The sequence below is a fragment of the Planococcus antarcticus DSM 14505 genome (assembly GCF_001687565.2).
GTDB lineage: Bacteria > Bacillota > Bacilli > Bacillales_A > Planococcaceae > Planococcus > Planococcus antarcticus.
This window is the reverse complement of record NZ_CP016534.2, coordinates 2,637,559-2,752,901: the sequence shown is the minus strand read 5'-3', so window position 1 is coordinate 2,752,901 and position 115,343 is coordinate 2,637,559. Positions and strand designations below refer to the sequence as shown.

Here is a 115,343-nt window from a genome sequence, read left to right as displayed (position 1 = left end):
AAAGTATTTCATAATCCATAGGGGGAGATCATTTTGAAAAAAGACTACATTTTATCTATAGACCAGGGAACGACCAGTTCACGTGCGGTATTATTTAATCACAAAGGTGAAATCGTCGAATCAGGCCAACAGGAATTCGAGCAATTCTTTCCGAAACCAGGCTGGGTAGAGCACGATGCCAATGAAATCTGGACTTCTGTGTTGTCATGTATGGCAGAGGTGTTGCGGAAATCGGACATCAGCCCCAGCCAAATTGCCGGCATCGGCATTACGAACCAACGTGAAACAACAGTGGTGTGGGACCGCCATACAGGTAAGCCGATTTATAAAGCCATCGTTTGGCAGTCGCGCCAGACAGACGGAATTTGCAATGAATTAAAAGAACAAGGATTGAATGAGTTATTCCGCAAGAAAACCGGTCTTTTGATCGATGCTTACTTCTCAGGAACAAAAGTGAAATGGATTCTTGATCATGTGGAAGGCGCACGTGAAAAAGCGAACAATGGCGACTTGATGTTCGGAACAATCGATACGTGGCTCGTGTATAAGCTATCAGGCGGTAAAACTCACGTGACGGACTACAGCAATGCATCCCGTACGTTGATGTATAATATTCATGACTTGGAATGGGATCAGGAGTTATTGGACATCTTGACAGTGCCGAAGAGCATGCTGCCAGAAGTACACCAATCATCTGAAGTTTATGCCAATACGGTCGATTATCATTTCTTCGGTCACGAAGTACCGATTGCCGGTATGGCCGGTGACCAACAGGCTGCTTTATTCGGCCAAGCTTGCTTTGAAAAAGGGATGGCGAAGAACACCTACGGCACAGGCTGTTTCATGTTGATGAACACTGGTGAAGAAGGTGTCGTTTCGGATCATGGATTATTGACGACGTTAGCATGGGGGGTTGACGGGAAAGTTGAATACGCGCTTGAAGGTAGTATTTTTGTAGCAGGTTCAGCGATTCAATGGTTGCGTGATGGTCTGAAGATTATTGAAAATGCACCGGAAAGCGAAAACTATGCGATGCAAGTCGAATCGACAGATGGTGTCTATATGGTACCTGCATTTGTCGGACTTGGAACTCCTTACTGGGATACAGATGCACGAGGTGCAGTTTTCGGATTGACACGCGGCACATCGAAAGCTCATTTCATTCGTGCGACGCTTGAGGCGCTCGCATATCAGACAAAAGACGTTGTGGATGTTATGATAGAAGATGCAGGGATCGAATTAAAGACTTTGCGTGTTGATGGAGGAGCGGTCGGTAATGATTTGCTGATGCAGTTCCAAAGCGATATTCTGGATGTTCCAGTGGAACGCCCCGTCGTCCAGGAAACGACAGCTCTTGGCGCAGCTTACTTAGCGGGTCTGGCAGTTGGATTCTGGAAAGACAAAGAAGAAATCGCACAGCAATGGAAGATCGACAAAACCTTTACATGTGATATGCCAGTTGAAGAAAGCGAAAAGCTTTACGAAGGCTGGAAAAACGCAGTAGCGGCAACACGATCATTTAAACCAGCGAAATAACCTACAAGTTAATAACGAGAGATATACGGCCGGAGACTATGAGAGACCAAGCCAGTTTTGCAGAAAAAATTCTGTAGCTGTGCCTGGATCTCTCTTTTTATATGCAAAAACGGGTATACAGGGTAGACAAGAACATGTTTTAGACACCGCTTCGGGAGTGGGTCACACCAGCCCACAGATACTCTAGTGAGGAAGATTTACTTGCTGATCCTGTGGAATTCAAGTTTTTCTATGTACACAAAGAAAAGAGACGCAAAAATGTGGATTCCTTAGACGCAGGAAAGTATACAGGAGCATGGCAGTTTGCTTTGCGCATTTAATCAACCATCTAACAAATAGAGTTGTTTTCTAGCCAATTTGCAACTGGTTAATCAGCAAATAGAAATTTCGCAAACAACTGTCCGTGTGACTCTTAAAAGAAACAGCGGAAAGCGTAAGCCTGGAGTGATTTTTCAAACATTTGATAGATACGTATTCCACCCAACTCAAACAGAAGAAAAGGAGCAGATCAACTTATGAAATTCTCAAGCTTAAACAGAAACGACCGGTATGAACAAATGAAGAAGACGCAATTGGACGTCCTAGTTATTGGGGGCGGAATTACAGGCGCGGGAATCGCGCTTGACGCAGCCGTACGCGGCATGGACATAGCCGTTATAGAGATGCAGGATTTCGCAGCGGGTACGAGCAGCCGTTCGACCAAATTGGTTCACGGTGGCTTGCGTTACCTGAAGCAATTTGAAATAAAAATGGTAGCCGAGGTCGGCAAAGAACGCGAAATCGTCTATGAAAACGGACCGCATGTCACGACTCCCGAATGGATGCTCCTGCCGTTTTATAAAGGGGGAACGTTTGGTCCGTTAAGCACCAATGTCGGACTGCGTGTCTATGACTTTTTGGCGGGCGTCAAAAAAGGCGAACGCCGCAAAATGTTGAGCAAAGGAGAGACATTGCGCCGCGAGCCCCTACTTAAGAAAAAAGACATTAAAGGCGGCGGCTATTATGTGGAATACAAAACCGATGATGCGCGCCTGACAATGGAAGTCATGAAGAAAGCCGTCGAAAAAGGCGCGTTGGCAATGAATTATGCAAAAGTGAAAAGCTTCATTTACGATAATGGCAAAACAGTTGGCATACGGGTGGAAGACCAGATTGATGGCACCATTCATGAATTGTTTGCAAAAAAAATCGTCAATGCCGCTGGTCCATGGGTCGATACATTGCGCGACGAAGACCACTCGAAATTCGGCAAGACCCTGCAGCTGACAAAAGGCATTCACTTGGTATTTGATGGCCGACGCTTCCCATTAAAGCAGGCAATCTATTTCGATATGCCGGATGGTCGGATGGCGTTTGCAATTCCGCGTCAAGGCAAAGTCTATGTGGGAACGACAGACACGGTTTATAAACAAGACATCGCCCATCCTACGATGACACTGGAAGATCGCAATTATGTCTTAAAGGCGATTGACTTTATGTTCCCAGAAGTAGCTATTACAGAAGCTGATATCGAGTCTAGCTGGGCTGGCTTGCGTCCATTGATCCACGAAGAAGGCAAGGACCCATCCGAAATTTCGCGGAAAGATGAAATTTTCGTATCGGATTCTGGCTTGATTTCGATTGCAGGTGGTAAATTGACTGGCTACCGTAAAATGGGGGAGAGTATCATTAATCTGGTAGCAGAGCAATTGCATAAAGAAGACGGAGTCAACTATCCGAAAAGTTCAACTAAACGGTTACCGATTTCCGGCGGCGAAGTGGGTGGTTCTCAAGGCTTTGAAACCTTCATGGCTGACCGTATCTATCAAGCGAGTGGAATGGGACTGACACCTGATGCAATGCGTATGCTTGTCAACCGCTACGGAGCGAATGTCGACCAAGTTCTGCGTTTCTATACGACCGGCTTGGACGAAGCAGCACATGCTGAACTTGATCCGCTGGTGTACGCAATGCTGCGGTATTCCATGGAATATGAAGCCGCCTATAAGCCGATCGACTTCTTTATTCGTCGTACGGGTGCTTTGTACTTTGATATCCACTGGGTACACGCACATAAAGAAGCAGTCATCGCTTATATGAGCAACACCCTCGGATGGACTGGCGAACAGGCTGCGGATTACCGCGCTGAATTGGATAGTTTGTTGTATGAAGCAGTTCATCCTGTGGAAATATCTTCTCAAAGCTTAAGCTGAATTTAAACCGATCCCATCCGCAATCAGTAAATTGATTGCGGATGGGATTTTTTGTGCGAATAACAAAAAATTCAACTTCTTGATCAAATCCTTCTACTGCTCAGAATCGTGTTATAGTAAACAATAAAGTTTAACTATTCTGACATAGATAGGAGTCGCCGTCATGACCAAATCAGAGTTACTAGAAACCTATGAAGAATCTTCACAGCAATTAGCAGGACATGGATGGAGGAACGTAGCTGTTTTAAAAGATGCCTTTGAATCAATTGACGGTGATGTCAAAAGTGATAAATACGGAAGTGGAGCTGTCATCGAAGATTTTCAGCAACAAATGGCTGAGTTTTTAGGAAAGGAAGCTTCGATTTTTTTCCCAAGTGGGACAATGGCTCAACAAATTGCTTTGCGCGTTTGGTGTGATCAAAATGGCGTTAAAAAAGTAGCGTATCATCCCTTAAGCCATCTGGAAATTCACGAAGAAGACGGATTGAAGGAATTGCATGGCATCGAAACTATTTTACTAGCTGATAAAGAACGTGTCATTGAATTGGAAGACGTCACGTCGATGGATGAAGAAATAGCCTGTTTGCTATTGGAATTGCCGCAGCGTGAAATCGGTGGTCAGTTGCCGAGTTTTGAAACACTCCAAGCGATTTCAGCGCATTGCCGCCAAAACGGCATCAAGCTCCATTTGGATGGTGCACGTATTTTGGAATGTCTGCCTTATTACAAAAAATCTATCACAGAAGTTTGTTCGTTATTCGATTCGGTATACTTGTCGATGTACAAAGGAATTGGTGGAATTGCAGGTGCTATTTTAGCAGGTGACCAAGAGTTTATGGCACAAACAAAAATTTGGAAAAAACGCCATGGAGGAGACTTAATTTCATTATATCCCTACATTCTCAGCGCGGAAACGTACTTGGCCCAACGCAAAGACCGGATGGAGGAATATTACCAACATGCAATTGAGCTTGCAGCATATTTTAATTCATGTGAAGGGATGTCAACGATACCGGAGGTTCCAGTTTCAAATATGTTTCACGTCCATTTCCAGGAGGCGCCTGAGAAGATTGCGCCTATACTGACGGAAGCGCAACAATATATGGATTTAGGAGTTACAGGTTATTTAAAGGCTGAACAAATAGGATGTTCATTTGAAGTCAGTTTAGGAGATCAATACAAACTGATTTCTAGAAGTAAAGTAGCAGGTGTATTTGAGAGGTTGGATGAAAAAATGAAAAGTTTGAACTAAATGGAAGCTGTCAAGAAAGTCTGTCGTAGACTTTTTCGGCAGTATTTTGATTGACTTAAAAAGAAAGATACACAAAGCAAAGAGTGGAAGAATTTTTCCGAAAAGTTTATAATTATAGAATATTCGGAAAAAAGGCAGGTGAAAGCATGAAACAACTACGGCACAAGCGCTATTGGCAAACAGGAGCATTGAGCGGCGCAATCAGTGCTGTTGTTTACATGATTCACGTTATTATGGGAGGCATATTATGGAACGGCTACAGTCATATACGTCAAACAATCAGTGAACTAACGGGCAACGGGGCACCGGATGCTGAAATGTTGAGGGTCTTCACCATTGGTTACGGGATTCTTGCGGTCATTTTTTCAATAATTGTTTATGTGCTATTCCGAAAATACCAAGTTCATAGAATTGCTCAGTTTGGAGCTATCCTGCTGCTTATCATGCATATCGCATCGCTGATTGGTTATAGCTTGTTTCCCTTAGAGCAGGGAGGCGAAGTACTGACTTTCGGCAACTTTATGCATTTGGCAATAACCGCTACCGTGGTGATTGCAACGGTCGGTGCAATGTTTGCAATTGGCTATGGGCTATGGTTGACCAAAGATTTTCGGGCTATCGGTCTCTTTACGCTTGCTTGTGCAATCGTTATCGTCCTGGCTGGGATAGCAACGCCGATTGTCTTTAATCGCGAGATGCCGTTCGCAGGACTTGTCGAACGTGTCATCATATTCACCCTGCAACTGTGGACTTTCGTGCTATCACTTTATCTGTACAGGCTGCCTCAAATTGTGGACATGGATGTAAAGCGTCGCGGTCTGATAGAAGTATTTAAAGAACGTTGAAATGCCCGACACGGCAATACCTTGTCGGGCATTTCTTAAATCTTATTGAACTTTTTCCGCTATAGGAACAGTGCGGTCTTTAAAGATGAATTTCTTGCTGAAGACGTAATTGGCGACCAGGACGATAACATTAGCTAGAATTTTGGAAACTGTGCCATTGATGCTCAATAATCCCACCAACAGTATCATGGTGCCTAAATCCATGAAAAAGGACAGCACTCGGAATCCGAAAAAGGAACCCATTTCGGCAAAACGGTCGCGCCAATTGTTGGTGACACTTTTAAAGACATAACGCTTGTTGACGATAAAAGCGAAGACGACGGCGAACAGCCAGGCAATGGTTGTCGAAATGCGGTAATCCAGATGGAACAGCTCTTCACATGCCCAATAGACAACGATATTGACGACAGTGGTCCAACCGCCCATGATCAAGTACATGAGTATGCTGCGCCAGTCTTTTGTTAACAAGTTCTTCATGGAATTCCCCATTTTCTCTAATAAGTTGATTACGGTTTAATGGGTAGTAGAAGTTCATTCTAGCAGATGGGATCTTTCTTTATTTGATGTATCTGCGGTTGCGGAAATACAGTGAAATGGCTCCGACACAACTCAGGAAGGAAATCAATAACCCAGCCATGAATCCTTCCGGTCTATAGTTTAGCGCAATCGCGTACTCACCGTATCATGATTCCTTGACCAAAACGGCATTTCACCGCTTCTAACAAGGTCATGAAACAGATCGGAAAAGTGGATGTATTGATTAAAAGCATCCAAAGCCAATGCTATAAAAAAGCAGTCTTTCACTGAAATTCTATAGAAAATCAACACACCCATGAGAAACACGAGCACAGAGAGTATGACTAGATGAAAATCGATTTTCTTTGCCGTGAAAACGACACCTCGTTTAGACGTTTGATGCGAACTGGATGTTTCGTTTCATTAGCTATTAATATACATGAATACTGATTATTTATCAGCAGGAAATGGTGCACCAGCCGGAATTTATTGAAGAGCCGGACAGATGATTCTAAAATAAACTGGTTTCAGGGAAAATAAGTTAGCGCATCTTTACATATTCTCCTGCGATAATGGGTAAAGAAGTATATCGAACGGGAACTAGATGGTTGCCAAGTTGAAACTGGAGGATGAGCAGATGAGAAAGATGAACCGGGGAATGATTACCTCATTAAGTGCAATCGGAGTGGCGCAGGCTTTAAAAATTGTCACCCATAAAACAGTAACAGGGCAATGGGATTGGAGACAGGCCTTTACGACAGGTGGTATGCCGAGCTCCCACTCAGCAGGAGTTTCTGCACTGGCTTCGTACGTAGCTGCCAATAAAGGCGCACGACATACGGAAACAGCTTTGGCCATCGTATTCGGTGTCATCGTCATGTACGATGCACAGGGTATACGACGCCATACTGGTGAGATTGCGCGGCTGGTCAATGAGCTAGAAGACAGCTTCGTGAAATTTTCAGGAGAATTCCCAAGCTTCGAATTTGTTCAACGCGAAAAGGAATTAAAAGAGCTGCTTGGTCATCAACCGATTGAAGTGGTTGCCGGTGCAGCTTTCGGGACAGTCCTTGGATTGGCTACAGCAGCAATCGAGAACCGCGTCCGTGAAACGGAAGAAAAAAAAGGCCGCTCAAAAGCTCAATTGTCATATGACGGACGTAGCCGCAGATTGACACGATCCCATTAAAAAATACAGCCATTTCTTCGGGGATGGCTGTATTTTTCCGTCCAAATTGGAAGACCGCACCTCGCCCGGCCAAGACCGCACCTCAACACACCAAAACCGCACCTCGCCCGGCCAAGACCGCACCTCAACACACCAAAACCGCACCTCATCAAATAAAAAAAGGAAGGCGTGAAGCCTTCCTTCAGTCACATCATCTTTTCCAATGCCATTTTTGCTTCCGAGGAAGTTTGCGTGTCAACTTGGATGCGGTTGATGATGCGTCCTTCTATCAATTCTTCGAGTGCCCAGGTCAAATGCGGCAAATCGATGCGGTTCATCGTCAAGCACGGACACATGTATGGATTAAGTGACACGATATCAAGATCAGGATGATCGGCAATCAAGCGATTGACCAAATTCATCTCAGTGCCGATTGCCCATTTAGTTCCAGATTCAGCTGCTTTGACCATATCGATGATGTATTTTGTCGAACCGGCAAAATCCGATTGGCTCACCACTTCATAGGTGCATTCAGGATGCACTAGGATATTGCGATCGGGTTCATTGGTCCGCAGGTTGTTGATGTGCTTCGGCAAAAAGTTCATATGGACGGAACAATGGCCTTTCCACAAGATCACTTGGACATCCTCGACCGGGCATTGCGCTTCAAGCTGTTGCTTGATCGGATCCCATATGGCCATGTGCTCGAGCGGAATACCAAGCTTGACCGCCGTGTTGCGGCCGAGATGCTGATCCGGTAAAAACAGCATGCGCTGCTTTTGTGTTAATGCCCAGCGCACCATCGGCTCGGCATTCGAAGAAGTCACGGTGGCACCGCCATTGCGCCCGACAAAAGCTTTGATGGCGGCCGTTGAATTAACGTAAGTCAGCGGCACGATGGTATCGCCAAACAATTCTTGCAGCTGTGTCCAGGCACGTTCAGTCTGATCAATATTGGCCATATCTGCCATAGAGCAGCCGGCACGCATGTCTGGAAGAATAACCGCCTGATCAGGAGTTGTTAGGATATCCGCCGTTTCCGCCATGAAATGAACGCCACAGAAGATAATATAATCCGCAGTCTGCTGTCCGGCAATTTGCGATAATTGAAGCGAGTCACCGGTGACATCGGCGTACTTGATGACTTCGTCTTTCTGGTAATGATGACCGAGTATGTATAAGCGGTCGCCAAGTTCGGCACGTGCCCGTTGCGCGCGTTCATGGAGTGCTTCCGTCGTCGCTTTTAAATAAGATTCCGGCATATCTTCGGTCTGCTGTAATTCTTTTAAGAATGAAGTCATTGATAGAGAGCCTCCTTATGTGAAATGGCTAAGTTCATGCTAATGTCCAGATTGTGTACGCTATGAGTCAAAGCGCCGATTGAAATCACATCGACTCCAGTATGACGGTAGGCAGCCAGATTTTTTAGATCGATGCCGCCGGAAGCTTCTGTGCGGATCGGTTCCGGGACAAGCTGAACCCAAGCAGCCATAGTTTCAGGTGTTTGATTGTCGAACATAATGGCGTCCGGTCGCGCAGCAATTGCTTCCTGCAATTGAGCCAAATTCTCGACTTCTACTTCAATCATGGTCATATGCCCCAGTGAGGACCGAACTTTTTGGACTGCCTGAGTGATGGATCCAGCGGCTGCGATATGATTGTCCTTCAGCATGACGGCGTCATACAGGCCATTTCGATGGTTGAATCCACCGCCGGTCCGAACTGCATATTTCTCGAACATTCTCAATCCGGGCGTGGTCTTCCGGGTGTCGACGATGCGGGTACGGGGAGAACCTAAAGCTTCAACACATTGAGCGGTTAAGGTCGCAATGGCGCTCATGCGCTGCACTAGATTCAATAACACACGTTCGCCTGCCAATAAAACTGCTACTGGTCCTTTAATCCGGGCGATTGCTTCACCTGCTTTCACAAAATCGCCGTCTTTTTTAATAAATTCCACTGTAATTTCCGAATCAAGAAGGTGATAGCCCCATTGAAAGCAGTCAAGTCCTGCAACGACGCCTTCCTGTTTCAAGCGGATTACGGCTTCGCCACGATCTCCTTGGTTGAATAAAACAGAAGACACGTCACGGTCTCCGATATCCTCTAGTAAAAAATTTTTGATAGCCTCTTCCGCTTTTAAGCGATTCATGAAACCGTCTCCTTATGCTGTAATTTCCTTGTTCCTATAGTCACGCCATTTACAGACAGCTGAACGGTTTTTCCTGTCCAATCCTCTGACACTGGTGGTGCATCGATACGATAATGGGCGCCGCGGCTTTCAGTGCGGAACAGTGCGGCTTGTGCAATGAGGCTGCTTGCTGTATAGCGGTGGATTTCCTTGATCTGCTGTCCTGAATAGTGCTGCAAATCAAATCGTAATAACGGAAAATCGGAAGTGAACTTTTTCAACTCGACTCCATCCCTTAAAATACCTACTTGCTCAGTCATGCGCATTTGCAAATCAGCAGGGAGGAGAAATTCTTTTGTCGGCTCTATTAATGGAAAGAACAACTCTTTTTGGCTGAACCCGCAGGTTTGTATTTTTTCTGCCAGACGCTTGGCGAACACAAGACTTTCTAGCAAAGAATTGCTGGCAAGTCGGTTGGCACCGTGAACACCGGTCGAAGCGATTTCTCCGATTGCATAGAGGTGAGGAATGGTTGTTTCACCCCATTCATTGGTTTGGACACCGCCCATATGGAAATGGGCTCCTGGCCGCACAGGAATAGGCTGCTTTTCAGGATTTATATGGTGGTGCAGGCAATTCCTATAGATGGAAGGAAATTTTGCTTTGAAATCCTGAAGATGGCGTGCATCAAGAAAAACAGGACCTTTCTGCTGCCAATGCCATTCGATGGCACGGGCGACGATATCCCGCGGAGCCAGTTCCCTCAGTGGGTGGACATCGGCCATGATGCGCTTTCCTTCCGAATCGATAAGTAAAGCGCCTTCTCCCCGAACTGCCTCGGAAATCAAGCCGCACGAATTGCCATTGATGGTAAAGACGGTGGGGTGGAATTGAACGAATTCCAAATCCTCCAGAACAGCGCCTGCGTGAAAAGCAAGAGACAAACCATCCCCAGTGGCAGCAATGGAATTGGAGGTTTGACTGTATAACTGGCCGATGCCACCGGTGGCCAAAATGGTATGCTGTGCTTGAATGAAGGAGCGTTTTCCAAAGGCGTCTTCCACAGATACTCCTGTACATTGGCCATCGTGCATTATAAGTTCCAAAACGGAACTGTATGGCAAGCGCTTGACCCGGTTTTCAGTCTTAGCTAGTAAATGCTGCAAAAGTTTTTTGCCAGTCTGGTCGCCGCCGGCATGAAGAATTCTTCGGGTGGCGTGTGCGGCTTCCTGACCAAGCGAGGGTTGGCCAGTGGCATCAGCATCAAAGGGTAACCCTTGTGACAACATAGCTTCGATGAGGGCTTGTCCTTCCCAGACCAAAAGCTCTACTCGTTCGGCATCTGCATGGTTAGCTGCAGCGGACAAGGTATCGGCGGCGTGGGATGCGGGATGATCACCTGGACCGATACTGGCGGCAATTCCGCCTTGTGCAAGAGCGGTATTGCTTGAAAACGGATCTTCTTTTGTGAGGACAGCGACCGAAAGGGAAGGAGGAAGAGAATTCGCCAGCATCAAGCCGGCAGCGCCTCCACCGATGATACAAATATCAATCATAAGTTTACACTACCTTTACAAGTGTCTTGACACTATTAATGACACAAAGATAGAGTGATTACAAGGTTAAAATCCTGCGCGATAAGAAATGAGGAAGAAATGATGATTTATTTAGACTATGCAGCAACCGCTCCGATGCGGCAATCGGCTATTAACGCCTATGCAGAAACAGCTAAGCAGGTTTTTGGCAATACCCAAAGCCTGCACGACGCGGGTTCAGCTGCTGCCAATCTGCTCGAGGCATGCCGAAGAACGTGGGGAAGCTTTCTTAATGCCCGGAGCGAGGGGATTTATTTTACGGGCAATGCATCTGAAGGCAATCAATTAGCCATCCGTTCCTTGCTGCGGGGCAGAAACAAGGAACTAAGGGAAATCGTTACAACAAAACTCGAGCATGCTTCTGTTTTAACAGCGTTGCACGAATTGGAGAAGGAAGGATATCGCATCAGGTATGTTCCAGTCGATACAGATGGCATTCTTGATTTTGAGCAATTTCAAAGTCTGGTTACCAAGCAAACGGCTTTGGTCGTGATCCAGCTTGTCAATTCGGAAATGGGAGCCATTCAACCTGTAACAAAATGTGCCGCCTATGCCAAAGAAAAAGCGGTTCCTTTGCATTGTGATATCGTCCAGGCGCTCGGAAAAATTCCGGTAGACATGTCGCAGTTGGGTGCTGCTTCGGCGGTTTGTTCAGGACACAAAATCGGCGGTCCGAAAGGTGTTGGAATAGTTTGGATGGACCCGAGTATCCACTGGGAATCGGTCTATGAGGGAACCACCCATCAGCAGGGCTTCCGTGCTGGAACTGTAGACATGCCAGGAATCGTATCGGCCACGATCGCTGGAAAAGAGGCAGCTGCGGAACAAAGGGAAGTGGCGGAGCATGCAGAAGAGTTGCAGCGATATTTGATGGAGCGGCTTCCGGAAGAAGTTTTGTTGACCGGAAACCCAGCAGGAAAATCACCCTTTATCCAAGGTCTGCTCTTGCCGCATGTTGAAGGGCAGTGGATGATGCTTGAATGCAACCGCCAGCAAATTGCAATTTCTACAGGCACGGCTTGCAAGATCGGTGCAGGGGAAGCGATGTCAGCTATGAACGCCATGGGAGTTGAGCAGGACGTTGCGCGAAAATTCATCCGGATTTCGCTTGCAAGAAATACCACTAGGCAGGATATCGATGCTTTTTTGCAGGTGCTCCGGTCATCGTTGGCAAAATCTGCGCTTTATTAATTTCTTTGTAAAGCTTAGATTAAGAAATTCTAAAGACTCTTCAAAAGGGATTGCGGTGTTTGGCAGATGGTATAAGCTGAGCGTAACGCCTAATCATTTTGAAGGAGGAAGATCATTTGAAAACTTCGTTTTTGAAAATGTCTGTTCCTGTTCTCGCCCTCGGATTTGTTTTGATGCCGCAAGTGGATACACAGGCTTACATGGCACTAAAAGCCCCAGCTTCTGAAGAACAAAAACTAGACGACAAGCCCGGGGCTGTAAGTTTAGGTCCCTACGAGAAAAAATTGGACGCACTCGAAAAAAACCTGCAGTCACTGGTGGCGGAACTGGATGACGAAGAAACTATCAGCTTTGAGCAATATCAGGAGTACCAGTCCACATTGGACGGATTGATCTTGGAATTGAACACTGTGTCTCAAGAGATCGAGTCAGAATCCTCAGCCTTAAATCAGAACTTCAAAGAACTGCTGATCGTTCAGGAAAAGATACACGAAATTGACGTAAAATAGACAACAAGTAAAATTAATCCAAAGAAACCGCAACTGTCATATCGACAATTGCGGTTTCTTTGGATGCTAGTTATTGGCAGGAGCAAAATCATTTAAAGATTGTTTTGGGGTAGGTCCGTATTTATTGCTGCCGGACTGGCTGTCCAATAAAGTGAATATGAACATTGCGATCCATCCAAGGATAGGAATAAAGCTCAACAACAGCCACCATCCTGAGCGTCCAATATCATGGAACCGGCGGACGGTAACGGATATGCTAGGAATTAAAACAATAAGAGAGAAAATAGTAGTTAATAATCCTACTTCAGGTGCAATTTCAAGACCTGCCATCATTTCAATAATTGTTAAAACTACTGAAATAACGGTAATCCCCAGTACAAACATCCAATATTCCTTGCGCCGTGATCTGCCGCTGAAAACAAATGTCTTTCTGAATACATTTAAAAAGTCTTCCACAAAGTCATTTCCCAAAAATTAGTATTTTACTGATCTGATTATACTGGATTAAAATAAGAAATAATACTGCAAATTTAATAATAATTTACATTTAGTTTATTTTTTTAATTGTAAATCTGCTATCTATGATAAAATAATCTTCTGAATAGATAGATTTATTACAAATAGGAAGACTTCGTGACAACTTGCAACCCTGAGTAGTTGTTTGACGTTATAAGGTTTATAATGGAAGAAATTAAGGGGATTTACGCTAGTCCATCAAGGGGGTACAGCTATGATGTGCAATAAATGTGGGAAAGAAAATGAGGAAGGCGCAAAAAACTGTAAGGATTGTGGCCATTCGCTCATGAAAAGAACAAGTAAGAAGCAGAAAAAACGTAATTTCATGTATGCCATCGTATTGGTTTTGACGCTGCTAGGAGTTGGAATTGGTTCCGCACAATTGATGCAAGATGAAGCAGAACCAGCAGAACCGCCAAAAGAAGAACTGACAGCTGAAATAAAACCTGAGCCAGAAGCGCCAGAAGTTGAAGAAGAGCCTGAAGAAGAGCCTGAAGAAGAGCCTGTAATAGAACCTGGTAAAGTGGAAAAGATTGAAGAGCCTGAAGAAACGGTTCCGGCTGAAGAGGAAACTGCGGGTACTGTCACGAAAGTGGAAAACGTCGTACCACCTTCCGAGCAACCAGAAAAAGTAGAGCCTAAGAAAAAAGAGAAAACAGCGATCATCAAGGAGTCACAACAAAAAGTCTATACCGTTTTGACTGAAGGCGGACAAGGATCAGGATTTCTGTTCTCCGACACTGGGATGGTCATAACAAATGCCCACGCTGTAGCTGGGTTCACTGATGTAGTGGTCCGTAACATCAACGGCCAGGACCATCCGGGGACAGTCGTTGGCATTTCAGATGAATCTGATATTGCATTAATCCATGTAGAAGCATTTGAAGGTATCACGCCATTGGAAGTTGAAATGGAAGCAACTGATGTGGGAACTGAAGTTATTGCGCTGGGAAGCCCTGCAGGTATGGAAAACACGGCATCAATCGGCTATTTGACTGGGATCGATCGTGATTTCTACCAGGAATTCACATACGAAGACATTTACCAGATCGATGCTAAAATTGCACCGGGTAGTAGTGGCGGTCCATTAGTGGACGCTACGACAGGAAAAGTCATCGGCATCAATTCATTAGTAATTGAAGAAGGTGATTCAATCGGTTTTTCAATTCCGATGTACTCGATGTATGAACAATTGTCGCAATGGGTGACTACTCCGATGTCGGCAGAAGAAGTCGCAGCCTTGTTCAAAGTTTATGATGACTTTAGTGGCCATGAAGACGAAGATTATGAGTATGATGTCGATTTGGAAATGACATTTAGTGAATCTAACTTAAGCGAATTTATTGGCGATTTCCATTACTACTATGAAACCTCTCTGAAAGAAGAAGACTTTTTCTATGTCCAGAACCTGTTGGTGTATCAAAGCGATATTTACAATGGCATTGCTGAGTACATTACGGAGATTTCAGGTCAGGGAAGAGAATTCAATTTTACAAAGCTCGATATCTCAGGAATCGAGATCTTTGACGAGTATGCTTTGGTGCATACGGAAGAAGCCTTTGACTTTAAAGATACAACTGGCGACTGGTCTATTCAGGAACGAAGCAAAACCTATACTATTGTAATGGATGAATACGGTTTTTACTATGTTTCAGATATTATTAATAAGGAATAGGAATCTGTTAATTTCAAAGCCGCCGCTCAGAATCAAAAGATTCTGAGCGGCGGCTTGTTTAATGCTGAAAAGAATAAAAAAGTCGCATATTTTTGTGGTAAATCATCTCTGATGTAGTATAATAGAATCAATTAAAATTATCTGGAAATTAAAATCCGTAAAATTCTAATTGACAAAAATTCACGTTCTATTCTATCCAAACCACATCGTTTAAAATCTTTGATCCAGAAATTTTTGCCTTTAGACAGAGGATCAAATAAAAAGCACTTCCTCTGAGGAAGTGCTTTTGTAGGCTGTCGAGAAATCCTCGACAGGCTTTTTAGTTTGTTCCCAGAGGCTACGTCTTATTGTCCATAATTAACATTTCGTGATTTCCCATTAAAAGAAGCTCTATTTTGTTTAGGCGTAGGTTCCAAGTACTGTATTTTTCCGGTGAAATGGCGAGTGAGACCGTTTTGATATAATAGGAATGAAACTCCGATACAAGATGAAATCGTGAGAAATGCCATGATTGATACATAAATGTTGTACATAATAATACCGAAACTGATGAGAGTCATCAAAACGGGTACCCATATTTTGTCAGTTAAAAATGTGATAAGTTGTTCGTAGTACTGGCCAATATAAAATGCGACAATAAAGTAGAACAGCCACATAAAGATATGGGTCTTATACCATAGAGGATAGTGCGTCAATATTAACTCTTGATAGGAGTCGACATGAACAAAGCAGTATACATGTGCAAAAGAGATAGCGAATGAAATAAGTATTGGACCAAGAGGATTAACACGCGCCAAGTATTTTCCAATCAGCCAATGAAGGACGTAGAATTGAAAGATAACGATAACGAAAAATCCGTACCATTGACCCAATATTACCTTTTGGAACGCAACTTCCATGAAAGAAGACAAGTCTCTATCGGAGCCTCTGTAACTGACGATTAATCCAATTAATATGTATGGCATTAGAATATATTTTATCCGCTTTGGGAAAAAGCCGGTTTTTAATCCATTAGGATAATTTCTGGACAGCAGAGTTTCAGATAATAAAATGAATATAAGGGTGGAGCAAAGCAAAGAGAACCTTATCCAAAGGATATACTGATCGTAAGCGATTTGGTCAACTTCTACATTTCTTAAGTAATTTGAGATTGAATGTGTAATTACGATAGAAAGACACATAACAGCTCTTATAATATTAATTTCATTTAAATTTTTCACGTAAATTCTCCAATAGGTAACCGATACTGGAAGCAGTAAGGCCAGTTCTTTATTTGATAAAACAAGTAAGCGTATTTACCTGTTCACATTATTCCAATATAAGTATTCTTTCTACGACTGTCCATTCTTTTTTTAATTGACAGAAATTACAAGGATGATAATATAAGACATTGCGATAATAATTTTTTGGGAGATTAGCAGCTATGAATTTAAAAAAGATTTCGAATAAGTTGAAGAAAAAATTAGTGAAAAGAGTAGAAGTGAAAAAGCATTGTTTCAAAGACCAAGATTTGCTCTTTGAATTTAAGTTGTCTAATTTTTTTACGTTGAAAAAGAATATTAAGGCAGAATTCCTGATTAATGAAGAAGTCCATCAACTAAGGCATGAGCTATTGAACAATAGCGTCCTGGTTGTAACGATTCCCCATCATCTTTTGACATTGGTGACTTCAAGTTCACGCGTGCAATTAACCATCAATAATAAAAAGATATGGATCACAGAACATGAAATGTATAAAGCAGGTGATTTTCAGGAGTCCATATTGGTTGGCAATAAATTCTTATCGACCAAAGTAAAAAAAACTATTATCATTAATAACCGGTTTGCTGATTTTTACTTTATGGATCATTTGATTGGTTCTCAAGTCAAATCCCTACAGTATGATGCCCTTACCCTGTCCATAAATATGCTGGATGTGATGGAAGAGGCTGATGTGGAATTTGAACTTTATGCTTTTAATAACTTTCAATTCCGTATACTAACAGGTACAAGAGATGCTGAAAAAAATTTCATCGTGTTTAATGACTTTTCAGAAATGGCGGCTGGTCTCTGGCGAATGTTCCTCCACATCGATAATAAGTTATATCCATTGAACTTAGTGGAACCTTTTGATGAGGTATTCAACTCCTGCCACCACCAAATCCAGGTTCTCAGTCGGAAATCCGTATTTTATTTGGAGTTGATTCCGCACTCTATAGAAATCGAAGCTCTTTCAATTGAGGAAAAACAAGATCACGATTTTCTTCTGACACTTTCACTTATTGGTGGAAACACCGAATTTGAGTGCTCCTTTCAAGTGGATGAACCGAAAAGTGGCATGCTTAGATCTTATCCGGTAGAGCGTATAGATGACCAGCTTCAAACATTTTTGCCGATGAAGGATTTGTTGGAAAACCTTTTTGTTAAACGTTTTTTTCTTGTCGAACATAGTGACGAACCGAAAGTTTACAGATTCAATTTAGATAAGAAACTTCTGCACACCACCACCACTTATTACAAAGTCATATCGAATTCACAATTCGTTAAGTTGAGGTTCTATCGCCGCAGAGATTTATCACTTGGACTAGCCATGACCCAGGCTAAGCTGAAGAAAGCAATCCATGAAGTACAGAACTTTCAAATACGCGGAATAATGGGATCAATTGAAGAATTCATAGGATCTAAAGCTTACTTGTTGATCGAAGATCGTTTATCTCAAGATTCACTTCAAGTTCCAATTACAGGAGAGTTTTCGGTTAACCTTAATAGCCTGGATTTAATTGGAATCAAGAGTAAAGATAAAACGGTGCTTGACCTTTTTGTTGTTATTGAAAACGGTGCAGGAGAGATCATCCGAAAAGAAAAAATTAGATACAACAAAGCTCATTATAGGAAGGACAACTATTACAGCTATAAAAAACAATACGACGATCAAGGCAATGAACATCACTTTATGATTACAACAACCCCGTTTAATAATCTGAAAGTAGAGTCATTCACTATCAGAAGCAACGTGAAGATTCCAATGAATATAGATGTGAAAGATGAAAATATTTGGTTGATTGGAGAACGCACCAATACAGCCCAAGACAATGGAATCGTCTTTTTCAAGTGGCTGCAGAAAAACACATCCGTTGAATCCTATTATGTAATAGAAGAAGATAGTTCTGATTATGAGCACATCAAAGATATTCCAAACATTTTGTTTTTTGGCTCGGACAGGCATTTTGAAATTGCTTTTAAAGCCAAAGTCTTGCTTGGTACTCATGATTTAGAGAATATCCTGCCCTATAAGCCGGCAAGAGGCTTTTTCGGCTACGAAGAAACTGTCAAAATCTTTCTTCAGCATGGCGTGTTGGGCCGCAAAAATGTTGAATACCACAAGAAAAATTACGATATGCCATTTGATTTGTTCATTGTCAGCTCAGACCCTGAAAAGCAAGTCATTGTCATGGACGAGATGGGTTATGAGGACCAGGAAGTAGCAGTAACTGGTCTAGCTCGTTTTGATAATTTAATCCAAGTTAACCCTCCGAGAGACATTTTATTGATGCCAACTTGGCGTGACTGGATCAACACGGATGAACAGTTTTTAAAAAGCGAATACTTCCTTGCGTATTCTAACTTAATACAAAATGAAAAGTTGCATGGCTTGCTTGAGGAGTATAACGTAAATATCAATTTTTATCCGCATTACCGAGCGCAGGACTATTTTCAGAGTGAGATTGAAAATATGCATGAACGCATTAAATTCATTCCACTCGGCTCGCAGACTGTTCAACAGTTATTGATTGATCATGCTTTGCTGATAACGGATTACAGCAGTGTCAGTTTTGATTTCACACTGCTAAATAAACCGGTTGTTTACTATCATTTTGATGTCGATCGCTTTTTCCGAAAAGGCATATTGCGTCCGATTGAAGAAACTTTCATTGGAGGTATTGGTTCTTATGAAGAAGAGCTCATAACAATCATTGAAGACAGAATTAAGAGTGATTTTGCGAATTTTGAATACGAAATTACCGGTATTATTAAATATCAAGATCAAAACAATAGCCAGCGAATTTACGAAGAAGTTCAAAAGCTGATTGAAGCTAAAAGAACTTCAAGTGTTATAGGTTCTTTATGAGAGTGTCGATATCGAGTAATACCTAAATGCATAAGAAAAAGAGCGGTGAATAAAATCTCACCGCTCTTTTTCTGTTAGTTGTTTACTCGCTAGACACCAAATCTGCTACTAATATATAACGCTCTGGAGCATATCCGACGTAATCAAACGGATAGCAGGTGGAAACAGTTAAAGTGGCTTTGGGTTTTGGAACAATAACAGTTCGATCGTCTTCGTCGACTATTCGCACTTGGCGGACTTTGTACGTGAAGACACCGGAATGGGTTTTAACAATCAAGGTATCGCCTTTTCCAACTTCGCCAAGCTCACGGAAGACCGTATCGCGGTGTCCAGACAATACAGAATTGTCATTTTCTCCTGGCATAACACTTTGGGCAAAATGTCCGACGCCTTTTTCCAGCTCGTCTTCATCCGTACCGTGTATAATCGGCAGGCTGGCTTCAAGCTTTGGGATAATCAGTTCGCCCATCAAGTCGCCGATTTCGGGTGTTTCCGGATATTTGGAAGGAAGCACTGAATCAGTGGTTAACTGTTCAACAGGTTCCACAGATACTTCAGGTTCCTTAGAAATTTCCAGTTCTTCGGCAATTGCAGGAGACTGGGTTTCTGGTTTATTGCTGAAGTCTTTTGCTTCGACGTTTCCAGTTTTATAAAGCATATAACCTTTGACGAAAGTTGCCGTGCTGGTAGTGCTGAACCATAGACCAAGTATGATAAGGACGATGGATAGAGTAAGAAGAAGCGGTTTTTTGCTTCTTCTTTTTTCCTGTTTGTGCTTCATCATCAGACTTCTTCAGCTCTGATTCGGCGGAATAAAGCGATGCCTGTCAGAAGCAAGGCCAGTCCGAAAACAGCATTTGCTACGAAATCAGAGGCTGTAGCCGGTAATTTTCCACCTTTCACAGTTTGGGTTGTAGATGGTGTTGTTGGAGCAGTTGTCACCGGTTTTTGTACCACAGGCGGTGCAGAAATGACTTTCTCAACGGTCTTCAAGTCAGTTCCAGTGTCTGCGATCAAGTCAGATCCAAACATTTCAGCCGTCAAAAGGATGTCTGCGAGGAATACATCTTTCAAGTTGTAAATCTCAATCAATAAATCAGCGCCTTCAGTTGATTCAAGCGTCATGAGGGTAGCTAATGAAACAGCTGTTTTTTCGCCGTCTTTTACAAAGTAATAAGTTGTTTTCAATTCAAGCACATCGGTCATATCGCTGTAGATATCCATAATCTCAGCAATCTGTTCTGCCGTCAGCTCATCAGCAGTTTCAAATTCGCCGACTGCCATCATGCGATCACTTAATTCCATTAGTTTTTGTTCGAATGCAGGATCTTCATAATCCAATGTTTCCATGTGAGCGACCAAATTTTCAATTTCTTCTTCAGTCAAACCCAATTCAGTGAAGAGGCCATCCATATCGATTTCAAAATCGCCAGGGTCTTGATAGAAAATAATGGAGGACTCTAAATCTTCTATAGATTCGTGATATGAGATGGAATCATCATACTCCTGCAAAAATGCTTCCAGTTCTTTCTCAGAAGCAAAACCATAGTCCTCTAAGAGCTGCTGCAAGTTAGTGTCATCAATTGGAGTTCCGATAAAGTCTTCCAAATAAAATTCAATGTAGTATTCAAGGTCTTCAATGAAAATCAAGTAAATTCCATCAAGAACATCCTGGCCATACTCCAAGTCTCCATATTCGTAAAGCAATTCATTCATGTCTGTTCGAGATAGATCCAGTTTTCCTGTTAGAGCTTGAATGTTTTCCTCAGTCAACGGGGTACCTAATTCGTCGATTGTGTCAAATTCGCTCAACGACCAGTCTTTACTTTCCAGATAGTTAAGGTAATCTTGTTTCTCCCACTTGATTTCTGCTAAAAATTGGTCAAATTTAGCATCATCCGATTTGATGGCAAATGCCGAGAGGGGCATCATACTAAATGCAAACCCTAAAACTAATAAAAATACAGCTAAACGTTTCATTTTCTTCCTCCTGTGTATAATAAATGGAATATCTAGATTATTATAGTCGTGGTTACACTTATTTAAAATAGGTATAAATAATTATATAACCTGAAATTTAAAAATAATTATAATGCCATTTAACATTTCTGCTAGTTGCAGAGAACAAATAGGAAAGTGCATCGTTTCCACCTTATAGTCAGATGTGATTGTTTGGTTCCGAATGTTCTGTTAAATGGTATGATGGACATAAAAAAGAGTGTATGAAAAAAGGAGGGACCACCAATGTCCATCAGAAAAGCCATCATTCCAGCTGCTGGTCTGGGAACACGATTTCTTCCTGCTACTAAAGCTATGCCAAAAGAGATGCTGCCAATCGTGGACAAGCCCACTATCCAATATATTGTGGAGGAAGCAATCGCATCTGGAATTGAAAGCATCATTATTGTCACAGGGAAAGGGAAGCGGGCAATCGAAGATCATTTTGACCACGCGCATGAACTGGAGGCTACATTGCTGGCAAAAGGGAAGCTAGACATGCTGGAAACTATTCTTCAAACGTCGAAGCTGGAAATCCACTATATTCGCCAAAAGCATCCGCTTGGCCTGGGGCATGCGATTTGGTCGGCCCGCAACTTTATCGGCGATGAGGCTTTTGCTGTATTGTTGGGTGATGATATCGTAGAAAATGAAGAGCCATGCCTTGCTCAGCTGATGAAACAATTCGATAAAACCGGAAACTCGATTGTTGGTGTTCAACAGGTTCCAGTAGAAGAAACCTGTCGATATGGAATTATCGATCCGTTGTCGATGGATGGTCAGTTGATGAAAGTAAGAAATTTTGTGGAAAAACCGGCACTGGGAACAGCTCCTTCCAATTACGCGATTATGGGGCGTTATATTTTGACTCCTAAAATATTTGGTTTTTTGGGTGAACACCAATTTGGAGCAGAGGGGAGATCCAGCTGACGGATTCCATCCAAAAATTAAATGAAATTCAAAGGGTTTATGCCTTTGAGTTTGAAGGGCGCAGGTATGATGTGGGGGAAAAGTATGGATTTATCGAAACGACGATAGAGTTCGCCTTAAAGCGTCCAGAGCTGAAAGAGCCGTTGTTAAAGCTGTTCGAAAAGATTTTGCAGGAGGAAAAAGACCGGGATCTCTTATGAAGATGCAAATGGAACAACCGGATAAAAATAGACATGGGTTTTATATGCAGTAGGGGTAAGCAAGTGCATGAGCAATAGGGAAGATTCGGCTCATGTATAACTGAAAGAACACGAAGACAGGGGAGGTCAACGCGATGGAAACTATTCTTGCAATCTGTATCGGACTGGCATTAAGCGCAACTGTGGGGTTTAGAATTTTTACGCCATTGCTGATAACGGGAATATTCGTCCATGTGGACTGGTTGACGCTTTCAGAAGGTTTCAGTTGGATCGGCAGCACACCGGCAATCATCGCATTTGCTGTAGCCACGCTTTTTGAAATCGCAGTCAATTATATTCCAGCTGTAGGATCGTTCATGAAAATGATTTCGACGCCAATTGCCGCTTTGGCAGGCATCCTGTTGACTGCTTCTTTTATCGGAGATATGAGTCCTTTTCTAGAATGGAGCATTGCCATCATTGGTGGCGGAGGAGTAGCTACAGCTTCACATGCAACTATTACAGCGGTCAAAGGAGTGAGTGAAACTGCTTTGATGAGTCCGGCCGTTTCTGTGGCAGAAGATGCTACGGCTACAATAGCACCGATTCTGATATTTCTTGCACCCGTTCTGGCGATTTTCTTTTTGCTTGGCATGGCGTTTATGATCTTCAAGCTATACCGCAGGTTTCTGCACAAGCCAAAAGCCATATAGAAAAGGAACTGGAAAAATAGATTCCAGCTCCTTTTCATTTGGTTTTTGGCATTTTAGAGAGTAAGCTCTCCTGCTATCTTGGTATCACCAGCACTTGTCCTACACTAATTGCATTGACATTGGTGATCTTATTGGCGGCAGCTATTATGGAAACGGTCGTATTGTAGGTGCGGGCAATGCTGTATAATGTATCTCCAGCCTTGACCGTGTATTTGACAGAAGTGACAGGCGGCGCAGTGGTTTGGTTCGGAATCGTCAATACCTGTCCGACCTGGATCAGATTATAATTGATAATGTTGTTGGCTTTAGCCAGCGCTGCAACAGTTACATTGTATTTTTTGGCAATGCTGTAAAGTGTATCTCCGGCTTTAACTGTATACTGGTTGCCGACTGGTGCTGCAGGCAATTTCAATAATTCAGAGACAGTGACGAATTTATATCCCTTAGCTTTCAATTTGCTGATCATTCCCGGCAAAGCACCTGGAGTTCCGGATGCGCCTGCACCAGTATGCATCAAAACAATAGATCCTGGCACAATATTATTCAGGACTTTGTCGGTGATTTGTGTGGATGAGACCCCTTTCCAGTCAACAGTGTCGATATTCCACTGAATCGTATGGGTATATCCGGCATCCCCGACCGCCTTCAAGACTGCAGCATTGGATGCACCAAATGGAGCTCTGAAAATCGGTTTGGTGGTTTTCCCGGTTAACCCTTTGATCGTGGTTTCAGCGGTATCAAGTTCGATCTTCATTTTTGCGGCAGTCAGTTTGGTAAAGTCAGGATGCGAATAAGAGTGGTTGCCAAGCTGGTGGCCTTTGGCTGAAATGTTCTTGATCCAGGTAGGGTGGTTTTTGGCCCCGGAACCTGTTAAAAAGAACGTCGCTTTGACATTATTGGCTGACAGGATATCCAGAATCTTGTTGATGTTTGTGCCGTCTGAACCGTCATCGAAAGTCAGAGCGACCACTTTGCTGGTCGTGCTGCCTTTTGTGACATAGGTGGAACTCGCTGCTTGCGACTGACCAGAGAAGGATAGCACGGTAAACAGGATTAGTAATACGGCTACTGAGACTTTAATCCATTTAGAAAGCACTTTTCTCACCCCTTTAGTTAATATGCTGGGCCAAGCCCGCGTATGTATGGAGACATTTAGGATATAGATGAGTTATCCGAAAGCAGTGGAAAAGTAACCGTAAGTTTTATACTCCTATTATACCACGTCTATAAGCAATTAATGTTATTATAAACTGAAAATTAAGAAAATATAAACACTTTTTAATGCAATAAATTGGAAGTTGGATATTTTATTAAGAAAAGCGAAAAGCCAGCAACCCGGGTTACCGAGAAGCTAGCTTTTGTTCTATAAATCTTTTGGGTCGTAAATGACTGTTAGGAGTTGGCATGTGCTTTGGCCTGTCGAATATGTATTCCAGTGATTACGGAACTGATCGATTTTTTCGAGGTCAATCTCGGGATCTAGAATATGTTCTATTACTTCGCTGGTCGTCTTTACAATCGGACCGGGAAAATACAGGCTGTTCTCTGCCCAAATTCCCTGAGTTTTACCGTAATCCACAAGGTCATATGTGAAGAAAATCATTTTTTTCCCGAGCAATGAAAATTCAACCGGAATGGACGAGTAATCAGTGATCAAGATATCGCTGACAATCAGCAAGTCGCTGAGATGCGGGTAGTCGTTGACCAACAGGACGCGCGGATGCTCCGTAAAATTAGTGGCCTCTTTGATAGAGGGGTGGAGCCTGATCAACAAAACATGCTGATCATCCAGCTTATCGAGGATCTCTTTCACGTCCAGTTGCACCTTCATGCTGTGCAGTGAATTTTTACGGAAAGTAGGTGCATACAAGACCACTTTTTTTCCGGCGATGACCGGGTATAAGTCCATCAGCGTAGTGCAGGCTTTTTCTTTAGCATCCGGGTCAAAGTAAAAATCGGTTTGTGGAACTCCTGTGTAGATAAAATGGCTTTGATCAACATGAAAGGATTCAGAGAAAATATCCGCCATTTGCTGTGAACCAACAGGAATGTATTGAAAGCGATCATATACTTGCTGAAATCTTAACTTTGCCCGCTCGCTTCTGGCAGAAGTTTCCGGATCGCTCCAACCGAATTTCTTAATGGCCCCCGCTGCGTGCCAAAGTTGGATACATTTCACTTCTTTACGGAATTTAATGACTGAAAGAACTCCTGCATAATTATCGACAAAGACATATTTGGAAGTGGCCAAATGATAGATGGAAAAAAAGTATCTGTAATATTGGACGTTTCAAAGCTGTAAATCTTCTTATTGTCAGTGGCAACTGCAGTAAAGTCGATTTTGCATTTGGCTTGGTTGATGAAGATGATTTGATGTTGTTCAGCCTTCGATAACTCCTTCGCGATAAAAAATGCATTATCGCCAAAAGAGGACAGAAAGACGGTTTTATTTCTCATAGGGAAAAGCTTAAACAGAGTAAACAAGATTTTGAACAGGAATAGATAAATGGAAATTCCAACTTCTTTAATCATCGGGTATTGTAAAGGTCTGTTTTGATTTTTGTAGTCGAAATGCCTTCTGTACGCGGCAAGTAAAGAACTTCACAATAGTCTTTCAGTTCATCGAATTTGTTTTCCCAGTCAGAACCCATTATAAATAAATCTACATTGTAGCTTTTGATATCCGTCACTTTTTGGCCCCAATTGTGCTCAGGAATTACTTCATCAACATATTTTATGGCCTCGAGTATCAATTTACGTTCTTCATAAGAATGATAGGCCGATTTGCCTTTAATCGCATTAAACTCATCAGATGATAAGCCCACGATTAAATAATCGCCGTTCTCTTTTGCCCGTTTTAATATATTTATATGGCCATGATGAATCAAGTCAAAGGTCCCATAAGTTATTACTTTCTTCATATATGTTCACTCCAAAAGTGCTTATTTTCGATTTATTTCACAATATGCTATGATACTATCTTATATGTTATCATTTGTAATAGCTATTGGAAATATAGGTATGTATGAGGTATTAGACGCATTTATCAAGGAAAAGATGCGTTTTTTTAATATACTTGGTCTACTCTTCGTTTCAGTATAAAATAAAAAGAAGCGCGATCCCATTATTTGTGTAAATTTTCTGCCAAATCCGTTTTTCAAGAAAGAAGTAAGGTGAATAATTTGAATTTCATCCAAAAAGTTAAAAGTCTTAAAGATAGCAGCTACACAAGAAGGGTTTTTCGGGCGGTCTTTGTGATACTGGGAAAACTTCCGAAAAAGAAAAAATTGGTCGTATTTGAAAGTTTTCACGCGAAACAATTCAGTGACAATCCACGTGCCATCTATGAATACATGAAAGAACATTATCCGGAATTCAAGCTTCTCTGGAGCGTTGATAAGAGCGCAATCAGCCTTTTTGAAGAATTCAACGTGCCATATATTCGCAGGTTCACCATGTCCTGGTTCTGGACATTTCCACGGGCTGAGTACTGGGTCAACAATGTCCGGCTGCCAAGGTGGATGCCGAAGCCTAAAGGTACCGTATACCTTCAAACGTGGCACGGAACTCCTCTAAAAAAACTAGGGCTGGATATCGAAGAAATCCACATGCCTGATACGGAGACAGAGTCGTATAAAAAGAATTTTACATTGGAATCAGAAAAATGGGATTACCTCATTTCGCCGAATCCATATTCGACTGAGATTTTTAGGCGTGCTTTCCACTATAATGGAAAAGTCATTGAATCCGGATACCCCCGCAATGATGTATTGACTAGTCATTCGGATCTATTGATCAGCAATCTGAAAAGGGATCTGGGGATTGCTGAAGACAAAAAAGTGATGCTCTATGCTCCTACCTGGAGAGACAATGAATTCTATCAAAAAGGAAAGTACAAGTTTAAATTCCAATTTGATCTGGAAAATTGGAAGAAAGAATTCGGTGACGAATGGGTGCTACTATCCCGCATGCATTATCTGGTAGCTGAAAACTTTGATTTCTCGGCATATGAAGGTATGGTATATGATGTATCACTTTATCCAGATATCCGCGATCTATACTTAGCTTCTGATCTGCTGATAACGGATTATTCTTCTGTCTTTTTCGATTATGCGATTTTAGACCGGCCGATCATTTTCTTTATGTATGATTTGGCGAACTATCGTGACCAGCTGCGCGGCTTCTATATCGACATCGAAAAAGATGCGCCCGGACCAATTGTACAGACGGAAAATGAACTTTTCCAAGCAATTCAGGCAACGGCGGATTCAAATATACAGTTGAGCCCAACTTTCTCCGGGTTTAAAGACCGCTTTTCTTCTCTTGAAGATGGACAGGCAACGGAGCGGGTAGTAAAAGCATTTTTGAAGTAGAGCATACCAGTTAAGTTTCGAACAGCAGAACTATTGCTCGCGGTTTAACGAGATAAAAAGTGATTAAGTGAGGCTACCTATGAAATCAGCTATAAAAGTTATCAAAGAGCAAGTTAAATTCTTTCATTTAGTTAAACGATTGTCTGTTTATGAGTTGCGCAGTTTAACAAGAGGCAATTACCTGGGAGCAGCCTGGGAGATCATCAATCCGGCTATCCAAATTCTCATATACTGGTTTGTTTTTGGTTTTGGAATCCGGGAGCGAGAAGCTGTTGGGGATATTCCATATTTTCAATGGATGTTTGCTGGAATTCTAGTGTGGTTCTTTATCAATAACAGCGTAATGAAATCATCCAAATCGATTTACAGCAAAATCAAGATGCTTTCCAAGATGAATTTCCCGATGAGTGTCATTCCGAATTACACAATCTTTGCACAGTTTTACCCTCATCTGATATTATTAGCTATCGGAATGGTGATGTTGCAGTTTCTAGGGTACCCAATTTCCATCTATTACTTGCAGTTGCCTATCTATATAATTGGCCTGCTCGTATTCTTATTCAGTTTCTCTCTGATTACATCTACTTTGTCGACCATCATCAGAGACGTTCAAATGCTACTGCAGTCGGTCATGCGCATGCTGTTGTATTTGTCGCCGATTTTATGGCCGCCGACGTTGCTGCCGGATTCATGGCAACCCTTCATGAAACTTAATCCGTTCTACTATGTTATTGAAGGCTACCGTTACTCGCTGCTTGGGGAAGGCTGGTATTTTATTGAGAATCCTGTCTATACCCTTTATTTTGTTGGAGTGGTCGCACTCACGTTCCTTATAGGTGCTTATCTTCATGTGAAATTTAGAAGTCAATTCATTGACTTTTTATAAAAATTGGAAGTGAAACTCTTGGTTAATTCAGTGGAAGTCAAAAACGTTTCTAAGCGTTATAAATTATATAAAAAACAATCTGAACGAATTCTTGATTTACTGATTCCTTATAAAGATTATGGGGAGGATTTTTTCGCTTTGCAGAATGTCTCTTTTGATGTGGAGCAGGGCTCGATTGTCGGGCTCGTTGGCATTAATGGATCAGGAAAATCGACCTTGGCGAATATAATCGCAGGTGTTATTCCAACGACAAATGGTCAAGTGACAAGCGATGGCAATGTCGCTTTGATTGCGGTGAATGCTGGACTGGACAGCAAGTTATCAGGGCGCGAGAACATCGAACTCAAATTATTGATGCTTGGATTTTCCGAAAAGGAAATTGGCGCCATGGAAGAAGAAATCATTGAGTTTGCTGAGCTGGAAAAGTTTATCGACCAGCCAGTGAAAACCTATTCGAGCGGAATGAAATCACGTTTGGGCTTTTCCATTTCAGTCCGCGTCAATCCCGATATCCTGATAGTAGATGAAGCTTTGTCCGTAGGAGATAAAGCATTCTCTGAAAAAAGTCTGGACAAGATGATGGAGTTCAAAGAAAAAGGGAAAACGATGTTCTTTGTCAGCCATTCGATTTCACAGATGAGAAGATTTTGTGATCAGATTTTGTGGCTGGAGTTTGGTGTGGTCAAAGAGTACGGCGCCACCAAAGAAGTCTTAGCCAAATATGAATCTTTTCTGGAAGAATACAAAGCTCTATCAAAAGCTGACAAAAAAAAATATCGGAACCGTGCACTCGATCGGCAATCCAAGAAAGATGAAAAACCTGCAGAAATCCGTTGAGGAACTGCAGTTTTTTTATTGCAAATAATCAAACAAGCAAGAAATTTTTCTTGGATTGAATTACAGTAGGTAAAAGGGGGGGCATCAAATGAACAATAAAATGGACAAAGATAAATTGGTTGCGACATTTTCCATTGTTGCTGCGAATCCCGAAACGGGAGAAGTGGGTGTGGCGGTTCAATCGAAGTTTTTGGCAGTCGGGTCCGTCGTTCCGTGGGCAAAAGCGGGTGTTGGTGCTGTAGCCACACAATCCTGGGCTAATACCGCTTATGGACCAGAAGGACTGGATTTGCTGGAGAAAGGATTGTCGCCCGAGGCAGTGATTGACAAACTGATTGCCGACGATCCAGGCAGAAGCTTGCGACAGGTAGCCATTATCAATTCGGACGGTGAAGCAAGTGCCTTTACGGGCAATGCGTGCTATGACTGGGCAGGCCACAAAATAGGGAAGCATCATTCCTGTCAGGGCAATATTTTAGTCAGCGAGAAAACCGTCAGCGAAATGAGCAGAGCTTTTGAAGAATCGGAAGGCTCGCTCGCTGAACGCTTGCTGAGCGCCATATCGGCTGCTCAGCAAGCTGGAGGCGACAGCAGAGGTAAACAGTCAGCTGCTGTTTATGTCCTGCAAGAAGGCGCAGGATACGGCGGCTATAACGATGTTAAAGTCGATTTGCGCGTGGATGATCATCCGGAGCCAATCGAAGAACTGCAACGATTATATGAGCTGCACAAAATGTTCGCCGCGCCGTCACAAGACAAATTGGCTATCGAGAAAGACGTGTTGGAATCGATTATTAAGCAATTGGTAAAAGTTAATTTGTTGGAATCGGCTGATCATAGCAGTTACGATGCGGAAGTGAAAGAGGCATTGAAAACTTTTGCTCTGCGTGAGAACTTCGACGATCATTGGTCAGAAGAAGCATTAATTGATGAATCGGTGCTGGAATATTTGCAGAAGCAATAGCATAGAAGCCTGTTCAGTTTAGCTGAGCAGGCTTTTTTTCGTGAGGTGCGGTTATGGAGTGATGAGGTGCGGTCTTTGCCGTTTGAGGTGCGGTTATGCCTGTTTGGGGTGCGGTTATCGGTAAACGAGGTGCGGTCAGCTAAAATCACATACAAAAAAGCAGGCAGCCCACAATGAGCTGCCTGCTTTACTGTCATAATACTATTCAATTTACTTGTTTCTTACGGAATTTCGATACGACTTCATAAACAATCGGTACGATGACCAATGTTAGTAAAGTGGAGCTGATCAATCCGCCAATAACCGTGATGCCAAGGCCTTCGGAGATTAATCCGCCGCCTCCGCCTTCTACGCCAAGAGCGAGCGGGATAAGCGCTCCGATTGTTGCTAAGGCTGTCATCAGGATCGGCCGCAGACGTGTAACACCGCCTTCGAGAAGGGCTTCACGTGTTGTCAAACCGGCCTCTTCCATATGAATGACCCGGTCAATCAAGACGATGGCGTTGGTGACAACGATACCAATCAGCATCAATACACCGATCAATGCGTTGACACTTAATGCTTCTCCAGTGATCCATAATGCCACCAAAACGCCGATAACCGTAAATGGCAGTGAAAACAGGATAGAGAACGGAGCGAGTGCGCCGCCAAATGTTACAACTAGCACAAAGTAAACAATCGCAATGGCTGCAAGCATTGCCAGGCCAAGCTGAGTGAACGATTCGTTGATTTGTTCGGTTACGCCGCCGTGGTCAGTCGTGACACCAGCCGGCAAATCAAGCTCTGCTACTTGCTCATCAATTTCCGTAGTGATTTCAGCGGCATTGTTGCCGAGGACATCTGCAGTTAGAGATGCAAACATTTGGCCGTCTCTGCGATTGATGGTATCCGGCGATTTGCCTTCTTCCACTTCCATGACGTCACCAACTGTAACGGTCGTTCCAAGTGCTGTTGGAATTTCTACAGCTGTTACATCTTCAATACCAGCGTATTGCGTTTCTTCTGTCTCGATATAAACATTAATATCTTTGTCTTCATGACTAACTGTTGTCAAGATAGGTGCGTCACCAACTCCGCTCAACGCCATGCCGACTTGTGCCGCGGTCAAGCCATTTTCGCTCAAGCTTTGCTGGCTGGCCACTAATGTAAATTGATCATAAGCTTCAGTCAAGCTGGATTCAGTATTTTCCAGGCCTTCATTATTTTCCATGAATGGTTGGATTTGATCGATGGCGGATTGGATATCTTCCACATTGTCACCGTAGACGAACATTTCCAGTCCGCTTCCCCCGGTGGGCGCAAAATCCATGCTGGCCCATTCTCCGGATTCAGTAGAGTTATTCAAGTCGTCAATCAGTTTGGTACTTTCGTCGCCGAAGGCTTCGAATTCGTCATCATATTCAATATAGAACAATGCGGAATTATCTCCGCCGCCGCCCATTGCTGCCATTGGATTGCCTCCGCCGAGCGAGTATTGGTATGACGTAACACCTTCACGTCCGTCAATGGCGCCTTCTGCATCAAGCGCAATGGCTTCTACATCTTCGCGTGTTTGGCCTGGTTCCGGGCTATAAGTTGCCATGACCATTTTTTGTTCTTCTTCGGGCAGGAAGCTGACACCGATAACCGGGATCAAGAACAAACTTGCCGCAAGGACTACCGAAGCTCCTCCAAAAGTGATGATCTTGTGGTTCAAAGCCCACTCCAAAATACGTTTGTAGCTAGCAGCCATTTTACCTGGCTTATGCTCTTTTTGTTTAGAATTAGGCGTATCCATGTTGCTTAATTGCTTGCGGTACATCAAATGCGCCATCATCGGAACGATGGTGACAGCAACCAATAAAGATGCCGATAAAGCAAAGACCACTGCCAAAGCGAACGGCAGAAACAATTCGCCGATTTGTCCGCTGACTAATGCGAGCGGCAAGAATACCGCGATGGTCACTACTGTTGATGAGAAAATCGGCACGAACATTTCGCGTGTTGCTTCACGGATCAATTCTTTGCCGCGCAATTTCTCACCAGGCAAGGCCATCCGGCGATAAATGTTTTCGATCACTACAATCGAGTCATCGATAACACGTCCGATTGCGACCGTCAATGCCCCGAGTGTCATAATATTTAAGGTGATGTCCAATTGGTTCAACAGGAAAATTGCCATCAATAACGACAAAGGAATAGAGATGATCGAGATCAAGGTTGTCTTAAAGCTGCGAAGGAATAGCAAAATAATGACGACAGCAAATAAAATACCGAATAGGGCTTTGCTGAGCATCGTTTCAACCGATTTTCCGATCGGTTCACCTTGGTCAAACGTAGAAGCGACGGTCAAGCCGTATTGTTCTTCAACATCTGCAACGATTTCTTTAACGCCATTTACCACTTCAACAGTGTTGGCATCCGGTGATTTGATAATCGAGATGCCGATTGATTCTTCTCCGTTTGTCCGTGAAATCGATTCCGCTTCACTGACGATTTCGATTTCAGCCAGTTCGCTTAATGCAACCGTCGGGATGACAGTCGGTGCAGCAGCTGAATTTTCAGCAGCTGGTGCTTCAGTTGCCGGCGCCCCAGTAGCAGGAGCACCGGCACCAAATCCTGCATCAGGAGCTGCTGGTGTTTCGCTTGGTGCAGCAGGTACAGCTTGAGGGAGAGCCGGAATCTGCAGATTTCTCAAATCATCGACAGATGTAATATCGCCGTCAATAACCAGGTTTTTCAGCTCCCCGTCAAAATCGGTCAATCCTAGCGGGAACGTCAGGTTTGATCCTTGGATCAATTGCTGAATGGTTTCTTCAGTCAAGCCGTATTGTGCCAAAGCTTCTTGATCAAAGGACATGGTGACTTTCTGCACACGCTGTCCAGAAACTTGAGCATCTGACAAACCAGCTACCCCTTCAAGGGCAGGCAGCACGTTTTCTTCGACACTAGCCGTTAATTCTTCCAATGAACTTCCAGAATCGCTGATGCTCAATGTCAGAACAGGGAAGGCATCCAAACTGATGCGCGATACTTGAGGCTCATTGGCAGCCTCGGGAATCGAGACTTGTGACAAGGCATCCTCCAACTCGCGGGTCGCTTCGTCCATATCGACTTCAAAGTCGTATTGGACTTGAATGGTCGAGGCATTTGCCATTGAAGTGGATGTCGTAAGCTCGACACCGTTCATATTCTGAATTCGCTGTTCCATCGGAATGGTGACTTCTTCCATAATTTCGTCAGGTGCAGCGCCCGGATACGTAGTAACTACGGTAACAGCGGGCAGGGTGATGCTTGGAATGGATTCTTGCTTCATCGTCAAACCTGCATAAAGACCTGCTACGACGATCATAATGGTCAAAATCCAAATCGCGAATTTGTTGTTTAAGGAAAAATCGATAATTTTCTTCAACTTGTGGGCTCCTTTTTCTCAAATAAAGTTTTCCAGATACGATACTTCGTTCTTAATGGATGGATGTTGTTTTAAATAAACCAACAAGGCTTCGATTAAAAATTCCTCTTGCTGTTGTTTGCCGACTTGCTCTTTTAATAGATCGAGTGAAGCCAGCAATTTTTCGGGAAGGGGAATGGATGTCTTGATTTTTTCAGCTAATTGCTGAAAACTTTCCTCCAGTGTGGCAGCCGGGGAACGTGCTTCGGTTAAGACAGGTTCCATTTTGTGCAGGTTGTCGACAATCGCGTCGATGGACGCAGTGATGAAATTGACAAGCCTGGAGATCGTGACATATTTTTGTTCGATCACAAGCGTAACGATATATTGCTGCATCAGCCCTTCAAGCACCAACACCAAGTCAGGCAAAAACGGCTCGATGCTCGTTCCGTAAGTATCCAACAAAATCGTCTTATGCAGCGTTAGAGTCGACTGTCGTAGTTCCAGGAACAATGATTTTAGCTTTTCGCTGTCACTGAGCGGAAAATCCTTGAGTACCATCATGAAAAAATCCTGATTAGAAAGAGTACGTTCAATCTCAATCGACAATTTTTCTTTGAAGACATCCTTATTGTCGGACCCTGGTGCATGCTGAGAATGGGAAATTGCTTGTGTAATTTCTTCATGGTATTGCTTTAGGATTTCAATGAATAAATTTTCCTTCGAATCAAAGTGCTTGTAGAAAGCGCCTTTAGAAATACCGGCAGCTTGTGCTACTTCCTGTACCGATGTTTGATGAAAGCCTTTCAAAGAAAATAAGTGTACAGCCTGCTTTAATAATTCGGTTCTTTTATCCATTTGAGCCCTCCTAAACCAATTGGTCACTTTTAATGACCAATCGGTCACTTGTTTCGGATTATCTTTTAAAAGAAGCAAAGTCAATTTGAGGAACTTTGGATCATGTGACAATTTCATGGCTGGCTTTAAATTCCTTTGAATTTACTTTTCAACGAAGGAAGAAGCCCTACTGACTAGAGTTTGCTGAAAATTTCATAGGCGAATTAAAGGACTATGTCTGCAAGTATAGAATAGTAGAATTAGAATTAGCTTGAGGTTTTTAAAAGGGAGGGTTGGACGGTGCAGAAGTATATCAGTGAACCAGTTGTTGAGGAACGGACAGAACAGCCTTATATCGGCATACCCATTTTGGCCGGACTGTCGGAATGGGAAGAAGTCAATGGGTTGGTAGGGGAGCTCTTTGACTGGCTGAAGGCGAAAGGCATTAAACCGGCAGGGGCGCCATTTTTTCGTTATTGGTGTATGGGTGACTCAGAAGATAAATACAAGATGGAAGTCGGCGTGCCAGTCAAGCGCATGGTGACTGGCGACGACCGTGTGATTGCCAGCTATATCCCTGGAGGGTCCTATTTGTCAGCTATCCACAGGGGTCATCCCGACAATTTGGAAAAATCTCTCACGGCACTGGAAAAATGGGCTGTACAGGAAGGATTGGACATCGATAAACGATGGGAAGAAGAAGAAGAAATTTGGAACGGCCGCTTTGAATTTTACGTAACCGACCCGGAAACAGAACCTGATTTAAATAAGTGGGCAATCGAAATCGCCTTTCTGCTGATGAGAGACGAAGCTGCATAGAAAAGAGTACCCAATCGCTAACTATGATAGTTAGTAAATTGTATAAGTTTTTTCAAAATATTCATCAAGAAAGTATAGTGAAAAAGATATGAAATAAAGCAAAGAGGCGATGGAATGATTGGCTACATTGGTGCTACTATTATTGTTTTGGGTTAGTGAGTGTCGGACTTTATTGGGATCATTATAAGAAAAAATCCGAATCGGAAAATGACAATCGAGAATTGCTTTTGCTGACAAAAGATGATTTCTTGAAAAAGCAGCAGACATTGGAATTGGATTTTGTGAAAGATACGGAATCCACTTTTCGAAACCGTGCACAAGAGCTTGAAGATGCTTATACACTTGATTATCAACTGCATATCTACAACCGAATGGTCAAGGAAACGGAGTACAGCCAGGAAACCATTCTCGAATTGATGTTTGAGCAGAAACGCTTTTTGTTGATGGCATCCATCCTGAAAAAAGTGCCTATGTTTTCGAAAGCGATAGACGAAGTTTGGCATCAACAGTTAATGTTCACTAATGACTACCAAAATTTCACACAGAAATTCGCCGGACAGTTCATCCATCATGCACCAAATATGGACGGCCGGGATGGAGCCGACGATAAGTTTTTATTTGATATGATGTACAAAAAACTGTTTATCGAGAAACTCTTTTCGGCGAAATCATGGGGTTCTCCGTTTTATGAAACAGTGCCAAGTGATAGTTTTATTGCAGAATGGAGCGATTCAGGTATTCCTCAACTCCAAAGCCGGTACTTTTTTGACAAGAGCGAAATCCATTGCTCCGTTCAAGGATTGATTCGAGACATCAAGAATGATATTGAATCTGCAGAGAATAAAGGGGAATTTGGACGATTTCTAGAACAACAATCCCGTATCGTCAAAGGCTCTTATCCTGCACTGGGAACATCTAATGAACTGACGCTTCCTTATGTACTCTGGGCAGCTGTAGACACCAATGCAACGTATTCCGAATCACTTGGACTTGCAAAAACCCATCGGACGATAAAATCAGATTCCGATGGAGGGAATTCTGGATTCTTCGGAACCGTTTTGGATAAGCCGAAAGGTTCAAAAGAAGCTTGGTGTGGTTCTGACACAAGTGATTCCGACGGTTCTGGAGATTCTGGTGGTGGTTCTTCCTGCGGTAGCAGTTGTGGCAGCTCTGGCTGAAGCTATATAAAAGACACCTCTCTCTGCATTGGCCGCAAATGTCACTGCAGAGAGAGGTGTCTTCTTTTGTTTTACTGGCTGTTTCTTTCACGAACGTTTGAATAATAGTAGATCATCTCATACATACGGCTTCGCTGTTTTTGCAGGATGCCTATAGATACGTTGACCTCTGTCGAGACATTGAACTCATCGAAAAGAATGCGGGTCCTGTTTGGGGCGATGGTTTCCAATCGGTAATGGTGGTTGAAAATCCATACACAGCCAGGGTCGTTAGGAGACTTTGTGGGATAGGCGGCCAAACCATCTTCCGAGATGAGAAGTGTTGTTTTTTTGTGCTGTTTGAGATTGTGCCGTGTGGCTTTTACGCGGCCTTCGTATGTAGATGCAAACATCATACAAGCCTTATCGATCAATGTCACAACCGAATCACGTGAATAAAAGACGCCGTCCTTCGTCACGATTTTAGATTTTCTCTCCGTTTCAAAATAACTTTCAACAAACAACACCGATCGATCAATTAAATGCTCATCGTACTTCTTCACTATTTACAAGCTCCCCTTTCTCAACACATAAAAATTCTACCATTAGCAACTTTACGAGGCAATGTATTTTTTCTGAAAATAGATACTGTTTTGACAATTTAATGAGTCAAACATCCTGTTTATGATATCAGAAAAGATTTTTTGTAAGGGCAAATGGCACGGTAGACAACTGGCTACTTTTAGTTCAAGAACTTATTCTGAATAGACCCGGGAATCAACGAACGTTCAGAAGGATAAGACAATGAAAGATTTTGAAGAAGTAGCTACACAATATGCACCAATGGTGTCTGCCATAATCCGCAAGCTCCACATCTACCGCGATTACGATACGTTTCGCCAAATCGGCAATATTGCGCTGTGGCAGGCATGGATGCGTTTCGAAGACGCAAAAGGGAATTTTACCCCTTTTGCCTACCGAAGCATCCAAGGAGCGATGCTCGATGAATTAAAGCGGGAGACCAGAAGAAATGACCAGGCAACTTATATAAACAGCATTCAAGAAGAAGAGGGAGAATCAGTAGCAGAAGGTCTACCCGATTGGCTCGAGGTGAGTATGCTTAATGAGCCTGAAAAATGGCTGCTTGAAGCGCTTTATGTGAGAGGCTGTAGGCTTACCGATTTGGCTGTTAGCGAGAAAATCTCACTTGCTGGAATGAAAAAAAGGCGTGAGCGGCTGCTGAAAAAGCTAAAAGAAACCACGCCACATCCGTTCAAGGAGTAGGAAAAAGAGAGACTGCTGAAAGGCAGCTGTATGCAATGGTCAGAAAAAGGTGGTAGGTAACAAAATCGGATTGTATAATAAATGACGCAGCAGAAAGAAATGGAGATGACTTATATGGAAGCAATGATGACTGGCATGATCAATAATATTTTCTTCATCATATTTCCAATTATCATCTATCAGATGCTGGCGACAGCCGGCCAACGAAATTTTTTCGTCAGCCATCGCGTTACAATGACTGTTCTTTTTTCAATTTCCATCATACTTTGTATGCTTTTTCCCTATCAATTTTTAACAGATCAATATATTTTTGACCTGCGACAAGTTCCGATGATCGTTGGTGCTCTGTACGGAGGTCCCTTAGTGTCGGCCGTCCTGTTTCTGGTTTCCTCTGGTGGCCGATTTCTTATCGGAGGAGACGGGATGTACATCGCCATCTTCAATCAATTTGTCATTGCAGCGGGAGTTCCTTTCCTTCGACCTCTGTACATGCGGCTAAAAAGATTTGGGAAAATCGTTCTGGTGTTCTGCATTTCCATTGCTTCCTTGTTATTCAATATGTTAGCGGGCGCTTACTTTTTTGGAGATCCAATTCATGACATCATTGGCATATGGGTGATGCTGATAATTAACCAAGGAACAATTATCGTTTTAACAGCATTGATGATTGAGCATATGCAGCGGCAGGAGTACCTATACAACTCGCTATTGAAGCATGAGAAAATGGAGACGGTCAGCCATTTTGCTGCGGCTGTTTCGCATGAATTGCGCAATCCTCTGCAAAGCATCAAAGGGTTTATTCAACTGATGAAAGAATATGACTACAGCCGTGAGAAGCAAGTGGAGTTTCACAGTCTGATTTTAAAAGAAATTAATGCTGCAGAAGATTTGATCGATGACTACCTGGTCTATGCAAAACCGACCTATGGACAGCTTGAGCCCATCACAGTTTCGACAGAAGTCCATCATGTTCTTAAGATCATGGCACCCTATGCCAACGGAAAAGACGTGAAAATGCAAATCGGCGATATGGATGAAACTGCGGAAATCCTTGTTGATCGGCAGAAATTCCAGCAAGCATTGGTCAATATTATCCGAAATGGCGTTGAATCGATGCCGGACGGTGGAACACTGGCGATTGCAGCAAAATCGTCCCCAGCCAAAGTTTGGATAGAAGTGACCGATGAAGGTGTGGGCATGACGAAAGAAGAAGTCCAGCGTTTGGGAGAACCTTATTTTTCAAATAAAATTAAAGGGACGGGACTTGGGATGATGGTTACGTACAGCATCGTCAGCCAAATGAACGGCCAAATCATGGTTGATTCTCAGAAAGGAAAAGGTACCGAGTTCACATTGGAATTTCCGAACATCGCCACATTTGAAAAAAAATAAACCAGCGTCTCCTTGGAGACTGCTGGTTTATTTATGCATTAATTGACGGACAAAAGGTAGTATCGATTGTTCCTTCAGTTTGGCTTCAAACATGATGTCCACATCTATACCATCTAATAATCTCAATAATTCCTGGAAATCCGTTTCAGAAACCAGTTCGTGGTGGCGAAGATCTGTAAATCCTTCTTTTCCAGTACTAATATGGACTTTAGGTGTGCCATAGTCTTCCCAAGTTTTCAAAATTTCAGCATAATCGACTGGTTCACCATCGTTGTTGCAGTTATGGTGGTGAATATCAAAGCAGACTGGCACTCCGCAGACGTTATGGACGTCCAGAACGTCTCTGACAGTAAAGGTTTTATCGTCATTTTCAAGCCGCAGCCGCTGGCGTATGCTTGGTGATAATGCCAAGTAAGCTTCCGCAAAGCGTTGTTTGGCTGCTTCTTTGTCGCCATAAGCTCCTCCGGTATGGAGAATGATATCCGAGCCACCAAGCAATTGAATCAGCTTATCATGGTACTCGAGGTCTTCAATCGATTTCCGGACCACTTCCGGTTTGGGGGAATTGAGGACGGTGTATTGGCCGGGATGCACAGAGACTCTCATCTCGTGTGTTTCGACAATCGAGCGGATTTCATTGGTGATGGCCACTACGTCGGGATCCTGCCACCAGATCCAATCATTTATCGGGTGGGTGGAAAGAGGAACAATCGAGCTGGAAGCCCGGTAAAAATAGATATCATTTTTTAGATTCCAATGAAGGATTTCGAGTGTGGTCTCGAAATTTTTCATCGTCAGTTCTTTTATTTTACCTGTGTCGTCCGCTTCCGCAGTCGCTACACGCAAAGTTCTAAAGATCGTTTTCAATTCGGTGTTCATGCAGGCATAACCTAATCTCATGTTGTATCAGCTCCTTGCTTTTATTATACCCTCCTCGCACGGATTGCATTCCTTTTGTTAGGGGTATAATAATAGAAATAACCCGATGAGGAGGAATTTCAATGATTGCAGAAGTAACGCAGACCGAGCAAGGATACATGGCGACTTTTGACCGCAAATTGACACATGGACCAGAACAGGTTTGGAGGATGTTGACAGACAATCAAAAAATCCATCAATGGTTTTCAGGATTACAGCTGGAAAAGCCAGGAGAAGGCGGCTACTTGTCATTTGATACGGGTCATGGCAATTATAAGGAATTGGCGATTACGGACTTTGAAGAGAAAAAGCGATTAGGTTTTGAATGGGGTCAAGACCATGTTTTGTTTGAACTCATCCCTGAAGGTGAAGAGACCCGATTGAAACTGGTGGAAAAAATACTAGTGTTTACAGACCATACGCCAAAAGATGTGGCGGGATGGCATGTGTGCTTAGACGTTCTCGAAGCTCTTCTCGACAAAAAAGGAATTGAACGAACTTTGGAGTGGGAGCATTGGTTCCCTGAATACAAGCGCTTGTTTGAAAACATGCATACTTCCTTTGAGTAACCGGCTGCTATGAAGATCCTACTCATTTAGTTTCTGTTTCAGCAAAGAGGTTCGGTGCCAAATATTTATGCAAATTGCCGAGCGTTCGTAAGATGTGTTGACGTATTTAGGAACGTTCTTTTTTGCGCTTTTAAGCATCTGAATAGGTGGCTTGTTATGTATGGTTGTTATAGAAGATGAACCAATGATTTATCATGTTGATATTTCGCAAATCAGTTGCGCTTGTTGCGGATGAACACCTGAACTTCTCCAAAATCACAAATGACCCAAGCCTATTTTTTGCAAAGCTCACTTTTAGGAGTGTTAGCTTTCCACAGTCCGCACCAAAAGACCAGACCAATAACGTTGTGGTTGGTAAGGTCAGGTAAAGGAGTGGGAGCTATGGGATGGGTAGAATTGCTTCAGCAGGCCAGCGATTAGATGGAAGAGCATATTGAAGAAACAGTTCCGATTGAACAGATTGCCAAACAAGCAAACTCTTCTGCTTTTCATTTCCACGGTGCAGACAAGCGGAATAATATCCCTCGGAAGTCGCTGAATTACCGTACACCCCTGGAGGCATTTATGAGTCACCTGAATGGAGTAGATCTGTCTAGCTTAAATTGATAAACGGAATAACTTAAACAGAGACAGCCTTTCGCAAAAGGGAATGGGAAAAAGAGGACGTTCATAAAGTGGTTATCCACATTTATGAGCGCTCTTTTTATTGTTTACCAGCCTTTTATCTTTTATGTTAAAGTAGATTTTTGAGAACATTTAAGGTGTTCAGAACTTACGCAACGATTCAAAAATCGCGAATTTTTGGGAATTATATTTCTTAGAGAAAAGTAGATTTTATTGGTATGATCAAAGACATTAGAGTTGTTTTGGAATAAGAATTGAACATTAGAAAGAATGCTCAAAATTTTACCCATTTGATATGCTTTATAAAAAAGGAGGAGACCATTTTGAAGATAATGAAAATTATTTTATCCTTAATTGTTTTGTTCCTTGTAGGTTATGGACTTTCAACGAGCAACGAAGAGTTTCTGCCATACGCTTTGCTAGGGACTGGCGTTCTCGTGTTATTCACTGGAGTTCAAGTATCAGCGCAAGAAAAAAGAAAGTTCGATGGATATATGTTTCTTGCGGGCTCAGCCCTATTCCTTGTCTATGGGGGCTCTTTAATTTTAACATAGTTATGCATGTGTAATTTTTTCGGAAATGAAAGCAACTTATTCGTGAGCAGGTTAAATTCTCAGGTTATAGATGCTTCCTGCCTTTATTATCAAACCGGCGCTCCAGAGCCTTGTTGATTTTTCGCATAACTTCAATTTGCGTATCGTTTGCATTAACTTTGTGTACCCAAAGATATGCCTGCATTTCTTTTGCTGGGGCATGTTCAAGCAATAAAACCTCACGGCAAAAATCAGAGGTATCTTTTCGGGAAATCAGCTTTATCGTATACAGAGAAGTGGTTTTGACGATTTTGTCTATTTGATGGGTTTCTTCAAAGCTTTGCAGTTCTGGGATGTGCTCGAATTCATTTTTTATTTCTCTTAATTGTGCCAAAAAAACACTCCTTTAAAATGGTCGATCCTATTGTTGTTCAGATCATACGCAACTGACTCTTTAAGGCTGTCCATCAGCCAACGACGGCTTAACTCTATGAATGGGAGTGCTGAGATTTATTACTCGATGTTAAATTCAAAAAAGCGGTCTTCTTTAAAGACGCCTTTTTCGTAGTTTCTTTCAGCAAAGGTAAGAGTACCGTCATGGGTGACCAGAACGACGGTTGCAGAACGCGTACCGTAATCCAGTGTTTTGATGAACATAGGAGACAGCATCCGCTCGAGATCTAGTCCGACACCCGTGTCGGGGAGGTGGGTATCCGGTGCGTGTCCGTCGTCTGCCAGTATCGCAAAGATCTTTTCCAAATCTGCTTTGTCGATTTGTGACATATAAGAAGCGAGCTTTTCTTTGCCTTTTGTCACCTTCGGCCACGGAGTGTTCAGAAAATGGTTGCTGAGCCCGTGGGTACCTGGCGGGATCGCATAGGATTCTTCCTGGATGTTGTTGTAATAAATGAGCCTTTCAGCATTGCCTACAATAAGATTAAATCCAGCGTACTGCTTCGGGTCAATCGTCTGTAAGTACTCCACCGGAGAATTTGTCCCTGTTAAAAAATTTTTGACGACTGCTCCTCTGGATAACTGCCCCGATTCCAAATTGGTGGGATCGCGAAAGTTAGTCAATGCGGCAATGCGTCCCTGCTTTGTAACGCCAAGCCAAGTGCCCATTCCGGTCAAGTCGCGGCCTGCCAAAATAGTGGGTTCGTCCTCCCAAAAATGGGCTGGTTCAGTTGGGCGACCATAAAACTCGTCCCGATTAGCAGCGACGATTAGTTTATATGTGGGATGATTTCGAAATTGTAGATTGATGAGGCACATTTTATTTCCCCTTTTTGATTCAGTATATACAATCACTCGTTCTGTTAACAGAGAGAGCTATCCTGATTGTAAAGCAAGACTCCTGTTTAAGGCATGTCCACAAAGGAAATTCACCTGTAAGTCAAATGGCGAAGGAATGCGTACGGGTGATTATAAAAAGAGTCCGTCGCGTGACATCTATTCCCCGAGATGGTGCTGCTAATTCCAGATTCTGTGCCGAAACCTATAGCAACCGCAGGCAATCACTTGAAGCACAGATCAATCCTCTGGATAGGAGAAAAGCTCGACCTGAACCAGCCTCGAATAAGACTAATTTTTTATGGGTTAAAAAGATAGGTGTTGAAATGATCGATTAAAATAATGTTGAAAAACTGCTAGAAATTTTTTGGGTTTTAGGTAGGTCAAAAGTTTCAATTGGAAGTTTTTTCTGCTACACTATGAAAAGAGATTTTTTCGAAAGAAATCTAATATTAAGTAATCAGGAGGAACGACCATGAAGAACAAAGCAGCTTCATTATCTTTTGCACGTGTATTAATGGAAGGCATCAAAGAAATGGTATTTGTTGTAAAAGTTGATAAAGGTTGTTCTTTTACGTATGAGTTTTTTAATAGTGCAGTGATAGAAAGTACCTTATTAGACGCCACTTCCATTGGGAAAACCTTTGATGACATTCATTCTACGATAATGGCCCAGTTTCTAAATGGGAAATATGGTGAAGTAGTCCAGAAAAACCAGAGCATGAGCTATGAGGATTCATTTTATTCCACTGCCAAAAACCTGTTCTATTCAAAAACAATTCTGACTCCCCTTTTCGATAATGCAGGAAAATGTACTCATATAGTCAGTTTAGTAAAAGACATCACCAATGAGAAAATAGCTAAGCTGGAAAGCGAAGGGATTCGCGAACGTCTCGAAGAAAGCAGTGCGCGTTATCGATCCTTATTCGACAGTAATGCGGATGCCATTTTTACTGTTGACTTTAAAGGCTGTATTACAGGAGGAAATTCTGCAGGGCATAAGCTTAGCGGTTATTTCATCAACGAACTGGCAAGTAAAAGCTTTATTGAATTTGTCGTTCCTGCAGAAAAAGAGCAGGCAAAAGCACATTTTCATTTTTCGATTTTAGGCAATATTAAAGATTGTCGCCTTCAAATCTCCAATAAGTCGGGTGCATCAGTAGCTTGTTTAGTAAAGTTCATTCCAATAAATGTAAAAAGTAAAATTACTGGATTTTATATGATTGCCAAAGACATGACGGAGTTGGATAAAATCGCCAGTCTTTATGAGGCAGGCGAAGAAAATTTTCGAATCATTGCGGAACATGTTCATGATGTCATCATTTTGATGGACCACCACAAAAATTTTCTGTATGTGTCTCCGTCTTCTGAAAATATATTTGGTTTTAAAGCAGATCAGGTCACTGCTCAGAAGCCTATTTATAGTGTTCATCCCGAAGATATCGTGACGATTTCCAGTGCTTTTGAACAGGCTGCTAAAGATGCCTCTAGTTATTTGGTGCAGATTCGGCTGCTTCATCAGGAAAGAGGATGGATTTGGGCAGAAATCAACGGCACTTCAGTTTTTGGGGAAGATAAGAGCTTTAACCATATGGTGATGGTGGCACGGGATATCTCGATTCAAAAAGAGTATGAGAGCCAACTTAAGCATTTTGCTTATTTCGATTCTCTGACAGAACTGCCAAACCGCCGTTATTTTCAGGAGTACGCGACTGAAAGGCTCGAGCTGAAGGAAAAGAACCAAAGCGGTATAGCGGTACTTATACTAGATATTGATGATTTCAAGGAAATCAATGATCAGTGGGGACATGAAACCGGAGACGCAGTTATTCAAGAGTTTGGTTACCGGTTGAATAGCTGTATGCACGGAGAGAATATGGCTGCACGTTTAGGAGGAGATGAGTTTGTCATCCTACTGGCAGATATCGATACTAAAGAACAAGTGGCGGAAGTCGCCGATAGCATTTACCGAGTGATGAAAGAGCCGATTAAAGTGCTGGGCTTATCGCTGGAAATTTCGATCAGTATGGGCATCGCCCTAGCGCCTGCTGAGAAAATTTCCATTTCTGCCATGATGAAGCGTGCTGATACTGCAATGTATAAAGCAAAGCAACAGGAAAAAAATACATTTCAAGTAAGTCCAACATGAGCCGAACTGGTTCATGTTTTTTGTTGGAGAATTCTGGAACTCCAATCGTTAGTATAAGCGAATATCAAGGCGAGTAAAAAATGTCGAGGTAAAAGGTTTTGAATAACGTCATTTATTCTCTAATTCGATTACAAATAGAATACTCCCTTCTAAGGGAAATGAAAAATATGTAAGTCAAAAGTAGTATTTGAATTTTCAGAAATAAAAAAGTTTTCTTTTTCTATGAAAAATGTTATGATTCTTTTAAATCATAAAACCTATTTAAAATACAAAAAATGGTTATTAAAGTAATTATATATACCTTATTATTTTTATATATCTTAGGAAATTATTAATCGAACCTTTTTTGATAAAGGTAAGAAAAATATTGAAATCGTCTTAAATCAGCTAATTTTTTGAATATTCGAGGTGAGAAAATGAAAAAATCCTATTGTGGAACTTCTATTATTATTAGAATTTTTTGTACTTTGTGGGTTTGTTTCTTTTTTCTTGATATCGAGAAAACGTCTGCGAATTATGGCGACACTGATGCAGTTGTTTTAACTGCCAAAGTTGACGAGGTGCCTCTCGCAAAACACTTGCTGATTCTTAGGGATACAGAAGGAACGCTTGAAATAGATGAGCTGTTACAGCCTCCGCATAGTTGGAAATTTGTTTCGAACGAAAAGGAGATTCCGAATGGGGGATTGAGCTCCGGTGTGTATTGGCTCCGTTTTACCATAAAAGACAATTCGGACGATCGGCAATGGCTTCTGGAAGTGGCTAATTCATCTCTAGAAACAGTGACTTTATATTCGCCGCAACCTTCAGGCGAGTATTCCGCTATTCCACTTGGAAATTCCATTTCGGATTCAGAAAAAACTTATCTACAAAGTAAATTAGTCTTTCAGTTGCTTCTGCCGAATGAGGAAGCAACTACGTTCTTCTTGAGAGTTGGATCACAAGGGGCGATGCATCTGCCTTTGACGATTTGGGAACAGGAAGCATTCGAAGCGCAGTCTCAGCAGACAGCAGCGATAGTCGGTTTATTGAGCGGAATGAGTTTGCTGTTTATGGTGTACTGCATCAAGTGGTTTTTCAACTACCAACAAAAAAACTTCCTTTATCTCCTTTTATCATCTCTATCAGTCTTAATTGTTTCATCAACATGGACCGAAATGAGTTTAGCCTCGATATGGCCGGAACTGGGAGGATGGAATAGACAGATTGCTTGGGTTTCTTTTGGAGCTGCTGGTATTTCAGTGGTTTTTATTACTAAAGAGCTTGTAACAGATGTTTTGCAATTGCGCTGGCTTCCGACAGCTATTAAAACTATGACTGTTTTTGTGCTGTTTTCAATTGTGCTTTCTTTCTTCTCCTATCGAATTGCTGGTGTGGTTCTGTTTTTTGTCGTATTTCTATCCGTTGCCTTATCTTTTGGCGTGTCCTTCCATGCTTGGAAAAAGGGCCATCTCTTTGTTGCTTCATATGCAGTCGCCTTATTTTTATCCATAGTTGCACTCATTGTTTCATTTCTTACGGTCGCAGCGATTTTGCCGTATGAAACAAATATTCAATATGGCTTGTATCTCGTAACTGGAATTAGTGTTCTTTTCATAGCGAACGCGCTGCTGGCAAAAGAAAAAATAAATCTTGAAAAGAAGGAACAACTGGAGCGGCAAACTCAAAATCGCCAGCTGATGGAAATTGAAGCGCTAAAAAATGCCAATGCGCGAAAGGATGAGTTATTGGCATTTACTTCAAACGGCTTGCGAACACCTCTTTACGGCATGATCGGCATTGCAGAATCACTTCAGGAATCAGCGACGGGGAAAATCTCTACTTTAATGGCAAACCAATTAAACGACCTGGTAGCAAGTGGGAAAAACATGGCGCATCTGGTCAATGAAATTCTCGACTTTTCAAAACTAAAGCAGTCTCCTTTGCCGGTTCATGCTGAAGCAGTGGCTATTGATGAACTGTGCAATACTGTTTTATCGTTATGCCGACCGTTGATGCCGACACAATCCGTGAAGCTTTACCATACAGTTCCAGCTTCGCTGCCAAAAGTACTCGCCGATCCTAACCGCGTCCAACAGATTTTGTATAATCTCGTCGATAATTCCATTCATCATACTCATGAGGGAGAAATAATTGTTTCGGCACACGTTAAGGGAGATCAGCTTGAAATTTCGGTGAAGGATACGGGTATCGGCATACAGGAAGGACGGATTCCATCTTTGTTTGAATGGAACATTCAGCAAGAAAAAATTCCAGAAAGTCAGGGGCTAGGTTTGCGGATCACCAAGAACTTGGTCGAGCTCCAAGGGGGATCATTGAGGGGTGAGTCACAGGCCGGAATCGGTTCGACTTTCAGTTTTACTTTGCCGATTCATGCTAGCGAAACGACCACGCAAATTTCGTTGGGCATTGATTCGGCTCTTAAGGAATTGACGGCTTTCCAGTTAGCGGACTCTATATTGAAGCAACATCCGATAAAACAAAGCTTGCATATTCTTGTAATTGAATCAGAAGAAATTAACCGTCTGGTTTTATTGCGCCAACTCATATCAGCAGGCTATCAGGCTTTTGGAGTGGGAGATGGCAAGGCGGCGATGCAACTGCTGGCGCATAAGCCAGTGGAGTTGATTGTGATGGACGGCTATTTGACTGACATGTCGGGAGATGAATTATGCCGGCGCATCCGACTGGACTTTACGCTGACGGAATTGCCCATTCTTATACTGTCGAATGTGGATAGTCTACGTGAAAAAAAGGATGCTTTTACAGCAGGCGCCAACGATTTTTTATTGAAGCCCTGCGATAAAGAAGAATTTTTATTGCGCGTTGAGACTTTGGCGAATATGCGCAGCTTGACTCAGGAAATCACCAATATGAACTATTTTCTTGAACGTAATGTCAAAGAACGAACAATGGCGCTTGAAATTACCAATATGAATCTGCTGACGGTCAACGATGAAATTCAGGAAATCGAAAAGTCCCGTACTGAAATGCTGTCGGCGATTTCGCACGAGCTAGGAACACCGATTACGCTGATTCACAGTTATATACAGGCAGTGAAAGAAAGTTTAATCGAAGAAAACAATCCGAGGTACTTGGATATGATCCATAAAAAACTACTACTTCTCGAACGCCTCACGGAAGATTTGGTAGAGTTGACCAAATACAAGTCAGGAAACATGACTTTGCGGTTTGAAGAAAGGGAGTTGGATGGATGGTTGGCACGGCTGGTGGATTCGATGGCATCTGATGTGACACAAAGTGGCAGGGCTTTCGAATTTCTTGGAACGGAAAGTTTAGACGAGATGATCCGGCCGTTTCTGACTATCGATCTGGATCGCCTTGATCAGGTGATTTCCAATATCTTGTGGAATGCCGTCAAGCACACTTCTTTAGAAGAAGGCAGAATTACACTATCCACAGAAATAATAGCTAAAAATAACGAAGATGCAATGCTCGATGAAGAAGAATGGGATGGAGAACTAGTCATTCGAATTGCCGACAATGGCTGCGGCATCAAAAAAGAAGCTTTGCCTCATATTTTTGACCGCTTTTACAAAATCGACAGTTCTGCAGGCTATAAAGGCAGCGGACTTGGATTGGCGATTGCCAAAGAAATCATATTGGCGCATAAAGGACAGATTGGGGCCGATAGCACAGAAGAGAAGGGAAGCGTCTTTATCATTGTATTGCCGTTGACTTTTCGCTAAAGGACAGGAGGAAGACAGATGAATGCTGCAACTATAATGATTGTAGAAGACGATGAAGGAATCCGTGAATTGATGCGTTTGTTCTTACTCAAGAAAGGTTACGACGTCCTTCAGGCAGAAGACGGCTTTCAAGCTTTGGATCTGCTGGAGAAAGAAAAACCGGATCTTATTTTGCTGGATGTCGAAATGCCAGGGATGAATGGGCTAGAAGTATGCGAGAAAATTCGTTTGAAAACAACTTTGCCTATCCTATTTGTTAGCTACCGGAAAGAGCTGGTTTATAAAATTCAAGGACTCGAAGCAGGAGGCGATGACTACATCACCAAACCCTTTGATTTCAATGAACTAGAAGCTCGTATCCGTGCAATTCTTCGGAGAAATGGCTGGAGGAGCGGCGAGGAAGATCGGCTGACCATCCTGAAATACGAAGATCTCCATATTCATGTAGACGCCTGTGAACTATACATTGCAGGAAACCCGGTAAAGCTTTACCACAAGGAATTTCAATTATTGCTGCTGTTGGCTCAGACGCCCAACCGCGTTTGGACTGCTGAACAATTATATGATCAGGTGTGGGGCTATTATTCCGAGGGAGACGTGCAAACAGTTAAAGTACACATTAGCAATTTACGAAGAAAAATCGAAGAAGATCCGGCCAACCCCAAATATATCCAGACGGTGAGGGGCTTTGGCTATAAGTTCATATTGGAGTAAAACATTCGGCTGCCATGCACCGGATGTTTTTTTTTGCGTTGAAATAGGACAGTCAAAACTCTTTTCGGGAATATAACACGCTTATAATTTCACTCACGTGTTGAATCGTCTAGTATAAGTGAGTTTTCAAGCGCCGGTACGAGCTTTTCACGGCTTTTAGTTAAAACTGTGCTTAAAGCGACCATAGCTACAAAGAAAAAACATAAAATCATTATATAAGTTGAACGAATGATTCCGGCCTGTTAATGTTCCGCCAATCAGCTGCTAAGAGCTGGCGCCGAACGAACTCGGGCTGTCACTTTCCATGTCACTTACGCCGCTCTCATAACAGTCTCCGCTGGTTTGCTCTGTGTTCTGCCGTTTTGTTACTCAAGGAAGCTTAGAAGAAAGAGCGCAAGACGGCGAAGGGCAAAGATGTGCTCCTGCATCGCTATGCTAGCTTCGTCGCAAAGCCATTGCCCGAACTCTCATTGTTCAATGACTTTGCTGCTGGAGCAGTGAAGCGACATCCAAGAGACCCCGCAGTAGCTTGCGACGAGAAGGCTGGGGCGATGTCCTTGGCAACTGGCGAGAAGTTGTCGCGCCAGTTGCATGACCCACATCTTGTGGGCCCAAAGCATCCGTCTGGAGCGATTTCTTCGTTTCCCTACTTCGTTAAGTTGAAAAAGATGTTTCTTTAGTTCAACTTATATAGTTTATTGAATTTTTAGATTTTTTTTAACGTATATTTAACCTTCACATTCTAAAATAAGAGTATAAGGATAAACATTAGGAGGATCTAATTATGGAGAGTACATTCAATCTGAATAAATTCCTAAAAGCGATGCAAAAAAGAAAGGCTTTGATCATCCTTGTTACTTTGGCTTTTATTGTCTTTAGTGCTGTCGCTAGCTACACCATTATGAAGCCTGTTTACAAGGCAACAACTCAGATTCTAATCAATCAAAACACAGTCAGCAACCAGGATTTCGACAGTCTCGATATCGATACGAATCTTCAATTGATCGGAACTTACAACGTTATTATAAAAAGTCCGGCAATATTGGCCAATGTGATTGAGGAATTGCAGTTGAAAGAAACGGTCCAAACATTGACCGAGCGGACCACTGTCAATAATATTGAAAGTTCTCAAGTGGTCAGCTTATCGGTTGAAGATTCTTCTATGGAGCAGGCAGTACTGATTGCCAATACGACAGCCAAGGTGTTCCAAGAAGAAATTCAGCAAATGATGAAAGTAGACAATGTCAGTATCTTGGCTGCAGCAGAGACAACCGGAAGTCCGAAGCCAATTCGCCCGGATCCTATTTTCAACATGGCCATTGGGGCCATCGTCGGTTTGGTTTTTGGGATGGGCATCACGTTAATCCTGGAGCAATTGAATACAACAGTCCGTTCTGAAGAAGATATCGAAGAAATGGCGGGACTTCGGATTTTAGGTGTCGTCAGTCCAGTGGACAGCAATTTGAAAATGGAAAAGCCATTAAATCTAACAGACAGATTGGAGAAGGATCTACATGCGGGCAATGAAAAAGACAAAAAGGTTAATGCCGCGAAAATTGGTGGCTCGTACTAATCCACAATCGATTGCAGCGGAACAATACCGTACAATTCGAACCAATATTAACTTCTCGACTCCCGGCTTGGATTCAAAAGTTATCCTGTTCACGTCCGCTTCAAAGGAAGAAGGAAAGTCGACGACTGCAGCGAATATGGCTATTGTTTTTGCCGAAACGGGCAAAAAAGTGTTGCTGATTGATGCAGACATGCGACGTCCAACTTTATACCGGACTTTTGAGCTCGGCAACAATATTGGCCTGTCCAATTTATTGATAAGAAAAGGCAAACTCAAGCAATCGGTAAAAGCGAGCGGCATTCAAAATCTGGATTTGCTGATGAGCGGACAAATTCCTCCAAATCCAGCGGAGTTGCTGGAGTCTGATGCGTTGGATGAATTGATTGAGGAAATGCGAGGACTCTACGATTACGTGCTTTTCGACTCGCCACCTATCCTCTCCGTAACCGATTCCAAAATTCTTGCAAATAAATGCGACGGTACAGTGCTGGTGGTCAATACCGGCAAATCAGAAAAAATAAGTGTTGAAAAAGCACGAGATTCTTTGGCAACTGCAAAAGCTTTTATTTTAGGGGTTGTCTTGAATAATTATCCGATGAATAAAGAAAATTATTATTATCATAATTACGATAGTCAATTTAGTTGATTCGACAGGAAAGGGAGAACAGGGATGAAGTTGGATAAGCAGCATGTACTTGAAATTTTTCATCGATCCCTGGTACCTTTTCTTATCGCTTTTCGCCGTTTTCGCACATTCGTTCTGATTGGATTTGAAAATTTCGAAGAAAAACTAGAGCATGCGGCTATGCCGAAAGCGCTACACCTAACAGGAAAAACCGTCATGATTACTGGGGCTGGTGGGGGGATTGGTTCAGAAATCAGCCGTCAGCTCATTCAATATCAACCAGCCAGAATTTTGCTGCTTGGAGATGGGCCGAAGTCTATCTATACCGTTGAGAGTCAGCTACAAAAGCGGGTGGGGAGTCATGCAGAAATTATTCCAATTGTTGTAGACATTCAAGATAAAAAAAGGATTTTTGAAATAGTCGGGCGGTATAAACCGGATATCGTATACCATACAGATGGCCATCAGCAACTCGATGTTGCAGAAGAGAAGACAACTGAAGCCCTCTGTGTTCATGTTTTCGGCACTTATAATATCGCCGAAGCGGCAAACGGCTATCGAGTCAATACTTTTGTAATGGTTTCCTCCGAACAAGCTGCTAAGCCGCGTAATTTCAAGGAAGCAGTCAAAAGACTAGCGGAAATGACCGTGGAAAGTGTTTCAACAACTAGTTCGACACAGTACACAATTTTTCGATCACCTGAAACACTCCTTCATGACAAACAATTATCCAAGAGATCTGGTCACTTGTTCGAGCAGAAAGCGCCAGTTGTCTATACGGCACAACAGATACTTCAGGCTGGAGAGACAAACATAAGATTAGGTAAAGAGAGTTCATTCCATCAAAAAGACGCGGTTGTACGAATCAGACCTAAAAAACAGACGGGAATCAGCCAAATAGAATTGGCACGTCTACTGAAACAATTGAAAAAAAATCCTAAAAAAGAGGCGCGGGAACTGGTTATTTCGATTATTAAAAAAGAAAGAACAAAGGGGTGAGAGTAAATGGGAGCAGAAAAATACTCTACTGAGTTTCGTTTTGGAGAGGAAGTCTATAATTTCGGAAGAGATCTTCCATTTCAAAATGATGACATAATCGTACAGCACTCTTCTCTAAACAAAATCTATCCGTATGCTCTGAATACCATTCATCTAGTGACTTATTGTGAAAACAACACAGTGTCTCTGCTATCGGGCAGCTTGGAAATAGGAACTGTTGAAAGCATCAGTGGATTTGCGGATGAAATCGGTGGGATTTCGTGTGGATTAGACCATCAAGGGAATTTAAAATCATATGCCTATGACTTAAATACACTTGAAAAAATCTATAAGCATCCACAGACACGATTTGTTTTCGCAGGCAGCAAAATTCCCCATTTTGACCGTCTCAAGTCTTTTGCAATCAACCTGCATATCAACAACAAAGTAGATGATGTGATTTCGTGGAAGCTGGCATTAAACTCAAATGGCCAACCTATTTTGATTACTTCATTGAGAGAAAAAGAGAATTTGCTTTGATCGCCTCTGGAGTAGCACATATTGTCTTCAGCCACTGAGAAATAAGCGGTGGCGTAACAGCTACGTGGCCAATCCAGAAAGTTCATTGAAAAGAGCGGGAAAAGGGGGGCATACGTCAACATGTTGCAAAATTTAAAAATAGCAGTAGTCGGTTTGGGGTATGTCGGATTGCCTATAGCGGCCGCCTTTAATCGAAAGTATCCCGTCATCGGCTACGATATAAGTACAGGAAGAATCCAAGCTTTAACGCTGGGACTGGATAAGACTAATGAGATAGGCCGTGAAGAACTTGCAAAATCAACTATCGTTTTTACAGCTGACCCTTCAGATTTAAAAGAAGCAGGTTTTATCATTATTGCCGTGCCGTCAGCCATTGATGGAGATAAAATGCCTGACTTATCCGCTTTGCAAAGAGCCAGTAAATATGTGGGGGAACATATGAAAAAAGGCGCAGTGGTGGTCTACGAATCAATTGTGGCACCGGGAATGACTGAAGAACTGTGTATCCCGCTGCTTGAGAAGTATTCAGGCTACGAGAGTGGCAAAGAATTTTTTGTCGGCTATTCTCCTCCAAGAGTGCTGGCAGGAGGAAAAAAAAGCAGCTACACAAAAACGAAAAAAGTAGTTGCCGGACAAAACAAAGAAGTGACAGATTTTTTGGCTCTGGTATATGGCAGTATCGTTGGTGGTGGAATATATAAAGCCCCATCCATCCGTGTCGCTGAAACTGCGAAATTGATTGAGAGCATCCAGCTTGATGTCAACGTGGCGCTTATGAACGAATTGGCGATAATTTGTGAGCGCTTAAAAATCGATACACTGGAAGTGCTGGAAACAGCAGGAAGCAAACGTGATTTCGTGAAAGCTTTACCGGGTTTAGTGGGCGGACAAGGAGTCGAATTGGCATCTCTTTATTTAGCGAACAAATCGCAATTGGTCGGCCACAGCGCTGAGGTGATTTTGTCAGGACGCAATATCAATGAAGGAATGGGCCGGTTCGTTGCACAATCACTGATAAAAAAGATGATTCAAGAAAATATCAATCCAGCTGATGGCCGTGTCATCGTATTGGGGCTGTCCTTCAAAGAGGATGTTCCGGATCTGCGCAACTCCAAAGTGATCGACATCGTACGGGAATTGAAAGAATACGGCATGGACGTCCAATTAGCTGATCCTTATGCTTCCACGGAAGATGCAGAAAGCTTTTACGGAACAGAACTTCTAACTCGTCAGCAATTAAAGCCTGCGCACGCAGTTATTCTGGCAGTTCCGCATAAGCCATATAAAGAAAGCGGTTGGCAGCAATTTGAAGACTTATTGATTGGACAACGTGGAATTGTCTTTGATGTAAAAGGCGTCCTTGATATGAAGAAAAAACCTGAAAGAATCCAGTTTTTGCGTTTATAGCATTGTGTTTGGAGAAGTGGTGTTCTATCACTTAAGTTGAACAAACCTGTTGGACCTGTCTGCTCGAAGCAGATGGGTTTTTCTGTGTGTCTGCGTTTTTCCGTATCGCTTTGAACAAGGCTAATAAAAGGATACCTGTTTTATTGTTCCGTGTGGCCCATGGACGCGACGTGGCTTTAAGAGCTGCTGGAGCATATTCTTCTGGACTGTTTTTTGGGAGATGCAGAAGGGTATGGAACAGTATAGAACTAAAGGAGGGTGAAGATATGGAAATTGTAGCAAAGAGAGATTTGCTGAAGGACCGGTACGGAAATTATTATATCGTGTCCTATGCTTCCAAAAAGGCATTGACGATTGTCAACGCGGCAATGTATCACGCATTCAATCAGATACTCGATGAAGAGCTAGTAGCTAAAGTAAAGGCGAAGTATCCAAATGATGTTGCCTGCGGAAAATATTTTGCGGATTTGGTTCATGAACAAGTGGAACAAATGAGCAGTCCTGGACATCCGGGTAAGATCTACGACATAGAAGAAGCGAAAAAAGAATATGATTTGCATATGAAGCCGCTTTATGACGATTCGTTTCATTTATCATAAAGTTGCGTAGCTTATGTTCAGCCTACCGGAAAAACGGTAGGTTTTTTGTTGCAAATTATAGGATGCTCATTGCAGAACCACAGCACCAGTTCATCATCCAGCGGTCAGGCAATTACTGGCGACTTATTGTTTAGATATGGCGTCAATTTCGAAGTCTGACGTAGAATGGATGCCATTTTTTCAGGCTGGTTTGATTGATTCATTGACACAGGGCGTATACATCGTACCGACAATTCGCTCAATTGCAGGTGAAACACATCGAGATGCGTATCCTGCATTTGGTGCATTGGCAGTTGTATTATTCTCACTTGGATTATAAGATGAAACTGCCCAACAAACTTTCAGTTCAATGTTTGTTGGGCAGTTTCGGTTATACAGTCAAACGATAGAGGGGTGTAGAGGATGGAGAAAATTTCAATTCTTGGAGCAGGAACGATGGGCCATTCAATTGCTTTGTCAGCCGCATGGGCTGGCCAAACTGTATCTGTATATGGCATTAACGAGCAGGACCTAGAAAATGCTGACAAAGGATTAAATAATAAACTCAAAGTCATGGCAGACAATGAATTGTTTACTGCAGAACAAGCAGAAAAAATTAGAAAACGAATTCGATTGACTACTCTCCTTGAAGGAGCTATTTCGGACTCGACTTTCATTATCGAAGTTGTACCCGAAGTGCTGGAGTTAAAAAAAGAACTTTACAGTAGATTGGAAACGTTGATCAGCGATGACGTGATTATTGCCAGTAACACCTCAGGATTTAAACCGAGTTTATTGGCTGAAGAGATGAGGCAACCCAATCGCTTTCTAGTCACGCATTTCTGGAATCCAGGACATCTTATTCCTTTGGTAGAAGTAGTTAAAGGTGAGCATACCGATGAGGCGACTGTCGAGCGAGCGATGAATGTTTTAAAAGAAATGAACAAAAAAGCAATTTTGCTCCACAAGGAAATTCCAGGATTTATCGGCAATCGTCTGCAATATGCATTGTTCCGGGAAGCTCAGGCTTTGTTGGATGCTGGAGCTGCTTCAAAAGAAGATATTGATGCAGCTGTCACGTATAGTATCGGGCGCAGGTTGCCGGTTACAGGCCCGCTCATGACTGCGGATATGGGAGGGCTTGATGTCTTCGCGGCAATTTCTAATTATTTGTTCGAAGATTTAGCGAAAGATCAGCAATCAGGTGAAACGCTGTCCAAACTTGTGGAAGAAAAAAAGCTCGGAGATAAAACAGGTGAAGGGTTTTATTCGTGGAAGCCCGATATTTCAGCAGAATTAAATAAAGAGCGAGAACAAACTCTTATCCATTTCTTAAAAACCGATTTGAAGGCAGATAAACTGTAAAACGAGATCTCCGTTTTACGGAAAGTAAGCAGAGAAAAACGCATTGACTTTTGCAAACTGATCGCCGATATAGCAGTTTCCAGAAGAAATCGAGCTGCTTTTGAAGTCGCGCTTTCGGAGCTATAAAGGCATAGCCTAAAATCCATCGCATTTTTGGAGATTTGAGCGTTATTGAGAAAGTCTGAAAACTAGTTGATAAAGCAGTGGTTCGATTTGGGACATTGGAAGCCAGAAAAAATGGATGAGACAAACCAACTTTACTACTGTATCCGTCAAAAGTCTGAATATTATCTAAATTAATTGAAAACTCTTTCAATTATCTGAATACCCTTTATAATAAACAATTATGAACTAAGGGAGATGAGGCAAATGTCTAAGTTGAAAAACGATTCGTTGCAACTTCATAGAACGCATCAAGGGAAATTGGAGATTCGGTCAAAAGTGGCGTTGGAAAATGAAAGGGACTTGAGCCTCGCATATTCTCCAGGAGTAGCTGAGCCTTGCCGGGAAATCGCTGCAGATCCGGCGAAAGTTCATGACTATACGATGAAAAGCAATATGGTCGCGGTGGTGACAGACGGTACAGCTGTTCTAGGACTTGGCAATATCGGTCCGCTTGCCGCATTGCCGGTCATGGAAGGAAAGGCAGTATTATTCAAGGAATTTGCCGGAGTAGATGCTTTTCCAATCTGCTTGGATACAACGGATGCAGAAACCATTATTCAAACGGTGAAATTACTTGAACCTGGCTTTGGGGGCGTCAACCTGGAAGATATTTCAGCTCCTACTTGTTTCATAGTGGAAGAGCGTCTGAAAAAAGAAATGGGAATTCCGGTGTTTCACGATGATCAGCACGGTACAGCAATTGTTACCCTAGCTGGCTTGATCAATGCATTGAAACTGGTCGGCAAGGACGTGCAAGACACCAAAGTTGTGGTGAACGGTGCGGGAGCTGCAGGAATTGCCGTTGTCAAACTACTGAGCAAATTTGGCTTTGGTCATTTGATCATGTGTGACACGAAAGGTGCCATTTTCAAAGGACGCGAAAACGGCATGAATCCATTTAAAGAAGAAGTGGCTGAAATGAGTAATTACGGACGTAAAGAAGGGCTATTGGCAGATGTCATTGAGGGGGCAGATGTCTTTATCGGAGTTTCGGCAGAAGGTGCATTGACTCAAGAAATGGTTCGAACTATGAATAGCGATGCCATCATCTTTGCAATGGCCAATCCGAATCCTGAAATCCTTCCGCATTTGGCAAAACAGGCTGGCGCAAGAGTTGTCGGCACAGGGCGTTCCGATTTCCCGAACCAGGTCAATAATGTGTTAGCCTTCCCTGGGCTCTTTAGAGGCGCTTTGGACGTCTTGGCTACAGATATAAATGATGCCATGAAAATCGCTGCAGTCGAAGCGATTGCCGGCTTACTGGAGACCAATGAGTTGCATGAAGATTATGTCATACCGAAACCATTCGATTTGCGCGTTGCTTCAGCTGTTGCGATAGCGGTTGCCAAAGCTGCTATAGAGACAGGGGTTGCCCGTAAAACCATCGAAACGGATGATCTGCAGCAGAAAACAGCAAGCTTATCGGCCGTTGGAGAAGAACGGATATAGTATATCGAAGAAACCCATCCATTTATATTCAGGCGGATGGGTTTTTCGTTTGAAATTTTGCTGAACGACTGTAAATATAGCTGAGCATCGACAAATTTCCTAAAACGTTTATAAATCATTTTGAATATCTATAAATGCTGATGAAGAAGAGTACATTGCAACACAAATCGGATAAAAAAAGCCAACACATCGCTTGTTCAAGAGCGGAATGTTGGCTGTTTTTAAGTATATAATAATTCTTTTTTTTCTGAAAGTGGTGGCAGGTTTTGTTTTTCCTGCCGATAAACATCAAGCAAATCACAGGGACGGCCGATAAAATCGGTCTGGCCATTTTTGATTTTGACGATTCGGTCTGCCAGGATATGGGCATCCTTCTCATCGTGTGTCACAAAGATAGAAGTGATGTTTGCTTTCTTCAAGATATCACGTAACTCTTTACGAATTTTTTCCTGAAGTTCTGCATCCAAATTACTAAACGGTTCATCGAGTAACAAGAGATGTGGGTTTGGAGCGAGTGCTCTGGCAATCGCTACACGTTGTTGTTGTCCACCGCTCAATTGATGGGGATAACGTTTTTCATAGCCTTGTAATTCCACAAGCTCTAACACTTCCTGAAGACGTTTTTGCTTTGCAGCTCGTTTCATCCGGAAAAGCCCGAACAAAATATTATCGGCAACCGTCATATGGGGAAATAATGCATAATCTTGGAATACCATTCCGATGCCGCGTTTTTCTGGCTGTACAAAAGTATGTTTATCACAGAGAACTTGATCCTGAATCGTCACTTTTCCAACTGCTGGATTTTCAAGTCCCGCAAGCAAGCGGAGCACGGTGCTTTTTCCGCTTCCGCTCCTCCCGAGAATGGAAATCACTTCTCCTTTTTCAATCTGCAAAGAGAAATTGTCGAGTGCAGTAGCTTTTGTATTGGGATAAGAAAAGCAAAGGTTTTCAATCGTTACGAACATATTAATCCAACTCCTTTTCCAGGAACTTATAGAAGACGATGATTGCAAGGGCACTAATACCGACTATCAATAAAGAAGCTTGAGAAGCTTCCATGATCTTTTCATCACTAGCGTATTGGAAAGCTTTCGTAGAAAGTGTATCAAAATTAAATGGCCGCAAAATCAAGGTCAATGGAATTTCTTTCAGCACATCGATGAAGACAAGGATAAATCCGCTGACGATGGCCCCTTTCATCATCGGCATGTCTACTTTGAAGAAAGTTCTTGTCAGTCCTGCACCTAATAGGCGAGAAGCATCCTGGAAATCAGTACCGATTTTATCGTAACCCGTTTCGATGGAACTGTAGCCGATGGCGAAAAACCGGATGATGTAAGCCGTGATGAGCAGGATGATGCTGACACTGAGTACAAGCGTTGTGTTCAATCCGGCCAACTGGTAAAGCGGGGCCAGAAATTCATCCAGTGCCACAAAGGCTGTTACAACAGCGACCGCAATGACAGCCCCGGGAATGGAATAGCCAAGAACAGTCAGTTTCGGCAGCAGTTTGGCCAGCTTTCCCTGGACAAGACGCGCGAAATTGCCGACAATCAAAGCGAAAACGATAATAGCTGCTGCGCTGAATCCTGCTACAAAGACCGAATTCCTTATATAGGACATAAATTCATCCAGTGGAATGGTTCCGAAAGTCAAAACCGTCCAGTCGATCAATTGGATAACAGGTATGAAAAATCCTAAAGCCAGTATGGAAAAGCCATAGCCAGCGGCAGCAAAAGCTTTCCAGCCGGTTAATTTGATGAGTGGCAATGGCCTGACTTTAGTGGAAGAATAGCTGTATTGGCGTCTGCCACGCAGAATTTTTTCAATCAGCAGAATCACAATGACAAATCCCATCAAAGAAGCTGCCAGCTTAATGGATGTTTCGATATCCCCCAAGCCAAACCAAGATTGAAAGATCGCCGTCGTAAACGTCTGAATGCCATAGTATTTAACTACGCCGTAATCATTCAAAACTTCTAGGATGACTAAACTGGCACCAGCAATAATGGAAATCCGTGATATCGGGACCACTACTTGGAAAAATGTCCGCCATGGACCTTTTCCGAGTAGTCGTGTGCTCTCAATGAGTGAAGCGGATTGCTGCGACAAGAAAACTTGTGTGATGGTGTAGACATACGGATACAGGAACACTGTGTAGATGAAAATTGCTCCCGGCAAGTTCATAATGTCGAAGTGCGCAGGGTTCAATTCCATGCCGAAACGCTCACGAAGCGTTGTCTGAATCACTCCTGTATAATTGACGATCCCATGATATGTATAGGCGCCAATGAAAGGTGGAATGGAAAGAGGCAGAATCAGTGCCCATTTTAAAAATCGCCTGAAAGGGAACTGATACTGGGCAATCAGCCAAGCCAAGCTTAGGCCAATTAAAATTGTTGAAGCAGCAGTGGCCACAACAAGTATCAAGGAGTTTGTTACAAACGACCAGAGGACAAATTCTTTCATATGTGCCCAATTGTCGTTAGAGGGGGTAAAAAGGCCTGTCACAATCGTTAAATTCGGTAAAAATAATGCAGCGATAATGGCGATGGCTGCAACCGTCCAAATATTTACATTAGCTAATCTTCTTTGCATGGTTTTAGCCACCTTCCCAATCGTCAGAAATCCCTTGCTGTAAAAAACTACAGCAAGGGCAGAGCAACTTAATTATTTCCAGCCTACTTCATTGAAGAGCAGAATTGCTTTAGCATTGTTATCTCCTAATGCAGAAAGCGGAATATCCTGTTCTTTAAATTCACCCCATGAGTTTAATAACTCAGAAGGCTCAACTTCTTCATTTACCGGGTATTCGTAATTAGCTTCTGCAAATGTACCTTGAGCTTCAGGAGCCGAAAGGAATTCGAGCAGTTTCACGGCGTTTTCCTTGTTTTTAGAGGTTTTGACGACTCCAGCACCACTAATGTTAACATGTGTGCCAGTCGTTTCTTGGTTCGGGAAGAACAATCCAAGTCCTTCTGCGATTTCCACTTCAGCAGGATCTTCAGAGTTCAGCATTTGTCCGAAATAATAGCTGTTCATAATAGCGACGTCACCAACTCCAGCTGCGATCGCTTTAGCTTGATCACGATCTCCGCCTTCAGGATCACGTGCGAAATTCTTTACAAGGCCTGCAGCCCATTCTTTGGCTTGTTCTTCACCGTCTATTTCGATGAATGAAGCAAGTAAAGATTGATTGTAGATGTTTTCAGAGCCACGAATCAATACACGGCCATTCCACTCATCTTCTGTCAAAGCTTCATATGTGGATAATTCTTCAGGTGTTACTGTTTCTTTGTTGTAAACAATTACACGTGCACGTTTAGTTAAGCCGTACCACATTTGGTCTGTATCTTGGAATTTTTCTGGAATCTGTTCGTCTAGCAAGTCACTCGACACTGCTTGCAGCAATCCATCTTCTTTAGCACGGAACAAGCGTCCGGCATCTGCCGTTAAGAACAAGTCAGCTTGGGTACCGTCTCCTTCACGCTTGATGCGCTCGAGCAATTCATCTGCTTCACCTTTGATCAAGTTCACTTTAATGCCTGTCTCTTCTTCGAATTTCTTGTATAACTCGTCGTCTACATCGTAATGTCTTGCCGTATATAAATTGACTTCTTTGCTTTCCGCTGCTTCTTCAGGTGCATCATCTGTTGCTGGTTCGGATGCATCATTACTTCCGCATGCTGCTAAAACAAGAAGTAAAAATGCTAAAATAAGATAAAAGCTTTTTTTCATGAGTGTCTCTCCCTTTGATATGTAATTGAGAACTTAAATGAAAATCATTCTCAACCTCAATTATAGAGAGCTAATTGAGAATGTCAATCAGAATTAACGAAGTATATCGTTTTTTTTATATTTGTGTCGAAAAGATGAGTAGGCGATGGTCCATCAGTGTTTATTTTTAGAGCAATATGGTTGCAGGAGAGAACAAGGACAGTAATAGATTTATGGTACTTCTATAAAGTTCATAAGGGTTTTCGAATTACATCTGGATCCGTTTCGTTGATTTTTTCTTTATCCAGAATAAAAAAGCCTCTTGCCAATATTGGCAAGAGGCTTTTTATACGCATGTATTAAGAAATTATCCAAAGGCTGCCAAAGTGTATTTTGATTTTTCGAATAGAAGGCTATCCTTGGAACAATATTCTTCACTACATAAAATATATTCAATTTGCGATGCTCAAGCCGTTTCGGCGAGCGACCTGGGCCAATGCTTGGGTGAGATCCTGCACCAAATCATCCGGATGTTCAAGGCCGACAGAGTAACGCAGCAAGCCATCGGTAATTCCACGCTTTTCTCGTTCTTCAGCAGGCATAGAGCCATGGGACATTGTTGCCGGATACGACAGGATCGATTCAACTGCACCAAGGCTTACTGCAAATACTGGAATTCTCAAATGCTCCACAAAAACCCGAGCTGATTTTTTATCAGCTAAGCGGAAGGAGAGAACCGCCCCTGCATTTTTTGCCTGGCGTTCGTGAATTGGGTTACCGGGATGGAATGAAAATCCAGGGTAGTATACTTCTTCGATTAACGGGTGGTTATGCAAGTACTCAGCGATAAGGCGGGCCGATTCAGATGACTGGCCTAACCGGGCACCTAAAGTTTTGATGCCTTGGATCAATAGATAGGAATCTTGCGCTCCTAAAACCGAACCGAAAGTATTTTGAATAAAACCAAGGCGGTTTCCGAGTTCTTCATCTTTGGTCACGGCAAGACCTGCAATGACATCACTGTGTCCGGAAAGGAATTTCGTCGCGCTGTGAAGCACGATGTCTGCACCAAGCTCTAATGGATTTTGGTAAAGTGGCGTCATGAAGGTATTGTCTACGAATGTCAGACAGCCATTAGCTTTCGCCAACTTTGCCGCGATTTCAATGTCAGTAATGTTCATGACGGGATTTGATGGTGTTTCCAAGTAAATCACTTTTGTATTCGGCTGGATTGCATTGGCCATTTCGTTCAAGTCGGTCATATTGACAAAGGTATACTCGATATTAAATTTATTCAAAACCTCGGTGATAAAACGGTAAGTGCCTCCGTAGACATCCTCTGAAACCAGGACGTGGTCTCCGGAAGACAGTAGCATGAAAGCGGAGGAAATAGCGGCCATGCCTGAAGAAAAGGCGAATCCACGTTTGCCGCCTTCTAGGTTTGCAATGGTTTCTTCCAATGCCAGGCGAGTCGGATTTCCAGAGCGACTATAATCGAAAGGTCCAAACGAATCCAGGCTTTTCTGATGGAATGTGGAAGATAAATAGATTGGTACGTTAACGGCCCCGGTTTGCGGGTCAACTCCAGTAGAGTGAATAAACCTGGTTTCAACACGATCAGTCATATTCAACAACCTCCTTCTGTAATTTCGAAAATGCCTGTATCAGGTCAGCGATTAAATCTTCAGCCAGTTCGACGCCAACCGAGAAGCGCAATAGCCGGTTGCAGACACCGCGTTTGGTGCGCTCTTCAAAAGGGATATCTGCATGGGTTTGAGTGGCTGGGTAGGTGATGAAGCTTTCAACGCCCCCTAAGCTCTCAGCAAAAGTGATGAGTTTGATGTGTTCAAGGAAAGGACCGACCCATTCTTCTTCCTGCAGCCGGAACGACAACATGCCACCTCTTCCGGGATACAGCACGTCCGAAATAGCCGGCTGCTGGGCCAAAAATGCTGCGATAGCCTTTGCGTTTGCTTCATGTTGCCGCATGCGCAAGGGAAGGGTTTTCAATCCGCGGATCAACAGCCAGGAGTCGAAAGGCGATAGTACGGCGCCAACTGAGTTGTGGAACATCGAGAGCTTTTCGCAGATGCTTTCGCCTTTTGCAGCAACTAGGCCGGCCAGGACGTCATTATGGCCGCCGATGTATTTGGTAGCACTGTGGATGACGATATTTGCTCCCAGTTCAATCGGCTGCTGAAAGAAAGGTGTCAGGAAGGGATTATCGACTATTAATAGAGGCTTATGCTTTTTGGCCAATGCTGCATAGGCAATAAGATCGATTTCTTGCATGAGCGGATTCGTTGGTGTTTCAATAAAGAGCGCACGCGTATTTAATGTGATTTTTTCTTCGGTGACCTGTACATCTTTAAACTCGGCATATTGGGGGTGGATATTATAAGTAGCTGCAAAGTGGTCCAGTAGGCGGTACGTTCCGCCATAAATATCCTCTGGCACTAATATTTCGTCGCCTGGACGGAAAAGAGACAAAACCAGTTGGATAGCTGCCATTCCAGAACTACAGGCAAATCCGGCATCCGCCCCTTCAAGTTCTGAAAATCCTTCTTCAAGGACTGAACGCGTCGGATTTTTTGTTCGCGTATAATCATAGCCAGTTGATTGTCCAAGTTCCTGGTGTTCATAGGCTGTTGATAAATAAATGGGTGGATTTACCGCTCCGGTAGCAGAGTCACTGCGATTGCCTAATTGAACCAATAAAGTTTCCAAGTTGTGTCTTGTCATTCTACTCATCCTCCCAACAATAAAAAAACAGAGACTTTCTTCAAAAGAAGAAAGCCTCTGTTTAGAAATGCATTCTTCTCATCTGGTAGGCAAAAGCCTATTGGAATTAGCACCGTAGTCTTCGTCAGACTGGTTGCTGAGACTTCACAGGGCCAAATCCCTCCGTCTCTCTAGATAAGAAATATCTTATTAAGTTTGGGTTGTTTCTGATTCGATGTTGGTAATCGTAAACCAATTGACGAAGAAAAGCAAGGGTTGAATTTTAAATAATGGAAATATATAGAGTGGGCGGGAAATTAGTTTGATTAACTACTTAAGGCAGAGCTGACCAGGCACTTTCACATTTCGTGTTGTCTAGCTTCAGCAGCCAGCTCTTCGGGACATAAGGCAACCCGGCTGTGCGACTGAAGAAACGTCGCTTCGCCGGTCTGCCTTATGCCTGTCAGAGCTACACGGCAGCTTCCGCTTTTCGTGTTGTCCAGTTGCAAGTGCCTAGCTCTTCGGGACATAAGTCAGCCCAGCTGTGTGGCAAAGAACGCCACACTACTGGTCTGCCTTATACCTGTCAGAGCTGACCAGGCACTTTCACTTTTCATAGCTTGAGCAAAAAAAAGGACGATTAAGATAAACATCGCTACAATGGAAGGGAATAGGAGTGAAAGTAATTATGCAGATTAAGAAATTCGAAAATATACCATTGTCGGTGCTTGATTTGGCGCCGATAAACGAAGGTGCTGAAACGGCGCAGACATTCAAAAATAGTGTAGAATTGGCACAGTATGTTGAGCGATTGGGGTTCAACCGTTATTGGCTAGCTGAACACCATAATATGCCGGGTATTGGCAGCTCAGCAACGTCGGTTCTCATTGGACATATTGCTGGAGCGACTAGCTCTATTCGTGTGGGTTCCGGAGGTGTCATGTTGCCAAATCATGCAGCACTTGTCATTGCGGAGCAATTTGGAACGCTAGAGACCATTTATCCAGGACGTATCGATTTAGGTCTCGGTCGTGCACCGGGCAGTGATCAGGCTACAGCCCATGCACTGCGCCGCAATATACAGAACAGCGGAGATGATTTTCCGCAGCAGGTAGCAGAGTTGGAAAATTACTTTTCGGAAAATCCGGTTGGACGTGTTCGTGCCTATCCTGGAACTGATTTGAAGATTCCGCTTTGGCTATTGGGTTCGAGCGGGTTCAGTGCACAGCTTGCCGCATTAAAAGGCTTGCCGTTTTCATTTGCCAGCCATTTTGCACCGGATTATATGATGCAGGCGCTGCAGTTGTACCACCAAAATTTCAAACCTTCTCCAGCTTTGGCGTCGCCTTACGCAATGCTTGGCGTCAATATCATTGTTGCGGAGACACAGGAACGTGCCGAGTGGCTGGCAACTTCTTCGCAACAGCAGATGTTCTCCTTGATGAGAGGCGAGCCGACGACGTTCCAACCGCCTATCGACAACCTTGGAGAAGTTTGGACGGATCGTGAAATTGCGATTTTCCATGACAAGTTGGATTCTGAATCGATGATTGTTGGAACACCGGGCGTCGTCAAACAAAAGTTGAAAAATTTTATCCAAAAAACGAGAGCCAACGAAGTCATCGTCAACTCGCCAATCTTTCATCAGGAAGATCGCCTGCGGTCGTATGATTATGTGGCAGAAATGATGGACTAAGCAAAAAATCACCTCCCCATGCGGAAAGGCGATAATTTGAACTTAGAGCAGATCTTTCGCTTTGTCTTCCTCCCGACGTCGTTCTTTTGGAATCTCGTCTTCTTCATAGGCTGTGTAATCAGGTGCACCTTCACCAATCATATTCAGAATAGCATTGAAATCGTCATCTGAACGAAGTTCGGCTTCTTGTGGATCGAGTAACTTGCGTTCCATTATAACCAACCTCCTCGTTATCTACTTAGCAGCCATATGGCAATGAAAGCGGAGTCCTGTCTCACTTATAGTATACTGAATATTCTGTTAAATATAAAGGGAAATCACTTGGAATCCCGCAGGTTTATTGCGGGAAAACAACTATAAGCAAAAAAACTGTTAGAGCAATAGCTCTAACGGTTTTTTGCTTATTATTGCTGATTGATTTGTGCGTTCAGAATCATGGATTCGAAGAACAGGGAAGGAGAGGTTTCATTCCATTCCAGGGAAGTTAGGTCTGCCGTCCGTTTTTCAATATAGCCATAGGCGAGTTGTGTTCGTGGGTCGTCCGTCAATTCGAGTTTGACGTACGGCCCTTCCGGAGTTAACCAGTTTAACTGGGACAGTCGATTTTGGAGTGAAAAGGCGACCCATTCGTCTTCCACTTCTTCTGTTTCGAATAATGGTTCTTGAGAAGCCATCAGCCATGTCTGACTCGTATGTTTAGGAGGGAGCCAAAGGTTTTTTGATAAGGTGCTTTCTTCTACTGTGAATTCTGCAATTTCGTGACGCAGTTCTTGTACCGGGTCACCATTGCCGAGTTGCAAATTCCGCGATACGTAAACATTGCCTATTAAGATTTCACCGTTTCCGGCCGTGAAAACCCCATAGGGATTGGTGGTGAGATCTGAACCGTATTTAGTCTCGTCGAGTTTATCAACTGGCTGTGGATTCCAGGACTTATAGCGAGAGTCTTCCAGATTGTTAACATTCATCGACAATGTATACGGGATCCAACCAGTGTTTTTGATTTCCTCAAAAATGAGGGACGTGCCATTTTGTAGCGATCGATCGACCAATGTATACGTGCCAACATCCAATCCGAGCAAGGTCATATTGTATACCTGTGTTAAGTCTGAACCACTTTCTGTGACTTCGGGTTCGCTAAGCGTGATAAAAGTCGGTTTTTCAACCGTTAAGGAAACATTGTTTTCCGAATAAAGTTCAACTTCATTTTTTAAAAACATGACAGCTGTAAAAATAATCAGCGACATGAAAAATACAACTCCTACTAAAATAACTAGTTTTCTAAACACATTTTCCACCTCTGTTTTCTGCGTGTTTGCCAAATTTGATTATAACATGGGGAGACTAGAGGAATACTGTCGATATTTGAGCATCAAATGAACAACCCCTAAGAAGAAAAAGAGATATCATAAAAAAAGCAGGCATCCCACGGGATGCCTGCTACAATACTTTATCTAAAAAATCTTTAGCACGTGCGGTTTTCGGATGACTGAAAAACTCAATCGGTTGACCCTCTTCGACTAGTACACCATGATCTAAAAACAAGACACGGTCTGCGACTTCACGGGCAAAGCCCATCTCATGCGTCACGACGACCATCGTCATTCCGGATTTTGCCAAGTCTTTCATGACATCCAATACTTCCTTGACCATTTCCGGATCAAGTGCCGATGTTGGTTCATCAAACAGCATCAATTCGGGTTCCATGGCCAAGGCACGCGCAATCGCAACACGCTGTTTCTGGCCGCCTGACAGGCTGTTCGGATAGGCCTTTTCTTTTTCAGATAAGCCGACGCGTTCCAGTAGAAGGCGCGCTTTCATTTCCGCTTCGGTTTTTTTGATGCCTTTTGCCTTCATAGGCGCATAGGTTAGATTTTCAAGTACCGTCAAATGAGGAAATAAATGAAAATGCTGAAACACCATACCGATTTGCTGGCGGATCTTGTGGATTTCTTTTTTAGAAGCCGTCAAGTTCTTGCCGTTGATTTCGATGGTGCCCGAAGTTGGTAGCTCCAACAAATTTAAGCAGCGCAGGAAAGTGGACTTGCCTGAGCCAGAAGGGCCGATGATCGACACCACTTCACCTTTCGTCACAGCAGTGGAAATGTCACTAAGCACTTCATTGGTGCCAAATTTTTTATACAGGTTCTGGACTTTAATCACTTTGCTTCAGCCTCCGTTCGAAAACTTTGCCGATCATTGTCAATCCCATCACTAGGCACCAGTAGATGAGGCCGACAAATAACAGCGGTTCAAAGTTACGGAACAAGTCTGCTCCGACCACTTGTGCGCGTCTCATGAGATCAAGGTAACCGATGGTCGAGACGATGGCGGATTCTTTTGTTAAGGTGATGAATTCATTCATCAAAGCCGGCAGAATGTTCTTCAAGGCTTGAGGCAAAATAATGTCTTTCATCATCGAGCGATAAGGAACACCAAGAGCTTGTGCAGCCTCCGTTTGTCCTTTGTCAACTGCCTGGATTCCGGCACGGATGATTTCCGATATATAGGCGGATGAATTCAGTCCAAAAGCCAGAATGGCAGAAAGAAATGCTGAAATATCATATCCAGTCAGTTGGGGAATGGAATAATAGATGATCATCAATTGCAGGATCAACGGTGTTCCACGGAATATGGACGTATAGGCATCGGCGAACCATCTTAGTGGCTTGATGCTGCCTATTTTGAGTAAAGCCAGCAATGTTCCGAGAATCGATCCCAGAATAATAGCGAAAAACACGAATTTTAAGGTGGTCCATATTCCTTCCAGCATGAAAGGGATATAGGGAACTATTTGTGAGAAATCCAGGTTCATAGATTACAACTCTTTTCTAAAAGTAAGTTTACTCTTCTTCAGTCAGCCATTGTTCCTTCAATTCATCGAGCTCGCCGCTTTCTTCCATTTCAGCAAGTACCCCATTAACATCGTCAACAAGCTCACTGCCTTTCGGGAAAGCGACAGCCATACCCGGTGAAGCAGTTGTTGGATCATCAAATGCGCCAAGGTCTTGTGCTTCGATATAGCCAAGAGCGACTTGTTTATCCATGTATGCAGCATCGATACGACCAGATAAGATTTCCTGGATCAATGCCCCAGAATCGTCCAAAGCCTTCAATTCAAAATTGATGCCTTCCTCTGCAATGATACTCTTCGCGCCTTCTTCCTGAATCGTTCCAAGTTGGACGCCAACTATTTTACCTTCCAATGACCCAAGGCTAGCAAGCTCTGAATCTTTGGTTGTGACGAACATTTCGCCAGAATGGTTGTATTCTGTTGAGAAGTCAACGTTTTCTTTACGGGAATCGGTTGCTGACATGCCGGCGATGACCATGTCGACACGATCGTTTTGCAAAGCACCGATCAAGCCATCAAATTTCATGTCTGTGATTTCAAGTTCATAGCCGAGTTCGTCTGCAATATGATTCGCAAGATCGATGTCGAATCCGACAATGTCTCCTTCTGGGTTACGTGATTCAAATGGAGCGAATTCAGCGGATGTTGCCATTTCCAAAACTTCTTTTTCCTCTGAAGAGTCTGATTCATCTTCGGTAGAGCTTCCGCAAGCCCCTAATAATAAAACAGATGATGCGAATAAAGCGATAAAGGGTTTGTTTTTAATCATGTATATTCCTCCTGTTTTATGTATAATTATTCGTTGTAATGAATTTTAACATAAGAGATAAGATTTGAGAAGTTTTTTTATTAAAGAAAAAATAGTTTGTATTTTCTGATAGTTTATTCGATTTGAGTATGCTTTCTGGGAAAAAAGAGCTGAATTGGGTATAATAGCGAAACAACGAATAGGCAAGTTGAAAAGAAGAGGCGGCTATTCGCTGCTTTTCAACTGGTGGAGAGCTTATTGATAAAGTACTTCACTTTCTGTGCGCCACTTCAGGCATAATCTCCGCACAAAGCCGCGTGGAGAAATTAGCCGGTAAATAAGCAATTTTCTATTGCTGCATAATTATCCAAAAAAGCAGTGTGAAACATGGACAGATGAATATCGGTAGCTCAACTTGAAATAGGGGGCGATAAGATTGAAAAAATTATTATTGACCGGTTTCGAACCTTTTTTGGATTATACGGTCAATCCGACGATGAAAATAGTGGAAGCGCTGGATGGGACAATAACCGGAAACTACCGGATTGTCGGGAAGATTATGCCTGTGGACTTCAATTTGTCAGGAGGGTCTTTGATCGATTTCATCGATGAAGAAAAACCGGATGCAGTCATTTCTCTTGGACTTGCAGCAGGGCGGTATAAAATCACACCGGAGCGGATTGCGCTAAATGTTAAAGACGGAGATGCTGACAACGAAGGCAACAAACCCGTCGATGAACCGATCCGGAAAGACGGGGAAGCGGCGTATTTGTCTACATTGCCTGTCCGGAAAATGGTCGATCGCCTGCTTGCAAATGGTCTGCCTGCAGCTATTTCTAATACAGCGGGTGCGTATCTATGCAATAACGTTATGTACGAAGGATTGCATTACGCTAAAATCAATAAACCGGGTCTGCAGACAGGCTTTATCCATATTCCAGCATCGCATGAATTAGCGATTCAGCATGGCCGAATTCCAAGCTGGTCCCATGAGGATCTGCTAAAGGGTATTCAGATTTGTATTAAAGTATTGAATGAAACATAAAAAAACGGATCGCAATTGCGATCCGTTTTTTCTATAATCTAATGATTTCCCAGTTACGCCGCTCGGCCACTGTACGCAATTTAGGTTTAGGTTGTACGGCTACAGGATGGCCGACAAGTTCCAGTACAGGCAAGTCCGAAAAGCTGTCACCGTATGCATAACTATTGCCCCAGTCAATGTCCCAGCCTTCGAGTGCTTCTTTAATTTTTATCGTTTTTAGCGATCCTTGAATATGCGACAATGGTGTCCGGTGGTCTAGAATGTTATTTTTATAAAGAATCTCAGTCCCGATGATGGTTTTAATCGGCAGCTGTTCCGTGACAGCGTGAAGAAGTGGAGTAAAAGCTCCCGATACGAGCATAACGTAATCATTGTTAGCAACGTGTTTTTTCAGTCGTTCAACAACATTCGGGTTCATATCATCGTGCATCCGCTCAGCAATTTCACCAAAATACTGCTCAAGTTCAGTTTGTGTAAAAGTTTCCAATGCAGACAAATAGGCTTGAACAGAACGTTCACGCATTTTCCATTCCGGATAGATTTTCAACTTATGACCTATATAAGGAGGCATGATAGCTCGGTAAAATTGGCGGTAGCGCCTGCTATGTTCGGGATGGTTCTTTAAATGGTCCATCATCAGCTGGAAAGTTTCCTTCGAATACAAAGTTCCATCAAAATCGAATATGGCTACGCGCAAAGCGATCAACTCCGGTTTCTCAATTTTTTCTGCTGTCTCCATCATAGCTGAAATCGAAGCCCTCTTCCAGTGAATGGCAGTTGCAGGTTTATGAAATTTTACTTGATGGGTATAGAAGAAGAAATGACTGATTAAGCTACAGGAGGTTTTTGGATGGAAAAGCAGCATATCACCGTTGGGTACGTGGAATTATCACAAGATGAGTCAGAACGGTTATTTGAAGAAGTGAAAAAAGACAAAGACATTAAAACTTATAAGGAGCTCCAAGGTTTGATGCATGATTATGATTCAGCAATCATCGAACCTGAAGCTCGTCCGCTCGCTGAAATTCTCGACGGAGACGAAGCGCCCGATGAACGCGAACAAGGCGGTATCCGTTATATCGAAGTTTTTAATAAACTTGAAGAAGATACCCGCTACCGTTTCAAATCATCTAACCAAGAATAAATCAACTGTCTAAGAATTGCTTGATTAAAAAATGCAATATAGTCCTTCAACAAAAATTTCATCATAATATCAGCACCCCAGTTCTCAAGGTTTAATCAACCTGAATGATGAGTAGTGAGGGTGTTTTTTATTGTGAAAAAATGGAACTTATTGAGAGTGGGTTCGTACAACAGTAAATTACTTTTTTATAAACTACGTGTAGTGAATTCAAAGGGGGAATAAGGATGAACATTTTCATAAGAAGTAAGCGGCTTTTAGGATTACTGCTAGTACTCGTTTCTTGCCTACTCATCGTCGGGTGTTCTGACAACGAGAAAGCAAAAGCAGTAGAAGCTGAAAAAACAACCCACTCAATCGAAAAAGACAAAGCGGCAATTCAAGCCGTCATTGAAAAACAATTCACTGGTCCAGACAAAAAGTATCGAGAACTATGGGACGCAGCAACAGAAATCCAAACAGCCGAGATGAATGAAGAAGAATACGCCGTGTGGATGAAAGGGCCAGAATAAAAAGCATTAATCGATTACATGAGCAATACGTATGCTCCTTATTTTACTGAAAATGCCTATGAAACCTTTAGTAATACAGATGCGTTTATCTATAGTTATTCAGATCAAGAATACAAATTAAACACTTCTGAAATTGAAATCACTCAAAACGAAATCGAGAAGACCTTGTATACGTCCACATTCCAAGTCATGTATGAAAATGAATCAAGAGAAACCGAGACGTTTGATTTTAAAGGAGAAGCCATCGTGCCGGTAGAAGGGAAAATCGGGAAAATTCAATTTAATGATCAAGAGAGATTATTAGAAAAAATAAGGGAATAATATAACTACTAGTAAAGACGATAACCAAGTAGGAAAAGAAGCTGTTTGCCAATCTTCATAAAAGGAGAAGCTCATACCAGCGATGGCGCGTCCATGGGGTAGGCGAAGCTAGAAGGCAGGCGCTCTTCCTAGCTTCTAGCGGGAGCCAAGGAGAGGCGATTTTGGCTCCTCCTTTCCGACGAGCTTGCGCAGGAGCAATCGTCTTCGCTCTAAACAAATCGTTCGGAGCAATTTACTTCTGACAAAAAAACTGTAGACAACTCTAATGATCGAGTTTGTCTACAGTCTGAGAGGAAAACCAATTTACTGGGTTTCCTCTTTTTTACGTTATTCCTCTTGATGCCCTATACAGCGTTCGCACTCATAAATAATCGATTCGCGTTGTTCCTTTATCTCGCATCCACATTCCCGGCATTCCTTTTTTGAACGAGTTTCGTAAGTTTGCATGTTTTTCATCGTGATCTCCTCCAGTAGTTTAGTTTAGTATTTCATACCCAGGCAGTGTCAGGAATTCAGCAAAATCACTTTGCAATGTAAGGTTTGTAAACAACTCACGGGCTTCCGCGTAATGTCCGGATGAATAGTTCGCTTCGCCGACCGCCTGCTGGATCTTGGCGGCTTCATCTTCAATGACTTCATGGAATAGAGAGACGTCAATTTTTCGGCCGTCTTCCAGAATTCCTTTCGGATGGCGGATCCATTGCCACACTTGAGAGCGGGAAATTTCAGCGGTAGCTGCGTCCTCCATCAGGTTATTGATCGGAGCGGCACCGTTACCGGACAGCCAGGAAGCGATGTATTGGATACCGACTGAAATATTGGAACGGAGGCCTTCTTCGGTGATCGAACCCGTTGGAACATCAACCAGTTGTTCAGCGGTTACTTGAACATCATCACGCTTTTTATCGATCTGATTAGGAGTTGGCATATGCTCATCAAATTGTTCCATGGCGATCGCGACCATTCCTGGATGTGCGACCCATGTTCCATCGTGACCGTCCATCGCTTCACGTCGTTTATCTTCCGTGACTTTTTGGAACGCTGTTGCGTTTGCTTCATCATTGCCTTTGACCGGAATCTGAGCAGCCATGCCGCCGAGAGCTGGTGCGTTGCGCTTATGGCAGGTTTTGATGCACAGCTGCGTATAGGCCCGCATAAAAGGTACGGTCATCGTTACTTGTGAGCGATCCGGGAAAATGTATTCCGGCAAATTGCGCATTCGCTTGATGACACTGAAGATATAATCCCAGCGCCCGCAGTTCAGGCCGGCAGAATGATCACGTAATTCGTATAGAATTTCATCCATTTCAAACGCGGCTAAAATAGTTTCGATCAATACGGTTGCACGAATCGACCCTTGTGGAATTCCCAGTTCATCTTGTGCGAAAACGAAAACGTCGTTCCAGAGGCGGGCTTCCAAATGGCTTTCCAATTTTGGAAGATAGAAATAAGGGCCGGTGCCGCGGTCAATCAATTCCTGTGCGTTGTGGAAAAAGTATAATCCGAAATCGACAAGGCTGCCGGAAATGGGCTGTCCATTAATGTGGATATTCTTTTCCATGAGATGCCAGCCGCGTGGGCGAACCATAAGGACTGCTGTTTTTTCAGTTAAGGCATATTTTTTTCCGGTTTCCGGAACTTCAAAATCAATTTGGCGCCGAACCGCATCGCGTAAATTCACCTGACCATCAATGACGTTGAACCAATTGGGGGCGGTAGCATCTTCTAAATCTGCCATGAACATCTTGGCACCAGAGTTCAATGCGTTGATCAGCATTTTCCGGTTGGTCGGGCCTGTGATTTCAACGCGACGGTCTTTCATATCTTCCGGAAGAGGTGCAATCGTCCAATTATTTTTTCGGATATGCTTAGTCTCAGGTAGAAAGTCCAGTTTCTTCCCAGCATCGATTTCTTTTTGGCGCGTCTGCCGTTTTTCCAGAAGTTTGACTCGACGCTTATCAAAAGTTGTATGCAGTTTTTCAATAAAATCCAATGCTTCAGGAGTTAAAATGGTCTCCATTCCCCGAACTTCTTTCCCTTTTATGGTCACAGTCGATTTGGTTAACAAATAAATCATCCCTTTCTGAAAAAAATTCGAACAACTGTATTAATACAGTTTACTTTGATGTATATTAATATATAACAGAAAATTCTTACTGTCTTATAAATTGGACGGAAAGGAATATTCAGCGATAAAAGCAATTATTGGACGATAAAGAGAAGTTTCACTCAGTGCAGATTCTCTTCACTTCTCTGAGTGCTAGTTTAGACAGTCAGATTTTTAAGGTTAGTTAATCTTCTGCTTTGAACAGAGTAGGTCTTACTAATTGTTAAAGAGGAATGAACACATCTGAAAGGGGAGTTGTGGTATGGAAATCAGTGTGCTAGAGCAAATGGGTTTTATTATCGGGGACTGGATTCCAAAAGAAGCATCGATTGCAATTGCTATAGGGGATAGTTATATCTACTATAAAGCTGGTGTTCATGACCTGCAGATTCAGGAAGGCCAGCCGGTGCTGACTGGCAGTATTGCTGCACGTGCTAAAAAGGAAGGCCATCGTATCGAAATGTTTGTCGAGGAATCGATTCTGGGAACAGCTTACTACGGAATTGGCTATCCAATAAGAATAGGAGATAAAGAAGGGGTTTTGGTCATCATCCTGCCACCCGATTACTTGATCCGCAAAAAACAGCCAATCCGATTCCTGACTGGCAAGATAGATGAAACATGGCGGCCGGTTCCGGTAGATAAAGTCTCTCATATTGAAAGCAGCCAAAAGAAAACTTGGTTCTATACAGACAACGAAACCTATTGCTCCATCCATACGTTAAAAAACCTGAAGCATCAATTGCCAGACAGCTTTTTGCCAATTCACCGTTCTTATATCGTCAACATCAATTATATAGAAGAAATCTCTCGTGATATCGCTTCGAACTACCAACTGACACTTAGAGACGGGTCGATTTTGCCGGTCAGTCAGAACTACGCAGCAAGTGTCAGAGAACGGCTCGGGTTCTGATGATGTGCCATAATCCCCCAAAAAACCAGTTGGCGTCATTCCAACTGGTTTTTTCTATGCGAAAATTTTTCCGGGATTCAGCAAATTATCGGGATCTAACATTTTTTTCATATTTTTCATGACAGCAACGGCTGCGCCATGTTCAGCATCCTGGTATTTCATCTTGCCAAGGCCGACACCATGTTCACCAGTACATGTGCCTTCCATTTTGATTGCGCGGTAGGCAAGTTTTTCATTGATTTCTTCGGCGGCAAGCTGCTGGGCGGGATCCTTAGCATCGTAAGCAATCGAGGTATGGAAATTGCCATCGCCAATATGTCCCAAAATTCCGCCTTCCAATCCGCTTTTTGCAATGAGTTCTCGGGCATAATCGATCAAATCGGGTAGCTTTGAAATCGGGACGCAGACGTCTCCTCCGGTAATCGTCATTCCAGCCTGATGCCGATAGGCGTAAGCCATTTCATGACGGGCTTTCCAAATCAATGCCCGTTCTTCCGAATCCGCTGCAACACGCCAGTTTTCACAATCCATATCGGTCAGTAGTTCCTGGGCCATGGCGGCTTCTTCTTCAGCTGCAGCTTTCATGCCAGCAAACTCGAAGAAAAGGGAGTGCTTCTCGGGTAGTCCATAGTTTCCATATACATTCACTTTCGCGATGCTATAAGCATCTACGAACTCCATGCGCTGCACAGGAATGCCGCTCAGCAATATCGTATGCGCCGCTTCTGCACATTCATAGGGAGTTTCGAACGTACAGCTGGCAGCGATGGTGTGCTCCGGAATCCCGTGAAGTTTTAAAGTGACTTCCGTAATGATGCCAAGCGTGCCCTCTGATCCGGTGAATAAACCAGTTAAATGATAGCCAGAAGACGATTTTTTAGCTTTTGTACCGGTGTGCAGCACGGTACCGTCTGCCAGTACGACTTCCAAATCCATGATTTGATCGCGCATGACGCCGTAGCGGACAGCGGTCGTTCCACTGGCATTATTGGCTGCCATCCCGCCGATGGTAGCATCTGCGCCGGGATCCACCGGAAATTGAAGGCCATGCCGATTGATGATGCTGTTTAATTGCAGGCGTGTGATACCGGGTTGGACCGTAACCAACAAGTCCTCCGGTGAAAATTTCACTATTTGATTCATGCGTTCAAAGTTGATTGATATACCGCCACTCAAGGGAATGGCCTGGCCTTCCAGACCAGAGCCAACACCAAATGGCGTAACAGGTACGGAAGCTTCACGGGCAATATTCATTATGACTCTCACATCGTCAGTTGATTCTGGGAAGCAGACAATTTCGGGTTCTGAAGGCGCATGGTCGGACTCATCGTGGCTATGTCGATATCGTTCACTAACGCTCATTGAGCATTGATCTGTATGTAACGTGTTTAGTAATTGTATGATCCAATGTTTTGTCATTTAAGTAGGCTCCTTAGAATAAAAATAGGTGGAGAAAAAATTGCGGCTTTGTATCACTGAGGACAAATAAGAATCTCGAAAAAATGTTAGAAAATTGTGTTTTTTACTATACAAACAAATCTGTCTATTCTATACTTTCTGTATACAGTATACACTGTACCAACTAATTATGTAGAGGGGAGGAATTATGGAAAAAATCATAAAGCAGGCTACGCTGGCAGATCAAGCATACGAGTATATTAAGAAAATGATTATTACCGGAAAGCTAAAGCCAGGCCAGGAGCTACCGGAAGAAAAACTAGCGCTGGAACTTGGAATCAGTCGAACTCCTTTGAGGGAAGCGTTGAAAAGGCTGGCTGTTGATGCGCTTATTGAGTTAAGAAAACCAAGGCCTGCGGTAGTAGCGGCTTTTACTTATCAGGATGTCATCGAAATAATGGAGCTTCGCAGGTTATTGGAAATCCATGGACTTGAAAATCTGTCAAAGGCAGATCAACAGCCTGTCATACGGCAAATCAAGGAAAATGTGAACCATCAATTACTGGCTGTTCAGGCAAAAAAAGTTGTGGAATTTATGGATTTGGATCAGGAATTTCATTCCTATCTATACCAGAACCATACCAATAATCGCTTGAAAGAAATGATAAAAGGTATCAACAGCGGCGGAAGCAGGGCGTTTCTATTGTTATCTGATACTGCTGCTGACAGCGCAAAAAAAGCATACGAAGAACACCTGTCCATTCTCCACGCAATTGAAGAGGGCAATCTGACTAACGCCAAACAGCAATTGGCTATCCATTTGGACAATATTGAAAGCCGGCTGCTGAAATACATCACACAGGAGGAACTATGAAAAAATTACTTGGACTATTTCTTATCGGATTATTTATCTTATCAGCCTGCGGAAGACCGGATAGCGGAACGACTACTGAAGACGGCGAAAACAGTGACGAAACCTTCACGATTCGTCTTGCTCACCTAGTTCCAGAAGAACAATCTTCCCATATCGCAGCAGTGGCATTTAAGGAAAAGTTGGAGTCTGAATCAGATGGCCAGTTAAAAGTAGAGTTATACCCGAATGGTCAATTGTACGGTTCAGACCGAGAAGCGATTGAAGCGGTCCAGCTTGGAAATGTTGAAATGACTATTCCAGCTGTAGCGGCTATGGCTTCATTCAACGAAAAGTTCCAGGTATTCGATTTGCCTTTCCTGTTCAATAACAATGAAGCGGCATATCGGGCATTAGATGGTGAACTGGGCCAGGAATTATTAGCTGACCTCGAAAATAACGGCATGAAAGGCTTGGTTTTTGGCGAGAATGGATTCCGCCACGTTTCCAACAATGAAGGACCGATTGAATCGCCAGAAGATATGCAGGGATTGAAGATGCGGACATTGGAAAGCCCGTTGCATACAGACACCTTTAATGCTTTTGGTGCAAATGCCTCGCCATTTGCTTTTGGAGAACTTTATACAGCGCTTCAGCAAGGCACGTATGATGCAATGGATTGTCCGATTTCCCTTTATTACACAAACAAATTCTATGAAGTGCAGGATTACCTGACATTGACAGGCCACGTATATGCAGCAACGGCATTGTTGGTGAACGACGATTTCTATAATAGCCTGCCGGATGATCTTCAGGACATCATTACAGAAGCAGCTGAAGACTTCCGTACGGAACAGCGTGAATTGGCTCAGCAGCAGGATGGCGAATTCCTTGATCAGCTTGAGTCAGAAGGTATGCAAGTAAATGATTTGACGGATGAGCAGCGCAATGAATTCCGCGAAGCGGCAGAATCCGTCTACACAAAATATGAGGATCAGATTGGTAGAGATGTCATCGATCAGGCATTGGCAGCAAATGAAGAATAAAGAGAAACAACAGTTGAAGAATCAAGGAAGAAATTCCTTGATTTTTCTTTTTATCACGTTTTAAGGGTTGGTATGACTTTGATTGAAGTTTCTTAATGAAAGGAAGTGCAGCAATGATCAAGAAGTTCGAAAAGGCAGAGGAAGCCTTTCTGGTCCTGACATTAGTGGTTATGGTGGCTTTAATCTTTGGACAGGTCGTTGGACGCTATGTTTTTTCCGATGCGCCAAGCTGGACAGAAGAGATGGCCCGCTACATACATATTTTCCAAGTATGGATTGGGGCAAGCTATGCCGTGAAATTACGGGAACATATACGCGTTGAGGCATTCATCACCCGCTTTAAAGGATTGCCGAGAAAAATTTTGGAAACGATTACGTTGGCGATCTGGTTTGCGATGGCTTTGTTCCTGGCCTACTTTGGAACAGATCTCGTTTTGAGCAGTATTACCAATGGCCAAGTTACTCCTGCAATGCAACTGCCGATGTGGATTCCATTTCTGGCGATTCCATTAGGCGGAATTGGAATGTGTATCAGGCTGATTCAGCAATTGTTCAAAATCTGGAAAGGCGATTATGAGATGCATAAAGGAGGGGACATTCCAGCATGACAATAGCTCTGTTATTCGGCACTTTATTTATTTGTTTGTTTATTGGTGTTCCGATTGCGATTGCGCTCGGTGTCTCAGCTTTGACAGCCATTTATTTCGGCACGAACCTGCCCCTTAGCATCATTACACAAAAAGCGTTTACTTCACTGGACTCATTTCCGCTGCTGGCGATTCCATTCTTTATGCTTGCTGGAATTCTCATGGGTAAAGGTGGGGTTTCTAAACGGCTACTAGCGTTCGCGTCGGCTTTGGTCGGCTGGATGACCGGCGGATTGGGTATGGTAACAATCGTTGCCTGTATGTTTTTCGCAGCGATTTCAGGTTCAGGTCCGGCAACTGTAGCGGCGATCGGTAGCTTTATGATTCCGGCGATGATTGCCCGTAATTATGATGGAGGCTTTGCTTCTGCAGTTGCAGCTGCGGCAGGATCTATCGGCGTTATTATTCCGCCGAGTATTCCGTTTGTGCTGTATGGTGTTATCGGGGGTGTTTCGGTCGGCAGTATGTTCCTAGCGGGCATCATTCCTGGGCTGATTATTGGATCCGGACTGCTGCTTACAGCTTACCTTATTTCCAAAAAGCGTGGGTATAAACCTGAGCCTGGAGAAGCATCATCTTTCAAGTTTAAGGACGTCCTTAAAACTTTTTGGGATGCGAAATGGGCTCTGCTGATTCCGGTCATCATTCTTGGCGGAATATATGGCGGAATTTTTTCACCTACAGAAGCTGCTGTTGTGGCAGTAGTATATGCTATAATTATTGGCAAATTTGTTTATAAGGAATTATCCTGGAAGGGGCTTTATGAAAGCTTCAGACAGGCAATCGTCATCAATGCCACCACAATGATCATTATTGGTTTATCGGTATCATTTGCGTACTTTATGACGATCGAACAGATTCCGGGAGAAATTTCCGATTATTTGATTGCCTTATCGAGCAATCCGTTGGTTATCCTGTTGGCAATTAATCTATTGCTGCTTGTGGTGGGGATGTTTATCGACACCATTTCAGCGCTAGTTGTCCTGACCCCGATTCTTTTGCCAATTGTCGTGACTGTCGGAGTGGATCCGGTTCACTTTGGTGTTATCCTTGTGGCTAACTTGGCTATTGGTTTTGTTACGCCGCCGCTTGGAGTCAATCTATTTGTGGCTTCGAGTGTTGGCGGTGTCCGCTTTGAACGGATTGCTTTTGCAGTTCTGCCATTCCTGCTGTCGATGATAATATGTCTATTGATCATCACATTTATTCCTGCGCTGTCTTTATGGTTACCGGGACTTTATGAATAACGGCAGTGTTTACTGTCTGAGTAAATTGTGTTGTCAAACTTAGTCAAAAGAAAGGTTGTCACTCATGAGCATATCAATCAATAGTCGAATCGAATCTATTCAAATTTCGGGCATTCGTCAGTTTTCAAATCAATTGGCCGATTTTCCAGATGCCATTAACTTAACAATTGGACAGCCTGATTTCCCGACTCCTGAAGCGGTCAAACAAGCCGCGATTGAGGCTATCCGGAACAATCACACCACCTATACACATAATGCGGGCCTGCTCGAATTACGGACAGAAATCGCCTCTTTTTTTCAGGATACGTATGAGTTGAACTTTGAACCAAAAACAGAAATCATTGTTACTAATGGTGCGAGTGAAGGCTTAGATTCTCTTTTTCGAGCAATTTTAGAAGAAGGCGACGAAGTCATTTTACCTGCTCCTGCCTACCCCGGATACGAACCAATTATTAAGCTATGCGGCGGTAAAGTGGTTTACTTGGACATGTCAGATACCGGTTTCCAACCTGATCCGCAGCGGTTGGAAAGCTTGTTCACAGGTCGGACTAAAGCGATATTGATGAATTTTCCATCTAATCCCACAGGTGTCATAATGGAATCTACCCAGCTGGAAAAAATCGCCGCTGTACTAGAGAGACACCAGGTTTTTGTCGTCACCGATGAAATTTATAGTGAAAACTCATATGAGGGGAAACATGTTACTGTAGCTCACTTTGAAAAATTGCGCAACCGCACATTCTTAGTTCATGGTCTATCGAAATCGCACTCGATGACAGGCTGGAGAATCGGTTTTGTGCTGGGGCCGGAAATGTATATGAAGCATGTCTTGAAAGTCCATCAGTATAATGCCATTTGCGCTTCTGTTCCAGGTCAATTTGCAGCATTTGAAGCGATAAAAAATCAGCGCCATGTTCCCGCTGAAATGAATAAAGAATATATTCAACGAAGAGATTTTGTTTATAGCCGTTTAACAGCGATGGGCATTGATGTTGTCTTGCCGAAAGGTGCATTTTACATTTTCCCTTCGATTGAGAAATTCGGCATGACTTCTTTTGAATTCGCTATGCGGTTATTGAAAGAGGGAGGTGTGGCTGCGGTGCCGGGCTCTGCATTTACACGTTACGGAGAAGGATTTATACGAATTTCTTATGCCTGTAGCATGACGGACCTTGAAGAAGGCATGGATCGAATGGAAAAATTCATTCGAAACTTAAAATAATTTGTAAAATCCTTGATTATTCTGTTGCCATGCGGGTAAAGTTCCTTAAAAGACAAGGAGTTGAACAACATGTGGAATCCGCAATTTTTTCGATTCGAAGACGATGGCTCAATTCCGAACAATCCTTCGCTTGCAGTGATTGTTTATCCGGCAGTCTTCGCAGAAAATCTACAGGAAATTGAAACAGTGTTCAACAGCCATGATTGGACAAACAGCTGGACCGGCGGTGTTTTTGGTTACCACCATTACCATAGCAACACGCACGAAGTCTTAGGGGTGCGCAGCGGATCTGCGACTTTACAAATTGGGGGTGAGCAGGGTGAAGCGTTACCAGTAGCAGCGGGGGATGTTTTGCTGCTGCCTGCGGGAACCGGTCACAAGAAACTGGAAGCTAGCGGCGATTTTGAAATTGTCGGAGCTTATGCAGGCGGCGTCTCCTATAACCTGAAGACCGGAGAACCTGGAGAGCGTCCCTACGTATTGGAAGATATACAACATACGCCATTGCCGAAATTGGATCCTGTTTTCGGTAATAATGGCCCAGTTATTGAAAGATGGACATAAAAATATAAAAGCCCTTTGCCATTCCCGGGCGAAGGGCTTTTGAGTTTTTACAGACAAAACTCGTATTGAGTTATTTACTCGTAATAGCCTTCAGTCGATTTGCGGAAAGTCTTAAATTGATCGGCATCATGACCAAACCAAACATCTGAATTGGTTTCTTGTGAAAGTCTGCGAATTTTTTCAACAGCTGAAGTATAGCCGACAGAATCGTATAAAATCCCAGGTGGTTTAACTGGCGGGCCAAAGCTTTCTGCAGTATAAATCGCATCAGAAGCAAGAATAATGCCGCCAGTTTCGGGAAGTTGAATTTGCAGTCCGAGCATTCCCCAGGCATGACCACTGCCGAAATTCAGCAGTTTGATTCCTTCAGCTAGTTGAAGTCCATCTTCTGTTCGTTTAACGGTTTTCCATTGTAGATTGTTTTTGATCCAAGCATCAATGTCACCCCAAATATAAGCACCTTCTTTAGTATTTCTGGCATAGGTTTGCAAAGCTCCATTCAATTCATCTTCGTGAACAATGATGGTCGCGTTGGTAAACAGCTCGAGGCAGCCTGCATGATCCAAATGGAGATGAGAAGCTACAACATATTTAATGTCTTCTGGACGAACGCCGAGCTCATCTAAACGGTTATGCAAATAGCATTCTTCTGGCATATCAATTGGAAAAAGAGATTGCGTTACTTTTCCCCAGCGACCTTCAGCCCCCATTGAATTTGGGTTGCATGCGGTGTCAAATAAAATCTTGCCTTCTGGATGATCAATTAATACCGTGTAAACAGGAAACGTCACCATTTCACTTGGCTGATTCGGATGTTCTACACTTGCTGGGTTATGCATGGAAATCATGAAATTTTTATCCATACTCAACGTACCGTTATCCATCACGTACAATTTCGGGGTGGGCTTGATAATACCAGTCATCAATCTTCCTCCTCTCAGAATAGCTCTATATTATCATAATTTTCAGAAATAAATAAGCTGGATCAATTAAACAAGAAATGTTTTATGCTGAAGTCAACTGAATCTAATAAAAAACTCCTGAGCCCGTAAGCTCAAGAGTTGAAAGTATTGTTTAATGAACCAAAACAGGCTCAAAGAATTCTTTGTACAATTCGTTCAATATTTTTTGCTCATCTTCTTTCAAGATACCGAACACCAAACTCACTTCGGAAGAACCCTGATTAATCATTTCAATATTGACTCCGGTTCTGGCAAACGCATTCGCTGCGCGGGCAGTCAGACCCTTGGTATTGTTCATGCCTTCTCCAACGAGGACAATCATTGAAAAATCACTTCGGATATGGACATCATCAGCCAGAAGCTCTGTTTTCACACGATCAACAATTCGCTGCTCTTTATCGGCAGTCAATTGATGGCTGCGCAAAATAACGGAAAGGTTATCGATACCAGATGGGATATGTTCATATGAAATTTCTTCGTCTTCCAATATTTGAAGTAATCTGCGGCCAAAACCAATTTCACGGTTCATCAAGTATTTACTGACGTAGAGCGTTGAGAAGCCGCTGTCTGCGGAGATTCCAGTAACAGGGCGCAGCGAATGATTGCGCTCTGCGACAATCATAGTTCCTGGAGCTGCTGGATTATTGGTATTGCGGATGCATAAAGGAACCGCCGCTTTAAAAACAGGCATCAAGGCTTCATCGTGCAGAACCGCAAATCCAGCATATGAAAGTTCCCGCATTTCCCGATAAGTCATCTGTTCGATTTCGACAGGATTTTCGACGACACGCGGATTTGCCGCAAACACACAGTCAACATCGGTAAAGTTTTCATAGAGCTCCGCCTTGACTGCAGCTGCCAGAATTGAGCCTGTGATATCTGATCCGCCGCGTTCGAATGTCCGCAGCAAGCCTTCTTTTGTATAACCGAAAAAGCCAGGGAAGACTGTGATGGTTTCTTTATTGCCCAATGCTGCCAGACGATCATAAGCCTCAGGGAGCGCCTGTGCCCGTTCAGGCAAGCCATTTACAAACAAACCGGCATCAAACGGATTAACGTATTCGGCGGCGAGACCGATGGATGTCAGGTAAGCGGCGATCAATTTTGCAGCGTTGTCTTCGCCGCTTGCTTTGATCAGGTCCGCAAAAAGAGGGGGAGAACTTTTATCGGATTGAAGACGGTTCATAAGGTCAGTTTCGATGACTTTTTGGATGTCATTGGCTAGCCCTAATTCATCTGCAATTTCCGAATAGCGTCCCAAGACTTTGGCAAGAGGAGCTTCGGTCGGTTCATCCCGGAGTGCGGTGGCTGACAAGTTAATCAGCAGATCCGTCACTTTTACATCTCCATCAAATCGCTTGCCGGGAGCGGAGACGACGACAATCTTGCGGGAAGGCTCCGCTTTAACGATTGCCGCTACTTTTTTTATCTGTTGTGCACTAGCTACTGAAGTACCGCCAAATTTGCTCACTTTCATCCAATCAAGTCCCATCTTTTTTAATAGTCTGCAAAAGGGTTGTTTTAACTAAAATATAATACTATAATGTCCCTATGACAAAAACAGTTGTTTTTTCACAGTGTACACACCATGGGGGGAATCGTCAATGAAAAATGAAATTTCAATCGGATTATTAGGCCTTGGAACGGTGGGCAGCGGAGTTGCTAAAATCATCCAGCAGCATCAGCAGGATTTGCATCATAAATTAGGTGCCCAGGTTTCAATCGGAAAAGTACTGGTCAGAGATACAAATAAGGACCGGCTTTCTAGTTTAGATCCGAGTGTATTCACGACGGATATAGAAGAAATATTGAATGATTCTTCTCTCGACATCATTGTTGAAGTAATGGGCGGCATAGACGGTGCAAAATCAGCTATCGAAAAAGCGCTCAGAGCAGGTAAACAAGTCGTTACCGCCAATAAAGATGTCATGGCAGAATATGGTCATGAATTATTAAAATTGGCGGACTTCGAAAAATGCGATCTTTTCTATGAGGCAAGTGTTGCTGGCGGTGTGCCGATCATTCGCACATTAGAAGATGGCCTGGCTTCTGACCGAATCTCTAGTTTGATGGGAATTGTCAACGGCACAACAAATTTCATATTGACAAAGATGAAAAAAGAAAATATGACTTATGAAGATGCATTAGCTGAAGCGACTGAATTGGGATACGCTGAAGCAGATCCTTCAGCAGATGTTGATGGCATTGACGCAGCGCGGAAGATGGTCATTCTGTCTTCACTAGCATTCTCGACAGAAGTCCATTTGGATGATGTGCTGGTGAGAGGAATGAAAGAAATTCGTGATGGCGATTTGGAACTAGCGAATAAATTCGGGTATACCATGAAAATGGTCGGTTCTTCAACGAAAGATGAAGATGGAATCGAAGTGTCAGTAGAACCGATCTTCCTGGCAAACTCACATCCGCTTGCAGCTGTGAACAACGAATTTAATGCAGTATACATATATGGGGATGCTGTAGGTGAGACCATGCTCTATGGTCCGGGAGCAGGATCTTTGCCAACAGCGACGTCTGTCGTATCTGACATTATCGCAGCATGTCGCAACCTGCAACTCGGCGTCAACGGAAAACGTGCCCATTCAGCGCAACATGTGCGTGTCATCAAACCGGAATCAAAACGGTTTTCAAAATATTTCCACCGCTTGCTAGTAAATGATGAAGTTGGTGTTTTATCAAAAATGACATCGATCTATAGCAAGCATGAGGCCAGCATCCAATCGGTCATGCAGTCGCCTGCCGGAGAAGTTGACAAGGCTGAATTGGTCTTGCTGACTCATCAAATTTCTCGACAGCAACATTTGGACGTATTGAGTGATTTGGAAGGAACGGCGAGCGTCATTAGCCATTACCGCATAGAAGGAGAGGAAACAGCATGAGATGGCAAGGATTGATCGAAGAACATAAAGAATGGCTGCCCATTACAGAAAATACGCCTCCACTGACTTTGCAAGAAGGCAATACACCGCTTGTACATTTGGAGAAACTGTCAAAAGAATGGGGAATTGACCTTTACGTAAAACTAGAAGGTGCAAATCCAACGGGTTCATTTAAAGACCGAGGCATGGTGATGGCTGTTGCAAAAGCCAAAGAAGAAGGCAAGACCGTATTGATTTGCGCTTCAACCGGCAATACATCGGCCTCGGCCGCAGCATACGGTGCGAGAGCAGGCATGCGGACCATCGTCGTCATTCCAGAAGGCCGCATTGCGCTCGGGAAACTAGCGCAAGCCAAAATGTACGGAGCGGAAATCCTTGAAATCAAAGGAAATTTTGATGAAGCGCTGCAGATGGTGCGTGAAGTTGGTCAAGAAGCAGGAATCGCTTTGGTTAATTCAGTCAATCCTTACCGCTTAGAGGGACAGAAAACAATCGCATTTGAAGTCATTGACCAATTGGGGCAAGTACCAGATATCTTTGCATTGCCAGTCGGTAACGCGGGCAACATTTCAGCCTCCTGGAAAGGCTTTACAGAATATGCGGAGCGCACTGGCGAAAAACGTCCGGTACTTTTAGGTATCCAGGCAGCGGGTGCAGCACCAATCGTTCATAATAAAGTTGTAGAAAATCCAGAGACAGTTGCAACCGCTATTCGCATCGGCAATCCGGCAAGTTGGCAACTGGCGCTCGATGCTTTAGATCAATCAAATGGTACCATTTTAGCAGCTACTGACGAAGAAATCCTCGAAGCTTATCAGCTCTTGGCTCGAACTGAAGGCCTATTTGCTGAACCGGCATCTTGTGCTTCTATTGCGGGCATCAAAAAACAAGTTGAAAGTGGCATGTTGGAAAAAGGTTCGAAAGTTGTGGCTGTCTTGACAGGTAACGGCTTGAAAGATCCTGAAACGGCAATTTCAGTTAATCAACACAAAGCACTTCTCGTTCCGGAAGATATGGAGCGTTTCTGGGAGGATTTAAAAAAAGGAGTGAAAATATGAACTGGAAAGAGTTTTCAGTGACTGTTCCTGCTTCAACGGCTAATCTCGGTCCAGGTTTTGATTCAATTGGTCTGGCATTGGACATCTATATGCTTGTTCATGCATCACCAGCAACTGCTTGGCTTGTCGAATACAAAGATCCTGCTTATCAGCAGATTGCAAGCGGCACAGATAATCTGATTGTCACGACTGCACAAGCAGTTGCGGATAAGTATGGACATCCGCTGCCAACTGCCAAATTAATGGTGGATACAGATATTCCATTAAGTAGGGGCCTTGGAAGTAGTGCATCGGCAATCGCTGCAGGAATTGAAATTGCGGATCGGTTGATCGGCTTGCAGCTACCCATGAAAGAAAAACTGAGGATTGGAACAGAACTAGAAGGCCATCCGGACAATATCTCAGCGTCACTTCTTGGTGGTTTGACAATTTCTTATTTTGATGAAGAAGATTTAGAAATCGTTCATGTTCCGGAAGTGGAGATTGGCGTGGTCATTCTGGTTCCTCCTACTGAATTTCTGACAGTCGAATCACGCAATTTATTGCCAGAAGTTTTAGCGTATAAAACCACTATACGCGGCAGCGCAGCCGGCAATACAATGGCAGCCGCTTTAGTAAGGGGAGACTGGAAAGTGGCGGGACGAATGATGCAGAAAGATGTTTTTCATGAGCCTTATCGTAAAGACCATTTTCCTGATTTTGATGCCATACAACAAAGCTGCCTCGAATTAGACGTCTTTGGCTCGGCAATCAGTGGAGCAGGACCTTCTTTGTTCATCGCTGTAAAAAAAGGGCAGGAAAAAAGGGTGGCAGCGCAATTAGCTGCGAAATTCCCACTCTATGAATGCCTGGCCATCAGACCTTCTTCAACCGGCATTAAAATAGGTGAAACAGTTGTGTAAAACGAAAAAAGAAGCGGACCGGGAAATTTCCGACCGCTTCTTTTTTGATTTGAATTTGCTAGCACTTTTCTTATACTTTTATGGAAATATATTTGGTTTCCAAGAATGCATCTAATCCTTCTTGACCGCCTTCACGTCCGACGCCGCTTTCTTTCATACCACCGAATGGAGCCTGTGCTGAAGAAGGAGCTCCGTCGTTCCAGCCGACAATTCCATAATCCAGACTTTCAGATAAATAAGTTCCACGAGACATGCTTTTGGTGAAGAAATAAGCTGCTAATCCGAAACGCGTATCATTTGCCAATTTGACCGCCTCTTCATCGGTTTCAAAAGACATGATTGGAGCTACAGGGCCAAAGGTTTCCTCGTTCATCACCAGCATATCAGATGTAGCATCAATCAAAACCGTTGGATTATAATAATAGGCATTGTTTTTTGAATGTCCATCTCCACCAACTAAAACTTTTGCTCCTTTTTCAACAGCATCTTGGACATGTTTCTCAACTTTTTCATAGCCGTCTTTATCGACCAAAGGTCCAATTTGCACGCCTTCTTCTAGTCCATTGCCAACTTTCAAATTGCCGGCAGCTTGCTGGAGTTTCTGTGAAAATTCCTCGACTATGCTTTGCTGTACATAAATTCGATTGCCGCACACGCAAGTCTGTCCGGCATTCCGGAATTTGGACGCCATGACACCTTCAATGGCTAAATCCATGTCCGCATCTTCTAAAACGATGATGGGTGCGTGTCCACCTAATTCGAGAGAAAGGTTCAACATGGTTTCCGACGCTTGCTTCATCAATTCTTTGCCAATTTCAGTCGAACCGGTAAACGTTAGCTTACGAACATCGGGATGACTGGTGAAAACCTTACCAATCTTACTGGCGCTACCGGTTACTAAGTTGATGACGCCTCTAGGGAATCCGGCTTCAATCGCAAGTTCGTACATTTTAACGGCAGTTAGCGGAGTCATTTTTGCCGGCTTGGCAACAAATGTACAGCCAGCAGCAAGAGCGGGGGCCATTTTTCTAGCCATCATTGCTGCCGGGAAATTCCACGGCGTGATGGATACTACTACACCCACCGGCTGTTTATTGATCTGAATGCGTTTGCCGTCCTTGCTTGCTGGAATTGTCCGACCATACATGCGCTTGCCTTCCTCAGCAAACCACGAGACGAACGAAGCAGAATACTCTATTTCTCCAATAGCTTCGGCAAGAGGCTTGCCCATTTCTTTTGTTAAAATTTCACCAATTTCTTCTTTGTGATCAAGCAGTAGGTCATGCCACTTCACCAGAATCTCAGCACGATGATAGGCGGTTGTCTTCGACCATTCTGGAAAGGCTGCAGCAGCAGCTTCAATTGCTGTTGTAGCTTCTTGTTCGCCTCCGTTAGGTACTGATCCGATGACTTCACCAGTTGCGGGATTCATCACTTCAATTTTGCCATCACCTGTATCCGTCCATTCCCCATTGATATAATGTCTGCCATCCATTTGATTGATTCCTCCTTTTGATTTGTACTTATTCCAACTAAATACCTCTATTGTCCGGCAGGTAAACGTTTGAAGAGAAGTCAACCAAGGAGTCCGAAGATTTTTGGTAAAAATAAAAGGTAATCTTGATAGCAATAGAGAATTTTTGAATCGCTTTAAAGAAGATGAATAGAATTCGATTTATCGTTATTTCAAAATAGTCTTTTTATTCTATTTATTGTGCTTTAATATTGTGCTAGTATTGCATCATTATACAAATCTTTAATTTAAACAATTAAAGATGATAGCTTAACTGCTATTGGAAAGAGAAAAGGAGGAACAGAAAATGGCTCAGATGCTGGCATTGACAATTTTAATTCTTGTATTATTTATCGGCGAGGCAATTTCAACTCGCACAAAAGCTTGGATTCCTTCTATATTCATCAGTGGGGTACTGTTTCTGCTGGGATATTGGACATTCTTCCCTCCTGAAATTGTCGCAATAGCGGGTGTACCGCCGGCAGTTGCGGTTATGCTTATTTATTTATTGATTACAAATATGGGTACTTTATTGTCTTTGGAAGAATTGAAAAACCAATGGAAGACAATCTTGATTGCCATATCAGGTATTCTTGGAATAATTGCAGCATTGTTCAGCATCGGGATTTTACTATTTGATTTCGAAACGGTCGTAGTGGCTATCCCGCCATTGGTCGGGGGACTGGTTTCTGCATTAATCATGTCAGAAGGGGCAGCTGCAGCTGGACTTCCAACTCTCGCGGTCTTTGCCATCGTTATTTATGTGGTGCAAGGATTTGCAGGCTATCCACTGACTTCAATTATGCTGAAAAAAGAAGGCCAAAACCTTTTGAACAAATACAGAAACAACGAATTGACAGCGAAGCAAGTACCTGGCGAACAAAAAGGCAAAACGGGCAAAACGGTTAATGAACCGCGTATGTTTGCGAAGATGCCAGATAAATACAATACCGATTTCTTTAAGTTTTTCCGTTTGGCCTTGGTTGGTTACCTGGCCTACTTGACATCGACGCTAGCTGCTCCAATCGTGGAAATCAGCCCATTCGTCCTGTGCTTGCTATTTGGTGTTATTGCACGCAGCATTGGTTTTCTTGAACGCCACCCATTGCAAAAAGCGAACGGTTTTGGATTCGCAATCATGGGCTTATTGCTTTATATTTTCGACGGCTTGAAAAATGCTACGCCAAGTATGATGCTAGAAATCCTTTACCCATTAATCGGTTGTATCGTCATCGGTGTGATCGGTATGTATATTTTTTCATTCTTCATCGGAAGACTTCTTAAAGTCAGTAAAGAGATGGCATTTGCGGTTTCTTTGACCGCTCTTTATGGATTCCCTGCAGATTATATCATTACAGTGGAAGTGATTAATTCATTGACAAAAGACGAAGAAGAACGTGAAGTTTTGACCAGCCATATGCTGCCTCCGATGCTGGTGGCGGGCTTTATCACAGTTACCATTGTTTCCGTTATATTAGCCGGTATATTCGTAGGGTTCCTATAAATAGGAATTTTAGTAGACGAGTTTTCAGCTTTTGTATAAGTAAAAACAGAAAATCGGAGTAAATTCAATATGATCAACCAAACGATAAAAAATGCAATTAAAGAAAATAGCGAAGAAATGATTCAAATCCGTCGTCTTTCAGCCTGCTGAAGAAGTAGCGACTGGCGCTAAAGCACTGGTCGAGCAGGGTGCCGTAAAAGGAGTCGACAATGTTTTCGGTATTCATATCTGGTCTCAAGGCGATACGAATAAAGTGGCTTGCAGTCCGGGACCTTCATTTGCGTCAGCCGATATTTTTAAGGTCCGTTTTAAAGGTCAAGGAGCGATGCCACAAGCTAGTATTGACGCGGCAATTATCGCTTCTTCTTTCGTCATGAATGTGCAATCGATCGTTTCTCGCACGGTCGACCCGCAGCAGTCAGCGGTGGTAACAGTTGGTAAGATGGTTGTAGGAACTCGCTGTAACATCATCGCTGAAAATGCGGAAATCGAAGGCACGGCACGGCACGGTGCGATGCTTTGATCCTGCAATCCGTGATCATATTGAAAAGCAGTTGCAAGTTTATGCGGATCACACAGCTGCGATATATGGAGGTACTGCAGAAGTTGACTATATTAGAGGCACACAAGCTGTTATCAATGGATTAGAAAGTGCACAATTAGTCCAAGAAGTGGCAATCGAAGCATTTAGTAAAGACTCTATTTACGATGAAAAACCTACAATGGGTGGAGAAGATTTTTCATTTTATCTTGATGAAGTACCTGGAAGCTTTGCATTAGTAGGAAGTGGAAACGCTGAGAAAGACACGCAGTGGGCTCATCATCACGGAAAGTTTAATGTTGACGAAGACGCGATGGCAACAGGTGCAGAACTTTACGCACAGTATGCGTGGTCATTTCTAACCAAATAATAGAATCAAGAGTATTAGTCAAAATCAAGGAGGACACTATGCCAGTAAATCACAATAATCCTTTATACGAAGAGTTAATGAAAGACTACGATAATACCCTTGATCATTCAGGGATTCATGGAGAGCGCATTGCAAGAAGATTATTCGAATTGTCACAAATTGGATTTATACAAGTTGGCGGCGTTAAGCGGCCTGGCTTTTCAAACGAAGAAAAAGAAGCGAAAACACTAGTCAAAAAATGGATGGCGGATGCCGGATTAACGGTTTCTGAAGATGGAGCAGGCAACATTACCGCTAGATTAAAAGGGAAAAATAGCGGGCGAGCTATTGCATCGGGATCCCACGTCGACAGTGTTCCAAATGGCGGGAATTTTGATGGTCCTCTTGGAGTGTTGTCTGCTTTAGAAGTAGTGGAATCGTGGAAGGAAACTGGTTATATTCCAGAAAAACCCTATGAGGTTATCATTTTTTCTGACGAAGAAGGCTCGCGTTTCAATAGTGGATTAACCGGAAGCCAAGCGATGACAGGGGCCATCTCTGAACAGGAAATGTCACAGCTCCGGGATTACAATGGAGAAACTCTTGAACAGGTTTTAGCCCATTATGGCAGTACCTTAGAGGCTTTTAAAGCAGCTAAAAGGAATATAAACGAATTGGAATTATTTGTAGAAGTGCATATCGAACAAGGTAAGAAACTGGAAAAAGCAAATCAGTCTGTTGGGATCGTCACGGGCATTGCGGGTCCTGCCTGGCTCGAAGTGGAATTTATCGGAGAAGCAGGGCATGCCGGAAATACACCAATGATTGGAAGAAAAGATTCTCTTGTAGCGGCAGCAGAGTTTCTCCAGTCAATTCCTGAATTTCCAAAAGGGATTAGCGACACAGCTGTGGCCACGGTTGGGAAGTTGGATGTCTTTCCAAACGGTGCGAATGTCATTCCGGAAAAAGTGAGAATGCTCGTCGATATTCGAGACATTAAAGAAGAACCGAGAGACCGCCTCATCGATCAGCTGGTCGAGCAGGCAGAAAAAATTGCAGCAAAACATGATATCCCTTCCAATATCAAACTGAACACACGCATAAAGCCAGTACCAATCGCGGAAGATTTACAAAAACGCTTGGCTGCTTCCTTAGAAAAATTCGGAATTACGCCAACGTATATTCCGAGTGGAGCAGGACACGATGCTATGAACCTTGGACGTTTTATCCCAGTAGCAATGCTCTTTGTAAAAAGCAAAGATGGTATCAGCCACAACCCAAAAGAATGGTCTTCCCTAAATGATTGTGTGACAGGCATTCATGTACTGAAAGATTTTATTGAAGACGCAATGGAGAAATAAGCATTCTAGCTCTTTTTAAGCCAGAACCCTCAGACAAGGATCTTCTTTTCTGAGGGTTTTTTGTATCAATAGGATAAAAAATCCTTATAATGGATATCATTTATTAATTTTGGAATTATCAGTATTAATTGATATAGTGTGTATATTTTTATAAAGAAAGGGTATATAAATAACAAGCGCGTGAAGGGCTGGAATTTTTGGAGGTGGTTAGATGAAAGTAATGGAAAACCAAGTGCATAGCCATGCAAAAGTTTTTTCAGAAGATAAAATTCTCAATGACTCCCGTGAATATTTTTCATCAGAAACTGAAAAAACAGCAGAAATTGGAGAAAAATTCGTACATTATTTTCTGAAAAATGCTTCATCAGAGGGTGTTCTTTTTAAAACAATTAAAGAAATTACTGCAGACATTAATATTTCACATCAGACTTTAACTAAGGTTTTGAAGACACTCGAGTCGAAAGAAGTAATATACCGAAGAAACGGCATCATCGGCTTATGGTAAAAATAGCAGTAAAAGCATCTCTCATCTCCAATGAGGGATGCTTTTTTGTATCTAAGATTAAACAAGAAAAATTAATGGGGTGAAGACAAAAGGAAGAGCAGACATTTCCGATAATAGAGTAAGCCTTAAGAACTAGTGAAGAAAAAGAAACAATATTAGTTATAATGAACTATTTTAAAGGAATTTTTTATAATTTTATTTATATTAGAAGACTAAATACTTATATTTTTTAAGAATAATTAAAAAAATATCCTAAAAAGGGTAGATTGAATCAAGGAAATATGATATAAATGAACTATTATAATCTGAATTTTTAGAAATAAATGCAAATAATCCATATGTTTTCGAATAAAGGAGGGAGAACCTGATGGCAGATAACAAAGTTATAGTGCATCCATTGATAAACTTGAAAAATCATGTCCGCATAGCGTTTGCCTTCACACTTCTTCTAATGTTGGGAGTATGGGTCGTATTTGCTTTTATTCTTAAACCGCAGTATCAGGCATCGAGCCAAATGCTCATTGAAGAGTCAGCGTCCGCTACGCCACACTTAGCAGTGGAAAGCAGTAAGATAGACTCTCAGATTATCGAAGCCTATGCAAGTTTTGCAATAAGTCCTGAAATACTATTGAAAGTGAAAAAAGAACTAGGATTGGAAAGTTCCGTCGCCGATTTACAGAAACAAATCAATGTGACCCATACCGATAATTCACCAGTTTTAACGATTACTGTTTCTTCCGATGACAGCTATGTATCAGCGAAAATTGCCAATACAATAGGATTTATCTTTCAAAATGAAGTAAAAGCCTCATTGAAAGCTGATCATGTGAATATTATTTCGCAGGCATTATCGGAAGATAAAGAAGTAATTCTCAGCCAACAAGGACTGACGCTTGGCTTAGCTATAGCGGCAGCTTGTGGTTTTATTTTCAGTATTCTTATAACATTCAGCACTGTTGCAGTTAAAGCTGCTGTCGATTCCACAAATAGAGTTATACGAAAAAAAGAAAATCAGTTGCAGACAGTATTCAAATGATTTTCAAGGTAAAGCAGGGGTGGAATGTATGTACGAACTAATAGCTATACAAGAGCATGGTCGTTGGCAAAAGATTCTCGACATTTTACAAGTATCAGATATTTATTATACTAGCCAGTATTTTTTAAGTGCTCTGAAATTAGATCCAGGAGAAGCTTTTCTTTTTTACTATAAAGACGATGATGGAGAAGTTGCTTATCCTTTTATTAAGCGACAATTAAATGAAGTGGACACCCCTTATTTTGATACTACGACCCCTTTCGGTTATGGAGGACCGATATTAAAAGCGGGGAAAAATCATATGGATTTGGCTACCAACTTCAGGAAAGCTTTTGTTGAGTATTGTGAGAATGAGAGAATTATTGCTGAATATATCCGCTTTCATCCTTTGAAAGAAAATGCCTGTTTTTTTAAAGATCACCTGGAAATTTCTCCGCTGTATGAAACTTTCTCAATCAAGCTAAAAGATTATTTTGGTTCTGTGAAAAATTCTCAGCTATCTAATGAGGACAATGAAAAAGGTTCGAATTTGACAGTGAAAAAATTGGGAACTGTGCGCCATATGTTTGAATTTCTTGTGTTGTATTACTCTGCTGCAAGACGAAGAGAAGAAGCAGACAGTTATTACTTTTTCACAAACGATTATTTTGAAACATTGATCAGTTCGATGGGATCTAATCTTCATTTATTTGGTGCCTATCATGAAAACAAACTTGTATCGGCCTGCTATATTCTGGCGATGGGAGACACCATTTACTTTCATCTGGAAGGCAGTTTGTCTGAAGCAGACAGCGATGATACTATGAGGACCCTGCTTTTGAAAGTTGCTGAGTGGGGAGAAGAAAATTACTACGCTTTTTTTCACTTAGGCAGCGATTTTCAAGGAGATACAAATAGGGAGAAAAAAACAAAAAAAAGAATTGCCAATTGCAAACCGGCTGTTTTCTATATAGGGCAGCAAGTACACAATCAGCAAATCTATAACAAATTGGTTTCTTTAGAAGACAACGACATTGCTCGAAGATACCGAAACATTTAGGCTGCATTTGAGTGGAAAAGCATAAACATCAAAGTTATTCCTGGGAGGTATAATGATGAGATACATGCAATATAAGGGTGTTGTAGAACGAGAATATAAAAAATCTTTAAGAAAAATTATGTATGAAATCTGTGTAGTCGAAGGGTTAAATGCGTCTCTTGGAGCAAAAAAGTTAGGAGTAGCAAAGGAAATTTTTGTTTTTTGGAGAAATTTTTATCGCTTGGATAAGAACCAGCAGCTATTTGATCAGGCAGTTGATAATATAGACCAGATGAAATTTCTATATTTAAATGAAGCGAAAGGCATCGATTTGTCACGTCCATTACAGCATGAAAATGAACAATCACTTCAAGGGCTTGAAGAATTGGTTGAGCGGATGGTAGAGTATTATAAATGCAAACACGCCGAAAGCGGTGGGCTGGATATAGATGCGGGAAAGTTGTCATTATATGAATTTGCACAAGAACTCCTTGCAGAATATGAAAATGGGAGCTTGTTAGAAAAAATTAAAAAAGAGAAAAAATAAGCAGAATCACAATGGCAATGGGATGGATGAAATAAATGCAAACTTTTACTGAAAAAGCTTTGAACGTTATAAAGCAAATTCCAGCAGGCAAAATAATGACCTATGGCCAAATCGCGGCAACGGCTGGAAGTCCGCGAGCGGCTAGGCAAGTAACAAGAATACTCCACAGCATGAGTGCCAAGCATGAATTGCCTTGGCATAGAATCGTTAACGCACAAGGGCAAATTGTGCTAAGGGATGAAGAGTCCCGACTTTTCCAAAGGATCTCACTGCAAAGTGAAGGAGTGGAAGTAGACGGAAATGATCAAATCGATTTAAATCGGTTCCGCTTTGATCCTGTGATAGAAGAAGAGAGATAAATCCTGCTGAAACAGACCCTTAAAAGGGTTTTTTTGGTTTCGAACACATCACAAATGGATAGTAGCTAACAATACTACTAATACAAGTCATGACAATAGTAGGGAATGCAACAAGATGTTTATTTGTTTTACGATAATGGGTATATAAACTGATGGACAATGTGATTAAGTAGAAAAGAGGAAGCTACAATGACAGTTAAAAACAAACCAGTAATCGGCATAACAGCACGTGTAGAAGAAGATCAAACCTATTCATTAGATCCAGTATACGGCAGAGCAATTCTGAAGGCAGGCGGCTTGCCGCTGATTGTACCAATTGTAGACAAAGAAGATATCCCATTGCTATGTGAACGTTTGGATGGACTGATTGTCACGGGTGGAGGGGACATTAACCCGACACTGTACGGAGAAGAACCTCATTTACGTCTTGGAGCTGTATATCCAGGCAGTGATGAGTATGAAAAAGAATTGATCTTAAAATTCCTTGAGCTGGACAAACCGTTTATCGGAATGTGCCGCGGACTCCAAATGTTCAATATTTCATTGGGCGGTACCAATTATCAAGACTTAGAGGCTCAATTTGAAGGCGAACTGCACCAACACAAGCAAATGGCAATGCGGACTCATCGCACCCACTCGGTAATTTTGGAAGAAAATAGTTTGTTGTATGATATTATGAAAGAGAAAAAATTCAATGTAAACTCTTTCCACCATCAAGGAGTTAAAGATGTATCAGACCAATTGACTGTGGCTGCGAAAGCTTCTGATGGACTGGTGGAGGCACTGGAAAGTAAGCACCATCAATTCGCAATGGGCATCCAATGGCATCCAGAAGAATTTGCTCTTCAAGGTGACGACGCTTCTATGAATATTTTCAAGCGTTTTGTAGATGAATGCTTAGTTGACAAAAAACAAAATCAATAATGAATAACATAGAACCAAACAAAAAAGATCCGGGGATTGACTTTTTCTTGGCTCTTTTTTTGCTGTCTACTGGCATATACAGCGTCGTCTCCTTTCCGTTGTCTTGAAACAATATGCCTGCTGGAGAGGTGAAGGCAATATAAGACTCCTATACGTAATCACCGGCTGACCCAGCAAAGTTTAGGGTAAGAAGTATATAAAAGCTGAGGGAAATCTGTGTGGGAACAATTAATAGTAAAAAGACAGCGATATGCCCCATACCAGAACAGGTGCTAATGCGATAATGATAAAACTTCTTCGATCAAAGTAAGCTTCACTACCGACTGAAAGAAAAGGAAACCGAATCCAAAAGGAAGGACGCCTGCCGAAAAAATATTGATAAAGAAGGCATGGGTCAGTTCATGAAGAGCCATGTAAATTAAAACCAAAAGATGGTAATCAAAAATAAGGAAAATGGATTCATTCCGTTTGACAGGGGGAAGTCAACCCACAAAGCGAAGCTGATTAGGGTACCAGTGGTGAAAATAAAGCAGAGTTGAATCAATAGAATAAAGTGCTTGTCTTTGGCTAAATTAACCTTTCGCATAACTTCATAGTCAGTAGGTAAGGAAAAGGTATTCCCATTACTCATATGAGTCTCTCCGTTCGTGAGGGGATTGAGTCTCTTTGAGAAAGATAAAAGGCCGCCGCTATATAAAAAAGCGACGACCTTCTGTGGGATAAAACTATTAAGCTTGGTGGTTTTTAACAGACCAAGGCTCAGGAACACGAGCCTGGACGGCGACTTCGGTACCGGTAGACCAAGGCTCAGGAACACGAGCCTGGACAGCGACTTCGGTGCCGGTAGACCAAGGCTCAGGAACACGAGCCTGGACGGCGACTTCGGTACCGGTAGACCAAGGCTCAGGAACACGAGCCTGGACAGCGACTTCGGTGCCGGTAGACCAAGGCTCAGGAACACGAGCTTGGACAGCGACTTCGGTGCCGGTAGACCAAGGCTCAGGAACACGAGCCTGGACAGCGACTTCGGTGCCGGTAGACCAAGGCTCAGGAACCCGGGCCTGGACAGCAAATTCATCTGTTGAATTTGTATTATTGTCAAATGATAAAGTGCTTATTGCAAGGATAGAGAAAAATAAAATTGTTATTCCTTTTTTCATCACTTTCACTCCCTAAATAAAATATTAATATTCTTATATGATTCTCTTGCTTTGTTCATGATTTCAGCTGACTCTTTATAACGTTCTTGCTCATAAAATATTTGCCCTAAATGTCCGAAATAATAGCCGCTTTCGAAGTAATTGCCTGTAGCCTCAAGACTAGGAATTAATTTTCTTAGAACATAGTTTTCGAAATCTTCATAGTTTTCGTCCAAGAGGTGTACCAAGCAAATAAATTCAATGTAAGCTTCTTTAAATATGTGGTTAGTCGGAGAATGGATATTTAATTTCTTATTTTCCACTATTTCTAAGCCTTTACGAATCCATACTTTTGCAGCGTCAAAGTTGTTTAACTCATATTGACATTTAATTAAAATGCAATAACTTGATAAAAGGTCTGCTGTATATTCTGGGTGAATATATTTTAATGAATTTTCAATGTGAACAACTGAAAGATTGTAATTTTGGTATATAAAGTAAGAATACCCTAGATTAAATTCTGTCGTAAAACGCAGAATATCAATCTCTAGTTTATTGCCTATTGTCAAAGCATTTTTGTAATGCTCCATCGACATCCTGAAATTACCGAAATGTTGGTGAGTGATTGCTATATTTAAATGACATTCTACTATACGCTTTGGTATGAACTCTTGCTGATAAATCTTCAACGCCATTTCGGAATACTTAAAAGCCATTTCTGTTTCTCTGCATTTGGTGCTGGAAATTCCAATTGAGTAATAAAGATCGCCAAGTTCTGAAGCAGAAATTGTATTAGGCGCTATTTTTTCAGCGACAAGGTAAGTTTTGAGAGCTTTTTCAAAATCGTTGAGAATGTAATTGTAGTTTCCGTTGTATTTATGAAATAAATAGAACTGCTCTTGATTCATAAACTCTCTGAAACGTTCCATTTCTTTAATCTTCTCTTCGGCACTATCCAAATCTCCGATGATAATAAAATACCTAATCTGCTGAATACTATACTCCAGTTCCACATCTTCGTCTGCATGCAATAAGGGGTGCCCTTGGATATCGGTATACTGTTCCATGATTTTAGCTTTGTTCTGCGGGTGGAGTAGTGAATTTTTAAAGTTTTTTACAAGCACCTTTCCTATTGGATTATCTTTAGGTGCTAAAGGTATAGTTAGTTTCTTGCATAAAGCTTCTAAGTCTTTTAAAGCGGGATCTTTACTGCCATTTTCCATTTTTTTAAGTTCTCTGGGAGATAGTATGCCAGAGGCGACTTCTTCCAAACTGATTTTCTGTTTCGAACGATGATATTTTAAACGCATTCCCGTTTCCATTACTGCTCTCCTTTCCTTTTGCAAGGGCAGTATTTCCGTCATCCATGTAGGAGAGTTGTTTTCCGGCTTTTTCGGATCCTCTGAAAAATAAGAAGAAAATAGATCGCTAAGTACGATAATTGCCGCCTCCACATCCCAAATTTTACTTTGTAATAATATCTTTTATTCATGATATCACCAATTTTCGAAATAAACTGCTTTTTTATTTTAGAAATCTGTAAAAAACTAAAAAAGGTAAAATAAGCCTACAACGGTAAATGTTGATTAACGAAATCTCCATAATGAGGGTTTTGGTAGGTACATGTAACTATTTTAATTAGAAAGTGCTTAACCCCTCATTCTAACTATTGTTTAAAGCAGTATTCGCAATCAAGAAAGTAAAGCTAAATGCTATTTTTTCTAGAATTTCTCAGGCCAAAAATTCAGGCGATTTTTCTACTTAACTCATAAAGCAGGTTATGGATTACTTCGAGTGGGTAAACAGAAGTATGACAATTTATTAAATCTATGGAGGTTTTTCTTATGAGTTTCGATAAAACAATACTAGCGGTAGTATTCTCGGAAAATGACTTGAAAAATAAAATAGAAGATTTGAAAAGCGCTGGTTACAAGGAGCAAAATCTTCATATCATAGCAAAAGATACAGAGCACTTTGAAAATTATGCATTTGATAAAGAGGAAGTTGGTACGTTTACCGATAAATTTAAAGGATTTATTTCTGGAGACAGCGGTGTCCGCGAAGGGGTTAAGTCACTAGGCCTTTCAGAAACAGAAACAGAACGTTATACGGCCGATTTGGAAAAAGGTGGAATTATTGTATATAAAGATGAAGACGAAGAAACTGTTCTCGATTCAATCTCGATCAACGAATTGGATGCAAATCAGGAAAATCCGAACGATTCACAAAGACATCAATTCATCAATTCTGTCGACAATAATTTTGACGAACAAGAGGACCGCTTTGCACATGGAGAAACATTCCAACAAGATCCTACTTTGGTTCAAGATGAAAGACATAACTCATTTACTACACAGCAAGATCCTGAAATTGAAAAAGTTAGAGGCGGCTCAAGTGAAGCTGAAAAGCACAGTCAAAATAACAAAAAATATAAGTGATACTATGCTTAACGCAAAGCTGTCAGAGTTTAAGCCTTAAATATGAGGGAAAACAACGATTATCTAGTACACAGGAGGTTTTTTATAATGAGATCCGGAAATCGTGAATTTGAAATTGTATTCAGTCAATCAGAAATGGATACCGCCATACAAGCTTTAAAATCAAAAGGTTTCCAAGAAAAGGATATCTACGTCTTAGCTAATGATAAAAAACTAGTGGAGTCTGCTGGCAGTAAAGGTATTCATGCTGATCAAGCGAACTCGATTTCCAATCGTTTCAAGTCTTTTCTCGGTGGCAAAGACATTGTTAGAAAAGAGTTGGATCGTTTTAATTTGAATCAGGACAGAGCAGATGACTATGAGCGTGAAATTGAAAAAGGTGCTGTTCTTCTTTATACAAATGGGGAAAGCTCTTCATCAGGAGACGAACATTTTTCATCTTTGGATGATTCAAAAACTGCAATAGATTTGGAAGAGAAAACTGCCGGTACACCTGGATCAGGATCTGTTGACCGCCATACAGATACGCATCATGATCCCGATGAAATCTATGCACGTGAAGTTTCCAGAGAAGATCAACACGCAAGAGCTGGGAAAAGCGATCGTCTTCAGGATTCCCGTCTGAATGGGGATGAAATTCATCCTACTGGGGGGGGCCAAAAGATGAAGGCTCTGTCCGCGAAAAAGAAATGGACCATGAGCCTGCTCTTCAAACAAAGGAAGGCGAAGACAACTTATTGCGGGAAGACGGAGTCAATCGTCGGCAAGATGAGCCTTCACCTGGTGTAGATTCCAATTCAGGGCCTGCACCTTTCGGCCGAGATTCAAAAGAAGAGCGCATACAGGATGACAAGCGGACAGATGACTTGGACAAAACCAGAAAAGCCCATGATCATCATGATGAAATAAGTCAAAAAAATAAAGACAATACACCACCATCGACACCTAGACTATTTTAAAAGCAAAAGAGCCTCCCATTTTGGGAGGCTCTTTTAATTAATCTTATGTGTAGATCGTGCAATTATCATTCCGATTAAAGTTCCAATAGCAGCTGGGAGAACCCAACCGATGCCCTGTTCAAAAAACAACAAATGGCTTAACGTCGAATCCACTTGTTCAAAAACAATGCCGGTCGAACGCAATGCATCAAAAATACTGACAACCGCGGTTGCGGAAAGGGCAATCATATAGACATAAGGCTTCCGGTAGAATGCATGGTCAAAAAAAGACAAAATCACTAGAACAATTGCCACGGGATAAATAGCCAGCAATACAGGAAGTGAAATAGCGATTAATTGCGTTAAGCCGACATTCGCAATAATGGCAGAAAAAGCTGCGAAAAATAAAACATAGACGATGTAAGAAATTTTAGGGAAAATTTTAAAGGAAAATTGTGCTGTTGCTGATACCAATCCAATAGATGTTGTCAGGCATGCAAAGGTTATTGCCGCAGAAAGAATTATTCCACCAATGTCTCCATATAGAACGCGTGAAGCCATAGCGATAATGATACCGCCATTATCCTGCAGACCGATAGCCTCAACACTAGTGGCTCCAATATAACTTAATGACAAATAGACGGCGGACAAACCGATGGCCGCGATAAATCCGGCATAGGCGGTGGACTTTAAAATGGTCCTGGTATCCGTGATCCCTTTGCTGCGGATAGATTGAATAATGACTATTCCGAAGACCAAAGCTGCTATAGCATCCATCGTAAGGTAGCCTTGTAAAAAACTCTCGAAAAATGCTTCAGTGTCGTAATTGCCAATCGGTGAATTTATGGAACCCATCGGAGTCAGAAAACTTTTTATGGCCAATAACCCAATTACTAGTATTAATAAGGGTGTCAGTACTTTACCAATTCTATCAACCAACTTTGTCGGATTCATCGCAAATAAGACAGTAATTGTGAAGAAGATAACAGTAAAGATAGTTAAAGACCAGAAAGATTCAGCAAAAGAGGCTGGAAGAAAAGGAGCTGTACCGATTTCAAACGCAACTGTAGCTGTACGCGGAATACCGAAAAAAGGTCCAATGGCCAAATAAATAATCAAGGTAAAGACGATACCAAATATAGGGTGGACTCGTCCTGCAATGGATTGAAGATCTCCGCCAGCTTTTGCGATAGCCAGAATACCCAGTAAGGGAAGACCAACTCCAGTTAGTAAAAATCCAGTTATGGCAAAAATCAATTGATCACCGGCAAGTTGTCCCAAATAAGGGGGGAAGATGATATTGCCAGCCCCTAGAAACAAAGCGAAAAGCATCAGCCCCAGGGTCAGAATATCTGTTTTTGTAAGCGCCTTCTTTTCCATGACAAGCTCCTTAATAAATAACATTTACACACGAATATTCATTATAACCGAGTTCTTTAAGTTTTGAAAACATTAAAAATGTAAAAGAAAAACCCGGTTGGGGATACCGGGTTTTAAATCACTTATTATCTTTATTTTTGAAATCACCGATCTTATCTTGGATATTCCCTTTGGCCTTATCCATTTTACCATCTGCCTGCTTATCCGGGTCGTTTGAAGCATTGCCCATTTGATCTTTAAGTTCGCCTTTGCCTTTGTTTACTGCACCTTTTAATTTATCAGAAAAACCGTTATTGTCACTCATGAATAATTCCTCCTTTTGATTTTTAACTACTTATATAATAGCCTTCTATTGAGGAATTTAAACATCAATGTGAATGTTTTGGTGTGAACGACAGGTTTAATAAGGTCTTTTTAGCGGTATCTTTAACAGTAATGCACAAATCTTCTTCACTCAGCCTTTTCAGGGTTTGAAAAGGCGTATGGCCGTTTTGAGCAACACCCAATCTCACTTCAGTATGCTGGTCCATCGACAAGTCGACAAGAAGCCCTTCACAGTTGATGACCTTCGCGAGTTCTGCACGAGACTGGTGATTCATTTTTAATATAGCTGCTTCATCCCAAGGTGTCCAAAGCGTCTTCAGTGAATATATTTGAAGCGTGTCATCCATTTGGCTTACACTCCTATAAAAATATTTGAAAATTCGTTATATTTTATTCAATATATCATATTATAATTAAAAAAGTAATTAAAATCACTTATAAAGGAGTGGGAAAATGAAAGTATTAATTATTGGAGGTACATCTTTTGTAGGACGTCATATAGTGGAGAAGCTCCTAGAAAAAGGACATGAAGTGGTTTTGTTCAATCGCGGGAAAAGTAATCCTAGCGTTTTTCCGGAACTAAAAAGAATTTTAGGTGATCGTAGGAAAGATGCGGCAAAATTAGCAAATGAAAAATGGGAGGCAGTGATAGATACATCAACTTACACTCCTGCAGATTTGGAGCCGATACTTGAAAATATTCTAACGGATCATTATACATTTATTTCTACGATTTCAGTTTATACCGATTTTAAGCAAGGACCGGTTAAGGAAAATGCATCTGTATTTGAAAAGAAAGTGCAAGGAGATAAGGTCACTGGCGAAACCTATGGCCCTTTTAAGGTGATGTGTGAACGGCTTATTGAAGAACGTTTAGGTGATCGAGCTTTGATCATTCGGCCTGGCATTGTCGTTGGGCCTGCTGATCCGACAGACCGGTTTACATACTGGACAATCAAGTTGAATGGCAAAGGTCCTGTCTTGATACCTGGCAGTAAAAAAAGCAAGGTGCAATGGATTGATGCCAGAGATTTAGCGGAATTTACAGTTTCCCAGATGGAGAAGAAAGCAACGGGAATATTCAATGTGGCTGCGGATTCTATATCCATGGAAGAATTTGTTTCGAGTTTAGCCGCTGGAGAGCTGGAAACTACTTGGGCAGATGACAGTGACCTATTGGATAAAGGAGTGCAAACTTTCGAATTACCCTTTTGGATTCCAATTTCAACAGATTTTCCCGAAGGCTTCATACTGGTGAACAACGAAAAGGCGAAAAGCACGGGACTTACATTACGGTCTCTTGAACAATCGGCAAAAGACACGCTTGAATGGAGCAAGACGGAGGGAGTGACCCAGTTAAAGGCAGGGTTAGATGAAGAGAAAGAAAGAGATTTGTTAAAGAGCCTGAAAAAATAAATAGCTGCTTATTTTATGGCTTTCCAACAATCAGAAAAGGATCTAAGCTGAGTTATCAAGGAAAAGATGCCAGTCGAAACTTTATTCGCAAAGAGACTAAACGACAAAGTAGGTTTTTCTTTATTTATCGTATAGTCGTGCTATAATATAAATGGATATGTGCGTATAAAAGATGTTTTAAGGAGGAAAGATATGCTGTACCTTACCATGGTCTTGGCATTTATCGCTTCGATTGCGCTGACTCCGATCGTCAAACGCATTGCCTTTCGCGTAGGAGCAGTTGACCGTCCCAATTACCGAAAAGTTCATGCGAGAATTATGCCGCGTTTAGGTGGATTGGCCATTTTCGCTTCATTCTTAATCGCATACTTCATACTGAAACCACAAGACCCCATATCTAATGCAATTGAAGCTTCTTTCATACCGATTGAAACTGCTATAATCATAGGTGCATTTTTGATTATCATTACCGGCGTACTGGATGATATGTACGAAATTAGTGCCAAAGCGAAATTGATTGGGCAGCTAGTTGCCGCAGGAATTGTGGTGGTCGGTGGTGGACTCGAAATTTCTTTCATCAACTTGCCATTTGGCGGGGTGTTGGATTTTGGCTATTTGAGTATTCCACTAACTATCCTATGGATTGTTGGTATTACCAATGCCATCAATTTGATTGATGGTCTTGATGGATTGGCTGCTGGCGTCTCAACAGTTGCTTTACTAACACTTGCGGCGATGGCTTTTATTATGGGCGATGTCTACGTTATGTCCATGGCTGCTCTTTTGGCAGCTAGCACCTCAGGATTTTTAGTTTACAATTTTCATCCTGCTAAAATCTTTATGGGGGATACAGGTGCTTTGTTTTTAGGATTTATGATTTCAGTATTAGCCTTGATGGGCTTTAAAAACGTTACTGTTGTCGCGCTGATTATCCCAATCATCATGCTGGGTGTCCCGATTTCAGATACGTTTTTCGCTATAGTCCGTCGAGTACGCGAAAAAAAGTCAATTTCGGAAGCGGATAAATCCCATTTGCACCACTGCTTACTGAATATCGGCTTTTCTCATAGCCAAACCGTATTGATTATTTACGGTATTGCAGCCTTGTTCGGACTTGCTGCGCTCCTCTTCTCTCAAGCGACTTTATGGGGAGGGATTTTGCTAATCAGCGTCATGCTGGTGGCAATAGAACTTTTCGTAGAAGTGGTCGGGTTGGCAGGAAAGAATTATCGTCCGCTACTAAACTTGGTGCGGTTGAAAGGCAAGGAACAAGATTGAACTTGAAGCGTAACGCTTTTGGTTCAATCTTTTTATTTCGGGGAAAATTATAAGGTAACTAAATTAATGGGAATTGTGCAAAAAAAAATCGAAAAAAAACACCACGTTTTTATTGTGGTGTTTTTTCGCCTTCATTTGGATATTCTGCAAACTCTTGTTCAATGCCGCTATTGGTTAGGTTAGAAGTGTCAGGTTTTAATCCCAGGTGGCTTTGCAGGATATCTTGTATTTCCAGCAAGGACTCTTCTTTTAGCTTCCAATAGTAGATTCCGGTGGACATATCGTCGTAGCCATCTAACGTAATGGTTTCCACATCTGGTTTGCCAGCTTTTGCGTACTCGAACAATGCTCTCATGTCTTGGAAACTCATATCTGTTTTCATGTTATCTCCGACTGCTTCAAAGACGTCTCCATACTTCGTAATCGATCCGACTGATAAAGCGCGGTTCATAATGGATTCCAAGATCATCTGTTGGCGTTTTCCACGTTCGATGTCGTTATCGTAATGACGAGTTCTGGCAAGCGCAAGAGCTTCGCTGCCGTTAAGGAATTGGATTCCTTCTTTTAATTCGATTGCGTCTTTTGAATCATTTTCGTCCTGTTCGGTTATATCGTATGGTACTTCCACTTCTATTCCACCGAGAGCGTCGATCGTATCAATAAATGCATCGAAATTCATTCGAAGATAATAATCAACCGGTACATCCAGTAACTCTTCTACGCTTTCAATGGTTGAACTTGGGCCGTTATAAGCATATGCGTGGGTGATTTTATCTTCTTCTCCTCCATCCGGGATATACGTATACGTATCACGGGGGATGCTCACCAACTTAATGGATTTATCCGCATTGTTTAAAGTTGCCAGAATGAGTGCATCAGAACGGATATTGCTGTCGCTCTGATTGCGTTCTTCGCTGTCATCGACTCCAATGAATAAGATGGAGATATTATCGGTAAGCGGTTCAACATCTTCATTGGTATTGCCTACTGGCTCATAAGCTGTATCCACCGCTGACTCGGCTTTTTTGACCAAGTAAATCCCATAGGCAGACACGCAGATAAGCAGTGAAACAGCTAAAGTGGCAATCACTTTTATAATGGTCCTTTTTCTGCTCGATTTGGTTTTTCGATAAACTTTTCGGTTCATGTAAGTTGCTCCTCTATCGATTATGGGCAAACCGAGTGTTAAATTCGGATCAATCCAATTTTTTTGATCTGTGCTGTGTATTCTTTTCAGTGGCCGATTTGTAAAAAAGTATATTTCATTTTTATGTGCTTTGGATATTATACAGCGATTTCTGAAATGCGTAAATGAAAACAACTAGGACAATTTGAAATCCAGAAATTCACTGTATTCTTTACTGATTTGAGCTTGACCGTTTGTCAGCTCGTTTATCCAATTAATAAACTCTTCTTCTTTTTCAACAGCAACATGAATATAGAGGTCGACACCTTCTTTATACTCGAGGTGATCTAATGGGTATGGAGACTGGCGAACTTCGTTTTCCAGCTTGCCGAGCCATGTGTAGTCAATCGAAATTTTCATCAAGTGATGAAGCTTTCTTTCTACAGTGCCCGCAGCTGAAATCGCAGCTGATGCCGTTCTCCCATAAGCCCGTATCAATCCGCCGCTGCCCAATTTAATACCACCATAATAGCGTGTAACTACGATCACTACGTCTTTCAAGCCTTGTTTCTTGAGCACTTCGAGCATAGGGAATCCGGCAGTGCCACTTGGTTCTCCATCATCATTCGCTTTCTGGATAGAATCATGTTCTCCTATAAGGTAAGCAGAACAATTGTGAGTAGCGGATCGGTGAAGGAGTTTTATTGAATCAATAAATTCAATGGCTTGCTGTTCAGTTTCTGCTCGTGCCACGTGTCCGATGAACCTGGATTTTTGGATAAGTATTTCTGCATTGGCAGAATCGCCTACAGTTATGTAATTTTCTCGCAATTTAACTCCTCCTGTTGTAGAATGAAATCAGATAATTTGTAACGTATATTTAATATGGGCTTGCTTATATAGTGATATACTTGTTACAGCCGATAAGGTATAAAGAAGTAAGGAATTTACCTAGGTACAGTCAGTATAGCTAAGGCGGTTTTAGAATGGCAAAGAAAATCAGCGTTAAAGCACCTGATTCTATTTTTAATGAAATGGTAGCAGGAATAGAACGGGCAAAACAAGATATTTTCGCCATTAGTGAAGAAAGTCGCCAAAGTTATGAAGAAATGAAAGATGAACTTGAAGATGTCCGATTGAATATCTCGCGTGTCATTGAGGCTGGAGATTTTCTTGAAGACAAGACGCGTGCTGCCCGCAGACGTTTAGCGGAAGTATCCCAATTTTTTAATTCTTTTACTGAAAGTCAGGTTCGCCAAGTTTATGAACAGGCAAATGACCTTCAGGTGCAGTTATCACTCAATCGTAATGAAGAAAAAAAGTATCGGCAGAAGCGGTATAAGCTTCAGCGCCGGCTTCAGGTTTTGCTCCAAACGATAGAGCGGGCTGAAAACCTGGTCAATCAAATTAATGTAGCCAGCAGTTATTTGACTTCAGATCTGGAAAATGGAGACGAAGATATCGGTAAGAATAAGTCAAGTCAAGAGTATAGCCTTCGTATCATCGAAGCACAAGAGGAAGAAAGAAAGCGGCTTTCAAGGGAAATCCACGATGGACCTGCACAAATGATGGCAAATGTTCTGCTTCGTTCAGATTTGATTGAAAGAACTTACCGTGAAAAAGGTCCTGAACTAGCATTTCAGGAAATCACTTCATTGAAGGAAATGGTCAGGCAAGCACTTACTGAAGTAAGAAGAATTATTTACGATTTACGGCCAATGGCACTCGATGATCTCGGTTTGGTACCGACTTTAAAGAAATACATCGATACCATTGAAGAATATAATAAGGGGATAAAATTGAAGTTCCACTCAAATGGGAAAGAAGTACGGTTGCCCAATAGATACGAAACTGCTATTTTCCGTCTTATTCAAGAAGGTATTTCAAACGCAATTCGCCATGGGAAATCGACTGAAATTACCATAGAAATGGAATGGGTAAAGAACCAAGTAAAAATTATAGTAACAGATAACGGAACTGGTTTTGATCAAGGGATTGTTAAAAATCAGTCATTCGGCTTAACAGGCATGAAAGAGAGAATCGAATTAGTTGAAGGCGATTTTTTCATTAATTCCTCGCCTGGTAACGGTACGGTCTTAATGTTTCATATTCCTTTCAAAGAGGGTATATAAGATAGGGTATTCGAGGAGGACAATATAATGACGAAAATAATTATTATTGACGATCATCAATTATTCCGTGAAGGTGTAAAAAGAATTTTAGATTTCGAAAGCTCGTTTGAAGTTGTTGCTGAAGGCGGAGACGGCAACGAAGTCGTTAAATTATATGAAGAAAATAGACCGGATGTGGTATTGATGGATATCAATATGCCACAAAAAAATGGTGTAGAGGCTACTGGTGAATTGATTGAACAATTTCCTGATGCAAAAGTTATTATGCTGTCCATCCACGACGATGAATCTTACGTAACACATGCATTAAAAACCGGTGCTTTAGGTTACATGCTTAAAGAAATGGATGCAGATGCCATTATTCAAGCAATCAAAGTCGTAGCAAAAGGTGGGTCTTATTTACACCCTAAGGTTACACGTAACTTAGTAATGGAGTTCCGTCGTTTGAGTGAACGCGAGAACAAAGGTTCTTTCCATCAAACGGAAATTCGCCGCCCGTATCATTTGTTGACGAAACGTGAAAGTGAAGTTCTTCAATTGTTGACTGATGGACAGAGCAATCGTGTCATCGGTGAAACCTTGTTCATATCTGAGAAAACAGTTAAAAACCACGTATCAAGCATCTTACAGAAAATGCAGGTAAATGACCGGACACAAGCAGTTGTGACCGCAATCAAAAATGGCTGGGTTGAAGTAAGGTAATATTTGAAAAAGGCGTGTCTGCTTTTCGCAGACACGCCTTTTTTGTTTAAATAGAACTCGGCAAAAATTCTTATGCCCGTCAGAGCTACACGGGCGCCTCCGCTTTTCTTTATTGTCCAGACTCCGGCGCCCAGCTCTTCGGGTCATAAGCCATCCCGACTGTGCGGCAAAAAGCGCCGCTTCGCCGGTTTGTCTTATGCCCGTCAGAGCTACACGGGCGCCTCCGCTTTTCTCTATTGTCCAGACTCCGGCGCCCAGCTCTTCGGGTCATAAGCCATCCCGACTGTGCGGCAAAAAGCGCCGCTTCGCCGGTTTGTCTTATGCCCGTCAGAGCTACACGGGCGCCTCCGCTTTTCTTTATTGTCCAGACTCCGGCGCCCAGCTCTTCGGGTCATAAGCCATCCCGACTGTGCGGCAAAAAGCGCCGCTTCGCCGGTTTGTCTTATGCCCGTCAGAGCTACACGGGCGCCTCCGCTTTTCTTTATTGTCCAGACTCCGGCGCCCAGCTCTTCGGGTCATAAGCCATCCCGACTGTGCGGCAAAAAGCGCCGCTTCGCCGGTTTGTCTTATGCCCGTCAGAGCTACACGGGCGCCTCCGCTTTTCTTTATTGTCCAGACTCCGGCGCCCAGCTCTTCGGGTCATAAGCCATCCCGACTGTGCGGCAAAAAGCGCCGCTTCGCCGGTTTGTCTTATGCCCGTCAGAGCTACACGGGCGCCTCCGCTTTTCTTTAAATCCGGTCGTAGCAGTATTGGTAGATGGCTGCTGTTGCTAGGCAATCGCCCAGTGCGTCGTGGGCATCGTGTTCCAGTTTTAAAAAGGCTGTCAATGTAGTCAATTTGTGATTGGGTGTTTGAGTAATAGCTCTTCTTGCGAGTTTGACTGTGTCAATCACCGTGTATTCTGGAATCGGTGTGATTTCTTCCAATGCATACAGGAATCCCATATCAAAAGGGGCGTTATGTGCAACAATGGGCAGACCACCTATAAATGCAATCAATTCATGGGCCACTTCTTCGATGACAGGCGCATTTTCTACATCATTATTGGTGATGCCGGTGATTCTTGTGATCGTGCCGGAAATAGAGCATTGGGGATTGACCATCATGTACATGGTTTCCTTGCGCTGATGATTGAGGTATCTAACGGCGCCAATTTGGATGATTTTATCGCTTCCCGCACGCAATCCAGTGGTTTCAAAATCCAGCACTACATAATTTTCCACTTTCTGCATGCTCGATTTGTATTTCTTTGGCCGAGCAGGCTGCTTGCGGTTCCATTGAGGGCGCGTTTCCTTCATTTTTTGTTCCAGTATCTGTCTTGCATCTCTTTTTTCCATTCAATCACTCCTTTATTTGCACCTACTAGTGTATCGCAAAACTTTAAAAAATTCCGTTTTGACAGATGACACAGTTTCTTCATTGTATTCACCATCCGCCTATGGCAAAATGAATCGCAGGAGGAATGCATGATGAAAAAAATGATTATTGCAGTAGGCCTTATTTTAACACTCGCTGCCTGCTCAGATTCCGAAGAGCCTTCAGTCAATGAAAACACAGTCGAAGATGGTAATGCAGCAAATGAAAACAATGCAATCGACCATGGCATTGATGAGACTCCGGAGGAATCAGCCGGCTTTACAGTGGACGAGGAAGGGAATATCCTGGCCGCAGAAGTGCCTGAAGAACAGGCCAATGAGTTATTGTCAGCTTATGATGAGTATATAGCGGCTTTTAACGCTGAAGACATCGACCGTTATATGAAGACCATCGCACAAGAACCGGACGGGTTTGATCGTGAGGAAGACAAAGCTGCATTGACTCAAGCTTTCGAAGCTTACGATAGCCAATATGAAACAAGCGATGAAACGATTGTAAAATACGAAGAGAATCGCGCAGAAGTTTTTGCATCACTTAATGTAAAGATGAAAGCTGCAGATTCGGATGATGCGGTTGAACAGACGGCACGTCAAGTTGTCATATTTAAAAAAGAAAACGACGAGTGGAAAGTAAACGGTGTTCACCTTGTCGGTAACTAATAACAATTTTCCCGCTCTCTGCGGGATTTTTTTGTTTCGTCTTTTTTCCTTATGTCTTTTCCGTGTCTTTTTTTGGTAAACTAGAAAGGGAGGCTGATTAACCAATGAAAACAGCAATTGTAACTGACAGTACAGCTTATTTACCTGAAGAAACACGTAAAGCATTGAATATCCACATGGTTTCACTGCAGGTGACGTTCGGCAGTCATTCTCATAGAGAAGAGGATTTGACTGAAGAAGCGTTTTATCAAAAGGCCAAAGAGGAATTCCCGAAAACGTCACAACCGCCATTAGGAGAATTTGTCACTTTGTTTAATGAGCTGTCTGGGAGTCACGATGAAATTGTGTCCATTCATTTATCGAGTGGCATCAGCGGAACTTACGCAGGTTCTCAGCAGGCCGCTGAAATGGTTAATGGAATAGACGTCTATTCATTCGATTCCGAACTCACTTGTGCGCTTCAAGGGTTTTATGTGGTGAAAGCCGCAAAAATGGCTGAAAATGGAGCTGATGCGCAAACCATTTTAAATGAATTGAACGAAATGAAAAAATCTTTACGCGCCTATTTTATGGTTGAAGATCTAAAGCATCTGCAACGTGGGGGAAGATTGTCTAGTGCCCAGGCTTTAATAGGAGGTATGCTACAAATCAAACCGATTTTACATTTTCAAGAAAAAGTCATTATCCCGTTCGAGAAAGTTCGGACACGTAAAAAAGCGATGAATCGGATTGTTGATTTGTTAAAAGAAGATAGTAAAGATGGCCAGAAACTTCAGGCGACAATTATTCATGCAAATCGGCCGGAAGAAGCAAAGCAATGGTGTAAAGAATTGGGAATTGCATGTCCGGATGTGGACTTCGAGATTTCTTATTTTGGACCAGTTATTGGAACACATTTAGGAGAAGGAGCAATGGGTCTTGGTTGGGTGAAGAAATAACCTACTGGGGCTTTTTCTCTAGCGAAAGGTTGCTGCGAATGAAACAAATAGAAGAATTTTTAACAGGCAGGATGTGGCTTAGAAATTTCACTCCTTTTCCAAAAGATCAGATAGATAAAGCCATTTCCGATGGTTCGGTCAGTACCAGCCCAGGCATCTTAGACGGCAGGCAATGTGCCAGATGCCTTGAAAAATCCACGAAAAAAATCATTCCTTTTTTCTGTGCTGCGTGTCATACAATCTGCTATTATTGCCGGCAGTGCATAAAGATGGGGCGCATCAGTTCCTGTACAGAATTGATCACTTGGGCGCTTCCTTCAACGATTTCTCCTCAAAGCCATACATTCCATTGGAATGGCAGTCTCACCCCACTGCAGGAACGGGCTTCACAGGAAGTTCAAAAAAGTCTCTTGCAAAAAAACGATCATCTAATTTATGCCGTATGCGGAGCCGGGAAAACCGAGTTATTGTTTCCACCGATCTTTGATGCTTTGAAGAAAGGGCTGCGCGTTTGTATTGCTGCTCCCAGGACAGATGTAGTTTTAGAGCTCACTCCACGAGTGCGTGCCGTCTTTCCAAATACAATTGTCCATAGTCTGTACGGAGATTCTCCCGAAGAATGGGGGTTTGCACAATTGGTCATTGCGACTACCCATCAGCTGTATCGTTTCATAGATGCTTTTGATATTGTGATTGTCGATGAGGCAGATGCATTTCCTTTTTCCTATGACCCTGCATTAAAAAGAGCAGTTATGAAAGCTAAGAAAAAGGAAGCACCGATTGTCTATGTATCGGCAACCCCTTCAGACGAGTTAGTGAAGCAAGTATCAAGTACTTCCCGGATATTTCAGCGATTTCACGGCCATCCTTTACCGGTTCCGGAATTCCGGTCTTTATGGAGTTATGAGAAGGACTTTGCGAAAGGGAAAATCCCAACAAAACTGGCTGCTTGGGTAGATGGAAAAATAGAGAAGGATGAACCTTTCTTAGTATTTTTTCCGACAGTCGAACTCATTGAACAGGCAATTATCCTATTCCAGAAAAGACATCCTACCATCGAAGCAGTCCATTCTAAAGATCAAGATAGAAAAGAAAAAGTTATGAAACTGC

General features: G+C 42.5%; 107 protein-coding genes, 3 pseudogenes and 1 riboswitch (2 of these 111 only partly in view). Of the genes and pseudogenes, 69 read left to right on the top strand and 41 right to left on the bottom strand.

Annotated features, from left to right (window positions below):
* From BBH88_RS13710 to BBH88_RS13690, 5 genes are all read left to right on the top strand, one after another.
* A protein-coding gene (locus BBH88_RS13710; RefSeq protein WP_040852950.1) for an MIP/aquaporin family protein crosses the window boundary here: on the top strand, nt 1–14 show its 3' end. Its footprint begins 817 nt before the window's first position; 14 of the gene's 831 nt are visible here — the last part of the coding sequence; its start codon lies off the left edge, out of view; it ends in the stop codon at nt 12–14.
* Nucleotides 15–33: 19 nt separating this feature from the next.
* The gene (gene glpK / locus BBH88_RS13705; protein ID WP_006831341.1) at nt 34–1,536 is read left to right on the top strand and encodes a glycerol kinase GlpK; all 1,503 of its coding nucleotides are present in this window, start codon (nt 34–36) and stop codon (nt 1,534–1,536) included.
* Nucleotides 1,537–2,051: 515 nt separating this feature from the next.
* Nucleotides 2,052–3,728, top strand: a complete 1,677-nt coding sequence (locus tag BBH88_RS13700) for a glycerol-3-phosphate dehydrogenase/oxidase (protein WP_065536674.1) — start codon at nt 2,052–2,054, stop codon at nt 3,726–3,728.
* A 163-nt stretch (nt 3,729–3,891) separates the two neighbouring features.
* Nucleotides 3,892–4,980 (top strand): threonine aldolase family protein, encoded by a 1,089-nt coding sequence (locus BBH88_RS13695; RefSeq protein ID WP_065536675.1) that lies wholly within the window; start codon nt 3,892–3,894, stop codon nt 4,978–4,980.
* 146 nt (nt 4,981–5,126) lie between these two features.
* Nucleotides 5,127–5,825, top strand: coding sequence for a DUF998 domain-containing protein (locus BBH88_RS13690; protein ID WP_154669167.1), 699 nt, complete (start codon nt 5,127–5,129; stop codon nt 5,823–5,825).
* 42 nt (nt 5,826–5,867) lie between these two features.
* Here the strand turns inward: BBH88_RS13690 and BBH88_RS13685 are convergent, their stop codons facing one another.
* Nucleotides 5,868–6,302, bottom strand: a complete 435-nt coding sequence (locus BBH88_RS13685) for a GtrA family protein (protein WP_083387786.1) — start codon at nt 6,300–6,302, stop codon at nt 5,868–5,870.
* Nucleotides 6,303–6,978: 676 nt separating this feature from the next.
* Between BBH88_RS13685 and BBH88_RS13680 the strand changes: the two genes are divergently transcribed.
* A complete protein-coding gene (locus tag BBH88_RS13680) occupies nt 6,979–7,530 on the top strand; it encodes a divergent PAP2 family protein (RefSeq protein ID WP_006831337.1) in 552 nt (183 codons plus the stop codon).
* A gap of 185 nt (nt 7,531–7,715) precedes the next feature.
* On the opposite strand, the gene nadA is transcribed toward BBH88_RS13680, so the two are convergent.
* From nadA to nadB, 3 genes are read right to left on the bottom strand one after another with little or no spacing between them, the layout of a single operon-like run.
* The gene (nadA, locus tag BBH88_RS13675) at nt 7,716–8,810 is read right to left on the bottom strand and encodes a quinolinate synthase NadA (RefSeq protein WP_006831336.1); all 1,095 of its coding nucleotides are present in this window, start codon (nt 8,808–8,810) and stop codon (nt 7,716–7,718) included.
* Complete coding sequence (nadC, locus tag BBH88_RS13670; RefSeq protein WP_006831335.1) at nt 8,807–9,661, bottom strand: carboxylating nicotinate-nucleotide diphosphorylase; 855 nt, start codon at nt 9,659–9,661, stop codon at nt 8,807–8,809. The genes nadA and nadC overlap by 4 nt, the downstream gene beginning before the upstream one ends.
* Entirely contained in the window at nt 9,658–11,196 is a 1,539-nt protein-coding gene (nadB, locus tag BBH88_RS13665) for an L-aspartate oxidase (protein WP_065536678.1), read from the bottom strand. Before nadB ends, nadC begins: the two co-directional genes overlap by 4 nt.
* Before the next feature lie 99 nt (nt 11,197–11,295).
* Here nadB and BBH88_RS13660 point away from each other — a divergent pair, with 99 nt between their 5' ends.
* A complete protein-coding gene (locus BBH88_RS13660) occupies nt 11,296–12,426 on the top strand; it encodes an IscS subfamily cysteine desulfurase (protein ID WP_065536679.1) in 1,131 nt (376 codons plus the stop codon).
* Between the two features lie 116 nt (nt 12,427–12,542).
* Nucleotides 12,543–12,935 (top strand): hypothetical protein, encoded by a 393-nt coding sequence (locus BBH88_RS13655; protein ID WP_065536680.1) that lies wholly within the window; start codon nt 12,543–12,545, stop codon nt 12,933–12,935.
* A 66-nt stretch (nt 12,936–13,001) separates the two neighbouring features.
* Here the strand turns inward: BBH88_RS13655 and BBH88_RS13650 are convergent, their stop codons facing one another.
* Nucleotides 13,002–13,391 carry a DUF805 domain-containing protein gene (locus BBH88_RS13650; RefSeq protein WP_006831331.1) on the bottom strand — a complete coding sequence of 130 codons (390 nt, stop codon included), beginning with the start codon at nt 13,389–13,391 and terminating at the stop codon, nt 13,002–13,004.
* A 274-nt stretch (nt 13,392–13,665) separates the two neighbouring features.
* Here BBH88_RS13650 and BBH88_RS13645 point away from each other — a divergent pair, with 274 nt between their 5' ends.
* Entirely contained in the window at nt 13,666–15,126 is a 1,461-nt protein-coding gene (locus tag BBH88_RS13645) for a trypsin-like peptidase domain-containing protein (RefSeq protein ID WP_006831330.1), read from the top strand.
* A 344-nt stretch (nt 15,127–15,470) separates the two neighbouring features.
* Here the strand turns inward: BBH88_RS13645 and BBH88_RS19915 are convergent, their stop codons facing one another.
* Nucleotides 15,471–16,346, bottom strand: coding sequence for an acyltransferase family protein (locus tag BBH88_RS19915; protein ID WP_006831329.1), 876 nt, complete (start codon nt 16,344–16,346; stop codon nt 15,471–15,473).
* Nucleotides 16,347–16,549: 203 nt separating this feature from the next.
* Between BBH88_RS19915 and BBH88_RS13635 the strand changes: the two genes are divergently transcribed.
* On the top strand, nt 16,550–19,234 hold the full coding sequence (locus tag BBH88_RS13635; protein ID WP_065536681.1) for a CDP-glycerol glycerophosphotransferase family protein: 2,685 nt from the start codon (nt 16,550–16,552) through the stop codon (nt 19,232–19,234).
* Between the two features lie 82 nt (nt 19,235–19,316).
* Here BBH88_RS13635 and BBH88_RS13630 read toward each other — a convergent pair whose 3' ends face one another.
* Nucleotides 19,317–20,018 carry a class D sortase gene (locus BBH88_RS13630; RefSeq protein WP_006831327.1) on the bottom strand — a complete coding sequence of 234 codons (702 nt, stop codon included), beginning with the start codon at nt 20,016–20,018 and terminating at the stop codon, nt 19,317–19,319.
* A complete protein-coding gene (locus BBH88_RS13625) occupies nt 20,018–21,214 on the bottom strand; it encodes a processed acidic surface protein (protein ID WP_065536682.1) in 1,197 nt (398 codons plus the stop codon). The genes BBH88_RS13630 and BBH88_RS13625 overlap by 1 nt, the downstream gene beginning before the upstream one ends.
* 264 nt (nt 21,215–21,478) lie before the next feature.
* On the opposite strand from BBH88_RS13625, the pseudogene galU reads away from it, so the two are divergent.
* Together galU and BBH88_RS13615 are read left to right on the top strand one after the other, a co-directional pair.
* Nucleotides 21,479–22,362, top strand: a pseudogene (galU, locus tag BBH88_RS13620) (UTP--glucose-1-phosphate uridylyltransferase GalU).
* A 134-nt stretch (nt 22,363–22,496) separates the two neighbouring features.
* On the top strand, nt 22,497–23,054 hold the full coding sequence (locus BBH88_RS13615) for a DUF4126 domain-containing protein (protein WP_006831323.1): 558 nt from the start codon (nt 22,497–22,499) through the stop codon (nt 23,052–23,054).
* A 73-nt stretch (nt 23,055–23,127) separates the two neighbouring features.
* Here the strand turns inward: BBH88_RS13615 and BBH88_RS13610 are convergent, their stop codons facing one another.
* The 3 genes from BBH88_RS13610 to tagD form a co-directional block, all read right to left on the bottom strand.
* Nucleotides 23,128–24,150, bottom strand: coding sequence for a LysM peptidoglycan-binding domain-containing protein (locus tag BBH88_RS13610; protein ID WP_006831322.1), 1,023 nt, complete (start codon nt 24,148–24,150; stop codon nt 23,128–23,130).
* Nucleotides 24,151–24,417: 267 nt separating this feature from the next.
* Complete coding sequence (locus BBH88_RS13605; RefSeq protein WP_238323323.1) at nt 24,418–25,305, bottom strand: CDP-glycerol glycerophosphotransferase family protein; 888 nt, start codon at nt 25,303–25,305, stop codon at nt 24,418–24,420.
* 277 nt (nt 25,306–25,582) lie between these two features.
* A complete protein-coding gene (gene tagD, locus BBH88_RS13600; protein ID WP_065536683.1) occupies nt 25,583–25,975 on the bottom strand; it encodes a glycerol-3-phosphate cytidylyltransferase in 393 nt (130 codons plus the stop codon).
* A gap of 333 nt (nt 25,976–26,308) precedes the next feature.
* On the opposite strand from tagD, the gene BBH88_RS13595 reads away from it, so the two are divergent.
* The 4 genes from BBH88_RS13595 (at nt 26,309) to BBH88_RS13580 (ending at nt 30,114) form a co-directional block, all read left to right on the top strand.
* Entirely contained in the window at nt 26,309–27,427 is a 1,119-nt protein-coding gene (locus BBH88_RS13595; protein ID WP_154669166.1) for a CDP-glycerol glycerophosphotransferase family protein, read from the top strand.
* Nucleotides 27,428–27,506: 79 nt separating this feature from the next.
* Nucleotides 27,507–28,313: an ABC transporter permease gene (locus tag BBH88_RS13590; protein WP_006831318.1), complete on the top strand. Its 807-nt coding sequence runs from the start codon at nt 27,507–27,509 to the stop codon at nt 28,311–28,313.
* Between the two features lie 18 nt (nt 28,314–28,331).
* Nucleotides 28,332–29,150 (top strand): teichoic acids export ABC transporter ATP-binding subunit TagH, encoded by an 819-nt coding sequence (gene tagH, locus BBH88_RS13585; RefSeq protein WP_006831317.1) that lies wholly within the window; start codon nt 28,332–28,334, stop codon nt 29,148–29,150.
* Nucleotides 29,151–29,238: 88 nt separating this feature from the next.
* Complete coding sequence (locus BBH88_RS13580) at nt 29,239–30,114, top strand: DUF1028 domain-containing protein (RefSeq protein WP_065536684.1); 876 nt, start codon at nt 29,239–29,241, stop codon at nt 30,112–30,114.
* Nucleotides 30,115–30,319: 205 nt separating this feature from the next.
* Here BBH88_RS13580 and BBH88_RS13575 read toward each other — a convergent pair whose 3' ends face one another.
* Entirely contained in the window at nt 30,320–33,505 is a 3,186-nt protein-coding gene (locus BBH88_RS13575) for an efflux RND transporter permease subunit (protein WP_065536685.1), read from the bottom strand.
* A gap of 18 nt (nt 33,506–33,523) precedes the next feature.
* Nucleotides 33,524–34,342, bottom strand: coding sequence for a TetR/AcrR family transcriptional regulator (locus BBH88_RS13570; RefSeq protein ID WP_006831315.1), 819 nt, complete (start codon nt 34,340–34,342; stop codon nt 33,524–33,526).
* Nucleotides 34,343–34,621: 279 nt separating this feature from the next.
* Between BBH88_RS13570 and BBH88_RS13565 the strand changes: the two genes are divergently transcribed.
* Nucleotides 34,622–35,140, top strand: a complete 519-nt coding sequence (locus BBH88_RS13565) for a GyrI-like domain-containing protein (RefSeq protein WP_065536686.1) — start codon at nt 34,622–34,624, stop codon at nt 35,138–35,140.
* 227 nt (nt 35,141–35,367) lie between these two features.
* A complete protein-coding gene (locus BBH88_RS13560) occupies nt 35,368–36,318 on the top strand; it encodes a glycine-rich domain-containing protein (protein WP_154669165.1) in 951 nt (316 codons plus the stop codon).
* A 71-nt stretch (nt 36,319–36,389) separates the two neighbouring features.
* Here the strand turns inward: BBH88_RS13560 and BBH88_RS13555 are convergent, their stop codons facing one another.
* Entirely contained in the window at nt 36,390–36,860 is a 471-nt protein-coding gene (locus tag BBH88_RS13555; RefSeq protein WP_006831312.1) for a competence protein ComK, read from the bottom strand.
* Nucleotides 36,861–37,101: 241 nt separating this feature from the next.
* On the opposite strand from BBH88_RS13555, the gene BBH88_RS13550 reads away from it, so the two are divergent.
* A complete protein-coding gene (locus BBH88_RS13550) occupies nt 37,102–37,581 on the top strand; it encodes a sigma-70 family RNA polymerase sigma factor (RefSeq protein ID WP_006831311.1) in 480 nt (159 codons plus the stop codon).
* 81 nt (nt 37,582–37,662) lie between these two features.
* Nucleotides 37,663–38,973: an ATP-binding protein gene (locus BBH88_RS13545; RefSeq protein ID WP_238323321.1), complete on the top strand. Its 1,311-nt coding sequence runs from the start codon at nt 37,663–37,665 to the stop codon at nt 38,971–38,973.
* A gap of 27 nt (nt 38,974–39,000) precedes the next feature.
* On the opposite strand, the gene uvsE is transcribed toward BBH88_RS13545, so the two are convergent.
* Nucleotides 39,001–39,873: a UV DNA damage repair endonuclease UvsE gene (gene uvsE / locus BBH88_RS13540; protein ID WP_065536688.1), complete on the bottom strand. Its 873-nt coding sequence runs from the start codon at nt 39,871–39,873 to the stop codon at nt 39,001–39,003.
* A 101-nt stretch (nt 39,874–39,974) separates the two neighbouring features.
* Between uvsE and BBH88_RS13535 the strand changes: the two genes are divergently transcribed.
* The 3 genes and pseudogenes from BBH88_RS13535 to BBH88_RS13525 all read left to right on the top strand — a co-directional run bounded on the left by BBH88_RS13535 (nt 39,975) and on the right by BBH88_RS13525 (nt 41,638).
* Nucleotides 39,975–40,460, top strand: a complete 486-nt coding sequence (locus BBH88_RS13535) for an SRPBCC family protein (protein WP_006831308.1) — start codon at nt 39,975–39,977, stop codon at nt 40,458–40,460.
* 501 nt (nt 40,461–40,961) lie between these two features.
* A pseudogene (locus tag BBH88_RS19265) lies at nt 40,962–41,066 on the top strand (IS30 family transposase); the annotation flags it as partial.
* Nucleotides 41,067–41,407: 341 nt separating this feature from the next.
* Nucleotides 41,408–41,638 (top strand): hypothetical protein, encoded by a 231-nt coding sequence (locus BBH88_RS13525; protein WP_006829424.1) that lies wholly within the window; start codon nt 41,408–41,410, stop codon nt 41,636–41,638.
* Nucleotides 41,639–41,702: 64 nt separating this feature from the next.
* On the opposite strand, the gene BBH88_RS13520 is transcribed toward BBH88_RS13525, so the two are convergent.
* Together BBH88_RS13520 and BBH88_RS13515 are read right to left on the bottom strand one after the other, a co-directional pair.
* Nucleotides 41,703–42,011, bottom strand: coding sequence for a hypothetical protein (locus tag BBH88_RS13520; RefSeq protein WP_006829425.1), 309 nt, complete (start codon nt 42,009–42,011; stop codon nt 41,703–41,705).
* Nucleotides 42,012–42,130: 119 nt separating this feature from the next.
* Nucleotides 42,131–42,889, bottom strand: coding sequence for an NRDE family protein (locus tag BBH88_RS13515; RefSeq protein WP_040852160.1), 759 nt, complete (start codon nt 42,887–42,889; stop codon nt 42,131–42,133).
* A 493-nt stretch (nt 42,890–43,382) separates the two neighbouring features.
* Here BBH88_RS13515 and BBH88_RS13505 point away from each other — a divergent pair, with 493 nt between their 5' ends.
* The 12 genes from BBH88_RS13505 (at nt 43,383) to BBH88_RS13445 (ending at nt 58,160) form a co-directional block, all read left to right on the top strand.
* Nucleotides 43,383–45,056 (top strand): sensor domain-containing protein, encoded by a 1,674-nt coding sequence (locus BBH88_RS13505; protein ID WP_065536690.1) that lies wholly within the window; start codon nt 43,383–43,385, stop codon nt 45,054–45,056.
* A gap of 416 nt (nt 45,057–45,472) precedes the next feature.
* Nucleotides 45,473–48,766 (top strand): ATP-binding protein, encoded by a 3,294-nt coding sequence (locus BBH88_RS13500; RefSeq protein ID WP_065536691.1) that lies wholly within the window; start codon nt 45,473–45,475, stop codon nt 48,764–48,766.
* Nucleotides 48,767–48,784: 18 nt separating this feature from the next.
* Nucleotides 48,785–49,480 (top strand): response regulator transcription factor, encoded by a 696-nt coding sequence (locus tag BBH88_RS13495; RefSeq protein ID WP_006829430.1) that lies wholly within the window; start codon nt 48,785–48,787, stop codon nt 49,478–49,480.
* 784 nt (nt 49,481–50,264) lie between these two features.
* Entirely contained in the window at nt 50,265–51,053 is a 789-nt protein-coding gene (locus BBH88_RS13485; protein ID WP_006829432.1) for a YveK family protein, read from the top strand.
* Complete coding sequence (locus BBH88_RS13480; protein ID WP_006829433.1) at nt 50,995–51,699, top strand: CpsD/CapB family tyrosine-protein kinase; 705 nt, start codon at nt 50,995–50,997, stop codon at nt 51,697–51,699. Before BBH88_RS13485 ends, BBH88_RS13480 begins: the two co-directional genes overlap by 59 nt.
* A gap of 24 nt (nt 51,700–51,723) precedes the next feature.
* Nucleotides 51,724–52,677, top strand: coding sequence for an SDR family NAD(P)-dependent oxidoreductase (locus BBH88_RS13475; protein ID WP_006829434.1), 954 nt, complete (start codon nt 51,724–51,726; stop codon nt 52,675–52,677).
* Between the two features lie 6 nt (nt 52,678–52,683).
* The gene (locus tag BBH88_RS13470) at nt 52,684–53,196 is read left to right on the top strand and encodes a sugar-transfer associated ATP-grasp domain-containing protein (protein WP_006829435.1); all 513 of its coding nucleotides are present in this window, start codon (nt 52,684–52,686) and stop codon (nt 53,194–53,196) included.
* 120 nt (nt 53,197–53,316) lie between these two features.
* Nucleotides 53,317–54,603: a nucleotide sugar dehydrogenase gene (locus tag BBH88_RS13465; protein WP_006829436.1), complete on the top strand. Its 1,287-nt coding sequence runs from the start codon at nt 53,317–53,319 to the stop codon at nt 54,601–54,603.
* 266 nt (nt 54,604–54,869) lie between these two features.
* Nucleotides 54,870–55,202, top strand: coding sequence for a hypothetical protein (locus BBH88_RS13460; protein WP_006829437.1), 333 nt, complete (start codon nt 54,870–54,872; stop codon nt 55,200–55,202).
* Nucleotides 55,203–55,371: 169 nt separating this feature from the next.
* Nucleotides 55,372–55,521: a hypothetical protein gene (locus BBH88_RS13455; protein ID WP_154669164.1), complete on the top strand. Its 150-nt coding sequence runs from the start codon at nt 55,372–55,374 to the stop codon at nt 55,519–55,521.
* Nucleotides 55,522–55,604: 83 nt separating this feature from the next.
* Nucleotides 55,605–56,546, top strand: coding sequence for a 3-hydroxyacyl-CoA dehydrogenase family protein (locus BBH88_RS13450; RefSeq protein WP_065536692.1), 942 nt, complete (start codon nt 55,605–55,607; stop codon nt 56,544–56,546).
* Nucleotides 56,547–56,915: 369 nt separating this feature from the next.
* Nucleotides 56,916–58,160, top strand: coding sequence for an NADP-dependent malic enzyme (locus tag BBH88_RS13445; RefSeq protein WP_006829440.1), 1,245 nt, complete (start codon nt 56,916–56,918; stop codon nt 58,158–58,160).
* 221 nt (nt 58,161–58,381) lie between these two features.
* Here BBH88_RS13445 and BBH88_RS13440 read toward each other — a convergent pair whose 3' ends face one another.
* The 5 genes from BBH88_RS13440 to BBH88_RS13420 form a co-directional block, all read right to left on the bottom strand.
* On the bottom strand, nt 58,382–59,125 hold the full coding sequence (locus BBH88_RS13440) for an ABC transporter ATP-binding protein (protein ID WP_006829441.1): 744 nt from the start codon (nt 59,123–59,125) through the stop codon (nt 58,382–58,384).
* A 1-nt stretch (nt 59,126) separates the two neighbouring features.
* Nucleotides 59,127–60,758 carry an ABC transporter permease gene (locus BBH88_RS13435; RefSeq protein ID WP_065536693.1) on the bottom strand — a complete coding sequence of 544 codons (1,632 nt, stop codon included), beginning with the start codon at nt 60,756–60,758 and terminating at the stop codon, nt 59,127–59,129.
* 72 nt (nt 60,759–60,830) lie between these two features.
* Nucleotides 60,831–61,898, bottom strand: a complete 1,068-nt coding sequence (locus BBH88_RS13430) for a Fe(3+) ABC transporter substrate-binding protein (RefSeq protein WP_006829443.1) — start codon at nt 61,896–61,898, stop codon at nt 60,831–60,833.
* A 431-nt stretch (nt 61,899–62,329) separates the two neighbouring features.
* Complete coding sequence (metC, locus tag BBH88_RS13425; protein WP_006829444.1) at nt 62,330–63,502, bottom strand: cystathionine beta-lyase; 1,173 nt, start codon at nt 63,500–63,502, stop codon at nt 62,330–62,332.
* The gene (locus BBH88_RS13420; protein ID WP_006829445.1) at nt 63,495–64,619 is read right to left on the bottom strand and encodes a methionine biosynthesis PLP-dependent protein; all 1,125 of its coding nucleotides are present in this window, start codon (nt 64,617–64,619) and stop codon (nt 63,495–63,497) included. Before BBH88_RS13420 ends, metC begins: the two co-directional genes overlap by 8 nt.
* Before the next feature lie 75 nt (nt 64,620–64,694).
* Nucleotides 64,695–64,800: riboswitch (SAM riboswitch) on the bottom strand.
* Between the two features lie 486 nt (nt 64,801–65,286).
* Between BBH88_RS13420 and BBH88_RS13415 the strand changes: the two genes are divergently transcribed.
* Nucleotides 65,287–66,294, top strand: coding sequence for an LLM class flavin-dependent oxidoreductase (locus BBH88_RS13415; RefSeq protein WP_006829446.1), 1,008 nt, complete (start codon nt 65,287–65,289; stop codon nt 66,292–66,294).
* A gap of 42 nt (nt 66,295–66,336) precedes the next feature.
* Here the strand turns inward: BBH88_RS13415 and BBH88_RS19435 are convergent, their stop codons facing one another.
* The 5 genes from BBH88_RS19435 to BBH88_RS13395 all read right to left on the bottom strand — a co-directional run bounded on the left by BBH88_RS19435 (nt 66,337) and on the right by BBH88_RS13395 (nt 69,917).
* On the bottom strand, nt 66,337–66,507 hold the full coding sequence (locus tag BBH88_RS19435) for a hypothetical protein (RefSeq protein ID WP_169314369.1): 171 nt from the start codon (nt 66,505–66,507) through the stop codon (nt 66,337–66,339).
* 191 nt (nt 66,508–66,698) lie between these two features.
* The gene (locus BBH88_RS13410) at nt 66,699–67,541 is read right to left on the bottom strand and encodes a hypothetical protein (RefSeq protein WP_006829447.1); all 843 of its coding nucleotides are present in this window, start codon (nt 67,539–67,541) and stop codon (nt 66,699–66,701) included.
* A gap of 193 nt (nt 67,542–67,734) precedes the next feature.
* Nucleotides 67,735–68,457, bottom strand: a complete 723-nt coding sequence (locus BBH88_RS13405) for an amino acid ABC transporter ATP-binding protein (RefSeq protein WP_006829448.1) — start codon at nt 68,455–68,457, stop codon at nt 67,735–67,737.
* Nucleotides 68,450–69,109, bottom strand: coding sequence for an amino acid ABC transporter permease (locus BBH88_RS13400; protein ID WP_006829449.1), 660 nt, complete (start codon nt 69,107–69,109; stop codon nt 68,450–68,452). The genes BBH88_RS13405 and BBH88_RS13400 overlap by 8 nt, the downstream gene beginning before the upstream one ends.
* Nucleotides 69,110–69,137: 28 nt before the next feature.
* Nucleotides 69,138–69,917, bottom strand: coding sequence for an ABC transporter substrate-binding protein (locus tag BBH88_RS13395; protein ID WP_065536694.1), 780 nt, complete (start codon nt 69,915–69,917; stop codon nt 69,138–69,140).
* Between the two features lie 415 nt (nt 69,918–70,332).
* Between BBH88_RS13395 and pcp the strand changes: the two genes are divergently transcribed.
* Nucleotides 70,333–70,941 (top strand): pyroglutamyl-peptidase I, encoded by a 609-nt coding sequence (gene pcp, locus BBH88_RS13390; RefSeq protein WP_006829451.1) that lies wholly within the window; start codon nt 70,333–70,335, stop codon nt 70,939–70,941.
* Between the two features lie 31 nt (nt 70,942–70,972).
* Here the strand turns inward: pcp and BBH88_RS13385 are convergent, their stop codons facing one another.
* Complete coding sequence (locus tag BBH88_RS13385) at nt 70,973–71,683, bottom strand: HAD family hydrolase (RefSeq protein ID WP_083387783.1); 711 nt, start codon at nt 71,681–71,683, stop codon at nt 70,973–70,975.
* A 108-nt stretch (nt 71,684–71,791) separates the two neighbouring features.
* Between BBH88_RS13385 and BBH88_RS13380 the strand changes: the two genes are divergently transcribed.
* The 3 genes from BBH88_RS13380 to BBH88_RS19670 all read left to right on the top strand — a co-directional run bounded on the left by BBH88_RS13380 (nt 71,792) and on the right by BBH88_RS19670 (nt 72,915).
* Nucleotides 71,792–72,085 (top strand): hypothetical protein, encoded by a 294-nt coding sequence (locus BBH88_RS13380; protein WP_006829453.1) that lies wholly within the window; start codon nt 71,792–71,794, stop codon nt 72,083–72,085.
* A 224-nt stretch (nt 72,086–72,309) separates the two neighbouring features.
* Nucleotides 72,310–72,594, top strand: coding sequence for a hypothetical protein (locus BBH88_RS19675; protein WP_238323319.1), 285 nt, complete (start codon nt 72,310–72,312; stop codon nt 72,592–72,594).
* Between the two features lie 18 nt (nt 72,595–72,612).
* Complete coding sequence (locus BBH88_RS19670) at nt 72,613–72,915, top strand: hypothetical protein (protein ID WP_238323318.1); 303 nt, start codon at nt 72,613–72,615, stop codon at nt 72,913–72,915.
* A gap of 327 nt (nt 72,916–73,242) precedes the next feature.
* Here the strand turns inward: BBH88_RS19670 and BBH88_RS19485 are convergent, their stop codons facing one another.
* Together BBH88_RS19485 and aceB are read right to left on the bottom strand one after the other, a co-directional pair.
* Nucleotides 73,243–73,371 (bottom strand): YhfH family protein, encoded by a 129-nt coding sequence (locus tag BBH88_RS19485; RefSeq protein ID WP_193781202.1) that lies wholly within the window; start codon nt 73,369–73,371, stop codon nt 73,243–73,245.
* 19 nt (nt 73,372–73,390) lie between these two features.
* Nucleotides 73,391–74,992, bottom strand: a complete 1,602-nt coding sequence (gene aceB, locus BBH88_RS13370; protein ID WP_083387782.1) for a malate synthase A — start codon at nt 74,990–74,992, stop codon at nt 73,391–73,393.
* Between the two features lie 292 nt (nt 74,993–75,284).
* On the opposite strand from aceB, the gene BBH88_RS13365 reads away from it, so the two are divergent.
* A complete protein-coding gene (locus BBH88_RS13365) occupies nt 75,285–75,935 on the top strand; it encodes a LytR/AlgR family response regulator transcription factor (protein ID WP_065536696.1) in 651 nt (216 codons plus the stop codon).
* A 54-nt stretch (nt 75,936–75,989) separates the two neighbouring features.
* On the opposite strand, the gene BBH88_RS13360 is transcribed toward BBH88_RS13365, so the two are convergent.
* Complete coding sequence (locus BBH88_RS13360) at nt 75,990–77,354, bottom strand: FAD-binding oxidoreductase (protein WP_040852167.1); 1,365 nt, start codon at nt 77,352–77,354, stop codon at nt 75,990–75,992.
* Nucleotides 77,355–77,541: 187 nt separating this feature from the next.
* Here BBH88_RS13360 and BBH88_RS13355 point away from each other — a divergent pair, with 187 nt between their 5' ends.
* The 6 genes from BBH88_RS13355 to BBH88_RS13330 all read left to right on the top strand — a co-directional run bounded on the left by BBH88_RS13355 (nt 77,542) and on the right by BBH88_RS13330 (nt 82,909).
* The gene (locus BBH88_RS13355) at nt 77,542–78,207 is read left to right on the top strand and encodes a GntR family transcriptional regulator (RefSeq protein WP_006829459.1); all 666 of its coding nucleotides are present in this window, start codon (nt 77,542–77,544) and stop codon (nt 78,205–78,207) included.
* Nucleotides 78,204–79,229 (top strand): TRAP transporter substrate-binding protein, encoded by a 1,026-nt coding sequence (locus tag BBH88_RS13350; protein WP_006829460.1) that lies wholly within the window; start codon nt 78,204–78,206, stop codon nt 79,227–79,229. Before BBH88_RS13355 ends, BBH88_RS13350 begins: the two co-directional genes overlap by 4 nt.
* Before the next feature lie 113 nt (nt 79,230–79,342).
* Nucleotides 79,343–79,837: a TRAP transporter small permease gene (locus BBH88_RS13345; RefSeq protein WP_006829461.1), complete on the top strand. Its 495-nt coding sequence runs from the start codon at nt 79,343–79,345 to the stop codon at nt 79,835–79,837.
* Entirely contained in the window at nt 79,834–81,123 is a 1,290-nt protein-coding gene (locus tag BBH88_RS13340; protein WP_006829462.1) for a TRAP transporter large permease, read from the top strand. Before BBH88_RS13345 ends, BBH88_RS13340 begins: the two co-directional genes overlap by 4 nt.
* A gap of 64 nt (nt 81,124–81,187) precedes the next feature.
* Entirely contained in the window at nt 81,188–82,345 is a 1,158-nt protein-coding gene (locus tag BBH88_RS13335; protein ID WP_065536697.1) for an aminotransferase class I/II-fold pyridoxal phosphate-dependent enzyme, read from the top strand.
* Between the two features lie 69 nt (nt 82,346–82,414).
* Nucleotides 82,415–82,909 carry a cupin domain-containing protein gene (locus tag BBH88_RS13330; protein ID WP_154669163.1) on the top strand — a complete coding sequence of 165 codons (495 nt, stop codon included), beginning with the start codon at nt 82,415–82,417 and terminating at the stop codon, nt 82,907–82,909.
* Nucleotides 82,910–82,983: 74 nt separating this feature from the next.
* On the opposite strand, the gene ahlS is transcribed toward BBH88_RS13330, so the two are convergent.
* Both ahlS and BBH88_RS13320 read right to left on the bottom strand, forming a co-directional pair.
* Nucleotides 82,984–83,832 (bottom strand): AhlS family quorum-quenching N-acyl homoserine lactonase, encoded by an 849-nt coding sequence (gene ahlS, locus BBH88_RS13325; RefSeq protein WP_065536699.1) that lies wholly within the window; start codon nt 83,830–83,832, stop codon nt 82,984–82,986.
* Between the two features lie 151 nt (nt 83,833–83,983).
* Nucleotides 83,984–85,348, bottom strand: a complete 1,365-nt coding sequence (locus tag BBH88_RS13320) for an aspartate kinase (protein WP_040852172.1) — start codon at nt 85,346–85,348, stop codon at nt 83,984–83,986.
* Between the two features lie 127 nt (nt 85,349–85,475).
* Between BBH88_RS13320 and BBH88_RS13315 the strand changes: the two genes are divergently transcribed.
* From BBH88_RS13315 to thrB, 3 genes are read left to right on the top strand one after another with little or no spacing between them, the layout of a single operon-like run.
* On the top strand, nt 85,476–86,768 hold the full coding sequence (locus tag BBH88_RS13315; RefSeq protein WP_006829467.1) for a homoserine dehydrogenase: 1,293 nt from the start codon (nt 85,476–85,478) through the stop codon (nt 86,766–86,768).
* Nucleotides 86,765–87,826, top strand: coding sequence for a threonine synthase (gene thrC / locus BBH88_RS13310; RefSeq protein ID WP_006829468.1), 1,062 nt, complete (start codon nt 86,765–86,767; stop codon nt 87,824–87,826). The genes BBH88_RS13315 and thrC overlap by 4 nt, the downstream gene beginning before the upstream one ends.
* Nucleotides 87,823–88,728, top strand: coding sequence for a homoserine kinase (gene thrB, locus BBH88_RS13305; protein WP_006829469.1), 906 nt, complete (start codon nt 87,823–87,825; stop codon nt 88,726–88,728). Before thrC ends, thrB begins: the two co-directional genes overlap by 4 nt.
* A gap of 70 nt (nt 88,729–88,798) precedes the next feature.
* On the opposite strand, the gene BBH88_RS13300 is transcribed toward thrB, so the two are convergent.
* The gene (locus BBH88_RS13300; protein WP_065536700.1) at nt 88,799–90,223 is read right to left on the bottom strand and encodes an NAD-dependent succinate-semialdehyde dehydrogenase; all 1,425 of its coding nucleotides are present in this window, start codon (nt 90,221–90,223) and stop codon (nt 88,799–88,801) included.
* 325 nt (nt 90,224–90,548) lie between these two features.
* Here BBH88_RS13300 and BBH88_RS13295 point away from each other — a divergent pair, with 325 nt between their 5' ends.
* The 10 genes and pseudogenes from BBH88_RS13295 (at nt 90,549) to BBH88_RS19665 (ending at nt 99,561) form a co-directional block, all read left to right on the top strand.
* Nucleotides 90,549–91,745, top strand: a complete 1,197-nt coding sequence (locus tag BBH88_RS13295; RefSeq protein ID WP_065536701.1) for a hypothetical protein — start codon at nt 90,549–90,551, stop codon at nt 91,743–91,745.
* Nucleotides 91,746–91,875: 130 nt separating this feature from the next.
* Nucleotides 91,876–92,656 (top strand): annotated as a pseudogene (locus tag BBH88_RS13290) (amidohydrolase); the annotation flags it as partial.
* A 38-nt stretch (nt 92,657–92,694) separates the two neighbouring features.
* Entirely contained in the window at nt 92,695–93,996 is a 1,302-nt protein-coding gene (locus tag BBH88_RS13285; RefSeq protein WP_006829474.1) for a Zn-dependent hydrolase, read from the top strand.
* Nucleotides 93,997–94,207: 211 nt separating this feature from the next.
* Nucleotides 94,208–94,501: a replication/maintenance protein RepL gene (locus BBH88_RS13280; RefSeq protein ID WP_065536702.1), complete on the top strand. Its 294-nt coding sequence runs from the start codon at nt 94,208–94,210 to the stop codon at nt 94,499–94,501.
* A 367-nt stretch (nt 94,502–94,868) separates the two neighbouring features.
* Nucleotides 94,869–95,537 carry a YveK family protein gene (locus BBH88_RS13275; protein ID WP_065536703.1) on the top strand — a complete coding sequence of 223 codons (669 nt, stop codon included), beginning with the start codon at nt 94,869–94,871 and terminating at the stop codon, nt 95,535–95,537.
* 28 nt (nt 95,538–95,565) lie between these two features.
* Nucleotides 95,566–96,576, top strand: a complete 1,011-nt coding sequence (locus BBH88_RS13270) for a GNAT family N-acetyltransferase (RefSeq protein ID WP_006829477.1) — start codon at nt 95,566–95,568, stop codon at nt 96,574–96,576.
* A gap of 52 nt (nt 96,577–96,628) precedes the next feature.
* A complete protein-coding gene (locus BBH88_RS13265) occupies nt 96,629–97,102 on the top strand; it encodes a hypothetical protein (protein ID WP_238323314.1) in 474 nt (157 codons plus the stop codon).
* A gap of 35 nt (nt 97,103–97,137) precedes the next feature.
* The gene (locus BBH88_RS13260; protein ID WP_006829479.1) at nt 97,138–97,461 is read left to right on the top strand and encodes an MGMT family protein; all 324 of its coding nucleotides are present in this window, start codon (nt 97,138–97,140) and stop codon (nt 97,459–97,461) included.
* 189 nt (nt 97,462–97,650) lie between these two features.
* Nucleotides 97,651–98,385, top strand: coding sequence for a gamma-glutamyl-gamma-aminobutyrate hydrolase family protein (locus BBH88_RS13255; protein ID WP_006829480.1), 735 nt, complete (start codon nt 97,651–97,653; stop codon nt 98,383–98,385).
* 837 nt (nt 98,386–99,222) lie between these two features.
* A complete protein-coding gene (locus tag BBH88_RS19665) occupies nt 99,223–99,561 on the top strand; it encodes a hypothetical protein (RefSeq protein WP_238323312.1) in 339 nt (112 codons plus the stop codon).
* Here BBH88_RS19665 and BBH88_RS13240 read toward each other — a convergent pair.
* The gene (locus BBH88_RS13240; RefSeq protein ID WP_065536705.1) at nt 99,551–100,846 is read right to left on the bottom strand and encodes a helix-turn-helix domain-containing protein; all 1,296 of its coding nucleotides are present in this window, start codon (nt 100,844–100,846) and stop codon (nt 99,551–99,553) included. The two genes, BBH88_RS19665 and BBH88_RS13240, sit on opposite strands and share 11 nt — an antisense overlap.
* Before the next feature lie 522 nt (nt 100,847–101,368).
* Between BBH88_RS13240 and BBH88_RS13235 the strand changes: the two genes are divergently transcribed.
* Together BBH88_RS13235 and BBH88_RS13230 are read left to right on the top strand one after the other, a co-directional pair.
* Nucleotides 101,369–101,962 (top strand): YflT domain-containing protein, encoded by a 594-nt coding sequence (locus tag BBH88_RS13235; protein ID WP_065536706.1) that lies wholly within the window; start codon nt 101,369–101,371, stop codon nt 101,960–101,962.
* An 87-nt stretch (nt 101,963–102,049) separates the two neighbouring features.
* Nucleotides 102,050–102,751: a YflT domain-containing protein gene (locus tag BBH88_RS13230; RefSeq protein WP_238323311.1), complete on the top strand. Its 702-nt coding sequence runs from the start codon at nt 102,050–102,052 to the stop codon at nt 102,749–102,751.
* A gap of 203 nt (nt 102,752–102,954) precedes the next feature.
* Here the strand turns inward: BBH88_RS13230 and brnQ are convergent, their stop codons facing one another.
* The 3 genes from brnQ to BBH88_RS13215 all read right to left on the bottom strand — a co-directional run bounded on the left by brnQ (nt 102,955) and on the right by BBH88_RS13215 (nt 104,951).
* Nucleotides 102,955–104,280: a branched-chain amino acid transport system II carrier protein gene (gene brnQ, locus BBH88_RS13225; protein ID WP_006831567.1), complete on the bottom strand. Its 1,326-nt coding sequence runs from the start codon at nt 104,278–104,280 to the stop codon at nt 102,955–102,957.
* A 118-nt stretch (nt 104,281–104,398) separates the two neighbouring features.
* Nucleotides 104,399–104,584 carry a CsbD family protein gene (locus tag BBH88_RS13220; protein WP_006831568.1) on the bottom strand — a complete coding sequence of 62 codons (186 nt, stop codon included), beginning with the start codon at nt 104,582–104,584 and terminating at the stop codon, nt 104,399–104,401.
* A gap of 64 nt (nt 104,585–104,648) precedes the next feature.
* On the bottom strand, nt 104,649–104,951 hold the full coding sequence (locus BBH88_RS13215; protein ID WP_006831569.1) for a hypothetical protein: 303 nt from the start codon (nt 104,949–104,951) through the stop codon (nt 104,649–104,651).
* 106 nt (nt 104,952–105,057) lie between these two features.
* Here BBH88_RS13215 and BBH88_RS13210 point away from each other — a divergent pair, with 106 nt between their 5' ends.
* Together BBH88_RS13210 and BBH88_RS13205 are read left to right on the top strand one after the other, a co-directional pair.
* Nucleotides 105,058–106,020 (top strand): NAD-dependent epimerase/dehydratase family protein, encoded by a 963-nt coding sequence (locus BBH88_RS13210; protein WP_065536707.1) that lies wholly within the window; start codon nt 105,058–105,060, stop codon nt 106,018–106,020.
* 192 nt (nt 106,021–106,212) lie between these two features.
* Nucleotides 106,213–107,298, top strand: coding sequence for a glycosyltransferase family 4 protein (locus BBH88_RS13205; RefSeq protein ID WP_006831571.1), 1,086 nt, complete (start codon nt 106,213–106,215; stop codon nt 107,296–107,298).
* A gap of 109 nt (nt 107,299–107,407) precedes the next feature.
* Here the strand turns inward: BBH88_RS13205 and BBH88_RS13200 are convergent, their stop codons facing one another.
* A complete protein-coding gene (locus tag BBH88_RS13200; protein ID WP_065536708.1) occupies nt 107,408–108,445 on the bottom strand; it encodes an LCP family protein in 1,038 nt (345 codons plus the stop codon).
* Between the two features lie 174 nt (nt 108,446–108,619).
* Complete coding sequence (locus tag BBH88_RS13195) at nt 108,620–109,255, bottom strand: YigZ family protein (protein ID WP_065536709.1); 636 nt, start codon at nt 109,253–109,255, stop codon at nt 108,620–108,622.
* Between the two features lie 155 nt (nt 109,256–109,410).
* Here BBH88_RS13195 and BBH88_RS13190 point away from each other — a divergent pair, with 155 nt between their 5' ends.
* Nucleotides 109,411–110,556 (top strand): sensor histidine kinase, encoded by a 1,146-nt coding sequence (locus BBH88_RS13190; RefSeq protein ID WP_065536710.1) that lies wholly within the window; start codon nt 109,411–109,413, stop codon nt 110,554–110,556.
* A 27-nt stretch (nt 110,557–110,583) separates the two neighbouring features.
* Nucleotides 110,584–111,258: a response regulator transcription factor gene (locus tag BBH88_RS13185; protein ID WP_006831575.1), complete on the top strand. Its 675-nt coding sequence runs from the start codon at nt 110,584–110,586 to the stop codon at nt 111,256–111,258.
* A 729-nt stretch (nt 111,259–111,987) separates the two neighbouring features.
* On the opposite strand, the gene BBH88_RS13180 is transcribed toward BBH88_RS13185, so the two are convergent.
* The gene (locus BBH88_RS13180) at nt 111,988–112,596 is read right to left on the bottom strand and encodes a 3'-5' exonuclease (RefSeq protein ID WP_006831582.1); all 609 of its coding nucleotides are present in this window, start codon (nt 112,594–112,596) and stop codon (nt 111,988–111,990) included.
* Between the two features lie 129 nt (nt 112,597–112,725).
* Here BBH88_RS13180 and BBH88_RS13175 point away from each other — a divergent pair, with 129 nt between their 5' ends.
* The 3 genes from BBH88_RS13175 to BBH88_RS13165 form a co-directional block, all read left to right on the top strand.
* A complete protein-coding gene (locus BBH88_RS13175; RefSeq protein ID WP_238323310.1) occupies nt 112,726–113,295 on the top strand; it encodes a DUF4440 domain-containing protein in 570 nt (189 codons plus the stop codon).
* 104 nt (nt 113,296–113,399) lie between these two features.
* On the top strand, nt 113,400–114,233 hold the full coding sequence (locus BBH88_RS13170; protein ID WP_006831580.1) for a DegV family protein: 834 nt from the start codon (nt 113,400–113,402) through the stop codon (nt 114,231–114,233).
* Between the two features lie 38 nt (nt 114,234–114,271).
* On the top strand, nt 114,272–115,343 hold the 5' portion of the coding sequence (locus tag BBH88_RS13165; RefSeq protein WP_065537368.1) for an ATP-dependent helicase ComFA. Its footprint extends 257 nt past the window's final position; 1,072 of the gene's 1,329 nt are visible here — the first part of the coding sequence; its start codon is at nt 114,272–114,274; its stop codon lies beyond the right edge, outside the window.

Excerpts from the sequence above, each read along its gene's own strand:
- BBH88_RS13515 (WP_040852160.1), bottom strand. The coding sequence starts at position 42,889 with ATGTGCCTCATCAATCTACAATTTCGAAATCATCCCACATATAAACTA.
- BBH88_RS13355 (WP_006829459.1), top strand. The coding sequence starts at position 77,542 with ATGGAAAAAATCATAAAGCAGGCTACGCTGGCAGATCAAGCATACGAG.
- BBH88_RS13625 (WP_065536682.1), bottom strand. The coding sequence starts at position 21,214 with ATGAAACGTTTAGCTGTATTTTTATTAGTTTTAGGGTTTGCATTTAGT.
- nadB (WP_065536678.1), bottom strand. The coding sequence starts at position 11,196 with ATGATTGATATTTGTATCATCGGTGGAGGCGCTGCCGGCTTGATGCTG.
- BBH88_RS13230 (WP_238323311.1), top strand. The coding sequence starts at position 102,050 with ATGAGATCCGGAAATCGTGAATTTGAAATTGTATTCAGTCAATCAGAA.
- BBH88_RS13300 (WP_065536700.1), bottom strand. The coding sequence starts at position 90,223 with ATGGATGGCAGACATTATATCAATGGGGAATGGACGGATACAGGTGAT.
- BBH88_RS13635 (WP_065536681.1), top strand. The coding sequence starts at position 16,550 with ATGAATTTAAAAAAGATTTCGAATAAGTTGAAGAAAAAATTAGTGAAA.
- BBH88_RS13590 (WP_006831318.1), top strand. The coding sequence starts at position 27,507 with ATGAAATCAGCTATAAAAGTTATCAAAGAGCAAGTTAAATTCTTTCAT.
- BBH88_RS13320 (WP_040852172.1), bottom strand. The coding sequence starts at position 85,348 with ATGAAAGTGAGCAAATTTGGCGGTACTTCAGTAGCTAGTGCACAACAG.
- BBH88_RS13440 (WP_006829441.1), bottom strand. The coding sequence starts at position 59,125 with ATGTTCGTAACGATTGAAAACCTTTGCTTTTCTTATCCCAATACAAAA.
- BBH88_RS13200 (WP_065536708.1), bottom strand. The coding sequence starts at position 108,445 with ATGAACCGAAAAGTTTATCGAAAAACCAAATCGAGCAGAAAAAGGACC.
- BBH88_RS13395 (WP_065536694.1), bottom strand. The coding sequence starts at position 69,917 with ATGATTAAAAACAAACCCTTTATCGCTTTATTCGCATCATCTGTTTTA.
- BBH88_RS19675 (WP_238323319.1), top strand. The coding sequence starts at position 72,310 with ATGAACATTTTCATAAGAAGTAAGCGGCTTTTAGGATTACTGCTAGTA.
- BBH88_RS13240 (WP_065536705.1), bottom strand. The coding sequence starts at position 100,846 with ATGGAAACGGGAATGCGTTTAAAATATCATCGTTCGAAACAGAAAATC.
- BBH88_RS13315 (WP_006829467.1), top strand. The coding sequence starts at position 85,476 with ATGAAAAATGAAATTTCAATCGGATTATTAGGCCTTGGAACGGTGGGC.
- BBH88_RS13700 (WP_065536674.1), top strand. The coding sequence starts at position 2,052 with ATGAAATTCTCAAGCTTAAACAGAAACGACCGGTATGAACAAATGAAG.
- aceB (WP_083387782.1), bottom strand. The coding sequence starts at position 74,992 with ATGATTTATTTGTTAACCAAATCGACTGTGACCATAAAAGGGAAAGAA.
- BBH88_RS13170 (WP_006831580.1), top strand. The coding sequence starts at position 113,400 with ATGAAAACAGCAATTGTAACTGACAGTACAGCTTATTTACCTGAAGAA.
- BBH88_RS13210 (WP_065536707.1), top strand. The coding sequence starts at position 105,058 with ATGAAAGTATTAATTATTGGAGGTACATCTTTTGTAGGACGTCATATA.
- BBH88_RS13365 (WP_065536696.1), top strand. The coding sequence starts at position 75,285 with ATGGAAATCAGTGTGCTAGAGCAAATGGGTTTTATTATCGGGGACTGG.
- nadC (WP_006831335.1), bottom strand. The coding sequence starts at position 9,661 with ATGAATCGCTTAAAAGCGGAAGAGGCTATCAAAAATTTTTTACTAGAG.
- BBH88_RS13480 (WP_006829433.1), top strand. The coding sequence starts at position 50,995 with ATGCGGGCAATGAAAAAGACAAAAAGGTTAATGCCGCGAAAATTGGTG.
- thrB (WP_006829469.1), top strand. The coding sequence starts at position 87,823 with ATGAACTGGAAAGAGTTTTCAGTGACTGTTCCTGCTTCAACGGCTAAT.
- tagD (WP_065536683.1), bottom strand. The coding sequence starts at position 25,975 with ATGAAGAAAGTAATAACTTATGGGACCTTTGACTTGATTCATCATGGC.
- BBH88_RS13685 (WP_083387786.1), bottom strand. The coding sequence starts at position 6,302 with ATGAAGAACTTGTTAACAAAAGACTGGCGCAGCATACTCATGTACTTG.
- BBH88_RS13695 (WP_065536675.1), top strand. The coding sequence starts at position 3,892 with ATGACCAAATCAGAGTTACTAGAAACCTATGAAGAATCTTCACAGCAA.
- BBH88_RS13645 (WP_006831330.1), top strand. The coding sequence starts at position 13,666 with ATGATGTGCAATAAATGTGGGAAAGAAAATGAGGAAGGCGCAAAAAAC.
- BBH88_RS13630 (WP_006831327.1), bottom strand. The coding sequence starts at position 20,018 with ATGATGAAGCACAAACAGGAAAAAAGAAGAAGCAAAAAACCGCTTCTT.
- BBH88_RS13350 (WP_006829460.1), top strand. The coding sequence starts at position 78,204 with ATGAAAAAATTACTTGGACTATTTCTTATCGGATTATTTATCTTATCA.
- BBH88_RS13345 (WP_006829461.1), top strand. The coding sequence starts at position 79,343 with ATGATCAAGAAGTTCGAAAAGGCAGAGGAAGCCTTTCTGGTCCTGACA.
- BBH88_RS13360 (WP_040852167.1), bottom strand. The coding sequence starts at position 77,354 with ATGACAAAACATTGGATCATACAATTACTAAACACGTTACATACAGAT.
- BBH88_RS13535 (WP_006831308.1), top strand. The coding sequence starts at position 39,975 with ATGATTGCAGAAGTAACGCAGACCGAGCAAGGATACATGGCGACTTTT.
- BBH88_RS13415 (WP_006829446.1), top strand. The coding sequence starts at position 65,287 with ATGCAGATTAAGAAATTCGAAAATATACCATTGTCGGTGCTTGATTTG.
- BBH88_RS13470 (WP_006829435.1), top strand. The coding sequence starts at position 52,684 with ATGGGAGCAGAAAAATACTCTACTGAGTTTCGTTTTGGAGAGGAAGTC.
- BBH88_RS13220 (WP_006831568.1), bottom strand. The coding sequence starts at position 104,584 with ATGAGTGACAATAACGGTTTTTCTGATAAATTAAAAGGTGCAGTAAAC.
- BBH88_RS19670 (WP_238323318.1), top strand. The coding sequence starts at position 72,613 with ATGAGCAATACGTATGCTCCTTATTTTACTGAAAATGCCTATGAAACC.
- thrC (WP_006829468.1), top strand. The coding sequence starts at position 86,765 with ATGAGATGGCAAGGATTGATCGAAGAACATAAAGAATGGCTGCCCATT.
- BBH88_RS13475 (WP_006829434.1), top strand. The coding sequence starts at position 51,724 with ATGAAGTTGGATAAGCAGCATGTACTTGAAATTTTTCATCGATCCCTG.
- BBH88_RS13280 (WP_065536702.1), top strand. The coding sequence starts at position 94,208 with ATGAAAGTAATGGAAAACCAAGTGCATAGCCATGCAAAAGTTTTTTCA.
- nadA (WP_006831336.1), bottom strand. The coding sequence starts at position 8,810 with ATGACTTCATTCTTAAAAGAATTACAGCAGACCGAAGATATGCCGGAA.
- BBH88_RS13265 (WP_238323314.1), top strand. The coding sequence starts at position 96,629 with ATGATGAGATACATGCAATATAAGGGTGTTGTAGAACGAGAATATAAA.
- BBH88_RS13295 (WP_065536701.1), top strand. The coding sequence starts at position 90,549 with ATGGCTCAGATGCTGGCATTGACAATTTTAATTCTTGTATTATTTATC.
- BBH88_RS13570 (WP_006831315.1), bottom strand. The coding sequence starts at position 34,342 with ATGGATAAAAGAACCGAATTATTAAAGCAGGCTGTACACTTATTTTCT.
- ahlS (WP_065536699.1), bottom strand. The coding sequence starts at position 83,832 with ATGACTGGTATTATCAAGCCCACCCCGAAATTGTACGTGATGGATAAC.
- BBH88_RS13410 (WP_006829447.1), bottom strand. The coding sequence starts at position 67,541 with ATGTCGCTGATTATTTTTACAGCTGTCATGTTTTTAAAAAATGAAGTT.
- BBH88_RS13335 (WP_065536697.1), top strand. The coding sequence starts at position 81,188 with ATGAGCATATCAATCAATAGTCGAATCGAATCTATTCAAATTTCGGGC.
- BBH88_RS13465 (WP_006829436.1), top strand. The coding sequence starts at position 53,317 with ATGTTGCAAAATTTAAAAATAGCAGTAGTCGGTTTGGGGTATGTCGGA.
- BBH88_RS13450 (WP_065536692.1), top strand. The coding sequence starts at position 55,605 with ATGGAGAAAATTTCAATTCTTGGAGCAGGAACGATGGGCCATTCAATT.
- metC (WP_006829444.1), bottom strand. The coding sequence starts at position 63,502 with ATGACTGATCGTGTTGAAACCAGGTTTATTCACTCTACTGGAGTTGAC.
- BBH88_RS13430 (WP_006829443.1), bottom strand. The coding sequence starts at position 61,898 with ATGAAAAAAAGCTTTTATCTTATTTTAGCATTTTTACTTCTTGTTTTA.
- BBH88_RS13185 (WP_006831575.1), top strand. The coding sequence starts at position 110,584 with ATGACGAAAATAATTATTATTGACGATCATCAATTATTCCGTGAAGGT.
- BBH88_RS13435 (WP_065536693.1), bottom strand. The coding sequence starts at position 60,758 with ATGCAAAGAAGATTAGCTAATGTAAATATTTGGACGGTTGCAGCCATC.
- BBH88_RS13215 (WP_006831569.1), bottom strand. The coding sequence starts at position 104,951 with ATGGATGACACGCTTCAAATATATTCACTGAAGACGCTTTGGACACCT.
- BBH88_RS13580 (WP_065536684.1), top strand. The coding sequence starts at position 29,239 with ATGAACAATAAAATGGACAAAGATAAATTGGTTGCGACATTTTCCATT.
- BBH88_RS13550 (WP_006831311.1), top strand. The coding sequence starts at position 37,102 with ATGAAAGATTTTGAAGAAGTAGCTACACAATATGCACCAATGGTGTCT.
- BBH88_RS13500 (WP_065536691.1), top strand. The coding sequence starts at position 45,473 with ATGAAAAAATCCTATTGTGGAACTTCTATTATTATTAGAATTTTTTGT.
- brnQ (WP_006831567.1), bottom strand. The coding sequence starts at position 104,280 with ATGGAAAAGAAGGCGCTTACAAAAACAGATATTCTGACCCTGGGGCTG.
- uvsE (WP_065536688.1), bottom strand. The coding sequence starts at position 39,873 with ATGAGATTAGGTTATGCCTGCATGAACACCGAATTGAAAACGATCTTT.
- BBH88_RS13505 (WP_065536690.1), top strand. The coding sequence starts at position 43,383 with ATGAAGAACAAAGCAGCTTCATTATCTTTTGCACGTGTATTAATGGAA.
- BBH88_RS13205 (WP_006831571.1), top strand. The coding sequence starts at position 106,213 with ATGCTGTACCTTACCATGGTCTTGGCATTTATCGCTTCGATTGCGCTG.
- BBH88_RS13380 (WP_006829453.1), top strand. The coding sequence starts at position 71,792 with ATGGAAAAGCAGCATATCACCGTTGGGTACGTGGAATTATCACAAGAT.
- BBH88_RS19435 (WP_169314369.1), bottom strand. The coding sequence starts at position 66,507 with ATGGAACGCAAGTTACTCGATCCACAAGAAGCCGAACTTCGTTCAGAT.
- BBH88_RS13445 (WP_006829440.1), top strand. The coding sequence starts at position 56,916 with ATGTCTAAGTTGAAAAACGATTCGTTGCAACTTCATAGAACGCATCAA.
- BBH88_RS13615 (WP_006831323.1), top strand. The coding sequence starts at position 22,497 with ATGGAAACTATTCTTGCAATCTGTATCGGACTGGCATTAAGCGCAACT.
- BBH88_RS13545 (WP_238323321.1), top strand. The coding sequence starts at position 37,663 with ATGACGCAGCAGAAAGAAATGGAGATGACTTATATGGAAGCAATGATG.
- BBH88_RS13190 (WP_065536710.1), top strand. The coding sequence starts at position 109,411 with ATGGCAAAGAAAATCAGCGTTAAAGCACCTGATTCTATTTTTAATGAA.
- BBH88_RS13270 (WP_006829477.1), top strand. The coding sequence starts at position 95,566 with ATGTACGAACTAATAGCTATACAAGAGCATGGTCGTTGGCAAAAGATT.
- BBH88_RS13400 (WP_006829449.1), bottom strand. The coding sequence starts at position 69,109 with ATGAACCTGGATTTCTCACAAATAGTTCCCTATATCCCTTTCATGCTG.
- BBH88_RS13255 (WP_006829480.1), top strand. The coding sequence starts at position 97,651 with ATGACAGTTAAAAACAAACCAGTAATCGGCATAACAGCACGTGTAGAA.
- BBH88_RS13180 (WP_006831582.1), bottom strand. The coding sequence starts at position 112,596 with ATGGAAAAAAGAGATGCAAGACAGATACTGGAACAAAAAATGAAGGAA.
- BBH88_RS13235 (WP_065536706.1), top strand. The coding sequence starts at position 101,369 with ATGAGTTTCGATAAAACAATACTAGCGGTAGTATTCTCGGAAAATGAC.
- BBH88_RS13495 (WP_006829430.1), top strand. The coding sequence starts at position 48,785 with ATGAATGCTGCAACTATAATGATTGTAGAAGACGATGAAGGAATCCGT.
- BBH88_RS13485 (WP_006829432.1), top strand. The coding sequence starts at position 50,265 with ATGGAGAGTACATTCAATCTGAATAAATTCCTAAAAGCGATGCAAAAA.
- BBH88_RS13285 (WP_006829474.1), top strand. The coding sequence starts at position 92,695 with ATGCCAGTAAATCACAATAATCCTTTATACGAAGAGTTAATGAAAGAC.
- BBH88_RS19485 (WP_193781202.1), bottom strand. The coding sequence starts at position 73,371 with ATGAAAAACATGCAAACTTACGAAACTCGTTCAAAAAAGGAATGCCGG.
- BBH88_RS13175 (WP_238323310.1), top strand. The coding sequence starts at position 112,726 with ATGATGAAAAAAATGATTATTGCAGTAGGCCTTATTTTAACACTCGCT.
- BBH88_RS13340 (WP_006829462.1), top strand. The coding sequence starts at position 79,834 with ATGACAATAGCTCTGTTATTCGGCACTTTATTTATTTGTTTGTTTATT.
- BBH88_RS13455 (WP_154669164.1), top strand. The coding sequence starts at position 55,372 with ATGCCATTTTTTCAGGCTGGTTTGATTGATTCATTGACACAGGGCGTA.
- BBH88_RS13330 (WP_154669163.1), top strand. The coding sequence starts at position 82,415 with ATGTGGAATCCGCAATTTTTTCGATTCGAAGACGATGGCTCAATTCCG.
- BBH88_RS13690 (WP_154669167.1), top strand. The coding sequence starts at position 5,127 with ATGAAACAACTACGGCACAAGCGCTATTGGCAAACAGGAGCATTGAGC.
- BBH88_RS13275 (WP_065536703.1), top strand. The coding sequence starts at position 94,869 with ATGGCAGATAACAAAGTTATAGTGCATCCATTGATAAACTTGAAAAAT.
- BBH88_RS13420 (WP_006829445.1), bottom strand. The coding sequence starts at position 64,619 with ATGACAAGACACAACTTGGAAACTTTATTGGTTCAATTAGGCAATCGC.
- BBH88_RS13260 (WP_006829479.1), top strand. The coding sequence starts at position 97,138 with ATGCAAACTTTTACTGAAAAAGCTTTGAACGTTATAAAGCAAATTCCA.
- BBH88_RS13680 (WP_006831337.1), top strand. The coding sequence starts at position 6,979 with ATGAGAAAGATGAACCGGGGAATGATTACCTCATTAAGTGCAATCGGA.
- BBH88_RS13660 (WP_065536679.1), top strand. The coding sequence starts at position 11,296 with ATGATGATTTATTTAGACTATGCAGCAACCGCTCCGATGCGGCAATCG.
- BBH88_RS13385 (WP_083387783.1), bottom strand. The coding sequence starts at position 71,683 with ATGATGGAGACAGCAGAAAAAATTGAGAAACCGGAGTTGATCGCTTTG.
- BBH88_RS13460 (WP_006829437.1), top strand. The coding sequence starts at position 54,870 with ATGGAAATTGTAGCAAAGAGAGATTTGCTGAAGGACCGGTACGGAAAT.